99 protein-coding genes and 1 tRNA gene (1 of these 100 running past the window's edge) are annotated in these 115,343 nt (G+C 63.9%); 62 read left to right on the top strand and 38 right to left on the bottom strand.

Translation table 11 applies throughout. The features are described 5' to 3' along the window. The 3 genes from BMW66_RS06285 to eno all read left to right on the top strand — a co-directional run. Window positions 1-887: the 3' portion of an MFS transporter gene (locus BMW66_RS06285; protein WP_093116583.1), read on the top strand. 328 nt of this gene lie to the left of the window's left edge; 887 of the gene's 1,215 nt are visible here — the last part of the coding sequence; its start codon lies off the left edge, out of view; the stop codon is at window positions 885-887. A gap of 138 nt (window positions 888-1,025) precedes the next feature. Continuing rightward, window positions 1,026-1,928: a DMT family transporter gene (locus tag BMW66_RS06280; protein WP_093116581.1), complete on the top strand. Its 903-nt coding sequence runs from the start codon at window positions 1,026-1,028 to the stop codon at window positions 1,926-1,928. A gap of 136 nt (window positions 1,929-2,064) precedes the next feature. Beyond that, window positions 2,065-3,339 (top strand): phosphopyruvate hydratase, encoded by a 1,275-nt coding sequence (eno, locus tag BMW66_RS06275; protein WP_093116579.1) that lies wholly within the window; start codon window positions 2,065-2,067, stop codon window positions 3,337-3,339. A 54-nt stretch (window positions 3,340-3,393) separates the two neighbouring features. Here the strand turns inward: eno and BMW66_RS06270 are convergent, their stop codons facing one another. Both BMW66_RS06270 and BMW66_RS06265 read right to left on the bottom strand, forming a co-directional pair. After that, window positions 3,394-3,672, bottom strand: coding sequence for a glycine zipper 2TM domain-containing protein (locus tag BMW66_RS06270; RefSeq protein ID WP_093116577.1), 279 nt, complete (start codon window positions 3,670-3,672; stop codon window positions 3,394-3,396). A 175-nt stretch (window positions 3,673-3,847) separates the two neighbouring features. Beyond that, on the bottom strand, window positions 3,848-4,972 hold the full coding sequence (locus BMW66_RS06265) for an anhydro-N-acetylmuramic acid kinase (protein WP_093116575.1): 1,125 nt from the start codon (window positions 4,970-4,972) through the stop codon (window positions 3,848-3,850). 63 nt (window positions 4,973-5,035) lie between these two features. Here BMW66_RS06265 and tyrS point away from each other — a divergent pair, with 63 nt between their 5' ends. Further along, on the top strand, window positions 5,036-6,289 hold the full coding sequence (gene tyrS, locus BMW66_RS06260; protein ID WP_093116573.1) for a tyrosine--tRNA ligase: 1,254 nt from the start codon (window positions 5,036-5,038) through the stop codon (window positions 6,287-6,289). A gap of 274 nt (window positions 6,290-6,563) precedes the next feature. Here the strand turns inward: tyrS and BMW66_RS06255 are convergent, their stop codons facing one another. The 3 genes from BMW66_RS06255 to BMW66_RS06245 all read right to left on the bottom strand — a co-directional run bounded on the left by BMW66_RS06255 (window position 6,564) and on the right by BMW66_RS06245 (window position 9,692). Beyond that, entirely contained in the window at window positions 6,564-8,384 is a 1,821-nt protein-coding gene (locus BMW66_RS06255; RefSeq protein ID WP_093116571.1) for an ABC-F family ATP-binding cassette domain-containing protein, read from the bottom strand. A gap of 45 nt (window positions 8,385-8,429) precedes the next feature. Then, window positions 8,430-9,167 carry a GNAT family N-acetyltransferase gene (locus BMW66_RS06250; protein ID WP_093116569.1) on the bottom strand — a complete coding sequence of 246 codons (738 nt, stop codon included), beginning with the start codon at window positions 9,165-9,167 and terminating at the stop codon, window positions 8,430-8,432. 69 nt (window positions 9,168-9,236) lie between these two features. Beyond that, window positions 9,237-9,692, bottom strand: a complete 456-nt coding sequence (locus BMW66_RS06245) for an outer membrane protein assembly factor BamE (RefSeq protein WP_093116567.1) — start codon at window positions 9,690-9,692, stop codon at window positions 9,237-9,239. Window positions 9,693-9,778: 86 nt separating this feature from the next. Between BMW66_RS06245 and BMW66_RS06240 the strand changes: the two genes are divergently transcribed. The 10 genes from BMW66_RS06240 to BMW66_RS06195 all read left to right on the top strand — a co-directional run bounded on the left by BMW66_RS06240 (window position 9,779) and on the right by BMW66_RS06195 (window position 17,862). Next, window positions 9,779-10,336, top strand: a complete 558-nt coding sequence (locus tag BMW66_RS06240; protein ID WP_093116565.1) for a YceD family protein — start codon at window positions 9,779-9,781, stop codon at window positions 10,334-10,336. Between the two features lie 137 nt (window positions 10,337-10,473). Continuing rightward, complete coding sequence (gene rpmF, locus BMW66_RS06235; protein WP_093116563.1) at window positions 10,474-10,680, top strand: 50S ribosomal protein L32; 207 nt, start codon at window positions 10,474-10,476, stop codon at window positions 10,678-10,680. A 23-nt stretch (window positions 10,681-10,703) separates the two neighbouring features. Further along, complete coding sequence (gene plsX / locus BMW66_RS06230; protein WP_093116561.1) at window positions 10,704-11,810, top strand: phosphate acyltransferase PlsX; 1,107 nt, start codon at window positions 10,704-10,706, stop codon at window positions 11,808-11,810. Further along, window positions 11,807-12,781, top strand: coding sequence for a beta-ketoacyl-ACP synthase III (locus tag BMW66_RS06225; protein WP_093116559.1), 975 nt, complete (start codon window positions 11,807-11,809; stop codon window positions 12,779-12,781). Before plsX ends, BMW66_RS06225 begins: the two co-directional genes overlap by 4 nt. A 105-nt stretch (window positions 12,782-12,886) precedes the next feature. Further along, entirely contained in the window at window positions 12,887-13,189 is a 303-nt protein-coding gene (gene ihfA, locus BMW66_RS06220; RefSeq protein ID WP_093116557.1) for an integration host factor subunit alpha, read from the top strand. A gap of 15 nt (window positions 13,190-13,204) precedes the next feature. Next, the gene (locus tag BMW66_RS20575; RefSeq protein WP_245729393.1) at window positions 13,205-14,161 is read left to right on the top strand and encodes a MerR family transcriptional regulator; all 957 of its coding nucleotides are present in this window, start codon (window positions 13,205-13,207) and stop codon (window positions 14,159-14,161) included. 40 nt (window positions 14,162-14,201) lie between these two features. Further along, window positions 14,202-14,278 (top strand) — tRNA-Pro (locus BMW66_RS06210). A gap of 148 nt (window positions 14,279-14,426) precedes the next feature. After that, complete coding sequence (locus BMW66_RS06205) at window positions 14,427-15,509, top strand: 2'-deoxycytidine 5'-triphosphate deaminase (RefSeq protein ID WP_093116555.1); 1,083 nt, start codon at window positions 14,427-14,429, stop codon at window positions 15,507-15,509. Between the two features lie 53 nt (window positions 15,510-15,562). Continuing rightward, window positions 15,563-16,570: a GTP 3',8-cyclase MoaA gene (gene moaA / locus BMW66_RS06200; RefSeq protein ID WP_093116750.1), complete on the top strand. Its 1,008-nt coding sequence runs from the start codon at window positions 15,563-15,565 to the stop codon at window positions 16,568-16,570. Between the two features lie 53 nt (window positions 16,571-16,623). After that, entirely contained in the window at window positions 16,624-17,862 is a 1,239-nt protein-coding gene (locus BMW66_RS06195) for a 3-deoxy-D-manno-octulosonic acid transferase (protein ID WP_175483180.1), read from the top strand. A gap of 126 nt (window positions 17,863-17,988) precedes the next feature. Here BMW66_RS06195 and BMW66_RS06190 read toward each other — a convergent pair whose 3' ends face one another. The 3 genes from BMW66_RS06190 to BMW66_RS06180 are packed head-to-tail and all read right to left on the bottom strand — an operon-like array spanning window position 17,989 to window position 22,145. Then, window positions 17,989-19,152 (bottom strand): M20 aminoacylase family protein, encoded by a 1,164-nt coding sequence (locus tag BMW66_RS06190; RefSeq protein ID WP_093116551.1) that lies wholly within the window; start codon window positions 19,150-19,152, stop codon window positions 17,989-17,991. Between the two features lie 2 nt (window positions 19,153-19,154). Next, window positions 19,155-20,321, bottom strand: coding sequence for an acetylornithine deacetylase (argE, locus tag BMW66_RS06185; RefSeq protein ID WP_093116549.1), 1,167 nt, complete (start codon window positions 20,319-20,321; stop codon window positions 19,155-19,157). Between the two features lie 3 nt (window positions 20,322-20,324). Further along, entirely contained in the window at window positions 20,325-22,145 is a 1,821-nt protein-coding gene (locus BMW66_RS06180; protein ID WP_093116547.1) for an ABC transporter ATP-binding protein, read from the bottom strand. Between the two features lie 300 nt (window positions 22,146-22,445). On the opposite strand from BMW66_RS06180, the gene BMW66_RS06175 reads away from it, so the two are divergent. The 4 genes from BMW66_RS06175 (at window position 22,446) to BMW66_RS06160 (ending at window position 27,506) form a co-directional block, all read left to right on the top strand. After that, window positions 22,446-24,152: a peptide ABC transporter substrate-binding protein gene (locus BMW66_RS06175; protein WP_093116545.1), complete on the top strand. Its 1,707-nt coding sequence runs from the start codon at window positions 22,446-22,448 to the stop codon at window positions 24,150-24,152. Window positions 24,153-24,285: 133 nt separating this feature from the next. Next, a complete protein-coding gene (locus tag BMW66_RS06170; RefSeq protein WP_093116543.1) occupies window positions 24,286-25,293 on the top strand; it encodes an ABC transporter permease in 1,008 nt (335 codons plus the stop codon). After that, a complete protein-coding gene (locus BMW66_RS06165) occupies window positions 25,286-26,239 on the top strand; it encodes an ABC transporter permease (protein WP_093116541.1) in 954 nt (317 codons plus the stop codon). The genes BMW66_RS06170 and BMW66_RS06165 overlap by 8 nt, the downstream gene beginning before the upstream one ends. Before the next feature lie 205 nt (window positions 26,240-26,444). Beyond that, complete coding sequence (locus BMW66_RS06160; protein WP_093116539.1) at window positions 26,445-27,506, top strand: YeeE/YedE family protein; 1,062 nt, start codon at window positions 26,445-26,447, stop codon at window positions 27,504-27,506. On the opposite strand, the gene BMW66_RS06155 is transcribed toward BMW66_RS06160, so the two are convergent. The 5 genes from BMW66_RS06155 to BMW66_RS06135 form a co-directional block, all read right to left on the bottom strand. Then, window positions 27,442-28,722, bottom strand: a complete 1,281-nt coding sequence (locus BMW66_RS06155; protein ID WP_093116537.1) for a DUF3422 family protein — start codon at window positions 28,720-28,722, stop codon at window positions 27,442-27,444. The genes BMW66_RS06160 and BMW66_RS06155 overlap by 65 nt on opposite strands. 181 nt (window positions 28,723-28,903) lie before the next feature. Further along, a complete protein-coding gene (locus BMW66_RS06150) occupies window positions 28,904-30,346 on the bottom strand; it encodes an NAD(P)(+) transhydrogenase (Re/Si-specific) subunit beta (protein WP_093116535.1) in 1,443 nt (480 codons plus the stop codon). A 15-nt stretch (window positions 30,347-30,361) separates the two neighbouring features. Further along, the gene (locus BMW66_RS06145) at window positions 30,362-31,936 is read right to left on the bottom strand and encodes a Re/Si-specific NAD(P)(+) transhydrogenase subunit alpha (RefSeq protein ID WP_093116533.1); all 1,575 of its coding nucleotides are present in this window, start codon (window positions 31,934-31,936) and stop codon (window positions 30,362-30,364) included. Between the two features lie 167 nt (window positions 31,937-32,103). After that, window positions 32,104-32,571 (bottom strand): methyltransferase family protein, encoded by a 468-nt coding sequence (locus tag BMW66_RS06140; RefSeq protein ID WP_245729391.1) that lies wholly within the window; start codon window positions 32,569-32,571, stop codon window positions 32,104-32,106. Window positions 32,572-32,698: 127 nt separating this feature from the next. Continuing rightward, window positions 32,699-33,661 (bottom strand): MBL fold metallo-hydrolase, encoded by a 963-nt coding sequence (locus BMW66_RS06135; RefSeq protein WP_093116531.1) that lies wholly within the window; start codon window positions 33,659-33,661, stop codon window positions 32,699-32,701. Window positions 33,662-33,796: 135 nt separating this feature from the next. On the opposite strand from BMW66_RS06135, the gene BMW66_RS06130 reads away from it, so the two are divergent. Further along, entirely contained in the window at window positions 33,797-34,549 is a 753-nt protein-coding gene (locus tag BMW66_RS06130) for an SDR family NAD(P)-dependent oxidoreductase (RefSeq protein ID WP_093116529.1), read from the top strand. A gap of 6 nt (window positions 34,550-34,555) precedes the next feature. Here the strand turns inward: BMW66_RS06130 and BMW66_RS06125 are convergent, their stop codons facing one another. Both BMW66_RS06125 and BMW66_RS06120 read right to left on the bottom strand, forming a co-directional pair. Next, window positions 34,556-35,335: a gamma-glutamyl-gamma-aminobutyrate hydrolase family protein gene (locus BMW66_RS06125; RefSeq protein ID WP_093116527.1), complete on the bottom strand. Its 780-nt coding sequence runs from the start codon at window positions 35,333-35,335 to the stop codon at window positions 34,556-34,558. Between the two features lie 270 nt (window positions 35,336-35,605). Further along, the gene (locus BMW66_RS06120) at window positions 35,606-37,753 is read right to left on the bottom strand and encodes a malate synthase G (protein WP_093116525.1); all 2,148 of its coding nucleotides are present in this window, start codon (window positions 37,751-37,753) and stop codon (window positions 35,606-35,608) included. Window positions 37,754-37,973: 220 nt separating this feature from the next. Between BMW66_RS06120 and BMW66_RS06115 the strand changes: the two genes are divergently transcribed. From BMW66_RS06115 to BMW66_RS06105, 3 genes are all read left to right on the top strand, one after another. Continuing rightward, window positions 37,974-40,430 carry a Lon protease family protein gene (locus BMW66_RS06115; protein ID WP_093116523.1) on the top strand — a complete coding sequence of 819 codons (2,457 nt, stop codon included), beginning with the start codon at window positions 37,974-37,976 and terminating at the stop codon, window positions 40,428-40,430. Between the two features lies 1 nt (window position 40,431). After that, a complete protein-coding gene (locus BMW66_RS06110; protein ID WP_093116521.1) occupies window positions 40,432-41,145 on the top strand; it encodes a hypothetical protein in 714 nt (237 codons plus the stop codon). Between the two features lie 245 nt (window positions 41,146-41,390). Then, window positions 41,391-42,266, top strand: a complete 876-nt coding sequence (locus tag BMW66_RS06105) for an MBL fold metallo-hydrolase (protein ID WP_093116519.1) — start codon at window positions 41,391-41,393, stop codon at window positions 42,264-42,266. A 491-nt stretch (window positions 42,267-42,757) separates the two neighbouring features. On the opposite strand, the gene BMW66_RS06100 is transcribed toward BMW66_RS06105, so the two are convergent. Then, the gene (locus BMW66_RS06100; RefSeq protein WP_093116517.1) at window positions 42,758-43,054 is read right to left on the bottom strand and encodes a nickel-binding protein; all 297 of its coding nucleotides are present in this window, start codon (window positions 43,052-43,054) and stop codon (window positions 42,758-42,760) included. A gap of 168 nt (window positions 43,055-43,222) precedes the next feature. Here BMW66_RS06100 and BMW66_RS06095 point away from each other — a divergent pair, with 168 nt between their 5' ends. The 7 genes from BMW66_RS06095 to BMW66_RS06065 all read left to right on the top strand — a co-directional run bounded on the left by BMW66_RS06095 (window position 43,223) and on the right by BMW66_RS06065 (window position 50,388). Beyond that, window positions 43,223-44,230, top strand: coding sequence for a GlxA family transcriptional regulator (locus BMW66_RS06095; protein ID WP_093116515.1), 1,008 nt, complete (start codon window positions 43,223-43,225; stop codon window positions 44,228-44,230). Window positions 44,231-44,481: 251 nt separating this feature from the next. After that, the gene (locus tag BMW66_RS06090; protein ID WP_093116513.1) at window positions 44,482-47,355 is read left to right on the top strand and encodes a monovalent cation/H+ antiporter subunit A; all 2,874 of its coding nucleotides are present in this window, start codon (window positions 44,482-44,484) and stop codon (window positions 47,353-47,355) included. After that, on the top strand, window positions 47,355-47,717 hold the full coding sequence (locus BMW66_RS06085) for a Na+/H+ antiporter subunit C (RefSeq protein ID WP_093116511.1): 363 nt from the start codon (window positions 47,355-47,357) through the stop codon (window positions 47,715-47,717). Before BMW66_RS06090 ends, BMW66_RS06085 begins: the two co-directional genes overlap by 1 nt. Beyond that, the gene (locus BMW66_RS06080) at window positions 47,714-49,243 is read left to right on the top strand and encodes a monovalent cation/H+ antiporter subunit D (protein WP_093116509.1); all 1,530 of its coding nucleotides are present in this window, start codon (window positions 47,714-47,716) and stop codon (window positions 49,241-49,243) included. Before BMW66_RS06085 ends, BMW66_RS06080 begins: the two co-directional genes overlap by 4 nt. 3 nt (window positions 49,244-49,246) lie before the next feature. Then, a complete protein-coding gene (locus tag BMW66_RS06075) occupies window positions 49,247-49,738 on the top strand; it encodes a Na+/H+ antiporter subunit E (RefSeq protein WP_093116507.1) in 492 nt (163 codons plus the stop codon). Then, complete coding sequence (locus BMW66_RS06070) at window positions 49,735-50,004, top strand: K+/H+ antiporter subunit F (RefSeq protein WP_093116505.1); 270 nt, start codon at window positions 49,735-49,737, stop codon at window positions 50,002-50,004. The genes BMW66_RS06075 and BMW66_RS06070 overlap by 4 nt, the downstream gene beginning before the upstream one ends. A gap of 15 nt (window positions 50,005-50,019) precedes the next feature. Then, the gene (locus BMW66_RS06065; RefSeq protein WP_093116503.1) at window positions 50,020-50,388 is read left to right on the top strand and encodes a Na+/H+ antiporter subunit G; all 369 of its coding nucleotides are present in this window, start codon (window positions 50,020-50,022) and stop codon (window positions 50,386-50,388) included. A gap of 14 nt (window positions 50,389-50,402) precedes the next feature. Here BMW66_RS06065 and BMW66_RS06060 read toward each other — a convergent pair whose 3' ends face one another. Further along, entirely contained in the window at window positions 50,403-51,440 is a 1,038-nt protein-coding gene (locus BMW66_RS06060) for an AI-2E family transporter (protein WP_093116501.1), read from the bottom strand. 293 nt (window positions 51,441-51,733) lie between these two features. Between BMW66_RS06060 and BMW66_RS06055 the strand changes: the two genes are divergently transcribed. Then, on the top strand, window positions 51,734-54,454 hold the full coding sequence (locus BMW66_RS06055; protein WP_093116499.1) for a cation-transporting P-type ATPase: 2,721 nt from the start codon (window positions 51,734-51,736) through the stop codon (window positions 54,452-54,454). A gap of 11 nt (window positions 54,455-54,465) precedes the next feature. Here BMW66_RS06055 and BMW66_RS06050 read toward each other — a convergent pair whose 3' ends face one another. From BMW66_RS06050 to BMW66_RS06015, 8 genes are all read right to left on the bottom strand, one after another. Then, window positions 54,466-55,407, bottom strand: coding sequence for a GGDEF domain-containing protein (locus BMW66_RS06050; protein WP_175483179.1), 942 nt, complete (start codon window positions 55,405-55,407; stop codon window positions 54,466-54,468). 267 nt (window positions 55,408-55,674) lie between these two features. After that, window positions 55,675-56,364, bottom strand: a complete 690-nt coding sequence (locus BMW66_RS06045; RefSeq protein WP_093116495.1) for a TetR/AcrR family transcriptional regulator — start codon at window positions 56,362-56,364, stop codon at window positions 55,675-55,677. Window positions 56,365-56,440: 76 nt separating this feature from the next. Beyond that, window positions 56,441-57,046 (bottom strand): 2-hydroxychromene-2-carboxylate isomerase, encoded by a 606-nt coding sequence (locus BMW66_RS06040; RefSeq protein WP_093116493.1) that lies wholly within the window; start codon window positions 57,044-57,046, stop codon window positions 56,441-56,443. Further along, window positions 57,046-58,653, bottom strand: a complete 1,608-nt coding sequence (locus BMW66_RS06035) for an acyl-CoA carboxylase subunit beta (protein ID WP_093116491.1) — start codon at window positions 58,651-58,653, stop codon at window positions 57,046-57,048. Before BMW66_RS06035 ends, BMW66_RS06040 begins: the two co-directional genes overlap by 1 nt. Further along, complete coding sequence (locus BMW66_RS06030; protein WP_093116489.1) at window positions 58,646-59,155, bottom strand: acyl-CoA carboxylase biotin carboxyl carrier protein subunit; 510 nt, start codon at window positions 59,153-59,155, stop codon at window positions 58,646-58,648. The genes BMW66_RS06035 and BMW66_RS06030 overlap by 8 nt, the downstream gene beginning before the upstream one ends. 4 nt (window positions 59,156-59,159) lie before the next feature. After that, the gene (locus BMW66_RS06025) at window positions 59,160-60,653 is read right to left on the bottom strand and encodes an acetyl-CoA carboxylase biotin carboxylase subunit (protein ID WP_093116487.1); all 1,494 of its coding nucleotides are present in this window, start codon (window positions 60,651-60,653) and stop codon (window positions 59,160-59,162) included. Next, a complete protein-coding gene (locus tag BMW66_RS06020; protein ID WP_093116485.1) occupies window positions 60,650-62,470 on the bottom strand; it encodes an acyclic terpene utilization AtuA family protein in 1,821 nt (606 codons plus the stop codon). The genes BMW66_RS06025 and BMW66_RS06020 overlap by 4 nt, the downstream gene beginning before the upstream one ends. Before the next feature lie 3 nt (window positions 62,471-62,473). After that, window positions 62,474-63,256: an enoyl-CoA hydratase-related protein gene (locus BMW66_RS06015; protein WP_093116483.1), complete on the bottom strand. Its 783-nt coding sequence runs from the start codon at window positions 63,254-63,256 to the stop codon at window positions 62,474-62,476. 233 nt (window positions 63,257-63,489) lie between these two features. Between BMW66_RS06015 and BMW66_RS06010 the strand changes: the two genes are divergently transcribed. Genes BMW66_RS06010 through BMW66_RS06000 form a run of 3 tightly spaced genes read left to right on the top strand, consistent with a single transcriptional unit; the run spans window position 63,490 to window position 65,969 of the window. Then, the gene (locus tag BMW66_RS06010; protein ID WP_093116481.1) at window positions 63,490-64,686 is read left to right on the top strand and encodes an acyl-CoA dehydrogenase family protein; all 1,197 of its coding nucleotides are present in this window, start codon (window positions 63,490-63,492) and stop codon (window positions 64,684-64,686) included. After that, a complete protein-coding gene (locus BMW66_RS06005; protein WP_175483178.1) occupies window positions 64,679-65,533 on the top strand; it encodes an SDR family oxidoreductase in 855 nt (284 codons plus the stop codon). The genes BMW66_RS06010 and BMW66_RS06005 overlap by 8 nt, the downstream gene beginning before the upstream one ends. A 10-nt stretch (window positions 65,534-65,543) precedes the next feature. Continuing rightward, window positions 65,544-65,969: a MaoC family dehydratase gene (locus BMW66_RS06000; protein ID WP_093116479.1), complete on the top strand. Its 426-nt coding sequence runs from the start codon at window positions 65,544-65,546 to the stop codon at window positions 65,967-65,969. A 22-nt stretch (window positions 65,970-65,991) separates the two neighbouring features. Here the strand turns inward: BMW66_RS06000 and BMW66_RS05995 are convergent, their stop codons facing one another. From BMW66_RS05995 to BMW66_RS05985, 3 genes are read right to left on the bottom strand one after another with little or no spacing between them, the layout of a single operon-like run. Then, window positions 65,992-67,539 carry a class I adenylate-forming enzyme family protein gene (locus BMW66_RS05995; RefSeq protein WP_175483177.1) on the bottom strand — a complete coding sequence of 516 codons (1,548 nt, stop codon included), beginning with the start codon at window positions 67,537-67,539 and terminating at the stop codon, window positions 65,992-65,994. A gap of 19 nt (window positions 67,540-67,558) precedes the next feature. Further along, a complete protein-coding gene (locus BMW66_RS05990; RefSeq protein WP_093116477.1) occupies window positions 67,559-68,269 on the bottom strand; it encodes a TetR/AcrR family transcriptional regulator in 711 nt (236 codons plus the stop codon). Beyond that, entirely contained in the window at window positions 68,269-69,096 is an 828-nt protein-coding gene (locus BMW66_RS05985) for an enoyl-CoA hydratase/isomerase family protein (RefSeq protein WP_093116475.1), read from the bottom strand. The genes BMW66_RS05990 and BMW66_RS05985 overlap by 1 nt, the downstream gene beginning before the upstream one ends. A gap of 248 nt (window positions 69,097-69,344) precedes the next feature. Between BMW66_RS05985 and BMW66_RS05980 the strand changes: the two genes are divergently transcribed. The 7 genes from BMW66_RS05980 (at window position 69,345) to BMW66_RS05950 (ending at window position 76,945) form a co-directional block, all read left to right on the top strand. Then, entirely contained in the window at window positions 69,345-70,166 is an 822-nt protein-coding gene (locus tag BMW66_RS05980; protein ID WP_425441312.1) for an ABC transporter ATP-binding protein, read from the top strand. Beyond that, window positions 70,163-70,936, top strand: a complete 774-nt coding sequence (locus BMW66_RS05975; RefSeq protein WP_093116473.1) for an ABC transporter ATP-binding protein — start codon at window positions 70,163-70,165, stop codon at window positions 70,934-70,936. Before BMW66_RS05980 ends, BMW66_RS05975 begins: the two co-directional genes overlap by 4 nt. Next, window positions 70,933-72,780: an AMP-dependent synthetase/ligase gene (locus BMW66_RS05970; protein WP_093116471.1), complete on the top strand. Its 1,848-nt coding sequence runs from the start codon at window positions 70,933-70,935 to the stop codon at window positions 72,778-72,780. The genes BMW66_RS05975 and BMW66_RS05970 overlap by 4 nt, the downstream gene beginning before the upstream one ends. Continuing rightward, window positions 72,780-73,652 (top strand): branched-chain amino acid ABC transporter permease, encoded by an 873-nt coding sequence (locus tag BMW66_RS05965; RefSeq protein ID WP_093116469.1) that lies wholly within the window; start codon window positions 72,780-72,782, stop codon window positions 73,650-73,652. The genes BMW66_RS05970 and BMW66_RS05965 overlap by 1 nt, the downstream gene beginning before the upstream one ends. Beyond that, window positions 73,652-74,698 carry a branched-chain amino acid ABC transporter permease gene (locus tag BMW66_RS05960; protein ID WP_093116467.1) on the top strand — a complete coding sequence of 349 codons (1,047 nt, stop codon included), beginning with the start codon at window positions 73,652-73,654 and terminating at the stop codon, window positions 74,696-74,698. The genes BMW66_RS05965 and BMW66_RS05960 overlap by 1 nt, the downstream gene beginning before the upstream one ends. Before the next feature lie 38 nt (window positions 74,699-74,736). After that, window positions 74,737-75,903: an ABC transporter substrate-binding protein gene (locus tag BMW66_RS05955; protein ID WP_093116465.1), complete on the top strand. Its 1,167-nt coding sequence runs from the start codon at window positions 74,737-74,739 to the stop codon at window positions 75,901-75,903. A gap of 88 nt (window positions 75,904-75,991) precedes the next feature. Then, window positions 75,992-76,945, top strand: coding sequence for an NAD(P)H-dependent flavin oxidoreductase (locus tag BMW66_RS05950; protein ID WP_093116463.1), 954 nt, complete (start codon window positions 75,992-75,994; stop codon window positions 76,943-76,945). Here the strand turns inward: BMW66_RS05950 and BMW66_RS20285 are convergent. From BMW66_RS20285 to BMW66_RS05910, 8 genes are all read right to left on the bottom strand, one after another. Then, complete coding sequence (locus BMW66_RS20285; RefSeq protein WP_217639291.1) at window positions 76,930-77,775, bottom strand: hypothetical protein; 846 nt, start codon at window positions 77,773-77,775, stop codon at window positions 76,930-76,932. The genes BMW66_RS05950 and BMW66_RS20285 overlap by 16 nt on opposite strands. Beyond that, window positions 77,768-79,501 (bottom strand): thiamine pyrophosphate-binding protein, encoded by a 1,734-nt coding sequence (locus BMW66_RS05940; RefSeq protein WP_093116459.1) that lies wholly within the window; start codon window positions 79,499-79,501, stop codon window positions 77,768-77,770. The genes BMW66_RS20285 and BMW66_RS05940 overlap by 8 nt, the downstream gene beginning before the upstream one ends. Window positions 79,502-79,518: 17 nt before the next feature. Further along, window positions 79,519-80,817, bottom strand: coding sequence for a TRAP transporter large permease (locus BMW66_RS05935; protein WP_093116457.1), 1,299 nt, complete (start codon window positions 80,815-80,817; stop codon window positions 79,519-79,521). A gap of 14 nt (window positions 80,818-80,831) precedes the next feature. Beyond that, window positions 80,832-81,374, bottom strand: a complete 543-nt coding sequence (locus BMW66_RS05930) for a TRAP transporter small permease (protein WP_093116455.1) — start codon at window positions 81,372-81,374, stop codon at window positions 80,832-80,834. Between the two features lie 125 nt (window positions 81,375-81,499). Then, complete coding sequence (locus BMW66_RS05925) at window positions 81,500-82,522, bottom strand: DctP family TRAP transporter solute-binding subunit (protein WP_093116740.1); 1,023 nt, start codon at window positions 82,520-82,522, stop codon at window positions 81,500-81,502. Window positions 82,523-82,572: 50 nt separating this feature from the next. After that, window positions 82,573-83,559, bottom strand: a complete 987-nt coding sequence (locus BMW66_RS05920) for an alpha-ketoacid dehydrogenase subunit beta (RefSeq protein WP_093116453.1) — start codon at window positions 83,557-83,559, stop codon at window positions 82,573-82,575. Then, on the bottom strand, window positions 83,559-84,578 hold the full coding sequence (locus BMW66_RS05915; protein ID WP_245729389.1) for a thiamine pyrophosphate-dependent dehydrogenase E1 component subunit alpha: 1,020 nt from the start codon (window positions 84,576-84,578) through the stop codon (window positions 83,559-83,561). Before BMW66_RS05915 ends, BMW66_RS05920 begins: the two co-directional genes overlap by 1 nt. Further along, the gene (locus tag BMW66_RS05910) at window positions 84,575-85,396 is read right to left on the bottom strand and encodes an IclR family transcriptional regulator (RefSeq protein ID WP_175483176.1); all 822 of its coding nucleotides are present in this window, start codon (window positions 85,394-85,396) and stop codon (window positions 84,575-84,577) included. The genes BMW66_RS05915 and BMW66_RS05910 overlap by 4 nt, the downstream gene beginning before the upstream one ends. Before the next feature lie 245 nt (window positions 85,397-85,641). Here BMW66_RS05910 and BMW66_RS05905 point away from each other — a divergent pair, with 245 nt between their 5' ends. The 14 genes from BMW66_RS05905 to BMW66_RS05840 all read left to right on the top strand — a co-directional run bounded on the left by BMW66_RS05905 (window position 85,642) and on the right by BMW66_RS05840 (window position 103,884). After that, a complete protein-coding gene (locus tag BMW66_RS05905; protein ID WP_093116449.1) occupies window positions 85,642-86,775 on the top strand; it encodes a metallophosphoesterase family protein in 1,134 nt (377 codons plus the stop codon). Next, window positions 86,772-89,372, top strand: coding sequence for an AAA family ATPase (locus BMW66_RS05900; protein ID WP_093116447.1), 2,601 nt, complete (start codon window positions 86,772-86,774; stop codon window positions 89,370-89,372). Before BMW66_RS05905 ends, BMW66_RS05900 begins: the two co-directional genes overlap by 4 nt. A gap of 369 nt (window positions 89,373-89,741) precedes the next feature. Then, complete coding sequence (locus BMW66_RS05895) at window positions 89,742-90,470, top strand: adenylate kinase (protein ID WP_093116445.1); 729 nt, start codon at window positions 89,742-89,744, stop codon at window positions 90,468-90,470. Window positions 90,471-90,536: 66 nt separating this feature from the next. Then, complete coding sequence (locus BMW66_RS05890; RefSeq protein ID WP_093116443.1) at window positions 90,537-90,797, top strand: DUF4212 domain-containing protein; 261 nt, start codon at window positions 90,537-90,539, stop codon at window positions 90,795-90,797. A gap of 5 nt (window positions 90,798-90,802) precedes the next feature. After that, window positions 90,803-92,590, top strand: a complete 1,788-nt coding sequence (locus BMW66_RS05885; RefSeq protein ID WP_093116441.1) for a sodium:solute symporter family protein — start codon at window positions 90,803-90,805, stop codon at window positions 92,588-92,590. 104 nt (window positions 92,591-92,694) lie between these two features. Next, on the top strand, window positions 92,695-94,524 hold the full coding sequence (locus BMW66_RS05880) for a DUF294 nucleotidyltransferase-like domain-containing protein (protein WP_093116439.1): 1,830 nt from the start codon (window positions 92,695-92,697) through the stop codon (window positions 94,522-94,524). A gap of 79 nt (window positions 94,525-94,603) precedes the next feature. Continuing rightward, window positions 94,604-95,122: a hypothetical protein gene (locus tag BMW66_RS05875; protein WP_093116437.1), complete on the top strand. Its 519-nt coding sequence runs from the start codon at window positions 94,604-94,606 to the stop codon at window positions 95,120-95,122. Between the two features lie 3 nt (window positions 95,123-95,125). After that, window positions 95,126-96,538, top strand: coding sequence for a 3'-5' exonuclease (locus tag BMW66_RS05870; RefSeq protein WP_093116435.1), 1,413 nt, complete (start codon window positions 95,126-95,128; stop codon window positions 96,536-96,538). A 289-nt stretch (window positions 96,539-96,827) separates the two neighbouring features. Continuing rightward, on the top strand, window positions 96,828-97,319 hold the full coding sequence (locus tag BMW66_RS05865; protein WP_093116433.1) for a flavin reductase family protein: 492 nt from the start codon (window positions 96,828-96,830) through the stop codon (window positions 97,317-97,319). 131 nt (window positions 97,320-97,450) lie between these two features. After that, window positions 97,451-98,848, top strand: a complete 1,398-nt coding sequence (locus BMW66_RS05860; RefSeq protein ID WP_093116431.1) for a bifunctional enoyl-CoA hydratase/phosphate acetyltransferase — start codon at window positions 97,451-97,453, stop codon at window positions 98,846-98,848. A gap of 115 nt (window positions 98,849-98,963) precedes the next feature. Next, window positions 98,964-99,422 (top strand): (2Fe-2S)-binding protein, encoded by a 459-nt coding sequence (locus BMW66_RS05855; protein ID WP_093116429.1) that lies wholly within the window; start codon window positions 98,964-98,966, stop codon window positions 99,420-99,422. 4 nt (window positions 99,423-99,426) lie between these two features. Further along, entirely contained in the window at window positions 99,427-101,670 is a 2,244-nt protein-coding gene (locus tag BMW66_RS05850; protein WP_093116426.1) for a xanthine dehydrogenase family protein molybdopterin-binding subunit, read from the top strand. A gap of 165 nt (window positions 101,671-101,835) precedes the next feature. Continuing rightward, window positions 101,836-102,870 carry a LicD family protein gene (locus tag BMW66_RS20485; protein ID WP_217639290.1) on the top strand — a complete coding sequence of 345 codons (1,035 nt, stop codon included), beginning with the start codon at window positions 101,836-101,838 and terminating at the stop codon, window positions 102,868-102,870. A 108-nt stretch (window positions 102,871-102,978) separates the two neighbouring features. Further along, window positions 102,979-103,884 (top strand): LysR family transcriptional regulator, encoded by a 906-nt coding sequence (locus BMW66_RS05840; protein ID WP_093116422.1) that lies wholly within the window; start codon window positions 102,979-102,981, stop codon window positions 103,882-103,884. Between the two features lie 122 nt (window positions 103,885-104,006). Here the strand turns inward: BMW66_RS05840 and BMW66_RS05835 are convergent, their stop codons facing one another. After that, window positions 104,007-104,936 (bottom strand): isoaspartyl peptidase/L-asparaginase family protein, encoded by a 930-nt coding sequence (locus BMW66_RS05835; protein ID WP_093116420.1) that lies wholly within the window; start codon window positions 104,934-104,936, stop codon window positions 104,007-104,009. A gap of 171 nt (window positions 104,937-105,107) precedes the next feature. Between BMW66_RS05835 and BMW66_RS05830 the strand changes: the two genes are divergently transcribed. The 8 genes from BMW66_RS05830 to BMW66_RS05800 all read left to right on the top strand — a co-directional run bounded on the left by BMW66_RS05830 (window position 105,108) and on the right by BMW66_RS05800 (window position 115,034). Beyond that, the gene (locus BMW66_RS05830; protein ID WP_093116418.1) at window positions 105,108-105,968 is read left to right on the top strand and encodes a cyanophycinase; all 861 of its coding nucleotides are present in this window, start codon (window positions 105,108-105,110) and stop codon (window positions 105,966-105,968) included. After that, on the top strand, window positions 105,955-108,597 hold the full coding sequence (cphA, locus tag BMW66_RS05825) for a cyanophycin synthetase (protein WP_093116416.1): 2,643 nt from the start codon (window positions 105,955-105,957) through the stop codon (window positions 108,595-108,597). The genes BMW66_RS05830 and cphA overlap by 14 nt, the downstream gene beginning before the upstream one ends. A gap of 75 nt (window positions 108,598-108,672) precedes the next feature. Beyond that, on the top strand, window positions 108,673-109,971 hold the full coding sequence (locus tag BMW66_RS05820; protein WP_093116414.1) for an ATP-grasp domain-containing protein: 1,299 nt from the start codon (window positions 108,673-108,675) through the stop codon (window positions 109,969-109,971). A gap of 86 nt (window positions 109,972-110,057) precedes the next feature. Then, a complete protein-coding gene (locus tag BMW66_RS05815; RefSeq protein ID WP_093116412.1) occupies window positions 110,058-112,073 on the top strand; it encodes a CocE/NonD family hydrolase in 2,016 nt (671 codons plus the stop codon). A 469-nt stretch (window positions 112,074-112,542) separates the two neighbouring features. After that, the gene (locus BMW66_RS05810; RefSeq protein ID WP_093116410.1) at window positions 112,543-113,403 is read left to right on the top strand and encodes a DUF305 domain-containing protein; all 861 of its coding nucleotides are present in this window, start codon (window positions 112,543-112,545) and stop codon (window positions 113,401-113,403) included. 35 nt (window positions 113,404-113,438) lie between these two features. Further along, window positions 113,439-114,203 carry a MauE/DoxX family redox-associated membrane protein gene (locus BMW66_RS05805; protein ID WP_217639289.1) on the top strand — a complete coding sequence of 255 codons (765 nt, stop codon included), beginning with the start codon at window positions 113,439-113,441 and terminating at the stop codon, window positions 114,201-114,203. Between the two features lie 50 nt (window positions 114,204-114,253). Next, window positions 114,254-114,388: a DNA cytosine methyltransferase gene (locus tag BMW66_RS20855; RefSeq protein ID WP_425441310.1), complete on the top strand. Its 135-nt coding sequence runs from the start codon at window positions 114,254-114,256 to the stop codon at window positions 114,386-114,388. Window positions 114,389-114,509: 121 nt separating this feature from the next. After that, window positions 114,510-115,034: a HEAT repeat domain-containing protein gene (locus BMW66_RS05800; protein WP_093116407.1), complete on the top strand. Its 525-nt coding sequence runs from the start codon at window positions 114,510-114,512 to the stop codon at window positions 115,032-115,034. Between the two features lie 56 nt (window positions 115,035-115,090). On the opposite strand, the gene BMW66_RS05795 is transcribed toward BMW66_RS05800, so the two are convergent. Beyond that, the coding region (locus tag BMW66_RS05795; RefSeq protein ID WP_139196127.1) for an integrase core domain-containing protein at window positions 115,091-115,343 on the bottom strand (253 nt) is incomplete at its 5' end.

The raw sequence follows: 115,343 nt of genomic DNA, 5'->3' as shown, positions 1-115,343 counted from the left end.
CGCTTCTGACCGGCATGTATATGTCGGCGCAGGGGTTCTACCGCTTTGCCGCCGCCGACACCGCCTCCGACGCCTTCCGGCCCAAGGCCATCTCCTATGTCATGGCGGGCGGGCTTCTCGCGGCGGTGATCGGCCCGCAGCTCGTGAAAGTGACCAGTCAGGCGATGGTGATTCCCTTCCTCGGGACATATCTGGCGGTGATCGCGATCAACGTGATCGGCTCTTTGCTGTTTCTCTTCATCAACATCCCGCGCCCGATACCGCCAAGCGCCGACGCGCCCAAGGGCCGCTCGCGGTGGGAGTTGATCACCACCCCGCGCATTGCCGTGGCGGTGATCTGCGCCACCGTCTCCTATGCGCTGATGAATCTGGTGATGACCTCCACCCCGCTCGCCGTGGTTGGTTGCGGCTTCGATCAGAACAACGCCGCCGACGTGGTCACCGGCCATGTTCTTGCGATGTATGTGCCCTCCTTCTTCACCGGGCACCTGATCGCGCGATTCGGCGTGGAACGGATCGTGGCGCTCGGCCTGCTGATTCTCGCGGGAGCCGGCGCCGTGGCCCTGCAAGGTGTTGAAATCGAGAATTTCTTCATCGCGCTGATCCTGCTCGGCGTGGGCTGGAACTTCGGCTTCATCGGCGCGACCACCATGCTTGCCGGCGCCCACGACGCGAGCGAGCGGGGCCGGATGCAGGGTCTCAACGACCTGATCGTCTTTGGCGGCGTGACGATGGCCAGCCTTGCCAGCGGCGGGCTGATGAACTGCTCCGGCGGCACGCCGGAGGCCGGATGGACCGCCGTGAACCTCGCGATGGCCCCCTTCCTCGCGCTGGCGGGCGGCGCGCTCATATGGCTGCTGCTGCGCCCCCGGGACGTGGCCGCCTGATCCGGAACCATCACAAACCGTGATCCCCGACAGCAGCGGTTTTCATGCCCTGTGATATTGCCACGCCGCCGCAAATCGGGGCATCTGTGACAAGGCGCCGCAGCCGGCGCGCCCCTTCCCGAACGCGCGAGGCCCGCCATGAACAACCTGCAAGGCATCCTTCTGGTGGTGCTATCGATGGCGGCCTTCACCATCGAGGACAGTTTCATCAAGCAACTGTCCACGACCCTGCCGACAAGCCAGATCCTGATCATGATCGGCGCGCTGAGTTCGGGCGCCTTCGCCGCCGCCGCCCTGCTGCGCCGCAAGCGCCTGTTCGCCGCCGCCGCGTGGCGCCGCGCCTCTCTGGTGCGCGCGGCCTCCGACGGGGTTGCCGCGATGGCCTTCTTCACCGCGCTGGCGCGCGTGGATCTGTCCACCGTCGCGGCGGTGTTTCAGGCCACCCCGCTCGCCATCGCCGCCGGCGCCGCGTTGTTTCAGCGTGAAAAGGTCGGCTGGCGGCGCTGGACGGCCATCGCGCTCGGCTTTGCCGGGGTGCTGCTGATCGTGCGTCCGGGACTGGAGGGGTTCAATCCCAACGTGCTCTGGGTGCTGATCTCGGTCATCGCCATCGCCGTCCGTGACCTTGTGACCCGCCAGATCGACAAGGACGTGGATTCGCTCGTGGTGTCGTTTCAGGGATTCGCGGTGCTGGTTCTCGCGGGCGGGCTGATGCTTGTGATCTCGCCGGCGCGCCCGGCCCCGCTCGCCCCGACGGATGTGGCGATGCTTCTGACGGGCGTGGTTTTCGGGATCTTCGGCTATTACGGCATCGTCACCGCCATGCGCATGGGCGAGGCATCCGCGCTCGCGCCGTTCCGCTATACCCGCCTGATCTTTTCCATCCTCGTCGGGATGGCGGTCTTTGGCGAACGGCCCGACCTGCTCACGCTCACAGGCGCGCTGCTGATCATCGCCACCGGGCTTTACACCGTCTGGCGCGAGAACCGGCTCTACCGCCGGGCGCGCCGCGCTGCCGCGCTCACACCCGGACCGCTCTGAGCCGTTTGCGCAAACATCGCGCTGATAGCCCTAACACAGCGAAATAGGGCCCGTTCGCAAGGACAGGTTCGTTTTACAATCCTCCACCTGCTGCTATAGCTGCGCGCAACCGAACCGCAGCTTCAGGGACATTCACATGAGCACGATCATCGACATTCACGCCCGCGAAATCCTCGACAGCCGGGGCAACCCCACGGTCGAGGTTGACGTGATCCTCGAAGATGGCACGCAGGGCCGCGCCGCCGTGCCCTCGGGCGCCTCCACCGGCGCCTATGAGGCGGTCGAGAAGCGTGACGGCGACAGCGCCCGCTATCTCGGCAAGGGCGTGCTGGAGGCCGTGGCCTGCGTCAATGGCGAGATCGCGGAAGCGCTCGCCGGGTTCGACGCGACAGAGCAGGTGGCCATCGACGAGACAATGATCGAGCTTGACGGCACCCCCAACAAGGGCCGTCTTGGGGCCAACGCCATTCTCGGCGTCTCGCTCGCCTGTGCCCGCGCGGCCGCCGATTTCACCGCGCAGCCGCTCTATCGCTATGTCGGCGGCACCTCGGCGCGCGTCCTGCCGGTGCCGATGATGAACATCATCAACGGGGGCGAGCATGCCGACAACCCGATCGACATTCAGGAATTCATGATCATGCCGATCAGCGCCGGCAGCATCCGTGACGCCGTGCGCATGGGGGCCGAGGTGTTCCACACCCTCAAGAAGGAACTCGCCGCCAACGGGCTGGCCACCGGCGTGGGGGACGAGGGCGGCTTCGCTCCCGCGCTCAACTCCACCCGCGACGCCCTCGACTTCATCCTCAAATCCATCGAGAAGGCCGGCTATCGCCCCGGAGAGGACATCTTCCTCGCCCTCGACTGCGCCGCCACCGAATACTTCAAGAATGGCAGGTATGTCCTTGCCGGAGAAGGGAAATCCCTCACTTCTGATGAGAATGTCGCCTATCTTCAGGCGCTGGTGAACGACTACCCGATCATCTCGATCGAGGATGGCATGTCCGAGGATGACTGGGACGGCTGGCGCGCGCTGACAGACGCGCTCGGCGGCAAGGTGCAGCTTGTCGGCGACGATCTTTTTGTCACCAACCCCGACCGGCTGGCCGCCGGAATCGAGAAGGGCTGCGCCAATTCCATGCTGGTGAAGGTCAACCAGATCGGCACCCTGACCGAAACGCTGCGCGCGGTTGACATGGCGCATCGCGCCGGGATGACGAACGTGATGTCGCATCGCTCGGGAGAGACCGAGGATGCCACCATCGCCGATCTCGCCGTGGCCACCAACTGCGGACAGATCAAGACCGGCTCGCTGGCCCGCTCCGACCGGCTGGCGAAATACAATCAGCTCATCCGGATCGAGGAACTGCTGGGTGAGACGGCGCAATATGCGGGCGCCTCGATCCTGCGCTGAACGATCGCAATGGCGGCCCGCGCCGCGCGCGGGCCGCCAATTGTCAGGCGTGGATCAGTAGTTGCAGGGCCGCGTGATATACGTCCCATCGCCGCGCGCATAGGCGCATTGATCGGTCCGCGTGTTATGCGCCACCATCGTGCCTGCGGCCGCGCCCCCGAGCGCCGAAATGAGGCGCCAGTTGTCATTGGCATCAAAGGCCTCGGCCAGGATCAACCCCGACGCGGCGCCACCAGCGACTCCGACCACAGTGGCCTGATCCGATGTCATATTGCAGGCCGCCAGCGTACTGGCCGCGACACCTGCGGCAATCAATTTGGTAAAACGGGTCATGACAGATCCTTCTTGAATATGGTGAGAGTCGCCAAAGTCCGGATCTCGCGAGCAACCGCTCGCGTCCGCGACTTCCGGACCACATAGTCCTGCATTACAGATGGGGGGCTTCTGCCCCGTCTACAAGCCCCCATTCCGACCCCCCGCACCAAGGGCGGGATATCGCCCGCCCGGCTCAGCCGTCCTCGGGGCGCGACACTGTCCCGCCCCCCACCAGCGCCCGCACCCCTGTCGTCGCCGGGCCGGAGGTGGCCATGCCCCGCGCCACACGCACCGCGAGAAAGGCAAAGGCCTGCGCTTCGAGCATGTCACCATCAAGCCCCACGTCCTCCACGGGCAGCACCGGACAGTCGAGCGATACGCGCAACATCTCCATGAGCACCGGGTTGTGTCGCCCGCCACCCGTCACCAGAACGCGTGACGGCGGCTCCGGGCAATGCTCCATCCCCTGCGCGACCGCCGCCGCGCACATCGCCGTCAGCGTGGCCGCCGCGTCGGCATCGGACAGCTCGCGCACCAGCCCGATCATCTCGGAAAAATCGTTCCGGTCGAGCGATTTGGGCGGCATTCGTGCGAAATAGCTTTCGGCCAGGAACAGCTCCAGCGCGCCCTCCTCCACACGGCCGCGCGCCGCCAGCGCCCCGTCGCGGTCGAAGTCCTGCCCAAGCCGCTCGCCGATGAAATCGTTGAGCGGCGCATTCGCCGGCCCGGTGTCGAACGCCAGAATCGCGCCATCCTCTTCCGGCCGCCCCTTGCGCGGGTCCACCCACGTCAGGTTTCCCACCCCGCCGAGGTTGAGAAACGCCACCGGCCCCGGCTCCGCGATCCACCGGGCGCAGGTGAAATGATAGAACGGCGCCAGCGGCGCCCCTTCCCCGCCAAGGCGCACATCGGCGCTCCGGAAATCCCACACCACCGGCAGATCGAGCGCATTGGCGATCACCTGCCCGTCGCCCACCTGCAAGGTGCCGCGCCCGCGCGGCTCATGCGCCAGCGTCTGGCCGTGAAACCCGATGATCTCCGCCCCCGCGAAGCGCGACAGAAGCGTGACATGCGCCGCCTCCACCACGTCGGCCGCGGCCTCTGCCGCCTCCCCGCCCCAGCATCCCAGCGCATCCGCCAGCGTGGCCCGCTCGGCCCGCGTATAGGGCTGGTATCCGCTCTGCCCGAAGTCGAGGATCCGCTCCCCGTCGGTCAGGATCATCGCCGCATCCACCCCGTCCAGAGAGGTGCCCGACATCGCCCCAAGCGCCCACACCGGACCCTTGCCTGCCCCGGCCTTCGACACGGCCTTCAACATGGCCTTTTCCTTCACCTCAACCCCGCCTATACACGGGCGCGATCAGAGTAATGGACGGATACCATGACCTACCAGCCCAAATCGGATTTTCTCAACGTGATGATGACGCGCGGCTTTATCGCCGACTGCACCGATTATCAGGGTCTCGATGACGCGCTGGTGGCTGGCGTGGTGCCCGCCTATATCGGCTTTGACGCCACCGCGAAATCGCTGCACGTCGGCTCGCTCATTCAGATCATGATGCTGCGCTGGCTGCAAAAGACCGGGCACAAGCCGCTCACGCTCATGGGTGGCGGCACCACCAAGGTGGGCGACCCCAGCTTTCGCGCCGACGAACGCCCGCTTCTGACCGGGGCGGAGATCGACGCCAATATCGCCGGGATCGGGCAGGTCTTCGCCAAATACGTGACCTACGGGGACGGGCCGAGCGACGCGCTCATGCTCAACAACGCCGAATGGCTCGACAACCTCAACTACCTCGACTTCCTGCGCGACATCGGGCGGCATTTCTCCGTCAACCGGATGCTCAGCTTCGAGAGCGTGAAATCCCGGCTCGACCGCGAACAATCGCTGTCCTTTCTCGAATTCAACTACATGATCCTGCAAGCCTACGATTTCCTTGAGCTGAACAAGCGCTATGGCTGCCGGCTGCAAATGGGCGGCTCGGATCAATGGGGCAATATCGTGAATGGCATCGACCTGACCCGCCGGGCGATCGACCATGAGGTGTTCGGCCTGACCACGCCGTTGCTGACCACCTCGGACGGCAAGAAGATGGGCAAGACCGCCGATGGCGCGATCTGGCTCAACGCCGACATGCGCAGCCCTTATGAGTTCTGGCAGTTCTGGCGCAACACCACCGACGCCGATGTGGGCCGCTTCCTCAAGCTCTACACCGAACTTCCCGTTCCCGAATGCGAGCGGCTCGGCGCACTCTCCGGCTCGGAGATCAACGAGGCGAAAATCGTCCTCGCCAATGAGGTCACGACGCTCTGCCACGGCGCAGAGGCCGCAACCGCCGCCGAGGCCACCGCCCGCGAGGTGTTCGAGAAGGGCGGCGTGGGCGACGATCTGCCCACCCTGACCCTCAGCGCCGCGGATGTGGGCGACGGGATCTCCATCGTGCAACTCATCGTGCGCTCGGGGCTGGCGAAATCGGGCAAGGAGGCCAAGCGCCTGATCGCCGAGAACGGCGCGCGGATCGACGACGCGCCGCTAACCGACGCCGGGCTGATCCTCGACAGCGCCGCGCTGTCAGCGCCGGTCAAACTCAGCGCGGGCCGCAAGCGTCACGCGCTGGTGCGGCTCGCCGGCTGATCTGCCATCCCGGCGTCTGCCTTCATCTTTGTGAAAAATACTCGGGGGATCCGGGGGCAGCGCCCCCGGGCGCGCCGCGAGTCCAGACGTGGGAAGAATGCGGCACACCTGCCCTGTTAACCCGATCTTCACCCTGATCCATCGGACGCCCTGTTAACCGCGCCGGACAGGGACACCGCCACCGACGCAATACCGACAAAGTACCGACGTTTTACCGAAAGCGATTTTCACGCCTTTTCAGAGTATTAACCCGATTCGCCCCTGTTGGCGCGAGTCAGGCCCCGGCCTCCGCCTTACCGGCCAGCTCAAGCCACTCTTCCTCGGCCTTTTCCAGTGCCTTCTGCCGGGTCACAAGCGCCTCTGTCGCCTTTTTGAACTTTACCGGCTCGCGGGAGAAAAGATCCGGATCGGCCAGAAGCTGTTCGAGTTTGGCGATCTCCCCCTCCAGCCGCTCGATCTCTCTCGGCAGGGTCTCCAGCTTGTGTTTTTCGGAAAAACTCAGGCCGCCATCGGGCTTCGTGTCTTGCTTGACTTTCGCCGTTTTACCTTTTGATTTTCCTTCGTTATTTCGGCCTCCAAGGGTATCTCCCGCTCTCTGGGCCTGGTAGTCAGTCCACCCCCCGGCATAGACGACGGCGCGACCGTCGCCTTCCATCGCCACGGTCGCCGTCGCCACACGATCCAGAAAATCGCGATCATGGCTGACCAGAAGCACGGTGCCGCCATAGTCGTCGAGCACCTCCTGCAACAGGTCCAGCGTCTCGATATCGAGGTCATTGGTGGGCTCGTCGAGCACCAGAAGATTACTTTCCCTGGCCATGATCTTGGCCAGCAGAAGCCGCGCCTTCTCACCGCCCGACAGGCTGCGCACCGGGGCACGGGCCTGACGCTCGTCGAACAGAAATTCCTTAAGATAACCAATGACATGGCGCGGTTGACCCCGCACCATGATCTGGTCCGCCTTGCCCGATACCCGCATCTCGGGATCGCCCGTCAGACTGTCCCAGAGTGTCATGTCGGGGTCCAGTTTCGCCCGCGCCTGATCGAAGATCGCCGGCTCCAGATTGGTGCCGAGCTTCACTTCTCCCGCGTCCGGTGCGATCTCTCCCATGAGCATCTTTATCAGCGTCGTCTTGCCCACGCCATTGGGCCCGACAAAGGCCACCCGGTCGCCCCGCTGCACCATGAGAGAGAAGTCCCGCACGATTACCGTGCCATCGAACACCTTGGTGAGCCCGTGCGCCTCGATCACCTTCTTGCCGGATTTCGGCCCATCCTCCAGCGCCATCGCCGCGCCGCCCTGCCGCCGGATCATGCCCGCCCGCTCGGAGCGCAATTCCTGAAGCGCGCGCACCCGTCCCTGATTGCGCTTGCGCCGCGCGCTGATGCCTTCCACCGCCCAGCGGGCCTCGGCCTTGATCTTGCGGTCCATCTTGTGACGCGCCTGATCCTCTTCTTCCCAGATCTTGTCTCGCCAGGCTTCGAAGCCCTCGAATCCTGTCTCGTTTCGGCGCACAATTCCCCTGTCGATCCAGAGGGTTGCGCGCGTCAATTCACGCAGGAATGCGCGGTCGTGCGAGATCAGGACGAAGGCCGCGCGCGTCGATTTCAGCTCTGCCTCAAGCCAGCGGATCGCCTCGATATCAAGGTGGTTTGTCGGCTCGTCCAGCAACATAAGCTCCGGCGCCTCGGCCATCAGCCGCGCCAGCGCGGCGCGCCGCCGTTCCCCACCCGAGGCCGTCGCCACCGCGCGGTCGGGATCGAACTTGAGCCCCTCGCCCGCGCGCTCCACCTTGTAGAGCTCACCAGGCTCCAGTGTCGCAGAGGCGAAATCGCCCAGCGTCGCAAATCCGAACATGTCGGGGTGCTGCTCCATGTAACCGACGGTCACACCGGGCGGAATCATCACCGTGCCCCGGTCCGGCTCGACCAGCCCGGTCATCACCTTCATCAGGGTCGATTTTCCCGAACCGTTGCGCCCGACAAGCGCCACGCGGTCACCGGGATGCACCACGAGATCAAGCCTGTCAAAGACCGGCTCTCCCCCGAAGGTGAGCGAAATATCAGACATTTGTAGAAGGGGTGCGCGTGCCATGCGGCTCAGCTAAACCGCCCGCCCGACCGCGTCAACAGCCGCTGATCAGCCGGAGATCGCGCGCAACAGCTTGCGCCGCGCGGGCGGGATTGCGTGCACTTCCAGCCCGGTGAATACATGCAGGGTGTTCATATGCGTGTCGATCACCGCGTGATCACTCACCCATCCCCCCATGAGCAGATAGGTTCGAAGCAGCGGGGGCATCCGAAGCTGCGCCAGTTTCAGATCAGGTTTGCGTCGTAACCGTTTGGCAAAACGAAAGACTTTCGGCGCCTTGACTCGAGGCAGCCAGCGTGTCGGCGCCAGATGCCTGTCGCGCAGCATGGCGAAGGCATCGTAGTAGTGCCGCGCATCTGTGCCCGCGAAACTGGAACATCCGAACAGCATTTCCACCCGGTTGCGCTCCACGAAGTCTGTCATCGCCCCCCATGCCACACGCAGGATATCCGGGTCGGTCCAGTCGGGATGGATGCAGAATCGCCCCATCTCGACCATCGGCCCGTCGAACGCCCGCAGGGCCGATAGCTCGTAGAACTGCGCCGAATAGGACCGCCCGATCTCCGCCCCGCCCGCCAGCGGCAGGATTCGGAAGCAGCAGACGAGGGTTTCGGTTTTCTCCTCCTCCACGAGAACATGCGTGCAGAGCGGATCGAATTCATCCCGGTCGAGACCGCCTTCCTCCGCCCTTCGAAACGCCGTCTGGCGCAGCGCCTGCGCGCTGCGGATGTCGGTTTCTGTCTGCGCGATGCGCGCCCGGTAGCGGCCCTTGCTCAGTGCAACCATGTCATGTCCCCTGCGACTCGTCCCGGCGGTCTTGCCGGTCCAACATAACACAGACATGACAAGTCTTGATCAGTTCAGGAAGTTCGCCGGATCGAACCGCCCGAGGCTCTGAAGCAGGTTGCGCAGGAAATTGGTGTCCTGAATGCCATTGTCGGTCACGCGGCGCGACAGGCGAATGACGTTTCCGTCCTCCAGCGTGAAGCGTTCGATATTCTGCACGACGCCTCGACTGTCAAAGCTGATGGCAAGAACCTGACGTTCAAGAATCTGCGGCCGGGTCGGGCCGAAATGGCGCACACGCTTGCGCACGTAATAATACGCGCTCTCACTCAGAAGGCCCGACGCGGTGGGTGCACCGATGGTCTCGGCCACGCTGTCGCGCGTAGCGACGCCCACGTCAATTTCGGCAAGGTCTTCTTCGGGTGGAATATAGCCATGATTGCGGTAGGTCGGCGAGCACGCCGTCACAAGCGCGATGCAGAGACCGAACACGGCTGATTTCAGCACTTTCCCTTTGACCGCCATGACTGCCCTCTTGCTTTGGCTTTTCGCGCCTTTTATCCGCTTACAGAAGGTTCGCCCCCGGTTCAAGAAAGGAAGCGCACAACACCATGACAGGTATATCCCCGCAGGACTCGGTTTTCCGCGTCTCCAAGTTGCCTCAGAACGGCGCCACCGCCTTCGCGCTTCGACCCGGCGCCGAGGCGATGAAGGCACTGGCGGAAGAGCTGGGGCTGTTGTCACTTCGCAAACTCAGCTTCCAAGGGGAAATCTCGGCCCTTGGCGATCGGGACTGGCAGTTGCTCGGAAAGCTCGGCGCCACGGTGGTGCAGCCCTGTGTCGTGACGCTCGACCCGGTGACAACGCGCATCGACGTGGATGTCGAACGGCGTTTCGTTGCGGACATGGAACTGCCCGATACCGAGGAGGAGGTGGAGATGCCAGAGGATGAGAATGCCGAACCGCTCCGGGCGACAATCGATGTCGCCGCGGTGATGGCGGAGGCGCTCGCTCTCAATCTTCCGCTCTACCCCCGCGCCGGCGAAGCCGAACTTGGCGAGGCGGTCTTTACAAGGCCCGGCAAATCCCCCATGAGGGATGAGGATGTCCGGCCCTTTTCAGGGTTGGCCGGTCTTCGCGACAAGCTCGACGACAGCGAAGACAAATAACTACTTGCGTGCGCCGGAATTCACAGTATTTTCGCGTGCTCATCGAATTTGCGTTGGACTTGGGCCGGCATAGCCTCTATGCCCCCGTAACGCTCTGGAAATCGGGCGGAAGGCCCCTGAAACACGAAGGTTGTGACATGGCTGTCCAGCAGAACAAAGTCTCCAAATCGCGCCGCAACAACCGCCGCGCTCATGATGCGCTGGTTGCAGGCAATCCCAATGAGTGCACCAATTGCGGCGAGTTGAAGCGCCCGCATCACGTCTGCCCGTCCTGCGGGCACTACGATGACCGTGAAGTCGTCGCCCAGGCCGACGAGATCGACCTCGACGAAGACGCCGCCTGAATATAACGGGGACCACCGCCCGCATGGCCGGTTTGACGGATAATGCAAACGCGGGTGCCGGGCGCACCGTCATCTCCGTTGACGCGATGGGTAGCGATCGGGGACCGGCCACGGTTGTGGCCGGTATTGATCGGTCCGCGCGCAAAAACCCGGACATCGGGTTCATCCTTCACGGTCCCCGTGATGAGCTTGAGCGGCTGGTGGAGCGGCGCAAGAGCTTGCGCGACCGATGCGAGATTCGACACGCCCCCGATGTGGTCTCAATGGAGGACAAGCCCTCTCAGGTCGCCCGCAACGGCAAGGGCACGTCGATGTGGTCCGCGCTCGAATCGGTCCGCGAGGGGGAGGCCGATGTCTGCGTCTCCTGCGGCAATACCGGCGCGCTGATGATGCTTTCGGTTTTGCGCCTGCGCAAGTTGCCGGGTGTCAACCGCCCCGCGATCGCGGTGCTCTGGCCCGCCCGTTCCGAGCAAGAGTTCAACATCATGCTCGACGTGGGGGCCGATATCCGCGCTGATGAAAACGACCTGCTGCAGTATGCACTCATGGGGGCGTCCTATGCCCGCAACGGGATGGAAATCGCCCATCCGCGCGTCGGCCTGCTCAACGTCGGAACCGAAGAGCACAAGGGTCGCGCGGAACTCAAGCTGGCCCATGATCTCATCGCGGAGAACGCCGAAAACGCGAATTTCGACTTCGTCGGTTTCGTTGAAGGCAGTGATATTCCCGGCGATACCGCCGATGTGATCGTGACCGACGGCTTCACCGGCAACATTGCGATCAAGACCGGCGAAGGCACGGCCAAGCTGATCGGGGCGCTTCTGCGCGAGGCATTCAAGTTTTCGCCGCTCTCTCGGCTCGCCGCGCTGCTTGCCCTGACCTCTCTGCGCCGCCTGAACAAGCGGATCGACCCGCGCCGCGTCAACGGTGGCGTTTTCCTTGGCCTCAACGGAACGGTGGTCAAATCTCACGGCAGCGCCGACGCCACCGGCGTGTCGGCGGCGGTCAAGCTGGCCTTTAAGCTCGGGCGCTCCAGCTTCTCCGAAAAACTCGCGGCGCGGGTTGCGTCGGCCGTGCGCGTGCCGCAGGATGACGAAACTTCAGCCGACAGTAACGGAACCACCAAATGACACTACGCGCCGTCGTCAAGGGCGTCGGGCATTACCTGCCTGAACGGGTCGTCCCCAACCAGGAGTTTGAAAAGACCCTCGACACCACTGACGAATGGATTCGCACTCGCTCCGGCATCGAGCGTCGCCATTTCGCCGCCGAAGGAGAAGCCACATCGACCATGGCCGCCCATGCCGCCCGGGCAGCGCTGGCCGATGCCGGGCTGGATATCGGTGACATCGACGCGGTGATCGTCGCCACCTCCACCCCCGATCTCACCTTCCCGTCCGTTGCCACGATGGTGCAGAAGGAACTGGAGATGACTCGCGGCTTCGGTTTTGATGTGCAGGCCGTCTGCGCCGGATTCATCTATGCGCTGACCACGGCCAACGCTCTGATGATCGCGGGACAGGTCGAGCGTGTACTCGTCATCGGCGCCGAAACCTTCAGCCGTATTCTGGACTGGACCGACCGCTCCACATGCGTGCTCTTTGGCGATGGCGCGGGCGCTGTCGTGCTTGAGTCTGAAACCGGCAAGGGCGATTCATCGGACCGTGGCATCCTGTCCTCTGACCTGCATTCCGACGGGCGCTACCGGGAAATGCTCTATGTCGATGGTGGCGTCTCCACCAGCGGTTCAGCGGGCAAGTTGCGGATGCAGGGCAACCCGCTCTTTCGCCAGGCGGTGGACAAACTGACCTCAACCGCCCATGCGGCGCTCGCGAAAGCGGGCCTGACCAACGCGGATGTGGATTGGATAGTGCCCCATCAGGCCAATATCCGCATCATTCAGGGCACGGCCAAGAAAATGGGCGTGCCAATGGAGCGTGTCGTGGTCACCGTGCAGGACCATGGGAACACCTCCGCGGCCTCGATTCCGCTGGCGCTTTCGGTGGGGCGCGCGCGCGGACAGATCAAGCCGGGCGACCTCATCGTGACAGAGGCGATCGGCGGCGGACTGGCCTGGGGCGCCGTGGTTTTGCGCTGGTAGAAATTCCGTTCTATATTCCGCTCAAACGGCGCAGCACAAGTCATTGATATTGACTCGGAAATTCGCTTCGACCTATGCTCGCTCAAATCAAGCCGGGGTGACAAGATGAGCGAAAAGACACTAACGCGAATGGATCTGAGCGAAGCGGTGTTCCGCGAGGTGGGACTCTCGCGCAACGATTCCTCTCAACTCGTGGAGAATGTCCTGCAATATATGTCGGACGCGCTGGTGCGCGGTGAACAGGTGAAAATCTCTTCGTTCGGCACATTCAGCGTCCGCGACAAGGCCGCCCGTGTCGGCCGCAACCCCAAGACCGGCGAAGAGGTTCCGATCAATCCGCGCCGCGTTCTGACCTTCCGACCGTCCCACCTCATGAAGGACCGTGTGGCGGCTGGAAACAAGCGCTAGGGCGGCGGGCGCGGCATGGGAAAATCCCCGGATGCCTTTCGCACCATCAGCGAAGTGGCCGAATGGCTCGGCACGCAGGCCCATGTTTTGCGCTTCTGGGAAAGCAAGTTCACGCAGGTCAAGCCTGTAAAACGTGCTGGCGGCCGGCGCTATTATCGACCGGACGATATGCTCCTGCTCGGCGGAATCAAAAAACTCCTGCATGATGATGGCATGACCATCAAGGGTGTGCAGAAACTTCTTCGCGAACAGGGGGTCCGGCATGTGAGCGCCCTGTCTCAGCCGCTCGACGACGTGATGACCGCCGAACTGGACGAGGTCGAAACCCCCGATGCCCCCTCCGCCGAGGTCGTGACCTTGCGCGCGCCCGAAGACGACAGGCCCGAGGGCACGCCATACGCCCCAGCAGACACGCCCCCCCCCGCGGAGCAGACCGAGGAATCGGATACCGCCTTGCCAGTCGGCGGCGAAGACCCGGCGCCGGAAGACAGCCCCACGCCAGACACGCCGACGCCCGATTTCACACCCCCGGCGCCGGACACCGCTGCCGCTGGCGATCACGAAGACAGCGCCTCACGGGCTGACCCGGAACCAGCACGCGAGGAGCCGCCCGCGGATTTCATGCCACCGGAGCCGGACACAGTGCCAACCGCCCGCCCACCAGAGGACCATACCGTACCGGACGTTCCTGCCGCAGGGACACCACAAGCCAGTGACCAGACGCAAGCCACCGTCGGTTCCCCGGCCGCGCCGGAGTCAAGCCCTGCCCCCGACGCTGCGCCGCCCGTTCAGTCCGTTGCCGAGTCTGCCATGCCCGCTGAAGACGATCTGACAGACGCCGAGGGCGTTCTTCACGTTCTGGGCACGGTCCAGCGCATCGCCCCGGAAAACCGGGCGGCCCTGCGCGATCTCTACGACCGGCTTTCCCGTTGGCGGCAGGCGCACGAACCCCGGAATGGCGGGGATTTTTGACTTGCCCCCGCCTGCAAATCAGCTATGAACAGCCCAGCGTCGGGCTATGGCGCAGCCTGGTAGCGCGTCCGTCTGGGGGACGGAAGGTCGCAGGTTCGAGTCCTGCTAGCCCGACCATTAAACTCCGCTCCAGTGTGCTGCCGCCTCTCCCTTCGGGGTCATGGCGTTTTGCCCTTCAACGCTCCGACGAAACCCCATATAAGCGCCGCGAACCGGGCGGCGGGTCCGTCCATGTTGCCTTGATCCGATGCCCCGGAGGGCCCGAATGACCGGCGTTCTGCCCAGCCAGACCATCGAGACGATGCTGCAATCGGGCGATATCCGCGCCGATCCCCCTGCCCTGCCCGAACAGATTCAGCCCGCGAGTCTCGATCTGCGTCTCGGCTCCGTGGCCTACCGCGTCCGTGCCTCTTTTCTTGCCGGGGACGGGCGCCGCGTCGCCGACCGGCTTGAGGAATTCGAGATGCACCGCATCGACCTGTCCGAAGGCGCGGTGCTGGAAAAGGGATGCGTCTACGTCGTCCCGCTGATGGAATCGCTCACCCTGCCCGAGGATGTCTCCGCCGTCGCCAACGCCAAGAGCTCAACCGGGCGGCTTGATCTTCTGACCCGCGCGATCACCGACGGCGGCACCGAATTCGACCGCATCCCGACGGGTTATGACGGCCCGCTCTATGCCGAAATCTGCCCGCGCAGTTTTTCGGTGCTGGTGCGCCCAGGCATGCGCCTCAACCAGATTCGCTTTCGCCGCGGGCAAAGCATTCTGACCGACGCCGATCTGCACGTCCTGCACGACCGCTCGCCGCTGGTCGATGGCACGCCGGTGATCAGCGACGGGCTCGGATTTTCCGTTGACCTTCAACCCGAAGACGATGATCTCGTCGGTTACCGCGCCAAACCGCACACCGGCGTCATCGATCTGGACCGGATCGGTGCCTATGATCCCGCCGACTACTGGGAAGAGATCCGCACCCGAGAGGGTCGGATCATCCTCGATCCCGGCGCCTTCTACATCCTTGTCAGCCGCGAGGCGGTTCATATTCCGCCCGCCTATGCCGCCGAAATGGCCCCCTATCTCGCGATGGTGGGCGAATTCCGGGTGCACTACGCGGGGTTTTTCGATCCCGGATTCGGACACGCGGCGGCGGGCGGCGCAGGCTCGCGCGGGGTGCTGGAGGTGCGCTGCCACGAGGCGCCCTTCGTGCTCGAACACGGGCAGGTCGTGGGCCGTTTGGTCTATGAGCGTATGGCCGATGTCCCCGATCAGCTTTACGGCGCGGGCATCGCCTCCAACTATCAGGGTCAGGGCCTCAAGCTGAGCAAGCATTTCGCGCCCCCTGTTCGGTAAGCCGCCACAGATGATCCCTTGCCCCGGCGCGCGCGAGCCTTTACCTATTGGGCATGACCAACGCACCGCTCATCGATCCATTTCAACGCGCAATTACCTATTTGCGCGTCTCCGTCACCGACCGCTGCGATTTCCGCTGCGTCTACTGCATGTCTGAGAACATGACCTTCCTGCCGAAGAAAGAGCTTCTGACGCTGGAAGAACTGGACCGCATGTGCTCCACCTTCGTCGGGCTCGGTGTGCGCAAGCTGCGCATCACCGGGGGGGAGCCGCTGGTGCGCCGGGATATCATGACCTTCTTCAACAGCATGTCCCGCCATCTCGACTCCGGCGCGCTCGATGAGATGACTCTGACCACCAACGGCTCGCAGCTTCACCGCTTTGCGGATGATCTCTATGCCGCCGGCGTGCGCCGCGTGAATATCTCGCTCGATACGATCAATGAGACGAAATTCGCAGAGATCACACGCTGGGGGCGTCTGCCGCAGGTGCTGAAGGGAATCGACGCCGCGCAAAAGGCCGGTCTGCGGGTGAAGATCAACGCCGTCGCCCTCAAGGGCTTCAACGAAGACGAGCTGTTCGACCTGACCGAATGGTGCGCGGCCCGCGACATGGACCTGACATGGATCGAGGTCATGCCGATGGGCGATCTGGGCAACGAGGACCGGGTGGATCAATACTGGTCGCTCAACGATCTGCGCGCACGGCTGGCCGAACGCTACACGCTCACCGATCTGGCCGAACGCTCGGGCGGGCCGGCACGGTATGTCCGGCTGGAGGAAACCGGACAGAAAATCGGTTTCATCACCCCGCTGACACATAATTTCTGCGAAAGCTGCAACCGCGTGCGCCTGACCTGCACAGGGCAGCTTTACATGTGCCTCGGACAGGAGGACATGGCCGACCTGCGCGCGCCCCTGCGCATGAGCGAGGGCAACCAGCCCCTTGAAGAAGCGATTCGCAACGCCATCGCAGCCAAGCCCAAGGGTCACGATTTCGACTATTCGCGCCAGAAGCCCGATGGTCAGATGCCCCGCCACATGAGCCACACAGGCGGCTGATGCGGGCGCCGGACCCGGCGCCGCTCACGCCGCTATATCAAGTCTATGCCGCGATGACCGCACTGAGCGCGCCGATCATTCAGCGCGTGGTGCGTCGCAAGCTTTCCGCAGCCGGGGTTCCGCCGGGCCGCATCGCGGAACGCTTCGGACAGCCGACCGCGCCGCGCCCGGCCGGGCGTCTGGTGTGGTTCCACGCGGTTTCGGTCGGGGAGTTTCTGTCCACGCTCGGGGTCATCGAGACGCTGCGCGAAAGCGACCCCGCACTTGGCATTCTGGTGACAACCACTACGGCCACCGCCGCCGGCATGGCGCGCAAGCGTCTTCCGTCCGGTTGTGTACATCAATTCTCGCCACTCGATACACCCGGCGCGACACGCCGATTCCTCGCCCATTGGCGTCCCGATCTGGCGGTATTCGTCGAAAGCGAAATCTGGCCGCGTCAGATCGTAAGCGTCCATCGCGCCGGAATTCCTCTGGCGCTGATCAATGCGCGGCTGTCGGCCGGTTCTCTGCGCCGCTGGTCCCGAGTGCCGCGCACGGCACGCGCACTCCTGTCCCGCTTCGCCTGTGTCCTGTGTCAGACCGATACAACGCGTGACGCGGTGATTGGTCTCGGCCTGCCGTCAGAGCGCGCGGTGACCACCGGAGATCTCAAGGCCAGCTCCGATCCGTTGCCCCTCGACGAGGAAGAAGCCGCGCGCCTTGCGCCTTCCCTCGCACGCCGCCCGCTCTGGGTCGCTGCCTCCACGCATCCTGAGGAGGAAGAGATCGTGAGCGCCGCGCACCGCCGGTTCACGGAGCGCTACCCCGATGCGCTTCTGATCCTCGCCCCGCGTCACCCGGACCGCGCCGACGTGATCGAGGCGGCACTTGTCGCAGAGGGTTGGGCCGTCGCCCGCCGCAGCGCGGGGGACGCGATCACCGGGGAAACGCAAATCTATCTGGCCGACACCCTGGGCGAGATGGGGCTTTGGTATCATCTGGCGCCCATCGTTCTGGTGGCGGGATCGTTCGTGCCGGTCGGCGGGCATAATCCTTATGAGCCGGCACATTTCAGCTGCGCTATTCTCCACGGCCCGTTAGTGGCGAATTTCGCCAGGGCTTATGCGGATATGGACGGGCAATGGGCCGCACGCGAGGTCGGCAACGCCACGGATCTGTCGGAGCAATTGATCTCGCTTCAAGACTCAGCCGATCTCGTCACGCTGCAACAGGCGGCGCATGGCTTTGCAACCGCAGCGGGAAGCGCGCGGACCGATGCGGCCGCCGCGCTGCGCAAGTTGCTGAACTGAATTCGATACCGACGTAATACCGACGTTGTACCGACGCGCTGCAGACAGGCATTTTCGCCCTCTCCGCCGCCGTCCGGAACGCACCGCCGGAACGAAAATGCCCCGCCACCGGCGAGGTTTATTCCCTTATGACGCGGGCATCCGTTTCTCTACGATTTCCGCCCACCAGCTACAGCCAGCGGGAATCGCCTCGTCGTTGAAATCGTATTCCGGGTTATGCACCATCGCGGTGTCGCCATTGCCCATAAGAATATAGGCGCCGGGCCGCTCTTCCAGCATGAAAGCGAAGTCCTCACCGCCCATGACCAGCGGTGCGTCCTCGCAGTTTCCACTTATGGAGCGGGCAATTTCCGCTGCAAAATCGGTCTGCTCGGGGGAGTTGACCATGACAGGATAACCACGGTGGTAGTCCACCTTGGCCGAGCCGCCAAAGGTCGCTGTCTGCATTTCGCAGATTTCCTTGATCCGGCGCTCGGCCAGATCGCGCATCTCGGCGCTCATCGTCCGAACCGTGCCACGGAGATGAACTGTGGCAGGTATCACATTGAAAGCGTTTGAAGATGTTTCAAACGACGTGACCGACACCACGACCTGATCCACCGGGTCGGCGTTGCGGCTGGCGATGGTCTGAAGCGCCAGTACCAGATGGCTCGCCATCACCGTCGTATCCACGGTCTCATGCGGTTTCGCCGCATGTCCACCCTTGCCCTGCACCTCAATGTCGAATTGATCGGTCGCCGCGAAGAAGGCGCCGGGCCGAATGGAAAACGTCCCGACCGGCTTACCCGGCCAGTTGTGCAGCCCATAGACTTCCTGCACACCGAACCGCTCCATCATGCCGTCGTCACACATCTCCTTGCCGCCGCCGCCGCCCTCTTCAGCCGGTTGGAAAATCACTATAACTTTGCCGTTGAAGTTCCTGGTTTCGCTTAAATATTTCGCTGCACCGAGAAGCATCGCGGTATGCCCGTCATGCCCACAAGCATGCATGGCATTCGGGGTCTTGGAGGCATAGTCGAGCCCTGTGATCTCCTGCATGGGCAGCGCATCCATGTCCGCGCGCAAACCGATCACCTTACCCGAATCGTTGGATTTCCCATTGATCACCCCCACAACGCCTGTCCGGCCTATGCCTGTGACTACCTCGTCACAGCCGAACTCCTTCAACTTCTCCGCAACCAGCGCAGAGGTGCGGTGGGTATCGAACAAGATTTCGGGGTGTTCGTGGAGGTCTCGCCGCCATGCGGTAATTACATTCTGTAGTTCAGCAAATCGGTTTTTGACCGGCATCGTTAGTCTCTCCTCAGCATGTCAACGAGGCTTCTCATGAACTCATGTCCCGCGTTGAATTGGTCCAATGTGATGTATTCGTCGGGTTGATGCGCCTGCGCGATGTCACCGGGGCCGCATACGACGGCTGAATATCCGGCTGCCTGAAACTGCCCCGCCTCGGTGCCATATGACACCACATGGCTGGCATTGTCTCCCGTGACGCGGCGAACGATCGCCTCCGCCTCACCCCCATCCTCGGGAAGAAGCGCGGGCACGCTGAAATACTGCTCCACATCAATCCGCGCGTCAGGGTGAACGGCCTTCATTTCCGCCTCAACCTCTCGAATTCGCGCAAGATATGCACTGTGCCAGTCTTCTATTTCTTCGCCCGGCACCACCCGGAAATCCAAACCGAAAACACAATCCTTGGCGGTGATGTTATGCGCGGTGCCTCCCGATATGGTGCCGACATGCACCGTTGTGAACGGCGGCTCGAAATTCGCGGCCAGCGGACCGGGCCGTGCGGCCATGTTCGCGGCATTGCACTGATTCGCCCATTCGATGAGCTTTGCACCGGACATGATCGCGTTCACGCCGGTGTGCATCATCGAGCTGTGAACCTCGTAGCCGATCACATGGGTTCGAAACCCGGCCCCTCCTTTGTGCCCGGTGACAGCGCGCACCATGGACGGCTCACCGATGATGGCGGCACTGGCCTTCGGCAAGACATTCTGCATCGCTTCGATCATGGGCGGCGCCCCGATGCACCCAACCTCCTCGTCATAGCTCAGCGCGAGTTGCAGTGGCCGTTTGATCCCGGTGTGATGCGCCTCCACCAACGCCCAGATGGCGAGCGCGTCAAAGCCCTTCATGTCCACGCATCCGCGGCCGAAAAGCTTTCCGTCCCGCTCCTGCACGGTGAAGGGATCGGATGTCCAGGGCTGCCCATCGACGGGAACGACGTCAGTATGGCCGGAAAGGACAATCCCCCCCTCCACATCCGGACCAACCTGCGCGAAAAGAGCCGCCTTCTGATTATCTTCACTATAGTGTCTGTGACAGGTGATGCCCTGTTCGCTGAGGTAGTCTTCGAGCCAATCCACCAATGACAGGTTGCTGTCCCGGCTCACCGTCGGGAAGGCGACGAGTTTCTCCATCAGGGCGCGCGGGGATAATCGCTCAGTCATGAATCAGTATCCGCTGTCAGAGGTCAACAGGAAATGGCCCGGCGTCACCTCAGTATATTCGGACGGCGCAGGTTCATAGTCGACCGGATGAATGGGAGACGGGATCGGTTTGAAGTTGAGATCCTTCTCGGCTTTGCGCTTACTCGGGTCGGCAACGGGAACCGCTTTCATCAGAGCTTGCGTATAAGGGTGCTGCGGATCTTCGAACACTGCCGCACGTGGCCCAAGCTCGACGATTCTGCCAAGATACATGACACCAACGTTATGACTCACTCGTTCGACAACGGCCATGTCATGACTGATGAAAAGATAAGATATGCCCAGTTCGGCCTGTAGCTCCATCATCAGGTTGAGAACCTGCGCCTGCACGGAAACGTCCAGCGCGGAAACCGCCTCATCAGAGATGATCAGCTTTGGATTGAGCGCCAGAGCGCGTGCGATGGCGACACGCTGCCGCTGCCCGCCCGAAAGCTCATGCGGATAGCGCCGCATGAAACTACGGGGCAGTTCGACGCGATCAAACAGCATCTCGACCCTTTTGCGCAACGCGTCCCCTTTCACTGTGCCGTAGTTGCGCATCGGTTCAGCCACCTGATCCATCAGCTGCATCTGCGGATTGAGAGAGGCGAAAGGATCCTGAAACACCATCTGCATGTCCAGCCGCGCCTTTCGAAGCCCTTGTTGGTCGAGAGCGACAATGTCGGTATCTCCCAATCTGATTTGCCCCGAAAGCGGTTCCACCAGCCTCAGGATCGAACGGCCGGCCGTCGATTTACCACAGCCTGATTCCCCCACAAGACTAAGCGTCTGGCCCTTGTTGATCGAAAAGGAAACGTCCTCCACCGCATGGACATTGGCCACCGTGCGCCGAAAGAATCCACCCTTGACGGGGAACCGTGTGACAAGGTTCTTAACCTCGAGAAGCACCTCCTCGGTTCCGGGGATCGGCTTGCGGCTGTGCTCTGTGTCGCCCAGAAGCTTCATCGGCTCGGGCAGCGACTTGCCCTGCATCTCTCCCAGCCGAGGAACGGCGGCCAGAAGCGCCTTTGTATAGTCGTGCTTGGGTGAGTTGAAGATTTCGTCGACTGTACCTTCCTCGACCTTCTTGCCGCGAAACATGACAACCACGCGGTCGGCCATCTGCGCCACAACAGCCATGTCATGCGTGATGAACATGACTGCGGTGCCGGTTTCACGCTTCAGCCTGTCCATCAGGGCAAGAATCTCGGCCTGAATCGTCACGTCGAGTGCTGTCGTCGGCTCATCGGCGATCAGAAGACGCGGCTCGCAAGCCATCGCCATGGCGATCACCACGCGTTGTCGCATGCCGCCGGAGAGTTCATGCGGATATTGCTGCAATCGTCGTTCGGGTTCGGGAATGCGAACCTGTTTGAGAAGTTCGAGCGCCCGCGCTTTGGCCTGCGCGCGATTCATACCCATGTGAATCCGCAACCCTTCGGTCAACTGTCGACCGACGGTAAAAACAGGGTTCAGCGCGGTCATCGGTTCCTGAAAGATCATTCCGATCTCATTGCCGCGAATCGTGCGCATCAGTTTCTGATCCGTGATCGCCAGATCCGTTTCCCCGCCAGTCTTGCGGTCAAAAATCAGTCGTCCGCCGGAAATTTCACCCCCGCCAAATTCCACAAGGCGCATAAGCGACAGGCTCGAAACCGATTTCCCGGATCCTGATTCACCCACGATGCAGACGGTTTCACTTGGTCTGATGTCAAAGGAGACATCATCGACCGCCAGTACGGGGCCGTCCTTTGTTTGGAACTCGACACGCAGATTGCGAATCGACGCGATCGGATTGTCCAGCATATCGGCGGCCCTCACTTTGGTTCTGTTTTTTTATCCGCGATGGCGCGACGCTATAGACAGACGGTCACAGGTGTCAAACCTTGATGCCTTAGGGGTTGCCTCGCAAAACAGATGCGCCAACGGAAGGCTTGCATTTTTTTTCCGGCTGGTCTGTGATGGGCACAGTCTGCGGGGGAATACATTTGAAGATACCTGGATAAGGTGTTGTTTCAAGTGGAATTTTCAACGTGGAAGTCAATAAAAATCAGCGTCCCCAAAGGCCGCTGTGAAAGCGCGAATGCGCCCAACAAGGAGAGAATCATGAAGCTGAGATCACTGATGCTTGGCGCCGCCGCCAGTTTTGCCGTTGCCCCAGCGGCGATGGCGGAGCGCGGATCGGATGGCCATGTAAACATCATCTACTGGCAAGCCCCGTCGATAATGACCCCGTATCTTTCGGGCGGCACCAAGGATATCGAAGCCGCGTCGCTGGTGATCGAACCGCTTGGCCGCTACGATCAGGACGGCAACCTCGTTCCCTATCTCGCCGAAGAGATCCCGACCGTTGCCAACGGAGGTGTCTCCGAAGACCTGAAGTCGATCACCTGGAAACTTAAAGAAGGTCTGGAGTGGTCCGACGGCAGCCCGGTCACCTCGGCCGATATCAAGTTCACCGCGGAATACTGCATGCACCCCGAAGGCGGCTGTGCGCAGCTTGCGAAGTTCAGCGGGGTGAAAGAGGTCGAAATCGTCGATGACCTAACAGTGACGGTGCATTTCGAGGAACCCAAACCCAACCCTTATGGCCCGTTCATGGGCGGCCAGTCGCCGATCATTCAAAAGGCGCAGTTCGCGGATTGCCTTGGGGCAAAAGCACCCGAATGCACCGAGGCGAACTTCAATCCCGTCGGCACCGGACCCTTCGTTGTGGACGAATTCCGCCCCAACGACGTGATCTCAATGTCGGCCAACCCCAACTACCGCGATCCGGACAAGCCGGCGTTCGCCACGCTGACGCTCAAAGGTGGCGGCGATGCGACGGCGGCAGGCCGGGCGGTCATGGAAACCGGCGAGTTTGACTACGCCTGGAACCTGCAACTTGCGCCTGACGTCATCGAGAACATGGCCGAAGGCGGCAAGGGCAAACCCATCGCAGCCTTTGGCACTTTGGTCGAGCGGCTGGAAATGAACCTGACCGATCCGGATCCATCACTTCCGGCGGATGTGCGTGCGACCCGCAAGGCGCCGCATCCCTTCCTGACCGAATTCAATGTCCGCAAGGCGCTGTCGATGGCGATCGACCGCGAGCTTCTGGTCGAAATCGGCTACGGGCAGGCCGGACGCCCAACCTGTAACCTTGTGCCCGGGCCGGAGGTTTATGCCTCTGACAATACCGAATGCCTTGAGCAGGACATCGAAGGTGCCAAGGCGCTGCTGGAAGAGGCCGGCTGGGTTGACAGCAACGGCGACGGTGTGCGCGACAAGGATGGTGTTGAGCTCGAGATCCTGTATCAGACCTCGACCAATGCCGTGCGCCAGGACTTTCAGGCATTGATCAAGCAGTGGTGGAACGAAATCGGCGTCGAAACCGAATTGCGCAACATCAATGCCTCGGTGTTCTTTGGCGGTGATCCGGGTTCGCCGGATACCTTCCAGAAGTTCTATGCCGACGTGGAAATGTATGCCAACAACTTTGACGGCACCGATCCGCAATCCTATCTTTCGATGTATCGCTGCGGCAATGAACCCAAGCCCGAAAGCCAGTGGCAGGGCGAGAACATCAACCGCTTCTGCGATCCGGAGTATGATGCAATGCTCGATGAGCTAAGCCGGACCTCCGAGCTTGAAAAGCGCTATGAGCTTGCCAAGAAGTTGAACGATATGCTGACCAAGGAAACCTACACTATCGTTCCCCTTGTTGATCGCGGCCGCGTGTCGGCCCATTCCAACTCCCTTGGTGGTGTCGTGTTGAACACTTGGGATAGCGAATTGTGGAATGTCGCGGATTGGTATCGGATCGACAACTGATCGCTGCCGTATAGCAATGATGTAGCCCCGGATCTGCCCCGCGCCCCCTCTGACGAATGGAAACAGAGGGGGGCCTTGCGGCAAGGGTCCGGGGCTCATCGTAGAACAAGAAGCCTGTAAAAAAGGCACGCTCATGCTCACTTTCACCATTCGACGTCTGATCCTCGCGGTCCCGACGCTTCTCTTCATCAGCCTGATAATTTTCCTTCTGCTGGAACTTGCCCCAGGCGATCCGATGGCGCAGGTGCCCCTCACCGTGCCGCCTGATGTCAAAGAGAAGATGCGCCTCGCCCTAGGTCTCGGAGAGCCGTTCCACATCCGGTTCTGGAAATGGATCGTACAGTTCTTCTGGATCGAGCCACAGGTTTTCATTGACCATCTAATTGGCACCAGCCTTTCGGATGGAAAGTTGCGCGTCATAAGCTGGCAAACCCGTTCTCCGGTCATGGATATCGTGGTACAGCGCATGCCCCAGACGCTGTGGGTTGTTGGCATGTCTTATGTGGTCGGGGTGCTCATCGCCCTGCCGATCGGGATCTATTCGGCCTATCGCCAGTATTCAGTCTTCGATCAGGCCGGCACATTCATCACGATGGTCGGCTACTCAATCCCGCCCTTTTTCACCGGGCCGCTGATCATCGTCATCTTTTCGGTGCAGCTTGGCTGGTTTCCGTCGATCTATGATACCACGCACCAGGTTGTGGACTGGGCCACGTTCAAGGTGCAGCTTCAGCAGATGATCATGCCGGTCATGGTTCTGGCGCTGCAAACAACGGCACAGATCGGACGGTTCATGCGGGCCTCGATGCTCGATAACCTCAATCAGGACTACGTTCGCACGGCGCGCGCCAAGGGGCTGTCAGAGGCGGTCGTCGTGATGGTGCATGTGCTGCGAAACTCCATGATCCCTGTGGTCACGGTGATCGCACTTGGTGTGCCAGCCATTTTCGGCGGCGCCATCATCACCGAGCAGGTATTCAAGGTAAACGGGATTGGACAGCTTCTGATCACCGCCATCTATGCCAATGACCTACCCATGGTTCAAACGATCACCTTCATGTTCGCGGTGTTGATCGTGTTCTTCAACCTGATCGCTGACGTGCTCTACGGTATTCTGGACCCGAGGATTCGCTATGACTGAGACAGAGCGCAACCCCGAAAGCACGTTGGCGACGACCGGGGCTTTGCCCGATCCAATCCCGACAACGCCACCGCGCAACAAGTGGCGCGACGTCTGGGATCAGTTCAAGACCCATCGCGGTGCCCTCGTTGGCGGAATCGTGTTCTGCTCGCTGGTCCTTCTGGTGCTCGTCGGGCCCTATTTCTGGCCTTTTGATCCGACCTACATCGATATCCGCGCGCGCAATCAGGGACCGAGTCTTGCCCATCCGTTTGGCACTGATCAGCTTGGCCGCGACACGCTGGCGCGGATGATGGCCGGCGGGCGTGTCTCGGTCGCGGTGGGTATAACGGCGATGCTTCTGGCACTGGGATTGGGCAGTTTTATCGGAGTCATGGCCGGGTACTTCCGCAAACTGGACGGGCCGCTGATGCGCCTGACGGATTTGTTTCTCGCCCTGCCGCTTCTGCCGCTTCTTCTGGTGATGATGCTACTGTTTCGTGACCCTCTCAACTCTCGTTTCGGGCCGGAAACCGGAATTTTCATCCTGATCGTGGTCTCCATCGGTATGACGAGCTGGATGCCCACGGCACGGATCGTGCGCGGTGATGTCCTCGCCATCAAGGAACGGGAGTTCATCCTCGCGGCACGCTCCATCGGAACGTCGAGCACGATGATGATCATGCGGCATATTCTGCCAAACGTCCTGTCGCCGATCATGGTGTCGGCCACCCTCGGGATCGCCAACGCCATCATAACCGAGTCGGCGCTGAGCTTTCTCGGCCTCGGATTTCCGCCGGACTTCCCGACATGGGGGCGCCTGCTTTTCGATGCCACGGACTATCTTCAGCAATACCCGGAGCGGGTAATCTGGCCCGGCATGGCAATCTCTCTGACCGTGCTGAGCGTGAATTACCTTGGTGACGGGCTGCGCGACGCGCTTGATCCGCGCATAAGGGGGCGCTGAGCGAAATAAGAACGCATATCCTGATGTGTGGGGAAAGGCCGGTCTGCAGTGATCGGCCTTTCCGTTCTCAGGAACCGTTCTTCGCCTCGATATGGCAAAGTTGGAAAAATGTCCTGCTGCTGTGAGGATACTCACGGTAGTAGGTCATTGATTGCTGCGTATTTTCAGGCCATTTGGGAAATAATTCCACAATCGGAGATGCGCCATGTTTGAATCCCTCGGTTTCGACACCCTGACCGCCAGCCAAGCGGTGGTTATCCTTGCGTTGGTCGTCGGGGTTCTGTTCGGAGTGCTTGCCGAGCGGAGCAAGTTCTGCTTCCGCCGCGGTCTCGTCGGGGAGTATCGTCGGTCCGCGCTTGGTGTCTGGCTGATGGCACTGGCGGTGGCGGTCGTCGGCACGCAGGCGGCGGTGCATGCCGGGTTGATTACTTTTGGCGATCATCGCTTCATGTCCACCGATTTGCCGCTTCTTGCTCTTGTCATCGGCGGAGGGCTGTTTGGTATCGGCATGGTTCTGACGCGCGGTTGCGCCTCTCGACTGACCGTTCTGATCGGCACTGGAAACCTGCGTGCGCTGATGTCGGTGGTGGTATTCGCCATCGTGGCCCACGCGGCGATGAAGGGGCTTCTGGCGCCGCTACGGGTCGCTGTCACCTCTGTCACGGTTCCGATCGAAAGCGCGGCGCTTCCGGGGCCAGCCGTGGTGTGGGCAATCGTGATTGCGGCCGCGTCTTTGATCTATGCCTTGCGTTCGGGCAGCAGGCCGGGCCATCTTGTTATCGCGGCAATGATCGGGGCGCTTGTGCCGTTGGCGTGGGTCGGCACCGGCTTCATACTCTATGACGATTTTGACCCGATCGCGATGCAGGGACTGAGCTTTACCCTCCCCGCCACCGAAACGCTTTTCTTCGGTATTGCCTCAAGTGCCATTCCGGCAAGTTTCGGCACCGGGCTCATCGCGGGTGTCATCGGTGGCGCGCTGTTGTCCGCGCTTTTGTTCGGCAGCTTTCAATGGCAAAGCTTTGAGACGCCGGGCCAGACGCGCCGCTATCTTCTGGGCGGGGCGCTCATGGGGCTTGGCGGCGTTCTGGCGGGAGGTTGCACAGTGGGTGCAGGACTTTCCGGCGTGCCGACACTGTCGCTTGCAGCGGTCATCGCACTCCTTTCGATGGCAGCGGCGGCACTGTTGACGCAGCGCGTGCTCAATGCAGCCGGGCGCGTATCCGCCGCACCATCCACCAGACAATCCCAACAACCGGCAGAGTAAGAACCGCGGTCAGAGCCCCTTTGGTGATCCCAAGCGGTCCGGTCAACGGATAGGTCGCGTAGGACGCCAGAGACACCGCATAGTAGCTGATCGCCACAACCGAGAGCCCCTCCACCGTCCTTTGAAGGCGCAGGGCCAGATCGGCGCGGCGGTCCATGCTCTCCAGCAAGGCCTGATTCTGGGCAGAGCGGGCCACATCCACCTTTGTGCGCAGAAGGTCTCCGGCACGGATTGCCCGGTCGGAGATCTGGTGCAGGCGACGCTCGGTCGATTTGACCGTGCGCATGGCCGGGTCATAGCGGCGCATCATGAATTCCGAAAAGGTCTGACGCCCCCGGAACCGCTCTTCCCGCAGAACCGCGATCCGTTGCAGCACAATCGCCTCATAGGCAGACGTTGCGCCGAACCGGAAACTCGATTCCGCGAGGATATTTTCTAACTCCACCGAGATGGCGAGCAGGGAATCGAGTGTCTTTTCGGCCGCCTGCCCCTCGCTGCGCATATGCCCCATAAGGCGCGTCAGATCACCCTCCAGCGCGCCCATGCGATCCGACAAGGTGCGGGCGCGATAGAAGCCGAGCATTGACATGGTCTTGTAGATCTCGATCTCGCAGAGCCGCTGGGCAATGCGGCCGATACGGCGTTGACCTGTGCCCTCACGGATGAAGGCGGCCATACGGCTGTGTCCGGCCGCGTCAATGCGGAAATCCGCGGCCACGACCGCGTCGCCATCCAGTACGGACGAGACGGCAAGGCTTTCGGGCACGAACCATTCGGACAAATGGTGGCGCAGATCGTTCTCCTCGGGAAGCGGCTCGAACCGCAGCAAGACAGAGGTGATGCGCTGTCCCGGCGCCTCGCTCAGCCAGTCCTCGGGAAACACCTCGAACTCCGCCGGATCAAAGGCCCGCGTACCCGATCCGTCGGTGAACACAGTGTAGGTGACGAACTCCGTATGCTGTTCCCATTTCAGGAAATGCCGCCCGATCTGCCCCGAGAAATGCGTGGCACCGGGGTGCGGATGCGGTGTGCCGAAGCGATCCAGCAAGGCCTTGAGATGCGCCAGATTGCTTTCCTGCTCCCGTCCGACGGCCTCGGCCGGTTGCTTTATCGCCAGAAAGACCGCACGGCACGGTACGGTGATCGACGGAAACGGGCGCGCGTGCAGCTCATTGGCGAGGCGATAGCGCAGCGGGTGGTCTTCGACTGGTGTCATGCGGGCCTCCTGCAATGTGGGGCACGTTACGCAATCATGACCAAATGTAAAGAAATCATTTATTTCAATGGGTTATCGGGATGCCGTCGCATACAGTCCGACCTGCCTGACGGATACCTCCCGCTCAAACGGAAAAAGGCGCCTCGCAAGGCGCCTTTTTGTATCGCTTCTGTTGCCTCACCTATTCGATGAGCGACAGAAGTTTATCGACCGATTGCTTGGCATCGCCATAGAGCATCCGCGTGTTTTCCTTGAAGAACAGCGGGTTCTCGATGCCGGAGTATCCCGTGCCTTGCCCCCGCTTGGAGACGAAAACCTGCTTGGCCTTCCACACCTCAAGCACAGGCATACCGGCGATAGGGCTGTTGGGATCATCCTGCGCGGCAGGATTCACGATGTCGTTGGAGCCGATAACGATGGCGACATCCGTATCGGGAAAGTCGTCGTTAATCTCGTCCATCTCCATCACGATGTCATAGGGCACCTTCGCCTCTGCCAGCAGCACGTTCATATGCCCCGGCAGGCGGCCCGCGACGGGGTGAATCGCAAAGCGCACAGTCTTGCCCTTGGCGCGCAGACGCTTGATCAGCTCTGAAACCGATTGCTGCGCCTGTGCCACCGCCATGCCGTAGCCGGGAACGATGATTATGCTGTCGGCCTCTTCCAGCGCCTGAGCGACGCCATCGACGTCGATGGCCACCATGTCCCCTTCGACCTCCATCGCGGGCCCGGTGGTGCCACCGAAACCGCCAAGGATGACGCTCACAAAGTGCCGGTTCATGGCCTTGCACATGATATAGCTGAGAATAGCACCCGAAGAGCCCACGAGCGCGCCGGTCACGATCAACAGATCATTGCCCAGCGTGAAGCCGATGGCCGCCGCCGCCCAGCCCGAGTAGCTGTTGAGCATCGACACCACCACCGGCATGTCGGCACCGCCAATACCCATGATCAGATGATACCCGATGAAGAAGGCCAGTATCATGATACCCAGCAGCGGCCACATACCGCCGCCCGACAGATACACGACTGCCAACACGAGGCTGAGCACAGCCGCCGAAGCGTTCAACATATGACCGCCGGGCAGCTTCTTTGGCTTGCCGTCCACCTTTCCCGCGAGCTTGCCGAAGGCAATAATTGACCCGGTGAAGGTCACCGCGCCGATAAAGACGCCCAGAACCACCTCGATCTGAAGGAACATCAGTTCGTCCGGGGCCTTTTTCGCCACCAACGCGGCAAAGGCGGAAAACCCTTCCGTCGCACCGCCAGCGGCCTTGACCGCCATGACGCGGGCACGTTCCATCTCGGCGCTCAGGCCGACGAACACAGCCGCGAGGCCGACGAAACTGTGAAGCGCCGCCACCAGTTGCGGCATTTCCGTCATCCCGACGCGCTTGGCCACCTCATAGCCGATATAGGCGCCGATGATGACCATCGGAATCATGATTCCGAAATTGCCGATTCCGGGGCCAAAGGTGGTGAAGATCACCGCCACGGCCATACCGACAATGCCATACCAAACCGCGCGCTTGGCTTTCTCCTGATTGCTCAGCCCCCCCAGAGAGAGGATGAACAGAACGCTGGCCGAAATCGCGGCCGCTGCAACAAAACCTTGTCCGAGCATCTGTCAGCCCCCCACTCAGGATTTCTGGAACATGGCAAGCATGCGGCGGGTGACAAGGAAGCCACCCACGATGTTGATCGTCGAGATCAACACCGATACCGCCGCGAGCACCACGACGATCCAGTTGCCCGAGCCAATCTGGAGGATCGCCCCCAGCACGATGATGCCGGAAATGGCGTTGGTCACCGCCATCAGCGGCGTATGCAAGCTGTGCGATACGCCCCAAATGACCTGGAAGCCCACGAAACAGGCCAATACGAAGACGATAAAATGCTGCATGAAACTGGCCGGCGCAACCTGGCCCAGCAGCAGCATCACCGCGCCACCGACAACAAGCATCGTGACCTGGCTTTTCGTCTGTGCCCGGAATGCCCCCAGTTCCTGCGCCTTCTTCTCTTCCGGGGTCAGTTCTTTCGCCGCTTCCTTCTTGGGCTGTGCGGCGATGGCCTGTACCTTGGGTGGCGGTGGGGGGTAGGTGATCTCGCCCTTGTGGGTGACGGTGGCGCCGCGGATCACGTCGTCTTCCATGTTGTGAACCGGCTTGCCGTCCTTTTCGGGCGTCAGGTCGGTCATCATGTGGCGGATATTGGTCGCGTAGAGCGTGGACGCCTGCGAGGCCATGCGGCTTGGGAAATCGGTGTAGCCGATAATGGTCACGCCGTTGTCTGTGACGACGCGCTCATCGGCCACGGTCAGCTTGCAGTTGCCGCCCTTCTCCGCCGCCAGATCCACGATCACCGAGCCGCGTTTCATGGACTTCACCATGTCCTCGGTCCAGAGCTCCGGCGCCTCGCGGTTGGGGATCAGCGCGGTGGTGATCACGATGTCCATCTCCGGGGCCAGTTCGCGGAACTTGGCAAGCTGCGCCTCGCGGAATTCGGGGCTCGACGGTTTGGCATAGCCGCCGGAGGCGGAGCCGTCGTCCAGTTCTCCCTCAAAATCGAGATAGACGAATTCGGCGCCCATCGATTCGACCTGTTCGGCCACTTCGGGGCGCACGTCAAAGGCATAGGTGACGGCCCCGAGCGATGTCGCGGTGCCGATCGCGGCCAACCCGGCCACGCCCGCGCCCACGACCAGAACCTTTGCCGGGGGCACCTTGCCCGCCGCGGTGATCTGTCCGGTGAAGAAACGGTCGAAATTGTTGCCCGCCTCGATCACCGCGCGATAGCCGGCGATATTGGCCATGGAACTGAGCGCGTCCATCTTCTGCGCACGGCTGATACGCGGCACCATTTCCATCGCGATGACGGTCGCGCCCTTCGAGCGGGCCAGTTCCAGCCCCTCTTCGTTTCCGCCGGGATTGAAGAAGGAAATCAGGGTCTTGCTCTTCGTGAGGCGCTTGAGTTCCGTTTCGGTGGGAATACGGACCTTGGCGATGATGTCCGCCGCCTTCCAGAGCTGCGCGGCGGTCTTTATGATCTCGACACCGGCCTTTTCATAGGCGGCGTCGGTAAAGCCCGCTTGCAGCCCCGCGCCGGTCTCTATCGCGCAGTCATAGCCGAGCTTTTGAAGCTGCTGGGCGCTTTCAGGGGTCATTGCGACCCTGTTTTCGCCGTTGAGCACCTCTTTGGGTGTACCGATCTTCACGTTTCCTATCCCCCTTGTCTTCAGGACTCTCTGTGCCCCGCACGGCGCATGCCGGTGCCGGACTGTTTATCTTGCCCCCCCATGCTGCACAAGCGAAGGTCGTCGTCACAAACCCGAACGTCGCCGTGTTACCACACCCGAAGGGCTTTTCGGCCCGCATCCCTGTTTCACAGCCAGCGGCGTGTCTTTTCGCAGTAGCGCGCGAAATCGGCGCGGAACTTGCGGCGCAGCCGGTTTTCCTCCGGTATCACGAAACGCCGCTCGATCACCCATAGAAAAATCGGCACCAGCGGAAGGGACAGCACCGCGTCCCACGTCAGGATCAGCCCGAGCAACACCAGCATATCGCCAAGGTAGATCGGGTTGCGGGAGCGGCTGAAGATGCCGGAGGTCACAAGATGATCTGCGTCGCGGTGCGGAACGACGGTGGTCCGCTGGCGCCGCATTTCATAAACGGCCAACAGCATCAGAACGATCCCGCCGCCGGCGAGAAGACCACCTGCAAGATCGGCCCAGCCGCCCCCGAAGCTCAGGCCAAGGGGGAAATGTTCGGCCTGAACCCAGGCCAGCACCAATGCGGCGAGAAGCCAGACAGGCGGTATGTCGATCCAGCGCGTCACCTTGATGTTGTCCACCCTTCGGTTGCAGTCGTTCTCGCGTGGTCATAGCCCGTCAGGCTTGGACTGAATAGCAGCCTGGCGCTCTACCGGCAAAAAAATCCGAATATTTGCGCAGGGCAGCCCTTGATTGATCTGGCGGGGCTCATTCCCATTCCATTTCCTCGAACACGCGGCCGGCGTTTTTCGTGGCCAGTTCCTCGAAGGTGTCGAGGTTTTTCCACCGCTCCTGATCGACGTAATAGGAGGAGGCGAGATCCCCGCCCGCGTCGATGTGCGCGCCGATTTTCTCTCGCAGATCAACGAGATAGTCGCGCGTGTAGCGCCGTACCTGCGCGAGATTGGTGGGGTGCCCGTGGCCGGGAATCACATAGGTCGGGTTGATCGGTTCGAGCTTTTCCTCCCATGTCTCGATCCAGCAGCGCGTGCAGATCCCCGCGAAGATCGGCAGCATCCGTTCGTGAAAGGCGATGTCGCCGGCGATCATGATATCCCACTGCGGAATCCAGACCTGAGTGTCACCCGGATCATGCGCGGGGCCGAGATGCAGAACCTCGATCTTCACGCCGCCCAGTTCGATCTCGTAGGTGTCCTCGAAGCTGAGGTTGGGCGTGACGATACGGGTGCCTTCGGCCTTGTCGCGGTTGTAGCCCTGCATTCCCTGAAGGATGAAATCGGCCTCCGAGGTGAACGCCTCGATCGCATCGACATGGGCGAGGATGTCCACCCCCTGATCGACCCAGTAGGAATTGCCGAGCATGGCATGGCCCTGCCCGTTCTCGTTGATGACAAGCACCACCGGCTGATCGGTGACGACCTTGATCTCGTCATGCAGGGCCTTCGCCAGCCGCGCCGAGGCGCCACCGTTGACAACCACCACACCCTCATCGGTGACGATGAAGCTCAAGTTGTTGTTATGGCCGGAGTTTTCATAGGTCGGCGGGGCGGTGGCCCCGATGGCGGAGAAAACATGCGGGATCACTTCCACAGGCTTGGAGTAAAGCTCCGACTGCGGATACTGATCGGCAATATCTTCGCTGGCCATGGCCGCCGTGGCCGCGAGCAGCAGCGCCGCGCCCGCTGTCCAGTTCCTCAATATCGTGATCATCTGTCCCCCCTCCGATGCATGGTCGATCAAAACTTAACGACAAATTCACATGTATGAATTTTTTGTCAAGTGACGGAACGCTCGGGTTGTCAGCCAAGAGAGGAAAGATAAGCTGTCCCAAACAGGGAGGACACCATGACTTTAAAGGGAAAACACGCGCTGATCACCGGCGGCGGCACGGGCATCGGGCTCGCGATCGCGCGGGCGCTGGCCGAACAGGGCGCACAGGTGACGATAACCGGGCGCCGTGAAGAGGTGCTTAACGCCGCGGCGGGGAACGGGATTCACGCCCAGCCGATGGATGTGGCCGAGGAGGATTCGGTCGCCGGGGGCGTTGCGGCGGCGGTGGCCGCACGCGGGCCGGTGCAGATCTGCGTGGCCAATGCCGGGATCGCCGAAGGCCGCGCCCTGCACAAGATGGATATGGCCTTCTGGCGCAGGATGATGGCGATCAACCTCGATGGCGCGTTCCTGACGATGCGCGAATGCCTGTCCTCGATGCACACAACCGATTGGGGGCGTGTCATCGCCGTGTCGTCGATGGCGGGCGTCAAGGGCCTCAAGGGCGCGCCGGCCTATACCGCGTCGAAACACGCGATGGTCGGGCTGATCCGGGCACTGGCGGCGGATTACCTTGGTAAACCCTTTACGTTCAACGCGCTTTGCCCGGCGTATGTGGATACCGATATCGTGCCGAGCAACGTCGAGAAGATCATGTCCCGCACCGGCATGAGTGAGGAGAAGGCGCGGCAGGTGATGGTCGGCGCCAACCCGCACGGGCGTCTCATCACCCCCGAGGAGGTGGCGGAAGCGGCGCTTTGGCTGTGCGGGCCGCATTCGGGCAGCGTGAACGGTCAGGCGATCCAGATCGCGGGCGGCGAGATCTGAGGCGCGTCAGGCGGTCTTGAGAACGGGCGTGGCGCGGCGGGACAAGGCCCAGGCGCGCACCGCGTCGCCAAAGGCGGTGAACAGCGGGCGCGAGACCGGATCGTTGGCCGCGTCCCATTCGGGATGCCATTGCACCGACAGGGTAAACCCCGGCGCGCCGTCGATATAAAGCGCCTCGGGCGTGCCGTCGGGAGCGGTCCCGTCAATCACCACACGCGCGGCGGGGGACTTGATCCCCTGACCGTGAAGCGTGTTGGTCATCACCTGTCGCGACCCCAGAAGCCGATGGAATACGCCACCTTCGGTGAAGCTCACGCAATGGCGCAGGGCGAACTTCTCTTCCAGCGTGCCATCGGGGGGCATCCGGTGGTTGTCGCGGCCCGGCAGATCGCGGATTTCGGGGTAGAGCGTGCCGCCCAGAGCAACATTAACCTCTTGGAAACCGCGGCAGATTCCAAAGAACGGTTGTCCGCTCTCAACGCAGGCGCGCACCAGCGGCAGGGCGATGGCGTCACGCGCGCGGTCAAAGGCGCCATGCGCCGCTGTCGGGGACTCGCCATATTCCTCGGGGTGGACGTTGGGCCGTCCGCCGGTGAGCAGGAAGCCGTCGCAGCATTCCATCAATTCGGCCACGGAAACAAAGCGCGGATCGGCCGGAATCAATAGCGGGATGCAGTCGGCGACGGTGGCCACGGCCTCGGAGTTCATCGCGCCGCCGGCATGGGCGGGATACTGGTCGTTGATCAGATGCTGATTGCCGATGATACCGACGACGGGCCGCGCCATGGATGTCTCCTGCTGTTGTTCACCCACAAGATAAGCGGATGGAGGGGGTTGAGAAAGGGCAGATCGGCCCAAAGCGGCGAATCAGGAGTTAACGGGCTGAAATCAAAGAAAAACCGCTTTTCGGCAAAACGTCGGTATAACGTCGGTATTGCGTCGGTGTCGATGTCGGCACGGCGCGGTTTCGGTGCATGTTTAATGGCGCGTGCGTTGCGTTTCGGCGGCGAAGGCCGGGCGTTGCCCGCCCGGCCCGTGGCTCGCATGGCCGACCGATCAGCCGCGCAGGGTCGCCTTCAACTCCTTGCGCCGGGCATGCAGCACCGGCTCGGTGTAGCCGGAGGGCTGCACCCGGCCCTTGAACACCAGATCGCAGGCCGCCTGAAAGGCGATGCCGTCATATCCCGGCGCCATCGGGCGATAGGCCGGATCGTCCGCGTTCTGGTCGTCCACCACGGCGGCCATCTTGCGCAGGGCGGCCATCACTTCCTGCGCGTTGACCACGTCGTGATGCAGCCAGTTGGCGATATGCTGCGCCGAGATGCGGCAGGTGGCGCGATCTTCCATCAGGCCGACATCGTTGAGATCGGGCACCTTGGAGCAGCCCACCCCCTGATCGATCCAGCGCACCACATAGCCGAGAATGCCCTGCGCGTTGTTCTCCACCTCGCGCCGGATCATGTCATCGGACCACTTGCGATATTCGGCCAGCGGAATATCGAGCAGCGTGTCCACGTAGGCGCGCCGCCCCCCGGCCTTGAGCCTGTCCTGCACCGCCTTCACGTCGACCTTGTGGTAATGCAGCGCGTGCAGCGTGGCGGCTGTGGGCGACGGCACCCATGCGCAGTTGGCGCCCGCCTTAGGGTGTTCGATCTTCGCTTCCAGCATCGCGGCCATGAGGTCGGGCATGGCCCACATGCCCTTGCCGATCTGCGCGCGGCCCTGAAGCCCGCATTCCAGCCCGATATCGACGTTCTGGTTTTCATAGGCGGTGATCCACGCCTTGCGCTTGATGAATTCCTTGCGGCTGAAGGGCCCGGCCTCCATCGAGGTGTGGATCTCGTCGCCCGTCCGGTCGAGAAAGCCGGTGTTGATGAAGGCCACGCGGTGTTTCGCGGCGCGGATACATTCCTTGAGGTTGATGGAGGTGCGGCGCTCCTCGTCCATCACGCCGATCTTCACGGTGTGGCGCGGCAGGCCGAGGATGTCCTCGACCATCGCGAAAATCTCGTCGGAAAAGGCAACCTCGTCGGGGCCGTGCATCTTGGGCTTCACGATATAGACGGACCCCTTGACCGAATTGCCGCCCTCGCGGTTCAGATCGTGCATGGCGATCATCACCGTGGTCAGCGCGTCCAGAAGCCCCTCGAATATCTCTTCGCCATCGCGGGTGAGCGCCGTTGGGTTGGTCATCAGGTGGCCGACATTGCGCACCCACATCAGCGCGCGCGCCTTGAGGGTGAGCGGGCCGCCATCCGGCGCGGTGTAGGTCCGATCCGCGTTCAGGCGGCGGGTGAGCGTCTTGCCGCCCTTGTCCACCTTGGCGGTCAGCTCGCCCTTCATCAGGCCGAGCCAGTTGGCATAGGCCTCCACCTTGTCCTCGGCATCGACGCAGGCGACCGAATCCTCGCAATCCATGATCGCGGACATGGCGCTTTCGATCACGACATCGGCCAGAAGCGCCTGATCGCGCGCGCCGATGAAATGCGCCCTGTCGAAGACCAGTTCCACATGCAGCCCGTTGTTGCGCAGCAGAACCGCGTCGGGCGCCTTGGGGTTGCCCTTGTAGCCAACGAATTTTTCCGGCTGCATCAACGGGCAGTCGTCGATCAGAAGCGCGCCGTCGCGCACATGGTAGCGCCGCACGTCGGCGTGGCTTTTGCCCTCGATGGGGAAGGCTTCGTCGAGAAACACCCGCGCGCGCGCCACAACGCGGGCGCCGCGTCCCTTGTCATAGCCGCCCGCCGGCGCGGGGCTTCCCATCGCGTCGGTGCCGTAAAGGCAATCGTAGAGAGAGCCCCAACGCGCGTTGGCGGCGTTGAGCGCATAACGCGCGTTGGTGATCGGCACGACAAGCTGCGGGCCCGGCACCTCGGCGATCTCGGGGTCCACGTTATCGGTCTCGATCTCGAAATCGGGACCCTCGGCGCGCAGATAGCCGATGTCGGCCAGAAACGCCTTGTAGGCCTCGTGATCATGCGGCTGGCCGCGTCGGGCGACATGCCATGCGTCGATCTGCTGCTGCATGTCCTCGCGCACGTCGAGAAGCGCGTGATTCTTCGGCCCCATCTCATGCGCAAGGCGGCTCAGCCCCGACCAGAAGGTGTCCGGTCCAACGCCGGTGCCCGGAAGCGCCCGTTTCTCGATGAACTCCACGTATTCGGGCGAGACTTGCAGCCCGCTCTTCTCGATCCGGTCAGTCACGTCTCCATCTCCCCTTCGTGTCGGTGCGCATCTGCATGCCGCGAATTAGAACAGAAGTTTCCGATCGGCAACAAGGGGCATTGTCCAACGAGTCGCGGAAGGGCGGTCTGTTGCCGGACCCCTGCCCCCGCAGCGGAGGGTGTGCGATTGACGCAGATCATGGTCTCGCGCAGGCTGTGCCGACAAGGTCGCAAACGCGAGGTTGACGGAGGGGCGAACGATGGCAGACGAAAACGGCTTTGACGATCTGATCGTGCCGGTCGAGCAGATCCGGCACTGCTGCGCGCCCGGAACGCTCGACTTCGAAACGACGAAGGATCTTGAGCCGCTGGAGGGTCTGATCGGTCAGGATCGGGCAATGGATGCGATCGGGCTGGCCGCCGGGATGCGGCATCACGATTTCAACCTCTTCGTGCTTGGACCCTCGGGCACGGGGCGCCATGACGCGGTGCGCGGGTTTCTTCAGGATCATTCGCGCGGACGCTCCGCGCCGAACGACTGGGCCTATGTCAACAATTTCGACGCGCCGCACCGGCCCGTCGCACTTCGGCTGCCGCCGGGGCGGGCGCAGGCGTTGCGCCGCGAGATGGAAGATCTCGTGGACGATCTGGCCATCGACATCCCGGCGCTGTTCGAATCCGACGAATACCAGACCACGCGCCGCACGCTGGAACAGGAATACGGTTCGCGTCAGGAAAGCGCGATGGCCGATTTCGCCGATAAGGCGAAAGCGGAGGGTATCGCGCTCATGCGCACGCCGATGGGGTTCATGCTGACCGCGATCCGTGACGGCAAGGTGCTCAAGGCCGAGGAATTCAACAAGCTGCCCGAGGACGAGCAGAAGGCCATACAGGACAAGATCGACAGTCTTCAGGAGGAACTGACCGAGGTGCTTCAGGCCGCGCCCAAGATCGAACGGGAGCGGCGCCGCAAGGTCGATGAACTCAACTCCGAAATGACAGGACAGGTGGTTTCAGCGCGGGTCGATGAGGTGCTGCACGCCTTTGACGACCTGCCCGATGTACAGGAGTACCTGCGCGCCGTGCGCAAGGACATGACCGCCAACGCCGAACTGTTCCTGACTTCGGAGCAGCAGGGCGAGGACGGCGCGCCCTTCGTGCATGACAACGTGGGCAAGGCGCACCGCGATCCGCGCCTGTTTCGCTATTCAGTCAATGTCATGGTTTCGCATGGCGCGGAATCGAAGGCGGGGGCCCCGCTGGAGACCGAGACCCTTCCGACGTTGGACCGGGTGACGGGCCGGATCGAGCATGTCTCGCACATGGGCGCGCTGATGACGAATTTCACCATGATCAAACCCGGCGCGCTGCACCGGGCCAACGGTGGCTATCTGGTGCTCGATGCGCGGCGTATCCTGTCCGAGCCGATGGCCTGGCCCGCGCTCAAGCAATGCCTGCAAAGCCGGTCGATCACCATCACGTCGATGGCCGAACGGGTCGGCATGATGTCCACCACCTCGCTGGAGCCGGACCCCATACCGCTCGATCTGCGGGTGGTGCTGATCGGGGATCGGCTGCTTTATTCGCTTCTGGTGAACTACGACCCCGATTTCCTCGAGCTTTTCAAGCTGGAGGCGGATTTCGAGGAAACCATCGACCGCAGCCCGGAGTCGCAGGCGCTCTATGCCCGGCTGATCGGCACGCGGGCCCGGCGCGACGGGCTGCGCCCGATCGCCGCCGACGGCGTGGCGCGGCTGATCGACGAATCGCTGCGGCTGGCCGACGACAGCACCAAGCTGAGCCTGCATCTGGGCAAGATGGGCGATCTGCTACGGGAGGCCGACCACTACGCCGGCGAGGATGGCCGGGATACCGTGGGCGCAGACGATGTCGCGCACGCCGTGAGCCAGCGCGAGCGTCGCGCCTCGCGGGTCAAGGACCGGATGCGCGAAGCGGTGGCGCGGCGCACCCTTCTGATCGAGACCGAGGGCGGCGCCGTGGGGCAGGTCAACGGGCTGTCGGTCGTCGGCTTCGGCGGGTTTCGCTTCGGGCAGCCGTCACGGATCACCGCGCGCACCCGGATGGGGGCGGGCAAGCTCATCGACATCGAGCGCGAGGTGGAGCTTGGCGGGCCGCTGCATTCCAAGGGGGTGCTGATCCTCGGCGGCTATCTGAGCGCGACCTACGCGCTCGATGTGCCGTTCTCACTGCATGCCAGCCTCGTGTTCGAACAGACCTATGGCGGGGTGGATGGCGACAGCGCCTCGGCGGCGGAGCTTTTCGCGCTTCTGTCGGCGCTGTCCGAGCTGCCGGTGGGGCAGAACTTCGCGGTCACGGGATCGGTGGATCAGACCGGAAAGGTGCAGGCCATCGGCGGGGTCAACGAAAAGATCGAAGGCTTCTTCGAGACCTGCCAGGAGCGGGGGCTGACGGGCGATCAGGGGGTGATCATTCCTAGATCGAACGTGGAGCATCTCATGCTGCGCGCGGAGGTGGCCGAGGCGGTGGAGGCGGGCAACTTCCGCATCTTCGCGATCGAGACCATCGACGAGGGAATCGCGATCCTGACCGGGCGAAAGGCCGGGAGGCGCGGGGCGGATGGCGCCTATGAGGCCGAGAGCGTGAACGCGCTCGTGGAGGCGCAACTCGTTGAATTCGCGCATCAACGTCAGAATTTCGCCCAAACGCTGAAGGCGCAGGAAAAGGGGGAGGCGTGATATGGAAGAGACGCACATCCGTATCCTTGTCGGCGCGGGCAGCTATGCCGATGCGCGCGCGGCGCTGATGATCGCGGAGCGGCTCGCGGAGATGGTGCGGGCCGATCTTGGCGGACTTTTGCTGGAGGAAAGCGGCGTCTTCGAAGGCGCGATCTCGCAAGCGCAGCGGGTTGTGACGTTGCGCGGCGCACAGCGTCTGGTGCCGCCGCCTCAGGAACGCGCGCGGCTGTGGGAACAGGAGGCGATCGCCTTTCGTAACCTGCTGACGGATATGGCGAAAAGGCGCGCCGCAAGCTGGAGCTTCGAGCGGAGAGAGGGAGAGACGGTGGGCGCGCTTTGTCTTGCCGCGCGGGAGTGGGACTGGCTTTTGATCGGGCATCGCAAACTGGGGCGCCACGCCGGCGAGGTGGTGGCCGTGCTGCCCGGGGACGGCGCGCAGGACGGGGCCGGGCAACTGGCCGAGACGCTGGCGCGCGCGCTTGGCACATCGGTGCGCACGGTGGCGGGGGATGCTTCGCAAGTCATTGAAAAAATTGGGCGCCTTTCGGTTTGCGCGGTGGTGACGGACGCCGGGAACGGCCCCTTTCGGGAGGCCGAGCAGATCCGGCAGCTGGTCGATGCGGCGCGCGCGCCGGTGCTTGTGATGGGGGCCTCCGCGCTGTGCCGGACGCTGGAGCACAGCACGCAGATCCCCCCTGCCCCGGAGCCGGACTAAGGCTGTCTGCATCGCGTCGGTAAAACGTCGATATTGTATCGGTGCCAGATACCGGCACGCGGTTCGGATGGTGCGGGAGAAAGGGCCCGTGTGACGGTCGGACCGGAGAACAAATTTCTTTATTTGAATATGTTCGCAGAACCCCTACATGGAGGGGCAACCGCACCGGAGGCAATCCGCACCGGCGCAGATCTACAGACGCACGGGGCCCCTGCCCCGGCACGCATGAGGCAAAGGAGTTTGAAATGGCACAGAGCCCCGTGGTCAAGACATTCTGGGACGAGCCGACCGGAAGCTGGCAATATGTGTTCCACGACCCCGACACGATGACGGGCGCGATCGTCGATCCGGTGATGGATTTCGACCCGCTGTCCGGCGCGACCCGGATGGAAAATGCGCAGGCGATCCTCGATTATGTACGCGACGCCGGGATCGCGGTGGAATGGATTCTCGACACCCATCCGCATGCCGACCACTTTTCCGCCGCGCCCTGGCTGGCCGAAAAGCTGAACACGCCCACGGCCATCGGGGAGCATGTGGTCAAGGTTCAGAAGCTCTGGAAGGAGATCTACAACCTGCCCGACGATTTCCCCACCGATGGCCGCCAGTGGGACCGCCTGTTCAAGGATGGCGAGGAATTCACGGTGGGCGAGGTGCCGGTGAAGGTGATCTTCTCGCCCGGTCACACGATGGCCTCCATCACCTATGTGGCGGGCGACGCGGCCTTCGTGCATGACACGCTGATGATGCCCGACAGCGGGTCGAGCCGCGCCGATTTCCCCGGCGGCAGTTCGAAAGAGCTCTACGAGAGCATCCAGAAGATCCTCTCCCTGCCCGATGCAACGCGGATCTTCGTCGGCCATGACTATGCCCCCGAGGGGCGCGAGGCGCAGTGCGAGGCGACGGTGGCCGAGCACAAGGCGGCCAACATCCATTTCCGCGACGCACCGTCAGAGGCGGACTACCGCGAGGTGCGCGACGCGCGCGATGCCACCCTGCCCCTGCCCAAGTTGATGCTGGCGGCGTTGCAGGTGAACATTCGCGGCGGGCGCCTGCCGGAGCCCGAGGGCAACGGGCGCAGCTTCCTCAAGCTGCCGCTCAACTACTTCGAGCCGCGGTAAGGCGACTGGCGGGGCGTCGGTGAGGCGCCGTGCGGCGCCCGTCCGCGGGTGGGCGCCGAAACGTCCCCGGATGGCAGTTTATGCCCGCCCAATACCCCCTGTTGTCAAAGGCTTGATACGTCGCAAGTGCGCCCGCCCGATGGGGCGGACGGGCGCTGCGCGGCGGCGCGTTCCGCGCCTTGATCCCGCGCACGGGGCAAGGCGGCCATGACAAATCGACCCAGAAGCGAACCGGCACCCGCCCCTCAATCGTGAATTTCTGTCCATTCCGGACAGCGGCGCGGAGCCGTCTTCTTCAGATTGCTGTTTGTCCCGCCGGAGTTTCAGGATTTTTCACATCCGCGCCTGCCGCTGCGCCGGGGGGAAGGCCGGCCGCGCACCCGTCCCTCGTTGGTCGATGCCTGCCCCGGAACGGCAAGGCACCGGAGCGATGCGGTACGCAAAGGGTGGCGAGGCAAGACACCGCCCTGCCTCCGCCACCCGAAGATTTGTCAGGACGTCGGGGCCGGTTCCGGATCGGGCCGCTGAACCGTCAAGCCGCGCACGATCTGGAAATCCTCGCTCGGAGCCCCGATGCGGCGCCCATGCTCGCGGATTGCGTCCGGATCGCTGGCCTCGTAGATGCAAACTGATCCGATGCGGCCATCTTCTTCGTTGACGGCATAGCTGCGAATCCAGCGAAGTCGGTCCTTCATGTCTTCGCCGACCCGGATCGATTCCTCGCCGGTGGCCTGAAGCTCCGCATCGCTCGCCCAGATGCCATGTCTGCGGATGATGTAAAGATCCATTGTCGCCTCCTTTCAATCCTCTCTTCTGACGCCAGAATAGGCGTTCGATACGCATGAGATAAGCGGCTGCCAGTGCCAAATGGGGGAGGTGAAAGCGCCATACAGGCGCTTGCGACTGGATTCGGTGACGGGATTTGGCCAAGATCGGTCCAAGTGGCGAGCGAAAGCATGGAACGGAGTAGTGACAAGCTGGACATCGTGGTCGTGTTGGTCAACGAGGGCCACGCTTCTACGGCAATCGGTCCGATCGAAGTCTTCGCATCGGCTGGCGGCATGTGGAACGAGATGCGGGGTGTGGACCCTCAGCCGCGGTTCCGCGTCTCCATGGCCTCGATAGACGGCGATCCGATCGAGACAGCTCATGGCCTGCGGATAGCACCGGATCGCGCCATTGCGGATGTCGGCCATGCTGATCTCGTGCTGGTTTCGGCGTCCGGGCCCCTGCCGTCAGAATGGATGTCGCGTCATGCGGCGCTATTGCCATGGCTTTCTCAACGCTACGCGAATGGCTCGATGCTCGCCGGCGTCTGCTCAGGCGTGGCGTTCCTGGCCGAAGCCGGGCTGCTCGACGGGCGGCGTGCCACCACCTACTGGGGTGTGGCAGAGACATTCCGGCAACGCTATCCAAAGGTGGACTGGCGCACGGATCTGCTCATCACGGAGGATGCGGGGTTGTTCTGCGGCGGAGGTGTGAACGCGGCCACCGATCTCAGCCTCTACCTTGTCGAACGCCTATGCGGTCACAGGGTGGCCGTTGAATGCTCCAAGGCACTCCTGCTTGACATGCCGCGTCTCAACCAGTCGGGCTACGCGTTCCTGCCAGTGGCGCGGCCGCACGATGATGCGAAGGTGCGGCAAGTGGAGAACCAAATCAGCAAGACCTTCGATCGCGACGTGACCCTTGAAGAACTTGCCGAGGCCGTGAACATGAGTCGCCGAAATCTCATGCGACGTTTCAATGAAGCCACGGGCCATCAGCCGGGAGCGTATCTCCAGATGGTCCGCATCGCCGCCGCCCGGACCATGCTTGAAGATGGGGCGCCATCAATCAAGCAGGTTGGCCGGGCGGTCGGCTATGGCGACGTGGTCTCGTTCCGGCGCGTCTTCAAGCGTCACAGCGGCATGACACCGTCCGCCTACCGTGACCGATTCCGCCTGCGACAGTCCGGGACGTGAAACCGGTGAGCCAATCCCCGGAATGAAAGCTGAATGCCCAGAAGGGCTGGTGCCTTCCTCATCATACGTCGCACAGGGCAGTTGACTGGCGAGCGGCCCTGCGCGTCAGATTGCTGTTTGTCCCGCCGGAGTTTCGGGATATGTGACACCCGCGTCTTCGGGTGCGCCGGGGGACGACCGGTTTGCACTTGATCAAACCCTCGTGGCAAAAAGATAAAGCGAATCGAAACCAGAACGGATCGGACCGGATCATGAGCGATGGCGCCAGCCTTCTTCCCATCATAGCGATCCTGCCCTTTCTCGGGGCGCTGGTGCCCGGTCTGATGATCCGCGCGGGGCGCACGGCCTGCGCCACCTTCACGGCCATTCCGACAATCCTTGCACTCACGATGCTGATCGTGCTGGCGCCGTCGGTGATGCGGGGCGAGGTGCTTCAGGCCGAGATCGCGTGGCTGCCGCAGCTTGGTCTTTCGGCGGCATTCTTTCTTGACGGTCTGGGGCTGCTCTTCGCCGGGATGATCCTTGGCGTCGGCCTGCTGATCACGCTTTACGCGCGGTTCTACCTGTCGGGCGAGGATCCGATGGGGCAGTTCTACACCTATCTGCTGCTGTTTCAGGGCGCGATGCTGGGTATCGTTCTTTCCGACAACATCCTTCTATTGCTCATTTTCTGGGAACTGACCTCGCTGTCCTCCTTTCTTCTGATCGGATACTGGAAGCATCTGCCCGAGGGGCGGCAGGGCGCGCGCATGGCGCTGGCCGTGACGGGCGGCGGCGGGCTGGCGATGATCGGGGGGATGCTGATCCTCGGCCATATCGTGGGCAGCTACAACCTCACGGACATCCTGACGCAGGGGGAGGCGATCCGCGCGTCGGAATGGTATTTGCCCGCGCTGATCCTGATCCTGCTCGGCGCATTCACCAAATCGGCGCAGTTCCCGTTCCATTTCTGGCTTCCGCACGCGATGGCCGCGCCGACGCCGGTGTCGGCCTATCTGCATTCGGCCACGATGGTAAAGGCCGGCGTGTTCCTGATGGCGCGGATGTGGCCGGCGCTGGCGGGAACGGAGGCGTGGTTCTACATCGTGACGACCACGGGGCTCATCACCATGGTTCTGGGGGCGTTGATCGCGCTGTTCAAGGATGACCTCAAGGCGCTGCTGGCGTTTTCCACGGTGAGCCATCTTGGCCTTCTGACTATGCTGCTGGGGATGGGCACGAAGCTGGCCGCCGTGGTAGCGGTGTTTCACATCATCAATCACCTGACGTTCAAGGCCGCGCTCTTCATGACCGCCGGGATCATCGACCACGAGACCCATACGCGCGACATCAAGCGGCTGGGCGGGCTGCGGCATCTGATGCCGGTGACATTCGTCATCGGGACGGTGGGGGCGCTGTCGATGGCGGGGATTCCGCTGTTCAACGGGTTCCTGTCCAAGGAGATGATGCTGGAGGAGGCGGCGCATACAGTCTGGGCGGGCAGCGTCTGGGCGGTGCCGGTTCTGGCGACGCTCGGCGCGCTTTTGTCAGTGGCCTATTCGCTGCGCTTCATCGCGCATGTCTTTCTTGGCCCGGTGCGCGACGACTATCCCGCCAAGCCGCATGATCCGCCGTTCGGCATGTGGGCGGCGCCCGCTCTGCTGGTGGCGATGGTGGTGGTGATCGGCGTTCTGCCGGCCGCCGTGGTCGGCCCGCTGGTGGCGGTCGCGGGCGGCGCGGTGATCGGCGGGGGCGAGATGCCTTACTACTCGCTGAAGATCTGGCACGGGGTGACGCCGGCGCTTTACATGTCGGGGATCGCGGTGGCCGGCGGTCTTTTGCTTCTGGCGCTGCACCGGGTGCTGGACCGGATCTGGCTGGCCGTCCCGCGCCCGGAGGCGAAGGTGATCTTCGACGCGCTGGTGTCATGGGTTGCGGCGCTCTCGCGGCGCATCACCGAAAGCGCGCATAACGGCGCGGTGAGCCGGTATCTGGCGATCCTCACCGTGGCGACCGTGGCGCTTGGGTATGTGGCGTGGCGCGGCAGCGGCCTGTCGGCGCCCACGCGCGCGCCGCTGCCCGTGCCGCCGGTGGTGGCGGTGGGCTGGGTGCTGCTGATCGTGGCGACGATTTCGGTCGTGACCATGCACCGAAGCCGGTTCCGCGCGCTGGTGCTGATCGGGGTCATCGGGCTGATGATCTCGGCCGGATTCGTCTATCTCTCAGCGCCGGATCTCGCTCTCACGCAGATCTCGGTGGAGACGGTGACGATCATGCTGCTTCTGCTGGCGCTGCATTTCCTGCCCAAGACCACCCCGCGCGAAAGCGGCGCGGGCCTGCGGCTGCGTGATGCGGCGATCGCGGTGGCGGCGGGGGGGGCCGTCGCCGGTCTGGCCTATGCGTTCATGCTGCGCGACACGTCGTCGATCTCCGACTATCACCTCGCCAATTCCTATGAGGGCGGCGGCGGCACCAACGTGGTCAACGTGATCCTTGTCGATTTCCGGGGTTATGACACCTATGGCGAGATCATCGTGCTGGGGATCGCGGGGCTGATCATCTTCGCGCTGGTCGAGACGCTGCTGACCGGCCCGGCGGCGCGGCGGCTGCGCAATGCGGATCTGTCGCGGAATATTTCGCGCGACCGGCACCCGCTCATGATGGTGGTGGCGACGCGCGTGATGATGCCGATCGCTGTCATGGTCGGGGTCTACATCTTCCTGCGCGGCCACAATCAGCCGGGCGGCGGCTTTGTCGCGGGGCTTGTGATCTCCATCGCGCTGTTGATGCAATACATGGCGTCGGGCTTTGCCTGGACGCAGGCGCGCAAGCGGATCGAATATCATGCGATGATCGGCTGGGGCGTGGTGATCGCCGGGCTGACCGGGGCGGCGGCCTGGCTGGCGGGGGCGCCGTTCCTGACCAGCGCCTTTGGCTATATCCACCTGCCGCCCATCGAGGAGTTCGAGCTGGCCTCTGCCATGGCGTTCGATCTCGGTGTGTTCCTGACGGTGCTGGGGGCGGTGATGCTGATGCTGTTCAGCCTGTCGCGGCTGGCGCGTCATGCTGGTGAATCGGTCAATATCGAGCCGATGGATTATGACCCCTCCAAACGGGTCGAAACCGCAGAAGGGGGGGACCGCTGATGGAAATCGTTGTCGCCAGCTCCGTCGGGGTGCTGACCGCGGGGGGGATCTATCTGATGCTGCGACTGCGGGCGTTCCCGGTCATTCTCGGGCTCGCGCTCTTGTCCTACGCGGTGAACGTCTTTCTGTTCTCGTCGGGGCGTCTGGCCATCGACATGCCCCCGATCCTGAACAAATACGGCGAGGCGAGCTATACCGATCCGCTGCCGCAGGCGCTCGTTCTGACGGCGATCGTGATTTCCTTCGGGATGACGGCGGTTCTGGTGATGGTCGCGCTCGGCTCTTACATCGACTGCGAAGATGACCGGGTGGACATGCCGGGCGGGCTGGACGGCGACACCGGAAAGGATGACGGCCAATGAATCACTGGATCATCGCGCCGGTCATTCTTCCCGCGCTTCTCGCCCCGATCCTCGGTTTCGTGATGCGCCACGACATAACGCTGGCGCGCGCGGCCTCTGTCGCGGGGGCGGTGGCGCTTGTGGCGATCGCGGTGGGGTTGACGATGCTCGCCGCCGGGGGGGAGACGCATGTCTACCGGCTTGGCGACTGGCCCGCGCCCTTCGGGATCGTGCTGGTGCTGGACCGGCTTTCGGCGCTGATGGTGCTGATCACTGCGGTGCTGGCGCTGATCGTGCTGCTTCATGCGGTCGCGAGCGGGTGGGACGCGCGGGGGCGTCATTTTCACGCGCTGTTCCAGTTTCAGCTCATGGGGATCTTCGGCGCCTTCCTGACCGGGGACATCTTCAACCTCTTCGTCTTTTTCGAGATCCTCCTGATCGCGTCCTACGGGCTGATGATTCACAGCGGCGGGCCGCAGCGGATGCGCGCGGGACTGCAATACGTGATCATCAATCTGGCCGGATCGACCCTGTTCCTCTTCGCGCTCAGCACGCTTTACGGAGTGACGGGAACGCTTAATATCGCCGATCTCGCGCTTCGGGTGCAGGAGATTCCGACCGATGAGGCGGCGCTGATCCGGGTGGCGGCGATGCTTCTGATGATCGTCTTCGCGGTCAAGGCTGCGCTCTTTCCGGTGCAGTTCTGGCTGCCGGGCACCTATGCGAACGCGCCCGCGCCGGTCGCCGCGCTTTTCGCGATCATGACCAAGGTGGGCGCCTATGCCATCCTGCGCATTCACACGGTGATTTTCGGCCCCGGCATCGAGGCGACGGACGGGCTTGCCGGCACATGGCTGTTTCCGGCGGCGGTGCTGACGATCGCGGTGGGCGCCTTCGGCGTGATGGGCGCGCGGCGGCTGATGCCTCTGATCGCGTTTTCGGTCGTCGGCTCCATGGGCACGCTGATGATCGCGGTATCGGTGTTCACGCCCGAGGCGACGGGCGCGGCGCTTTATTATCTGGTCCATTCCACCTTCGCGGCGGCGGCGCTTTTCCTGATCGCCGATCTGATCGTGACACGGCGCGGCGCGGACGGGCTGAGCGCGATGCCGGCCTCTGTGCAGAATGGTCTTTTCGCATCGCTGTTCTTTGCCGGGGCCATCGGCATGGCCGGGATGCCGCCGCTGAGCGGGTTTCTGGGCAAGCTGCTGGTGCTCGATGCGCTGCGCGCCTCTCCGCAGATGGCGCTTGCGTGGGTGGCTGTTCTTCTCGGCTCTTTGCTGACAATCGTGGGGTTTGCGCGCGCGGGCAGCACGTTGTTCTGGAAGTCGACCGCCCTGCCCCCGGAGCCCGTGCCGGCCGACGGCGCGGTGCCAGCGGCCGCGCGCCCGGTGGAAGTGGCCCCCACGATGGTGGCGATTGCGGTTCTGGCGCTTCTTGCGGCGCTGGCCGGCCCGGTCGCGGGATACCTGGAGGGCACGGCCACGCAGCTTTTCGACCGGGGCGGATATATCGGCGCCGTCCTGTTTCCGCAGGCGGAGGGTTAGGGAATGCTCAAACGTGTTCTGCCCCACCCGGTCCTGAGCATCACGCTCACCTTCGTGTGGCTGGCGCTGGTCAACAAGATCACGCTCGGCAACCTGATCCTGGGCGGGGCGCTGGGGATGATCGTGCCGCTTGTCACCGCGCCCTACTGGCCCGACCGCCCGACACTGCGCAACCCGCTGATGGCGGCCGAATACATACTTGTCGTGCTCTGGGATATCGTTGTGGCGAATGTTCAGGTGGCCATGATCATCCTGTTCAAGCGCAATGACGCAATCCATTCGAAGTGGGTCACGATACCGCTCGACCTGACATCGGCGGAGGCGATCACGGTTCTGGCCGGCACCATCACCATGACGCCGGGCACGGTGTCGGTCACGCTGTCGGCCGACGGGTCCAACCTGCTGGTGCATTGCCTGCACACCGACGATCCCGAGGCGGTCCGCGACCAGATCAAGGCGCGCTATGAGCGCCGATTGATGGAGGTTTTCCAATGATCACCGGCGCGCTTGTCTTTGCCTTCGCCTGCTACGGGCTTGGCCTGTTGTTCAACCTGTGGCGCATTGCGACGGGCCCCGACGCGGCCGACCGTATCCTCGCGCTCGATACCATGGTGATCAACGTCATCGCGCTTCTGATCCTATACGGGATATGGCGCGGGACGGCGGTTTATTATGAGGCGTCGATGCTGGTGGCGATGGTCGGGTTCGTCTCGACCGTGGCCTATGCGCGGTTCGTGCTGCGCGGCGACATCATTGAATAAGGGAGATTTACGGAGATGATCGCGGATATCCTCATTACCTTCTTCCTTGTCGTGAGCGGGGTTTTCGGGCTTGTCGGTTCGTTCGGGCTGATCAAGCTGCGCGACACGATGCAGCGGGTTCATGCGCCCACCAAGGCGACCACGCTCGGCGTCGGGGGGGTGCTGATTGCCTCCATGCTTTATTTTCTGCTGATCAAGGGCAGCTTTTCGTTCCATGAACTGCTGATCACGCTGTTTCTGCTGCTCACCGCGCCGATCACCGCCAATTTCATCGCCAAGACCTTCATCGCGGTGCATTTGCGCGCGCGCGACCTTCCCGAAACGGGGGGGGAGTATGGCTGGGCGGTCTATGACGATCCGCCGACCCGCCCGGACGCGGAATAGCCCCCTGACAGCGGTCAGATCCGGCCACTTGCGGACAGCATCACCGCGATCGGGCGGGTCGGACCGATCTCTGCCAGCACCAGCACGAGGCTGGCCGTCATAGGCACCGCGAGCACCGCGCCGGGAAGCCCCCAGAGCGTGCTCCAGAACGCCAGAGCCAGCAGGACAACAAAGGGGCTGAGGTTGAAGGCGCGCCCCATCATGCGCGGCTCTATGAAGCCGGCGACGATGAGCTGGGCCGCGGTCAGCGTCACCAGCACCACGCTGGCCATCCAGATGGTGCCGAACTGCGCGAGGCTGAGCAGCACGGGAAAGATCACCCCGATGAGCGAGCCGATATAGGGAATGTAGTTCAGAAAGCCGATCAGCACCGCCCAGAACAGGGCGAACTCGATCCCCAGAACCAGCATGATGGCATAGGACATCACGCCGAGGATCGCGTTGACCACCGTCTTGACGAAGAGATAGCCGCCGATGCGTTCGTTGATCCGGCGCAGCAGGGACAGCGTCCGCTCGCCCGCGTCCTCTCCACCCGCCGCCATGATCAGTTTCTGGGCGAACACACCACGCTCCGCCATGAAGAAGGTGGCATAGAGCACCATGAGAAAAAGTGTCGTGCCAAAGCCCCGAAGAGACAACACCACGGTGCCGAAGTAGGACTGAATGTCGATCCGGTCGATCGTCATGCGGCGCAGATTGGCCCATGTGGGTTCGTCCTCGACCCCAAGAAGGCTGGCAGCGCGGGTGGCCAGCGCCTCCAGATTGGCCTCGTAGCGTGACAGCGAGGCCGTGACCTGCGCGACGTTGTCGATGACGAGCACGAACAGCAAAATCACAGCCAGCGCGAACACGAGAAGCACGATCGAACGCCGGACCCACGGCGGAAGGCGCCCCACCAGCGGGACACGTTCCATGCTGGCGGCGGCGGCGGACAGGATATAGACCGAGATCAGCGCCGCGATCACCGGAAGCAGGACCGGCTTGCCGACCCACAAAAGCCAGCCCGCCATGCTGACGAGCGCGGTCCAGTAGGTGATACTGCGAATAGTCATGCGCACGGCCCGACGATCTGCCGAACTTCCCGTGCAAAATCATCACTGGCACTCATGCCGCTTCCCTTTCATGGCAGGCCGTTCCCCAAACGCAGCATTGCCGCCGCGTTCGATGGTATCAAACTGCCATAGTTGGGCAGGCGATTCACGCGCAATCGGGTCACACATGCGCTGTTTTCGTGAGCATGGCATTGAAAGACCCGGCAGACCCGCACAATTTCTGGGATATCACTTCCGAGCGCCTCACGGCTGCGCCATGCTGCGCGCCATATCCCCCGAGAGAAGACCGCAGAATGACCGCCACCCGCCAGCATCCCCCCTTCCATGCGATTTCCGGCGAGGAGACGCTTCGGACCCTGGAGAGCACAAAGCGCGGGCTCAGTGCGGCAGAGGCCGCGCGGCGGCTTGAGCGGCACGGACCCAACCGCCTTCCCGAACCGGCGCGGCGCAGTGCGTTCCTGCGGTTTCTGGTGCAGTTTCACAATGTGCTGATCTACGTGCTGATCGGGGCCGCGATGGTGACGGCGGTGTTGCAGCACTGGGTCGATACCGGCGTGATCCTTGCGGTGGTCTTCGTCAACGCGGTCATCGGGTTCATTCAGGAGGGCCGCGCCGAACAGGCGATGGAGGCGATCCGCGGCATGCTGGCCCCGCGTTCCGCGGTGCTGCGCGACGGGCAGCGCAGGCAGATCGAGGCCACCGATCTGGTGCCTGGCGATGTCGTCGTGTTGGAGGCCGGAGACCGGGTGCCCGCCGATCTGCGCCTGATCGAGGCGCGCGGGCTGAAGGTGGAAGAGGCGATCCTGACCGGAGAATCGGTGCCGGTGGACAAGGGCACCGCCCCGGTCGAGGCCGGGGCGGCGCTTGGCGACCGCAGCCCGATGCTGTTCAGCGGCACGCTGATTGCGGCCGGGACCGGGCGCGGGGTGGTGACAGCGACTGGAGGCGAGACCGAGATCGGGCAGATCAGCGGCATGATCTCTCGGGTGGAGGTCCTGACCACGCCGCTTGTGTATCAGATGGACCTGTTCGCCCGCTGGCTGACCGTGTTCATCCTGCTGGTGGCGGCAAGCCTGCTGACCTATGGCTTTTTCGTCGGGCATATGAGTTTCGCCGAACTGTTCATGGCGGTTGTCGGGCTTTCAGTCGCGGCGATCCCCGAGGGGCTTCCGGCGGTGCTGACCATCACGCTTGCGGTGGGCGTGCGGACGATGGCGCGGCGCAACGCCATCGTGCGGCGCCTGCCCGCGATCGAAACGCTTGGATCCGTCTCTGTCATCTGCACCGACAAGACCGGCACGCTGACCCGCAACGAGATGATGGCGGCCACTCTGGCGGCATCCGGCGATGTCTTTTCGGTGGACGGGACCGGATATGCACCCGAGGGGGTGGTGCGCTGGCGCGATGCGGAGGCGGACCCGGCGCAGCACGATGTGCTGTGGGAGTTCGCCCGCGCGGCGGGGCTTTGCAACGATGCCGTGCTGCATGAGGCCGAAGACGGCTGGCGCGTGGAAGGCGATCCGATGGAAGGCGCACTGATCGCTCTGGCGGGCAAGATCAGCGGCGACGGGGCGACCCCTTTCGAGGGCTGGACACGGGTGGACGCGATCCCCTTCGATGCGGCCCACCGCTACATGGCGGTGCTGCACCATGACCCCGAGGGCGGAGCTTGCATACATGTGAAGGGCGCGCCCGAGGCGGTGATGGACATGTGCGCCGACCAGCGCGGATCCGGTGGGGGCACCGCCCCTCTTGAGCGCGGGGACTGGGACGACAAGCTTGAAGAGCTTGCCGCCGAAGGTCAGCGGGTCATCGCCGTCGCCGTCCGAACCGTGGCGGCCGAGCAGGCAAGCCTTGCGAAGGGTGATCTTGAGGGGCACCTGACACTGATCGGGTTGATCGGGCTGATCGACCCGCCGCGCCAAGAGGCGATCACGGCGGTGGCGGACTGCCACAGCGCGGGCATTAGGGTGAAGATGATCACCGGAGACCATGCCGCGACAGCCCGCGCCATCGCCGCGCAGATCGGGCTGAGAAATACCGAGCGGGTGCTGACGGGGGCCGATCTGGAAGCGATGGACGATGCCGATCTGGCAGAGGCCGCGCTTAATACAGATATCTTTGCCCGCACTTCGCCGCAGCACAAGCTCCGGCTTGTGACGGCATTGCAGTCACGCGGGCTGACCGTGGCGATGACCGGTGACGGGGTGAACGATGCCCCTGCCCTCAAACGCGCCGACGCCGGGATCGCGATGGGCCGCAAGGGTAGCGAGGCGGCCAAGGAGGCCGCCGAACTGGTGCTGGCGGATGACAATTTCGCCTCCATCGCGGCGGCGGTGCGCGAGGGGCGCACTGTCTACGACAATATCAGGAAGGTGATCGGCTGGACCCTGCCCACAAATGCGGGCGAGGCGCTGACGATCATCGTGGCGCTTTTCGCGGGGATGGCCCTGCCGATCACGGCGGTTCAGATCCTGTGGATCAACCTCGTGACGGCGACGACGCTGGGCCTTGCGCTGGCGTTTGAGCCGCCGGAGACCGGCACCATGCACCGCCCGCCCCGACCGCGCCATGAGCCGCTTCTGACCGGCACGCTGATCTGGCATATCCTGCTGGTCTCCGGCCTGTTTCTTGTCGGGGTTTTCGGCATCTACTTCTATGCCACGGACCGGGGCTATTCGCCCGCACTGGCGCAGACCATGGCGATGAACACGCTCGTGGTGCTCGAGATCTTTCAGCTTTTCTTTGTGCGCAACATGCACGGCACCTCGCTCACATGGGCGGCGGTGCGCGGCACGCCGATTGTCTGGATCTGCGTGGCTTCGGTGACGGCGGCGCAGTTTGCCATCACCTATCTGCCATGGATGCAGGCGGTGTTCGGCACCGCGCCGGTGCCGTTGCGCGATGGCCTTCTGATCCTGGCAGTCGGCGTGGTGTTCTTTGCGCTGATCGAAACGGAAAAGCAGATGCGCCTTGCCGTTCGCGCATCACAACGGGAGCGGCGCGCGCCATAGCGGCCTGCGCATCAGGGACCGGCCGGGTCCGGTTCGCACATCACCCTGTTGCGCCCCGCGAGCTTGCCCGCATAAAGCGCCGCGTCCGCCCGGTTGATGATATCGTCGAGCCGGTCCGCCGCGCCGTGCCAGTTGGCCAGTCCGATACTGACAGTCTGCCGCAACACCGTCTCCTCCGTGAACCGGAAGGCAAACCCCGCCACGGTCGTCTGAAGGCGCTCTGCGATGGCCCGGCCGGTGATCCGGTCGGTCCGGGGCAGAAGAACGATGAACTCCTCCCCGCCCCAGCGGGCCAGAATATCGTCGCCGCGCAGGCCGGACTGGCAGATCCGGGCAAATTCACGAAGCACGAAATCCCCGGCGGGATGTCCATGGGTGTCGTTAAGTTGCTTGAAGTGATCAAGGTCCATGAGCAGGACGGTGTATCCCGTGCCTTCGTTGATACACGCATTGTGGATCTCGGTCGAAAACTCGACGAAGGCGCGCCGGTTGAACGTCTGCGTGAGGTGATCGACGGAGGCCAGTTTGACCAGCTTCTCCTTGAGCCTGACATGATGGGAAATCTCCCGCAGTTGCGCGATCATGAGCTTTCGGTCGTCCGTCGCCACGAGCTGGATCGACACCGCGACAGGCAGCACCGTGCCATCGGCGCGCAGCCCCTTGAGGATGCCGGACCTGTCGCCCATGTAGCGCGAAGCATCGCCGCCGGCGCGAAACGCCTCCACGTGGCGGGCGTGTGCGGCGCGCGCTTCGGGCGGAAGAAGACACTCGATCTTCCGTCCCAGAATACTGTCCACCGGATACTGAAAAAGCTCTTCGGCGGCGCGATTGAACAGGACGATGGCGCGCGTTTCGTCAATGCCGACGATGGCATCGGCGGAGGCGGCGACAATTTCCCGGAAAGGTTCCGCCGATCCGCTGATCAGGAGATTTCGGGGTTTTGTTTGGGACATTTGCTCGACTGACATTGATCTCCTGCCACAGTGGCGGCAAGGGCCCTGCCCCGACCGTTGGCCATGTAATCGGTACATTCATAAAAATGGGCGCAACTTGCCCAAGCTGTTCGCGGTGCGTGTTTCTGGTGGCCGGAGTCTTGGGGGCAAAGAATTAACAGCCGTTTAAATCAGGCACATAAACCCGCCCCGGAGCCTTATGTCGACGGTCCCGGCGATGGCTGGGACAGGGTCAATGCCCGCACGACAACCGCGCGGTGTGCCGATTCAGGATGCCCCCGCAGCGGGCTGAAGTCTTGCGATCGCCCCTTCGAGCATCTCGACAGCCCTTGCGATCTCATCTGTCTGGTCCTTTTTCCTTAAACCGAAGGATACAAGATCGGTCAGTTGATCGGCCAGAGTGTCGGGGTCATATCCGCCTTCATTGCGCAGATAGGCCCAGGTCCGGTGCTCGATCGCGCCGAAGATCATGTCACGCACGAGACTGGGAGAGACATCCGGACGGATCTCGCCGTTCTCCACGCCCTCGCGGACCAGTTCGACAACGCGGTTGGTGTAGGCCTTGTTCAGGGCGAACAGCTTTGTCTTGCGGTATTCGGGATCGGGGCGCAGATGCTGAAAGACCAGCCGGCTCAGGTCCGGATGGGTCTTGATGGCCATCAGGTGACGGTGGATGATGAAGCGCAATCTGTTCCAGGTGCCGGTCACCGCCGCGAGCGTCGGCTCATCGGTCGAGATCATCTCTTCGAACCAGGATTCCGAGACACAGAAAAGAAGATCGCGCTTGTTCTTGAAGTAGCGGTAAATACTGCCTTCGACCACGCCCGCACGCTCCGCGATCTCGGACATGACCGCCTCGTTGAATCCTTTTTCAGAGAAAACCTCGCGCGCCGCCGTCATGATATCGGCCCTGCGGCGCTCGGGGGAAAGGCGGCTGACACGCCGTTTGGTAGCCATTCATTGATCCCATCGTTATCGGCCAACCCATGAGACCAATTCTGGCACGAAGATGCAAGATCATGCAGGCGAATGATCAGTCCGGGCCGTCAAGCCCCAGCCTCCAGCGCAGGTGCGGCAGTCGGTCCGCCCCGAAGAACCCCTCGCCGTCCAGATCGAAATACGGCACACCGATGACACCGTTTTCAACCGCCAAGGAGATCAACGCGGCAAGCGCGGTGCGGGCACCGTCGGAGTACATCGCCTCTTCGGCGCTATCGCGGTCCAGACCGGCCTCGGCGGCGATATCGCATAGCACCTCTGGCGTTTTGATGTCGCGCCCCTCGACAAACCGGGCGGCAAACACTCTGCGCGCGAGATCGAATGCAGGCGCCCCGTGATCTGCTGTCATCCCCAGCCAGAACCGCGCGGCGAGATGGGCCGAGATGACCAGCGGATCGGGCTGTCGGTAGGCCACCCCGTAGAAGGCCGCGGAGCGCTCCATGTCGTGTTCGAGATACGCCCGTTTCGCCGCATCCTCCATCGGCGGCGCGATCCCGCGTTCCTTGAGCAGGGCCCAGACAAGAACCGGGCGCAAATCCACTTCGCGCCCTGCGGACCGGGCATAGCGCCCGACCCGGTCAAAGGCCAGGTAGGCGTAGGGCGACGCGAAGTCGAAGTAGAAGACGACAGGTGCCGGCATCAGAAGCGGAACACCCCGAAGCCCTGATCCTGCAACGGCGCATTGAGCGAGGCGGAGATCGCCATGCCAAGCGCGTTGCGCGTGTCCACGGGGTCCAGGATACCATCGTCCCAAAGCTCGGAGGTGGAATGATAGGCTGAAAGCTGATCCTCATAGGCGCGGCGGGTTTCCTGCCACAACTGCTGAATCTCCGCCTCGTCCACGGTGCCGCCATTGCGCCGGATCTGGTTCGCCTTGACTTCGGCCAGCGTGTTGGCCGCCTGATCCCCGCCCATGACGCCGATCTGGTGGTTGGGCCACGCGAAAAGGAAGCGCCCGTCAAAGGCCCGCCCGCACATGCCGTAATTGCCCGCCCCGAAAGAGCCGTTGCACATGACGGTGAACTTGGGAACGTGCGAACAGGACTGCGCCATGATCATCTTGGCGCCGTCCTTGGTGATCCCGTTGCGCTCGTAGTCACGCCCGATCATGTAGCCGGTGATATTCTGCAAGAACACAAGCGGGGTGTTGTTCTGATTGCACAGCTCGATGAAATGGCCCCCCTTGAGAGAGCTTTCGTTGAACAGCACGCCATTATTGGCAAGGATTCCGACCTTGTAGCCCCAGATATTGGCATAACCGCAGATCAGCGTCTGGCCGTAGTTGGGCTGATACTCATGAAAACGGCTGCCGTCCACGATCCGCGCGATCACCTCGCGCATGTCGAAGTGCTTCTTGATGTCGTCGGGGATGATTCCGTAAAGTTCCGCCGGATCGTAGGCGGGGTCTTCGGGCGTATCCTGCTGACAGGACCATTTCGGGGGCCGCTCCCACTGCGATACGATTTCGCGCCCGATGCGAATAGCATCCACTTCGTCGCGCGCGGGGTAATCGCAGGTGCCGGACACCGATGTGTGCATGTCGGCCCCGCCGAGATCCTCGACCGAGACATCCTCGCCGGTGGCGGCCTTGACCAGCGGCGGGCCGCCCAGAAACACCGCGCCGGTGCCGCGCACGATCACCGAATAATCCGACAGTGCCGGGATATAGGCGCCGCCCGCCGTGCAGTGCCCGAACACGAGCGCAAGCTGCTTGACCCCCATTTTCGACAGGATCGACTGATTGCGGAAAATCCGGCCGGCCATATGTTTGTCGGGAAACACCTCGGACTGAAGCTGAAGAAACCCGCCCGCGGAATCGCACAAGTGGATCACCGGCAGCCGGTTCTCGATGGCGATGTCGAGCGCGCGCACGATCTTCTTGGCCGACAGCGGATACCATGCCCCACCCTTGACCGTCGGATCGTCGGCGCGGATCAGAACCTCGCGCCCGGAGACGGTGCCAATCCCGACAATCGAGCTGGCCGACGGGGAATCGCCGTCATAGGCGCGGTTCGCGGCCAAGGATGACAGTTCCAGAAACGGTGTGCCGGGATCGAGCAGTTTGTCGATGCGATCCCGGGGGCGCAGCTTTCCCTGTTTCTCAAGCCGGTCGAGGGCGCGTTGCCCTCTGTCATGGCGCGCGGCCTCCTGCTTTTGCCTGAACTCTCCGACCAGCTTGCGGTTGTGTTCGGCATACTGGCGGAATTCGGGGCTGTTGGTGCTGATGGTCGACTGGATCTTACGCATCCCCGGCGTCCCCTTCTTCCTTTTGCAGACTGACGAGAAGCTGATCCTTTTCGAACAGATCCCCCTCGGCGACGCAGATCTCCGCCACCACCCCGTCGCGGGGGGCGGCCAGCATCGTTTGCAGTTTCATGCTCTCTATCGTGATCAGCGCCATGCCGGCGGTCACGTCCTGTCCCGGCTGAGCATGCAGGCTGACCACCGTGCCGGGCATCGGCGCGCGCAGGTCCGATAGCGCCGCACCCTCATCGGCCTCTTCGCCCTCGACCAGAAGCGTCACCATATGGGTGCGCCCGTCGCAGCGCACCACCTGCCCGCCTTCGGCCTGCGCGCGCGCAAGGCTCAGCCGCTGGCCGGCGATAACGGCATGGGCCAGCCCGTCCCCGGGGTGGCCGGGGTCTTCGACGACATGTTCGCGCCCGTCGATCAGAAGTTTCAGATGCGGGCGGCGATGGATGATCTCGATCTCATGCGCCTCGCCATCGAGAATGATTTGAAAGGACATCGCTTCAGTTTCTCCATGGTCCGATGGCCGCGTGCAGATCCGGCACGTCGAAGGCCAGTTGGCGGAACTCCCGGAACCCCAGCGCAGCCGCGATCAGAAGCCGATCCTTTTCAAGCTGTCCCAGAGGGCGTGGCTTGAGGCTCTCGGCATGTTCGGTCAGGAACCCGGTGTGCAACTGCCCGGCGCGAAACGCCGGGGTTTCAAGAATGCGTCGCAGGTAATCGGTATTGGTGGTGACGCCGAGAATGGCCAGATCGCCAAGGGCGGTCACGGCCCGGTCAATCGCCTCGGTGCGGGTTGCACCGTGCACCACCAGCTTGGCCAGCATCGGATCGAAATCGGACGTGACGCGCCGGCCGGCATCGAGCGCATGTTCGAACCGCAGCCATGGCGCCTCGGGGATATTCAGGAACCGGATCATCCCGGTCTCGGGCATGAAATCGCGCTCTGCATTCTCTGCACAGATGCGGCATTCGATGGAATGGCCATGCCGGCCAACATCCTCTTGCGCCACGGGAAGACCGCAGCCCGCCGCAATCTCGATCTGCGCCTGCACAAGGTCCAGCCCGGTGATCATTTCCGTGACCGGGTGCTCCACTTGAAGGCGGGTGTTCATCTCCAGAAAGAAGAACCTGCCGTCCTGTCCGACAATGAACTCCACGGTGCCCGCGTTGAGATAGTTGGCGGCCTTTGCCAGCCGCGCCCCGGCGTCGCAGATTTCCTGCGCGAGATCGCCCGGCAGATCGGCGGAGGGCGCTTCCTCAACGATCTTCTGGAACCGGCGCTGCACCGAGCATTCGCGTTCATGCAGGTGGATGACGTTGCCCGTGCCATCACCGAGCACCTGAACCTCGATATGGCGGGGGTTCTCGACGTAAAGTTCCGCATAGACCCGGCCATCGCCGAAATACCGCTCCGCCTCGCTGGCGGCGATACGGGCGGCCTCTTTCAACTCTTCGGGGGCGCGCACGATGCTCATGCCCTTGCCGCCGCCACCCGCCGACGCCTTGATCAGCAGGGGAAAGCCGATGGTCGCGGCCTGTTCGAGAAAGGCGTCGAGATCGTCGGTCGGCAGGACCGAGGGCGCCACCGGAACGCCGTGGGATTCGGCGAAATTGCGCGACGAGATCTTGTCGCCCATCAGCGCGATGGTTTCGGCGGACGGGCCGATGAAGGTCAGGCCAGCCTCTTGCACCGCGCGGGCGAAACTGGCGTTCTCGGACAGAAAGCCATAGCCGGGGTGGATCGCGTCCGCGCCGGTGGCACGCGCCGCATCGATGATCTGCGCGGCGTCGAGATGGGCCGCGACAGGGGTATCCCCGGTCAGTTCGACAACCTCATCGGCGTCCCGCACGTGGCGCGCGCCGACCTCAACCCCGTGACAGACCGCGACCGACGCCAGCCCCATCGCCCGGACAGAGCGGATCACGCGGCAGGCAATCTCGCCCCGGTTGGCGACGAGTATCTTGCGAATGGGAAAATCTGCCGTGTCGGTCATGCGGAACGCGCCTCTTGTGAGTAATCGGAAAGCACGCCGCCCTCGGCCACCCAATCGGCCGGAACGGACACCGGCAGGTCGAGCAGGATCTGGGCGAGCGCCTTGCCCTGCGGATCGTGGCGCAGGGAAGCGACGCCGCCGCCGCCAAGCGCCTGATCCATGACGAAATTGAATCCCTGCAGCCCCGGCCATTCATGGCGCCGGACCTCGCCTTTCACGAAATGCGCGAACCAACCGGCCACAGCCTGCGGCGTGACCGATTGCCGTATCCAGGGCAGGAAGGCGGGATCGCGGGCCAGCACACCGACATTGGCGGTATCGCCCTTGTCGCCGCTGCGCCCATGCGCCAGCGCGATGAGCGGCACGGTGCAAAGCGGGCCATCGGCGTCCGGCAAACCGCCCTCGGCGACATTCGGGGGCACATCGGGCTGATCGCCGGACGGGCCATGCGGTACACGCGCCTCCTTGTCCCCGGACCTGACCGTCATCGGCACGCGGTCCTTTTCGACAAGGAAAGAGAAAAGCCGGATCACGGGCTGCGGCGCGGGTCGCCCCCCGGCAAAGCCGGTCAGCCCCTGCGCCATCGAACAGGCGGAGGGATAGATCTCCCGCGCGAAAAACTCCAGCGCCTTGCGCTCGGGGTGCCGCACCGCCAGCTTGAGTACGACCTCGCGCGTGTGATCCGTCCGGGCCTGCGCCCCGTAGTTGCTTTCCGCGCCCAGCACCTCGATCATCGTCTCGCTGAGCGGGCTGAGCCCGGCGGTTTCAATCATCCGTGCCACACGTTTGAGGATCGCCTCGCCGGTGGCGCGGGCCTTGGCCGCCGCCTCGCGCCCGGCGATCATCATCGTCACGGCCGAACGGTAGCCGTCGGCATAGGTTGCGCTCACCTTGAGCGTTCCGGTCGGCGCCCTGCCCCGCGCGCCGGACACGCGCACCCGGTTCTCTCCCGATTGTTCAAGCCGGACATCGCTCCAGTCGCAGATAACATCGGGCAGGATATAGGCGGCGGGGTCTCCCACCTCGTAGCAGAGCTGCTCGGCGACCGTTTGCGGGGTGATCAGGCCGCCGGTGCCGCCCGGTTTGGCAATGTCGAAACTGCCGTCCGGGCGACAGACCGCGATGGGAAAGCCCATGTCGTCCCAGCCCGGCACCTTGCGCCAGTCGGTGAAGATACCGCCCGTCACCTGCGGGCCGCATTCGATCAGATGCCCGGCAAGGCTTCCTGCGGACAGACGATCGTAGTCCGTCTCCGACCAGCCGAATTCGTGAATGAGCGGGCCCAGAACGAGAGCGGAATCGACCACACGCCCGGTCAGCACTATGTCCGCACTGTCTTCCAGCGCGCGGGCGATTCCCTGCGCGCCCAGATAGGCGTTCACGCTGTTGAGCGTATCGGGCATGGGCGCCCCGGTGAACATCTCGCGGACCCCACCGGATCGCAGATCGTCGGCGAGGGCGGAAATATCGTCCCCCTCGACCACGGCCACCTTGAGCGCCACGCCAAGCTCTTCAAAGAGCGCCTCAAGCGCCGCGCGACAGGCCTGAAGATTAACGCCTCCGGCGTTCGTGACAACCCGGATACCCTGCTCCGCGATCTCGGGGGCCAGCGGGCGCATGACCTGCGTGACGAAATCGGGGGCATATCCGGCATCGGGCGATTTGGCCTTCAGCCGCGACAGGATCGACATCGTGACCTCGGCCAGATAGTCGAGCACGAGATACCGCACGTTTCCCTTGCGCACAATCTGGGCCGCCCCGTCGGGGCTGTCGCCCCAGAAGCCGCCGCCGCCGCCGATTCTCACCTCCTGCGTCATGGGTTACCTGCCCGTCCAGTTGGGGGAACGTTTTTCGGCGAAAGCGGCGAACCCCTCCCGAGCGTCTTCCGTGCGGGCCATGTTGGCGAGCATGAACGGCGCGTATTCCAGCGCGGCATCGAACGACATCTCGCGGATTTTCACCAGCGCCTGCTTGCCGAGCCGTATTCCGGTGGGCGTTTTGGACACCACCCGCTCCACCAGCCAGTCGAGTTTCGCGTCAAGCTCCCCGGCGGGCACGGCGTAGTTCACGATGTCATGTGCCAGCGCGTCACGGGCCGTCAGCGGCTCTCCGGTCAGGCACATTTCCATCAGAACGCGATTGGGTGTGTTTCGAAGCAGGAACGGCAGGATCATCATCGGGAACAGCCCGACCTTCACCTCTGTCACGCCGAGAAGCGCATCGTCGCGCGCGACGACAAGATCGCAGCCACAGACAAGGCCGAACCCGCCCGCCAGCGCATGGCCATTGACCCGCGCGATCAGTGGCAGACGGCAGGCATTCATCCGCCGGAACAGGTTGGCGACATAGTGCCGGGGATCGGCGGCATCGATGCTGAATGGCGCGCCATCGGCCGAGGGTTGAAGATCCCCGCCGGCACAGAACGCCTTGTCCCCGGCGCCGGTCAGCACGACCGCACGAATCGCGTCGTCCGCTTCGGCACGGTCCAGCGCCTCGCATATGCCGGACGCCACCGCCTCGTTCAGCGCATTCCTGCGCGCCTCTCGCGCTATGGTGACAGTCAGAACAGCCCCATCGCGTCCGGTGGAAACAACGTCGCTCATTCTGAATACCTCCGCTCAGCGCAATTCCACGACCTTCGGCGTCGCCTTCCCCTATTAATGATCCATACTCATCAATGTTGTCAACACGGCGTTCCAACTCTATACCAAGTGACGTGGCGAAATTCTCGAAATCCACTATTTAACGGACAAATTCAATTGACCCGGATAAAATTCTTATGATGAAATCAACTCAACAGCAGGCTAATGAGTGACATCCGAACAAGGAAACCCTGATGACCCAGAATTACCCAGAGACCTTCGAGCTTGACCCCGAACAGGCGGCCATCCTTGACCATGCGGATCGCTTTGCCCGCAATGAGCTTTACCCGCTGGCCGAACGGATGGACCGGGAGGAATGGTGGCCCGAGGACGCCTTTCCCAAGATCGGCGAGACCGGCTTTTTCGGGGCCACCATCCCGGACGAATACGGCGGCGCGGGAATGGATCTGCTGTCCGCGGGGCTGGTGTTGCAGGGGTTTTCACGGTGGAATCACGCCATGGGGCTGTCGGTCGTGGCGCATGACAACCTGTGCGCCAACAACATCTACCGCAATGGCAACGAGGCTCAGCGCCGCAAGTACCTGCCTGCGATGTGCTCCGGGCAATCCATTGGCGCGCTCGGCCTGACGGAGCCGGGGGCGGGATCCGATGCGCTCGGCTCTATGCGCACGGTCGCCAAGCGCGACGGGGACGACTATGTGCTGAACGGCTCCAAGATCTATATCACTAATGGGCCGGTGGCCGATGTCGTTCTGGTTTACGCCAAGACAGACCCGGCCAAGGGCCCCAAGGGAATATCGGCCTTCATCGTCGAAACCGACACTCCCGGCTTCAAGGTTGCCCAGAAACTCGAGAAAATGGGGTATCGCGGCAGCCAGACGGCGGAACTTGTCTTTGACGATTGCCGCGTGCCGGCGGAGAACCTCCTGGGCGGCGAAAATCAGGGCGTCGGAATCGTCATGAGCGGCCTTGATCTCGAACGCGCGATGATTTCCCCCATCTGCCTTGGCGTGGCGGAACGCGCTTTTGACCTGACGGTGGATTATGCCCAGACGCGCCGGCAGTTCGGCAAGCCCATCGGCTCTTTCCAGATGGTGCAATCCATGCTGGCGGAGATGTATGTGCTGGTCGAAACCATGCGCACCTTCACCTATCGGGTGCTGGCCGCCGCCGCCGATCTGGAGGTCGGAAGCGGCGGGCGCGGCGACATTCACAAGCTGACCGCCGCCTCTGTGATGTACGCCGCCGATACGGTTCACAAGGTGCTCGATCTCGCGGTTCAGGTTCACGGCGGCACCGGTTATATTTGGGAGTCTGAAATCAACCGCCTGTTCCGGTCCACCAAGCTTCTGGAGATCGGGGCCGGCACCACAGAAGTGCGCAAGATGATCATCGCCGGTGAACTGCTCAAGGATATGCCCCGTGACTGACGCCCCGGCATTCGGCCTCTCGGATACGGATCTGGCCGCCCACAACACGGTTTTCGCGTCCGATGCCCTGAAAGGCCGGGTCGCGGTGATCTCTGGCGGCGGGGGCGGGATCGGCCGGGCCATCGCCTGGCTCTACGCAAGGCTCGGCGCCTCGGTCGTGGTCACCGGGCGCAAGCCCGAGAAGATTGACCCGCTGATCGAGGCCCTGCGCGCGGCCGGTCACACCGCATCGGGCGAAACGCTCGACATTCGGGACCGGGCGCAGGTTGACGGCTTCTGGGCGCGGCAATGGGCCGACAAGGGCGGTGCCGATATCCTTGTCAACAGCGCCGGAGGGCAGTTTCCCCAAGCCGCGATCGACTTCAGCCCCAAGGGCTGGAACGCGGTCATCGACACCAACCTCAACGGCACATGGAACATGATGCAGGCCGCCGCGCTCAAATGGCGTGAATTCGAACACCCCGGCAGCATCGTCAATATCGTCGTCGTCACCACGCACGGCCTTTACGGTGTGGCCCATTCGATGGCGGCGCGCGCGGGCGTGATCTCGCTCAGCCAGTCAGTCGCGGTCGAATGGGCGCCCTACAACATCCGCACAAACTGCATCGCGCCCGGCGCCATCGAAACCGAAGGCTGGAATGTCTACTCGCCCGCCGCCCGCGCCGCCTATCCGAAGACCAATCCCATGATGCGCGTCGGCACCGCGTGGGACATCGCAGAGGCCAGCGCCTTTCTCAGCGCCGCCTCCGGCAACTTCATCACCGGCGAGGTTCTGACCGTTGACGGCGGCGGTCAGCATTGGGGCGAGACGTGGACCACCGGCAAACCGGATTATTTCGACGTATGAGGATCACACCATGACACCATTGATCGTTGGACAGACCACCCGCTCGCAGGGCCGGACCGTGGGCGAGGGGGATGTGAACCTCTTTGCCGGGCTGGTGGGGGATTTCACCCCGATTCATGTGGACGAGACATTCGCCGCCACCACGCCGCACGGAACGCGCATTGCCCACGGGCCTCTGGCGATGTCCATGGCGATCGGCATGTCGACCCTCTCCGGCCTCTTCGGGGAGCGTGTCATCGGGCTGGTGAACCTCAACTGGGATTTTCCGGGGGCGGTCAAGCTCGGCGACACGATCCACGCGGAGGTGACCGTGGAGGAGGTGCGGCCCTCGTCCAAGCCGGGGCGCGCCGTCGCCACCTATGTCCTGAAGGTTATCAATCAGAATGACACGGTGGTTCAGACAGGCCGGATGGTCGTGGTGATCCGCGCGGAATGAAGCGGGGCGCCTGACCTTCGGGTCAGGCCCCCTCATCCTTCAGCTGGCGCTCGATCTCGTGGCGCACGATCTTGCCCGTCGTGCTGCGCGGAAGATCGTCATACTCCACGAACCGCACCTCTTTCGGGCGCTTGTAGCCCGCCAGAGAAGCCCGGCACATCGCCTCGATCCCGGCCGCATCCAGATCACCGCCATTGCGCGCGACAAAGGCGACCGGCACTTCGCCCCAGCGTGCATCGGGCTTGCGCACCACCACGGCGTCGCGCACGCGGGGATCGGCGAGCAGGACGCGCTCTATCTCAGCGGGATAGATATTCTCCCCGCCCGACTTGATCATGTATTTCGCCCGATCGACGAAATCATAGCTGCCATCGGCATTGCGCGTGAACATGTCCCCCATCAGGAAACGCCCGTCGCGGAAATCGCTGGCGTTGGCCTCCGGCGCGTTCCAGTAGCCGCTGAACACCGTCGGGCCGCGTAGAGCCATTTCGCCGGGCGTTCCGTCGGGCACGTCCCTGCCCTCTTCGTCCACCAGCCGGATATCGGCCAGCGCGCTTGGCCATTTCGACAGGCTGCCGGTCAGCTCCCCCTCTGCCATCAGGCGCCCGGACAGCGGCGGCAGGCCCGTCTCGGTCGATCCGAAACTGTTGAGATAGGGCGCCCCGGTCAGGCGCGACAGCTCCATCGCCAGCGCGCGGGGCACAAGATCGACCATCGCGCCCACGGCGCGGATGCCGCGCACCCGGACCTTCTCGGCCTCCAGAATATCCACAATCGGCTCGATGGAGCCGGGCATCAGCAGCATCCAGCCAAGCGTGTGCTGCTGCATCACGGCGACAATCTCTCTCGGGGCCAGACCGTCGATGATATGCACGATCCCACCCGACATCAGCGTGCAAAGCACCTGATCGGTTGACCCCATGTGAAACATCGGCGCCCACGCGACGAAACCGTCGCCGGTGCCGGCCCCGAAATCCATGCGGTAGACCGTCATGCGGGCAATCTCTGCGCGGTGGCTGATCAGCGCGCCCTTCGGCAACCCGGTCGTTCCGCTTGTGTAGAGGATCACGAGCCCGTCCTCCGGCGTCGCGGCGGGGCGTTTTGCAATCGGAGACGCCGATGCGACAAGGGACTCGTAGTCATCTTCGAGCACCCATGACTCGACATCGACCCCGATGGCGTGGAACGCATCCCGAAACAGGCTGGACACGATCACCAACCGGGGGGAGACCAGTTCGATGCAATGGCCGAGCTCTGCCCCCGACAGGCGCCAGTTCTGACAGGCCACGATCACCCCCAGAAGGGCGGCCGCCATCTGCACTTCGGCATATTCAAAGCGGTTCTCCGACAAGAGCGCGATCCGGTCGCCCCGCGACAGCCCCTGCGCCTGAAACGCACTGGCGAGGCACTGCACCCTGCGATCCATCTCGCCGTAGGTGCGCGTCACACCGCCGGTGCTCAGCGCGACCGCTTCGGGCCAATGGCGCGCACGGGCGTGAAACAGGTCATACACCGTGGCCTGACCGGCGGCCGCAACATCTCCTATCCCAATCGTTTCCTCCGCAGTCATGGTGTTCCTCCCCTTCGGATTATCCGGCCTTTTCCCTGGACAGGCGTTCGATCTGGTCCGTGGCCGATGCAAGCCGATCCGTCAAACTCCCCAGATCCCCCCCGGGCACCTCTGCGGCGGCACCGCAAAGCACGAGCGACACGATGGCATCGGCGGATTGTTTCGGATCGAACTCCCCCTCGCCGCGCAGATAGGCCCAGGTCCGGTGCTCGACGCAGCCATAGATCAGATCGCGCACCAACCCCATGTCGAGCCCTTCGCGCAGTTCCCCCCGGGCAACGCCCTCGGCCACAATGTCAAGCGTTCGGCGCGTATACATCCGGTTGAGACTGAAAACCGATGTGTCACGATAGCCGGGGCTCGACCGGATCTGATCGAACATCAGACGACACATCTGCGGGCTGTCCCAGACCGTCTGAAGGTGACGCCAGATCATGAAATGAAGCCGGGCGCGGGTTCCGCTGAACCCTTCCAACTCGCGCGCGTAGTCGGCCAGCATGCGTTCGTACCAGGCCTCGATCACCTTGGTGAGCAAATCGTGCTTGTTGTCGAAAAAGCGGTAGATCGTGCCCTCCACCACCTGCGCGCGGGCCGCGATCCGGGCCATGGAGACCTTCTCGAACCCGTTGCCGCGGAACTCCTCTTCCGCGGCGGCCATGATCGAAGCGATTCGCTCTTCGCGGGGACGGCGCTGACTTGCGGGTTTACTCTTGCCCTGAATGCGCGGCATCAGCCCACCCCGTTCGTGTCATCCGTGGCATAGGTGGGGCGGCGCTTCTGCGCGAAGGCCGACATGCCTTCGGTCCATTCGGGGCCGGCCGCGGCGCCAAGCACCGCATCAAGCGCCGCCTCATCCGCCGCGTTCCCTTCAAGCGCCTCGGTGCGGTAGATCGCGCGCTTGCTCTCAGCCACGGCGATGGGGCTGCATTTGAGGAACCGCCGCGCGAGATCCAGCCCCGCGGCCTCCAGCGCGTCGGGGTCGTGCACCGACATCACCAGCCCTGTCGAAAGAGCCTCCGGTGCGGTGATCTTTTCGCCCAACAGCACGATCTCCAGCGCCTTGGCGCGGCCAACGATCCGGTGCAGCCGTTGCACCCCGTTGCCGGCCGCCACGGCGCCCAGACGAACCTCGGGCAACCCCATGCGCGCATCTGACGACATCAGCCGGAAGTCAAACGACAGCGCCAGTTCGGTTCCCCCGCCAAGGGCATGGCCGTTGATCAGGGCAATCGTCGGACAGGGCAGCGCGGTGATCTTGCCAAAGACATCGAGGATTTGCCGCACATAGACATCGCGGATCGCACGGGCATTCTGGTAGAGCGGCGACTCCTTTTCCGAGAACAGCTTGATATTCGCACCGCCACAGAACGCGCCATCGCTTCCAGTGAGCAACAAGGCGCGCGGCGGCGATTTTGCAAGGTCGGTCAGCACCGCCCCCAGATCGTCGAGAAACTCCCCTGTGATCGTGTTCATCTGCGCGCCGCGCGCCAGTCGCAGAAGACAGATTTCCGGCGTGGGCCATTCAACGACAACCGTGTTTTGCGATCCGTGGGTCATGCGGGGTTCCTCATTCTTTTCGGCAGGCCGACAAAATCATTGACAGAGAAGGTAACAGCCAATTTAATGAGTATCATTCATTAAATGCTCTTCTGACGCAAGACCAATGTGAACAGGGGCGGCACACGATGAAAAACGGGAGGAAGACTTGAATATCGCACGGAACCACTCAGCGATTCGTCGCTTTCGAAGGAATGCGCGAAGCGGTTGCGCTTTCTGCGGACGCGGGCAGATAAATGATACTCATCATACTGGACACGCGGTTTCCGGGCGCGCCGCCCATGCTTGAACTGCGCAACGTTCAAGTCCTCTACGATCGCGCGATCGAAGCGGTCCGAGATGTCTCGCTTGCCGTGCCAGAGGGGCAGATGATCGCGCTTCTGGGATCGAACGGCGCCGGGAAGTCGACAATTCTCAAGGCCATCTCGGGAGTGCTCTATCAGGAGAACGGTGAGATCATGAGCGGCTCCGTCGCTCTTGACGGCAAGCCGATATCGGGATTGCAGCCGGGCGATATCGTGCGCAAAGGCATCATTCAGGTGCCCGAAGGCCGCGCCCTGTTTGCCCAGCTCACCGCCGAGGAAAACCTCCTGATGGGCGGGATCACCCGCAGCCGCGCCGACAGCCGCGCGGCGATGGATATGGTGTACGACCTGTTTCCAAGGGTCAAGGAACGCCGCCATCAGACCGCCGGCTACCTGTCGGGCGGCGAGCAGCAGATGGTTGCGATCGGCCGGGCCCTGATGGCCAATCCCAGCCTGCTGATGCTGGACGAGCCGTCTCTGGGGCTGGCGCCGCAAGTCGTCGATACGATTTTCGACGCCATTCTCAATCTTAATCAAAGTTCGGGTGTCACGGTCCTTCTGGTTGAACAGAACGCGCAGCTTGCGCTCGATGTCGCCTCCTATGGCTACATCATCGAGAACGGTCGCATCGTGCTCGACGGAACGGTCGAGACGCTGCGCAAGAACGACGACGTGCAGGAGTTCTATCTCGGCATGTCCGGCGGCGAACGCAAATCCATGCGCGATGTCAAGCACTACAAACGGCGCAAGAGGTGGTTGTCGTGAGTCTTCTGAAACTGGAAAACGTGACCAAGAAATTCGGCGGGCTGACCGCCGTGTCCGACATCGGCCTGACCGTGGAACAGGGCCAGATCTATAGCCTGATCGGGCCGAACGGCGCGGGAAAGACGACACTTTTCAACCTGGTCAGTTCCATCTTTCCCGTCACCTCGGGGCGGATCTTCTTCGATGAAAAGGACATCACCGAGGTGCCGACCCATGCGCTGGCGTCTCTTGGCATTGCCCGCACCTTTCAGAACCTCGCGGTGTTCAAGCATGAAACGGTGGTCAACAATATCCTCGTGGGGCTGCATTCTCACCTGAAGGCCGACCCGTTTTCTGCCGCCGTCTTCTGGGGGCGCGCGCGCAATGAAGAAATTCGCGCGCGTGAACGGGCCGAGGAGATTATCGAGTTTCTCGAAATCGAAGAGTTACGCGATCTGCCTGTCGGCACGCTGTCCTATGGCCAGCAGAAACGCGTCGAGCTGGGCCGTGCCCTGGCGGTGCGTCCCAAGCTGCTTCTGCTCGATGAGATGGTCTCGGGCATGAACCAGGAGGAGCGCGAGGAAATCGGACGCTTCGTCCTCGATCTGAAGGAGGAACTGGGAATGACCGTTTTCATGGTCGAGCACGACATGGGGATCGTGATGGACATCTCCGACCATGTCTGCGTGATGAATCATGGTGCGAAGATCGCGGAAGGCACGCCCGATGAGGTCTCGAACAATTCCGATGTGATCGACGCCTATCTCGGAAGCCGGAGGAAGTCGGCATGACGCTGAAGCGCGATGACATCCATAAAATGACAATGCCGCAAATCCTGCGCGCGCGGGCGCGCGATCACGGTGCGCGACTGGCCTTGCGTGAAAAGGCGCTCGGTCTCTGGCAACGCACGACGTGGCAGGAGTATTTCGACAAGGCGCGGCTGACGGCCATTGGCCTTTACGCGCTCGGCTTTCGTCCCGGCGACCGTCTTGCCATCGCGAGTGACGACTCGCCGGAATGGTACTACGCCGATCTCGGCGCCCAGATGCTCGGCGGCACCGGGCTCGGGATCTACCCCACCAACCCCTGGCCAGAGCTTCAGTATATCGTGCGGCACTCCAAATCCCGCTTCGTGGTGTGTGGGGATCAGGAACAGACCGACAAGGTGCTTGACGCGCAGGCGCAGGATGGCGGGCTGCCCGATCTCGAACAGATCCTCTGCGTGGATATGAAGGGCATGCGCACCTATGCGCATGACGGGCTGATGTCCTTCGCCGACCTGCTCGATCTCGGCCGCAGGTCCGAGGTGGAGTTCGGCGCGGAAGTGGACCGCCTCATTGACGCCGGCACACCCGATGACGTGGCGATCATCGTCTACACATCCGGCACCACCGGCATGCCGAAGGGCGCCATGCTCAGCCACGGCAACATGCTTTCCTCGGCAAGCGAGGTGGCGCGGATACATCGCCTGGACGACCGCAGCTATTCGGTATTGTGCTACCTGCCGCTGTGCCATGTCGCCGAGCGCAGCTTCTCGCTTGTCATGCAACTGGTGACCGGCTGCGTCGTGTCCTTCGCGGAATCGGTCGATACCGTTGTGGTCAACCTGCGCGAGATCGCGCCGCTCGGCTTCCTTGGTGTGCCCCGGATCTGGGAGAAGATGCAGCAAAGCATCGACTACCGCGTGCGCGACACCACCCCGCTGCAACGGCGCGTGTTCGAGACGACCATGCGGCTTGGCAAACCGATCGCGGCACGGCGGCTCGACAATGGCGGTCAGTTCGCCAGCTTGCGCGACCGTCTGGTGTTCATGGCCCTGTGGCTGATCTGCCTGCGCAGCCTGCAACGGTTTCTTGGTCTCAACCGCGTCCGTGCCAGCTTTTGCGGCGGGGCGTCGATCTCCGAAGAGGTGCTGCTCTTTTTCTGGACGCTCGGGGTTCCGGTCTATCAGATCTACGGCATGACCGAATGCGCGGGGGTGTCCCATTCGCAGCGCCCCGGCGCGACGGCGCCCGGCTGCTCCGGCCCGCCCATCGACTGCATCGAACAGAAGATCGCCGAGGACGGAGAGCTTCTGTTGCGCGGCGCAAGTTGCTTCAAGGGGTATCTCTTCAACGAGGAGGCGACGCAGGAAACTTATGCCGGCGGCTGGTTGCATACCGGCGATATCGTCGAGATCACCGACACCGGCGAGGCTCGCGTGCTCGATCGCAAGAAGGACATCCTCATCACCTCGGGCGGCAAGAACATCACGCCCTCGCTGATCGAGAACGCGCTGAAGGATTCGCCCTATATCCGCGAGGCGATCCTGCTGGGCGACGGGCGCAAGTTCCTGTCCGCGCTCATTCAGATCGACCTTGAGACAACGGGCAAATGGGCGCAGGCGCAAAACATCCAGTACACCACCTACCGCACGTTGGCCGAGAACGACGCGGTGCGCAAGCTGATCGAACAAGAGGTGGCGCGCGTCAACGAGCGGTTCGCGCGGGTCGAGAACATTCGCAAATTCGAGATCCTCAAGAAGGAACTCGATCACGACGACGGTGAACTGACCGCAACAATGAAAGTGCGGCGCAAGGCGATCGAGAAAAAGTTCAGCGCCGAAATCGAAACGATCTACGGGAGCGCCGCATAATGGATTTCTTCCTGCTGCTCATATCGACCGGCCTTGTGATCGGGGCGTCCTATGGCCTTATCGCGATGGGCTTTGCCCTTGTCTACAAGGCGACGGGCGTCGTCAACTTCGCGCATGGCGAACTTGTCATGCTCACGGCCTATATCGCCTTCAGCCTGACGCAGATCTTTGGTTTGTCGTTCATTCCGCTGATGCTCGTGACGATTCCGATCTCGATGGTGCTCGGCCTCACGCTGGAACGGATCTTCATCCGTCCCATGCTCGGGGAACCGGTGTTTTCCATAGTCATGGTCACGATCGGCCTCGCGGTGATCCTGCGCGGGGTGACGATCATGATCTGGGGGCCGGACCCGCATAACCTCACTGCCGGGGTCACGAGGGACGTGATCCGCGTGTTCGGTATTCCGTTCTATGCCGCACAGCTCATGTCGATTGCCGCGCTGGCGATCTGCACGACACTTGGGTGGGCCTTCCTGCGGTTCTCGCGGATCGGGATTTCCATGCGCGCCGTGGCGTCGCATGAAACCGCGGCCCTTCTGGTCGGGATCAGCGTGAGCCGCACGCACGCGATGGCCTGGGCGCTGTCCTCGGGGCTCGCCGCGGTGGCCGGGGTGCTTTTTGCCATGAATTTCAAGCTCGCCCCCGATCTGTGGTTTCAGGGGCTCAAGTCTTTCCCGGCCGTCATTCTCGGGGGACTCGATTCAATCCTCGGGGCCGCCTTTGCCGGGGTCATCATCGGGCTGATCGAGAATCTGTCACAAGGCTACATCGGCCAGGGGCTGCGTGAAATCTCCGGCTTCATTGTCATCATCATCGTTCTGATGGTCCGTCCCTACGGGCTCTTTGGCGACCGCGACATCGAGAGGGTATAATGCGTACCGGACATTTCAAGGAATCCACCGGGCAGCTTATAGCCCTGACCGACAACCCAACGACAAAGGCATGGGTGGCGGCACTTGTCGTGGCGCTGCTGGCCGCCCCGCTGCTTCTGGGCGCCTATGAACTCGGCCTGCTGGTCACGGTGCTGATCGCCGTTGTCGGTGGGGTCGGACTGAACCTTCTGACGGGAACGACGGGCCTGATCTCGCTTGGTCAGGCGGGTTTTCTCGCGGTCGGGGCTTATGGCAACGCGGTGCTGATGGTCGATTATGGCTGGCCCGTCTGGCTGTCGCTGCCGGCGGGGGGCGTGATTTCCGCGCTGATCAGCCTGCTGGTGGGGATTCCCTCGCTCAGGCTCAAGGGGCTGTATCTCGCCATCACGACACTGGCCTTTTCCTTCATCGTCAGCCACATCATCCTCTATGCAGAGCCGATCACACGCGGGCCCAACGGGATCTTCGTCTCCGGCGCCGAGATCTTCGGCTTCAATGTGCAAAAGGGGCCACCACTCTATTTTCTCACGCTCTTCGTGAGCGTCGCGGTTGTGCTGCTCGCTCTCAACCTGCAACGCAGCCGCCTCGGCCGGGCGTGGCTGGCCATCCGCGACCATGACATCGCCGCGCGGGCGATGGGGATCGATCTGACGCGCTACAAACTTCTGGCCTTCATGATCTCGTCGTTCATCGTCGGGCTGGCCGGGGGTCTGATTTCGCTTCAGATCCGGTTCATCAACATTGACGTGTTCGGGCTGATCCTGTCGATCGAGGCGCTGGCCATCATCATTCTTGGCGGGCTCGGTTCCATCGCGGGCGCGATCCTCGGGGCCATATTCCTGACGCTTCTGCCGGAGGTGATCCGCATCGCCTTCAACCTCGTGCTGGAGCCGGGATCGTCCTTCTATTCAACTTATGTCTACGAAATTCGGGGGGTTGTCTACGGCTTCGTGATCGTTGCCTTCCTCCGCTTCAAGCCAGACGGGCTGATCGGGCTGTGGCGCGACAGCAAGAAATTCTGGAGCAACTGGCCCCTCGCCTACTAGGGCGCGCGGCTTTTCAAGAACCAACAGAGGAGAATACCATGAAACGGATTGCAATAGTGGCCATCGCCGCCCTGGCGACGGGACCGGCCTTCGCCGCCGACCCCGGCGTCACCGATACCGAGATCAGGATCGGCGATGTCAACATCATGACAGGTGCCGCCTCCTTCATCGGGCGCGCGGTTTCCGTCGGCTCCAAGATCGCGGCCGCCGAGATCAACGACGCCGGCGGTGTCAACGGGCGTATGATCAAGATCATCACCGAGGATGACGGCTACGTGCCGTCGCGCTCTTTCCAGGCGCTCTCGAAGCTGATCGAAGTCGATGAGATTTTCGCGCTCAACGGCACCTCCGGCACCGCGAACGTGCTGGCCATGATGCCGCTGATCGAGGAGAACAACCTGCCCACCATCGTGTCGACGGCGCCCAACGAATTGGTCTACGATCCGGTGCGCCCGTCGGTCTTTACGCTCGGGGCAAGCTATTCCGACGCCTTTTACGCACAGCTGAAGTATATCAACGACAACGTGGACATCGAAAACCCGGTCTACGGCCTGATCCGTCAGGACGACGATTTCGGCGTTGCGGTGGAACACGGCTACAACCGCGCGGTCGAGGAGTTCGGCGTGGAAGATGCCGCGCGCATCCGCTTCAAGAAGGGCACGTCAAACTTCTCCGCTGAAGTTGCGCAGCTCGATCGGGCCGGCGTGAACGTTCTGGCGAACGGCGGCATCATCTCCGGCGCGGCCAACATCCTGTCGGAGGCCCGCAAGCTTGGCATGGACATTCAATCCGCCCAGGTCTGGAGCGAGGACATGCCCCCGTCGGTCAATCTGGCTGCACAGGCAGGCTATGACTACTACGTGGCCGATTATGTCGCCCTTACCGGCGAGGCGAACGACGCCTTTCTCGAAACCGCACGGGAATACGTGAGCGAAGATGAAATCGAAGCGATCAACCGTTACACCTATGTGACCTATGCCGCGCTGCATGCAATGGCAGAGGCGATGAGCCGCTGCGGCGAAGAACTGACGCGCGATTGCACGATCGAGAACCTGCGCCAGCTCGAGGATTTCCCGGTCGGCGGGATCATGGCCCCGATCAGCTTCAACAACGAAAATCAGCTCTCGGGCACGGCAGTGTCTGTCTATCAGCTTGATGCCGACACGCAGACCTTCACCCGTCTGACCGAGTTTGTCGACTACTGATCACTCCCCCAACTGCGGGGGCGGCGGCAATCGCCCCGCCCCCGCCTTTTCGCCCCCTCTCACCTGCATCAACCCAAAGGACCGCCGCATGGCCATACCGAGCCAATGGCGCGGGCAGCTCTCTGTCCCGGTGATCGCCGCCCCCCTGTTCCTCATCTCGAACCCGGATCTTGTGGTTGCCTGCTGCACCTGCGGCGTGGTCGGCACCTTTCCCGCCCTCAATCAGCGCTCAACGGAAGGCTTCGACGACTGGCTCTCGGACATCCGCGCGCGGCTTGATACCGCCGCCTGCACCACCCCCTTCGGCGTCAACCTTGTCGTCCACCGTTCCAATGAGCGGCTCGAGGCCGATCTTGAGGTTGCCGTGCGCCACAAGGTGCCGCTGATCATCACCTCTCTGGGGCTCCGGCGCGATCTGATCGACGCGGCGCATGGCTATGGCGGGCTGGTCTTTCACGATGTCACCAACCGGCGCTTTGCCGACAAGGCGCTGGAGGCGGGGGTGGACGGTCTGATCGCGGTGCCCCATGGCGCCGGGGGGCACGCCGGGCGGATCAATCCCTTTGCCTTCGTGCAAGAGCTTCGCGGCCTGTTTAACGGCCCGCTTATTCTCGGCGGGGCCATCTCGACAGGCAATCAGGTCGCCGCCGCGCAGATGATGGGCGCCGATCTGGCCTACGTCGGCAGTCGTTTCATCGCCACGCGCGAAAGCGGTGCCCACCCCGACCACAAGCGCATGATCGTCGAGGGCCGGGCCGAGGATATTGTCCTGACCCCGAAAGTCAGTGGCCTGCCCGGAAATTTCCTGCGCCCCAGTCTGGCCGCCGCCGGTCTCGATCCCGACGATCTGGAGCCGCCCGAGACGCTCAACTTCGGGACCACCGACAACATCAAGCCGTGGCGCGACCTCTGGGCCGCGGGACATGGCATCGGCGCGATTGACGACATCCCCGGCGCGGCCGATCTTTGCAACCGGCTCACCGCCGAATACCGCGAGGCTCTGAACGGCGGGTCAAGGCTTCTGGATCAGATGCGTCCCTGACGCGGGGCTTTGTCGGCGCTGTCTGTGTTCTCGGCCTCAAGCGCCGCCTGCACCAGATCGCGCGCCGCCATGCCCGCGCGAGCGCCAAAAGCTTCCGCCCGGGAATTGCAAGCCGAGATCACGCCATCCTCCCATGTCGAGCGGGCATCGCCGATCCGGGCACTGTGCGCCGCGACGGTCGCGGCGGCGATACCCCGCGACTCCAGCACCGGCAGGCGCCCCTGCCCGACACCGCCCCCCGCATCGTTGAAAAGCGCCAGACGCGCCGCAACCTTCAGGGCATTGGCCGGGTCTCCGCCAAACACCGCGCCGTGCGATCCTGTCACCACCACCTGTCCCGCGTCCTCGGGTTGCACCAGCCCCGCCGAATCCACCAGAACGAGGCGGCATGTCGCGCCAGCCGGCGTCAGGACTTGCCGCGCCTCCGTCACCTTGTCGCACGCACCGCCGGGGGGGTTGGCCTGTTCAAGGCGTCCCACCGCCTCGGCGCAGGCCATGCCGGGCCGCACCCCAAGGCGCGCCGCCCCGGCGTTGACATAAGAAATCCATCCCCGCTCCAGCATGGCGCGGGCATCCCCAATATCGGCGCTGCGATGATCGACACTCGCCGCCGCCATGCCCTGCGCCTCCAACCACTCCAGCCCGCCGATCCCGGCCGCGTCCAGCCCGATACCGGCATCGTTGAGGATCACCGCGCGGCACCCGGCCCGAAAGGCAAGATAGGCCGCATAGCGCCCTCCGTGAGAGCCCGATACGACGACACGCCCTGCCGCCTCCGGGCCAAGCTTCGTGACACTGTCGGCCAGCAGGACAGGCGCCCGGTCAGGCAACGCGATCCCCCTTTTTCACCTTCACCGCCCGGCTGTCGGCGGCGGGCAGCATCTTGCCCGGATCGCGCGTGACCACCACGTCGAGCACCGTGGGCCGCCCTTCCTCCGCCAGCGCCTGCGCGAGCGCCTCCGAGAGCGCATCGGGATGCTCCACCCGGATTCCACGACATCCCAGCGCCTCGGCGGCGCGGGCGTAGTCCGTCTCGGCCAGATCGCTCGACTGATAGGCCCCTTCGCCGTACATCAGATGTTGCAGCGCCTTCACATAGCCCGAGGCCGCGTTGTTGACGACGATGATGACCACCGCCAGCCCCATGCGGCGCGCGGTCTCGATCTCGCCCAACACCATGTTGAACCCGCCGTCCCCGGTCAGCGCGACAACCGCCCGATCCGGCGCGGCCAGTTTCGCCCCGATCGCCCCCGGCAGGCCATACCCGATGGAGGCAAAGCCGCGATCGGGAACGAACCCCCGCCCCGCGCGCGGCTGGTCGTAAAGCAGCCCGCCCCAATGCGCGGCAAACCCGCCGTCGGCGATCAGCACCGCATCCTCGGGCAGGCCCGCGTTCAGCGTGCCCATCAGCCGCCCCATCGACACCGGCACCTCGTCGCTTTCCAGACGCGCGCGCGCTGTCTCGCGCCATTTGTCCATGCGGCGGACCACACCGGCGCACCAATCCTGCCGTCCTTCGGGCGCTGGCCCGTCCTTCAGCCCGGCGCGCAGGTCGCGTATCCCCTCTCGCGCATCGCCCCAAAGCGGCAAGGTGGGCCGATAGGTGCGGCCGATCTCCTCGGCCACGCAATCAAGATGAATAAGGGTCTTGCCGGGCGCGGGAACCGTATACCGCTTGGTCGCGATCTCGCCGAGCTTGCAGCCGATCACCAGCAGGCAATCGCTCTCGTCAATCATGTCGTTGGCAATCCGGTCATACCGCCCGAACAGCCCTGCCGAAAGCGGGCTGATGCAGGCGATGGCGCCCTTGCCGCTCATGGTGTGGGCCACGGGAATTTGCGCGGCCTCCGCCAGCGCCTGAAGGTCATCGGCGGCCTGCGACAGGTGAACGCCGCCTCCCGCAAGGATCAAGGGACGCTCCGCCGCCGCAAGCAGGGCCACCGCCTGCGCGAGACCCTCCGCATCGGGGCGGCTGCGCAGCGCGGGCGCGGCCTGATAGCGCGGATCGGCGGAGAAGTCCGCCTCGTCGAAGGGATAGGTGCCGTGCGATATATCCTCCGGCACGATCAGCGCCACGGGACCGGGGCGCCCGGTCGTGGCCACGCTGAAGGCGCGGCGCACCAGTTCGGGAATGCGCCCGATGCTCTCCACGCGGATCAATTCCTTCACCGCCGGGCGCAGGATCTCGGCCTGCCGCGATTCCTGCGTCATGTTCTTCCACGAATGGTCGCGGTGCGTGTCGCCCACGATCGCCACCAGCGGCGATCCGGCATTGAGCGCCTCCACCAGCCCGGTCACGAGGTTGGTCGCCCCCGGCCCCAGCGTGGCATCCACGAGGCCCACGCGCCCCGACACCTTGGCATAGGCGTCGGCGGCGAACACCCCGCAGCGTTCGTCGTTGATCAGGTTGTGGCGCAGGCCAAGCCGCCGCGCGGCGTCATAGAACGGCAGGAGCTGAAACCCGCCCATGCCGAACATCGGCCCGGCCCCATGCGCCTGCAACATCCGGGCCAGCGCCTCGCCGCCATTCATTTCATTCCTGCGTTGCTCTGTCATCTGCGCCTCATTCCGGTTCAGGTTATGCGATAGCCCAGAACCCGCGGCAGCCAGAGCGCAAGTTCGGGAAACAATATGATCAAGGCCAGTGCGCCGACCATCGCCAGCAGCAGCCAGCCGACCCAGCGAAAGGTCGATTCAAGCGGGATTCCGGCAATTTTCGCCGTCACCATCAGGTTGACCGCGACGGGCGGGGTAAACTGCCCCATCGCCACGTTGATCGCCATGACGACACCGAACCAGACGAAGGACCACTCGAACGCCTGCACGATGGGGATGAGGAGCGGCACGGCAATGAGATAGATCGACACCCCGTCCAGAACCATCCCCGCCAGCAGCAGCAACGTCATCAGAAGAAGCAGAATGATCCACTGGTTCTCGGTGACAGACAAAAGCGCCTCTGTTGTGGCCGTGAAGGCGCCCATGGTGGACCCTGCCCACGCGAAGAGGCCCGCCAGAGAGATGATCAGCATCACAACGCCCGACACCTTGGCGCTGTCGGCCAGAACGGCGTAGATCTCGCGCCAGCCCATGGTGCGATACAGGACCGTGCCGACAAAGAGCCCATAAAAGACCGCCACCACGGCGGTTTCCGTCGGCGTGAACAAGCCCGAACGCAGACCGCCAAGAATGATCACCGGCGCCATCAGCCCCGGCATCGCGCGGCGGAAACTGGGCCAGAAACGGGGCCGGTCCGGGTCTTCGCCGTCGCCAAACCCGTGTCTGCGGCTGAGCAGCAGCGTCGGGATCGCGATGGCCGATCCCACCAGAAGGCCGGGCACCAGACCGGCGGCGAACAGCGCGCGCAGGTCAAGGCCGGGCACGATCACCGAATAGATGATCATCGCCACCGAAGGCGGAATCAGGATCGCGGTGGACGCCGAGGCCGCGATGACGCTGGCGGTAAAGGGCTTGGGGTATCCCGCCTTGATCATCGACGGCAGCATGACCGTGGCCACCGCCGCCGCATCGGCCGGGCCGGACCCGGACATGCCCCCCATGATCAGGCAGACGATGATCGCCACCAGCGCCAGTCCGCCCCGGCGCGGCCCGATCATCGATTGCGCGAACTCCACCAGTCGCGCCGCCACCCCTGATCGCTCGAAGACCATCCCCGTCAGGATGAACAGCGGAATCGCGATCAGCGGGTATTTGGCCACCGACGCATAGGTGTTCGGCCCGATCATGCCAAGCGCGGTCATATCGAGCCCGGCAACGATACCGATCGCTCCCGAAAGGCCGAGCGCAACGGCAATCGGCGTGCCGATCACCATCAGCACGACGAAACTCAGAAGCATGAGGATATTGGCATCCATGACGGTCTCCTGCCCTATGTGCGGCGGCGCGCGGGGCGCAGGGTGGCCCAGGCCCGCCCCAGCACCCGCAAAAGGATCGCCACCGACAACAGCGGCAGCCAGATGGTGTAAATCCACACCGGATTGCCCAGACCGGGCGAGGTCTCGCCCCAGTACCATTCGTCGTAGGTGATACTCGCACTGTAATAGACCACGAGCGAGAACATCAGCGTCGTGGCCACGACGGTCACCACCTCGCAGATCCAGCGCAGGGCGGGCGGCATCCGTTCGAGGAAGAAGGTGATGCGGATATGCTCATTGCTGGCAAAGGCCAGCGAGGCGCCCACGAAGGTCATGAACACCAGCAGAAAGACCGAGAATTCCTCTGTGAAGGCGAAAGAGATGTTGGTGGCGTAACGCACGACCACATTGGCAATGGAGATCAGGCAGATCGCCGCCATCGCCGCCGCCCCGAGGGCTTCCTCGATCCGAACCGGCACGCGCACATGGTTGGCGCCGCTTTCGGTCCCGTCAGGCACGGCATCGGGGCTGGGATCATCGGGGTTTGGCGCGGTCATCTCCGCCTCCTTGGGGTCGGGGGGTCGTGGATCTGTCAGGGTCGGGGGATCGGCCCCGCGCCGCACATGGCGGCACGGGGGCCGCCACGCCCGAAGCGGGCCCGGCGGCTTGCCTCAGCCTTGCCTTAGCGGTTGGCGATGGACTCCTCGGCCATCTCCACCAGATCGGCGCCGATCACGTCGGTCCATTCCTCGTAGACCGGACGCGTGATATCGACGAACGCCTGGCGTTCCTCCTCGGTCAGAGAGACCACGTTGACGCCATAGCCCCTGATCTCCTCGATCAGGCTCGGGTCGTCCTCGGTCAGGCCCTCTCGCGCCACCTCGATCCCATGCGCCCCGGCATCGACCGCGGCACTGCGCAGGATCTCCTGATCCTCCGCCGTGAAGCTGTCCCAGACCTCCTGGTTGACGGCGAAGATCAGCGGGTCGGCCACGTAATGCCAAAGCGTCACATTGGTCTGACCCAGTTCGTGCATGTTGAGAACCGAGTAGATGGTGAGCGGGTTTTCCTGCCCGTCCACCGCGCCGGTGGTCAGCGCCGGCTGCGCGTCGGCCCAGCTCATCTGCGTCGGGTTGGCCCCCATGGCCGAGAACATGTCGTTGTAGATCGGAGAACCGACAACCCGCATCTTCAGCCCTTCCATGTCTTCGGGGCGGCGGATTTCGACCTTGGAGTTGGTCACCTCGCGGAATCCGTTCTCCGCCCACGCCAGCGGCACCACGCCGTTGTCCTCGAGGATCTCGAAGATCCGCTCGCCGACGGGCCCTTGCGTCAACGCATCCAGCGCCGCGTAATCGGGCATCAGGAACGGCAGGGAAAACAGGTTGAGTTCCTTGACCTGCGGCGACCAGTTGATGGTGGAGCCGACAGCCATGTCGATCACGCCGCGCCGCATCGCGGTAAACTCGCGGGTCTGGTCACCCTGCACGAGCTGCACGCCCGGGTAGATCTTCATGTTGATCCGGCCCTCGGTCCGCTCGGCCACCAGGTCGGCCCAGCGGTTCGCCGCGATCCCCCATGGGAACGGCTCGGGCACCACGGTCGAGACTCGATATTCGTCCTTGTAGTCCTGCGCCAGTGCCGGGGACAGCCCCAGCGTGGCCACGGCGGCTCCGGCCGCCATCATAGTTCTGAAGAGTGTCATGTTGTCTTTCCTCCCGTTGAATTTTGACAGCGCCTCCCCGCGCTGCCGGTTCACGCTACGGTCTGGGGCACAACCATGCCCCGGACCGCATCAGTGATGGCTTTGTCCGTCACCCGCGCCTGATCCTCCAGCGGCGGCGCATAGGCCACCGGGATGCGCGGCGCGCCAAGGCGGCGCACCGGCGCGCGCAAACGGTAATGCAGCGCCTCTGCGACACTGGCGGCGATCTCGGCCCCGAAGCCCGCGACCGACACCGCCTCCTGCACCACCAGAAGGCGGCCGGTCTTCCCGACCGAGGCAAGGACCGCCTCCCGGTCCCATGGCCAGAGCGTGCGCAGGTCGATCACCTCCACCCCGATCCCTTCCGCCGACAGGTCTTCGGCAGCCTTCAGACACGGATGGCGCATGGCCGACCAGGTCACGATGGTCAGATCCACCCCCTCGCGCGCCACCTCCGCCTTGCCCAGCGGCACCAGATGCTCGCCCTCGGGCACCTCGCCTTCCAGCGCCCAGAGGTTCTTGTGTTCCATGTAAACGACCGGATCCTCGTTGCGGATGGCCGTTTTCAGCAGCCCGAGGTTATCGGCCGGCGTCGCGGGCGCGACCACCACAAGCCCCGGAATATGCGCATACCACGCCTCAAGCGATTGCGAATGCTGCGCGGCCGACGATCGCCACATGCCGATCGGCTCGCGCACCACCATCGGCACCCGCATCTGCCCGCCGAACATGAAGCGCGCCTTGGCCGCCTGATTGACCAGCTCATCCACCGCGCAAAGCGCGAAATCGGAAAACCGCATCTCCACCACGGGACGCGTGCCGGTCATCGCGGCGCCCACGGCGGCGCCCATGATGCAGGCTTCGGAAATCGGGGTGTCGGCGATCCGCTCGTCCCCGAACATCTCCTGAAGCCCCTTGTATTGGCCGAACACACCGCCGCGCCCAAGATCCTCGCCAAGCGCCCAGACACGCTCATCGCGCTGCATCTCTTCCATTACGGCGCGGCGCCCGGCCTCAAGATAGCTTGTCATGCTCATCAAAACGCCCTTTCCGCCGGATTGCCCATATCCTGCACGTCCGCGAAGGCGCCGCGCGCGTCGGGCCAGGACGTGGCGCTGGCCTCTGCGCTGATCGCGCGCATCTCGTCCCATGCCTCCTGCCGCGTCCGGCTCAGCTCTTCGTCGCTCACGCCCGCCAGACGCAAGCCCGCCTCCAGCCGCGCGATCGGGCATCGCCGGCGCCATTGATCCACTTCCGCTTCGGGGCGATAGGAGGCCGGGTCCACCGCCGTGTGCCCGGTGATCCGGTAGGTGTGACAATGCATCAGGCGCGGCCCCTCGCCCGCGCGCAGGGCGGCAATCGCCGTGCGCGCCGCCGCATCCACCGCCAGCACATCGTTGCCATCCACCTCCGCGGCCGGCAGCCCAAGGCTTTCCGCCCGAGCCGTGGCCCCCGCGCCCCCGGTCATCGACCGGGTCCGCGTCGTGGCGGAAAACCCGTTGTCCTCGCAGACAAACAGCACCGGAAGATCGAACACCCGCGCCCAGTTCAGCCCCTCAAGGAACGGGCCGCGATTGATCGCCCCATCGCCGAAGATGCAAACCACCACCTCGCCCGCGCGCCGCAGCTTGAGCGCATGGGCCGCCCCCGTCGCGATGGGAATATTCGCCCCCACGACACCATTCGCGCCCAGCATGCCCACCCCGAAATCGGCGATATGCATGGAGCCGCCCTTGCCGCCGCAGGTGCCACCCTCGCGCCCGAAAAGCTCGCGCATCATCGCCAGCGGATCGGCCCCCTTGGCCAGCGTATGCCCATGGCCGCGATGGGTGGACAAAAGAAGATCGGTCTTCGACAGGTTGGGGCAGATCCCCGCCGCCACCGCCTCCTGTCCGATGGACGGATGGATCGCCCCCAGAACCAGCCCCTCGCGCTGCGCCTCGATGGCCAGCTCCTCGAAGGCGCGTATCCTCCACATCAGCGACAGGATCGGAAGAAACCGCCCGGTCTCCAGATTGCCGGATGCCCCTGCGTGCTCGGCGGTATGCTGTGTCAAACCTGTTCCTCCCTGACCTTGCCCTGACCGGCTCCTGCCGGCGCCTGTCCCCGCTGATGAAGCGTCCGGCCCAGCTCCTCGGCTTCGTGCCGCAACATGCCGACCAGGTCCGAAACGCGCGGCGGGTCCATTCTCTCCCGGATTGCCGCGAGAGACAGCGCCGCCAGCGCCCGCCCGTCGCGGTCCTTCACCGGCACGCCCACAGCCGCCATCGCGCTCACGATCCGGCCGCCGTTAAAGGCGTATCCGTCGCGCTGCGTGGCGCGCACCATCTCGCGCAGGCTGTCCTCGCCAAACCCGTCAAATCCCTGCCGCGCCGCATGATCATCGCGCAGGATGCGGTCAATATCGTCCTCGGGCTGGAACGCCAGCAACGCCAGCGATCCCGCCCCCACGCCAAGCGGGCGGCGATCTCCGACATCGAGTGTCAGGGTGCGGATGGGAAACTTGCCGGTGCAACGATCCACGCATAGCGCCTGATCGCCCTCACGCACCGACAGATAGACGGTATCCTCCGTCGCCGCCGCCAGCCGCACCAGCGACGGACGCGCCTGCTCCACGATGCTGAACCGCTGCGCCGCCGCCGCAAGGGAAAACAGCCCATAGCCCAGCCGATAGAGTTTCGATCCCTCGTCGAACTCGACAAATCCCACGTCGGTGAGCGCGCCCAGAAGCCGGTGAACCGTGGCCTTGCCCAGATCGACCGCCGCAGTGACATCCGCAAGGCGCATGCCCCCCGCCGGGCCGGCCGACAGCGCGCGCAGCACAAGGGCGGCGCGGCCTATCGTCTTGACCGAAGAAATCTGCGCCTCTGCCACTCTCGCCTCCCCACGATCGCGATCAGACTCATTTCGTTCCACTTGATGGAACATTTGATAGCCTATTTTGGAACAAACGAATCTGTCAAGCCATCTTGAGCAGTCCGCAAGCATGATCGACGCGGGCGCGCGGAGTGCCGGTCCCACAGCCGCAAGGCCCGGTCGCCTCAGGGCGCAACACAGCTTGAAGCCGGACTCCGCCGGTGCAACAGTGACGGTGCCCGCCCTGCTGCAAAGGTCCGACAATGCCCGCCTTCCGCTTTCTGCACACCTCAGACCTTCACCTCGGAAAACGTTTCGGTACCTTCGAAGAAGAGATTCGCGCCGATCTGCAACAGGCCCGGCTGGGGATCGTCGCCACGCTGGCACGCACGGCCGCCGATCACGGCGCCGGTCATGTCCTGATCGCCGGGGACAGCTTCGACACCGAAACTCCCTCGCAGCGCCTGATCCGGCAGACTCTCGCCACGATGGGTGAGACATCCGCGCTGCACTGGTGGATCATTCCCGGCAACCACGACAGCCTTGGCGCAGAGCTGATCTGGACCGTGATGCAGGCCCATGCGCCCGACAATGTGCATCTGCTGACCGACCCCGCGCCGACGCAGATCGCGCCGGGGGTGACGCTCCTGCCCGCACCCTGCCCGCGCCGCTTTCCCGGCACCGATCTGACCGCATGGATGGACGGATGCGAGACACCACAGGAGCACCTGCGCATCGGGCTGGCGCATGGCGGCGTGATCGACTTCGGCAGCGATGAGCCGGGCGGTGACATCATCTCGCCGCGCCGGGCCGAAACCGCGCGGCTCGATTACCTCGCGCTGGGGGACTGGCATGGCATCTTTACCTTCGATGAGCGCACCCGCTACAGTGGCACGCCCGAGCGGGACAGGTTCAAACATGCGGGCCGGGGGGGCTGCCTTCTGGTGGATCTGCCCGGCCCCGGCGCCCCGCCGCTGGTCACGGAGGTGGAAACCGGCAAATACAACTGGCAGGAGCGCACCCTGCGCCTCACGCCCGGTGACGATGCGGCCGAGGCGCTGATCCGCCTTCTGCCACACGATCGCACCGACTGGCGTCATACGCTGCTGAAGATCACCGCCGAGGGCTGGTGCCACCTGCCCGAGCGGCTCCGGCTGTCGCGCGCCGCCGCCGAAATCGCGCCGGAGTTCTGCCATTTCGACTTGAACGATGGACCTCTTCAGACCGAATACAGCGCCGATGATCTGGACGACATTGCACAGGGCGGTGCGCTGCGCATGGCCGCCGAGACGCTTCGCAACGACGCCGAAAACACCGATCTGGCACGGCGCGACCGGGACGTGTCCGCCGCCGCGCTCAACCGGCTCTACGGCCTAGTGCAGGAGGCGGCGGAATGAACCTTCTGTCCGTCCGGCTCAATAACGTGCGCCGCTTCACCGCGCCGGTGGAAATCACCGGGCTGGGGCCGGGGCTGAACGTGTTGTCGGCCCCGAACGAGCAGGGCAAATCAACCATATTCGACGCGCTCCACGCGCTTTTCTTCAAAAGCGCCTCATCGCGTGACAAGGAGATTCGCGCCCTGATCCCCCATGCCGGGGGCGATCCCGAGATCACCGCCGAGATCGCGCAGGACGGCGCCCGCTACCGGATCGAGAAAATCTTTTCCAAAGGAACCCGGGCAGGCACCCGCATCCTGCGCGACGGCCATCTCTACAAGCAGGCCGGAGAGGCGGAAGCATGGCTCGACACCCTGCTCACAGCGCCCAGGGACGGCGGTCCGGCGGGGCTTTTGTGGGTGCGGCAAGGGCTGACCGCCTTTCAGGACGCCGGCGCCACGCTCGACGCGCGCCGCGATCTGCTCTCCTCCGTCGCCGGAGAGGTGGAGGCCGTCACCGGCGGCCGGCAGATGGAAGCGATCCGCGCACAGGTTCGCACAGAGCTTGACCGCTATGTCACTAGAACCGGCCGCACCGCCAAGAACGGCCCGCTGGCCGAGGCCGAAACGCAGGTCGAAGAGCTGCAAGAGCTGCATGGCTCTCTCGCGGACAAGGCCGCCGACCTGCGCGGCCTGCTCGATTCGCGCCGCGTGCTTGTCTCGGAGTTGGACGGGCTGCGCGACGCGCAGGAGGCCGCCCACCGCACGGCCCGCCTCGACGAGGCGCGCAAGGCGCATCAACACGCGGAAAGCCATCTCGAAAGGCTGGACCGGGCCACCAGCGCCGTGGACACCGCCGAGGCCCGCGTGCAGCGCAACCAGCAATCGCTCGAAACGCTGACAGCGCAACTTCGTGAAGTGATGGACGCGGAAAAGGCGCTGACCGGCACCGGGGACGATCACCGCGACGCCGCGGACCGGCTGACCCGGGCAGACACCGCTCTGGCAGCGGCCAGGCAGGCCGAGACCACGGCCCGCAAGACCCTCGATACCGCGCACATGCAGCTTGATCGCGTGATCCGGGCCGAGGCTGCCCGCATCGCCGAAACCCGGCGCGCCGAACTCACCGCGCGGCTGTCAGAAGCCGAAGCCCATCACGCGGAGGCCGAAAAGACCCGCGCCCTTGTGGCCCGCGGCCCCGACGCGGCGGTGATGGACAAGATCGAGACCGCAGCCGCCGATCTCTCGTTCGCCCGCCGTGCCCGTGAGGCCGCTAGTGCCTCTGTCAGCATGAGTTACTCGCCCGGCGGCGAGGGCGGCGTGACGCTGGAGGGCACGCCTTTGCAAGATGGGGCGCGTCTGCCCCTGCCCGACGGCGGCGCGCTGCATCTGCGCGGGCTGGGCGAACTGCGCATTCATCCCGGTACGGTGGCCGGCGACGAGGATTTGCAACAGGCCGACACGACCCTCCGCCGTGCGTTGGAGGAAGCGGGGTTTTCCACACTCGACAACGCACGCGCCGCGCACCGCGAGCGGGCAGAGGCCAAGGCACGGCTGGACGACGCGGTTAACGCCCTGCGAATCGCGGCCCCCGACGGAATTGACGCCCTGCGCGCGCGGATCTCCGACTTGCCGCGACAAGAGCCCGACACCGGCGATCTGCCCACCCGCGATCAGGCTGAGGCCGAACTGCAAGAGGCGAAGGCGCGCCACGCCGAAACCCTTGCCGGTCTGGAGAAGGCGCGCGCCGAGCACGCCAGTGCGCAGGCCACGGCGCAGGGCGCCGGGGCCGCCCACGACGGGGCCACCGCGCGGCTGGAACGCGCCGCCGCAGCCCTGCGCGACCGGGACGGGGCCGAGGCGCGCCTGACCGCCCTGCGCACCGAGGCGGCAGAGCTTCGCGCCGCTCTGGACAAGGCACGCCGCGAGAAGGCCGCGCTTGCCGACAGCGCCCCGGACCCCGAACAGACACAGGCCGCCCTGCAACGGGCCACCTCCGCCGCCGAGGCCGTACAGACCCGCGAACAGGAGATTACCCGCGATCTGGCCGGATTGGACGCGCGGATCGACGTGCAGGCCGGGCAAGCCATCGAAGAGGAACTGGCCGAGGCCGAGGGCCGGCTTGCCACCGCGCAGGCCCGGCTCGACAGCCTGCGCTTCGAGGTGGATGTGCTGCGCACCCTCGATCAGACGCTCGACACGGCGCAGCAATCGGCGCGCGATCACTATATCGGCCCGATTTTCCGCGAGTTGGAGCCGCTGGTGCGCATGGTCTGGCCCGACGCCGAACTGCATATGGATGCCGACAGCGTTCTGCCAAGCCGCCTTGTGCGTCCCGGCGCCGAGGATACGTTCGATCAGCTTTCGGGTGGCACGCAGGAACAGATCGCGCTTCTGGTCCGTCTGGCCTTCGCCCGCCTTCTGGCCCGTGCCGGCACCCCCGCGCCGGTGATCCTCGACGATGCCATCGTCTACACCGATGACGACCGTATCGAAAAGATGTTCGATGCCCTCACCCGGCAGGCGAGCGACCTTCAGATCATTGTCTTCTCCTGCCGCCAGCGCGCCTTTCGCGATCTTGGCGGCCGCCTCCTGTCGATCCGGCCCGCGCACGACTAGGCCCCGCTCGTCCGGCGCGGCGATTCTCCTGTGCCGGGGGGGCATGGGGCCCCCGCCAGATCGGAGCGTTTTGTCGCATCCGGTGCAACCGGGACGCGGCAGGGCCCCGTCCCGTCTGCCGTTGCGTCACCGAAGGTGATTGTGCCTTTGCGTCAAGTCTCTGGAATATCAGCGAAAACCGCGGAGTCTGAAAATCATTTACAGCGCCGCAAGTAAATCTGGAAACGGATTTACAATTTTTTCCCTCACTATCCGTGACTTATATATATTTTTTCATAACCCCCTATGATCACCACAAATCCAGTTACCGGGCGCGGCGACCCTGTCCCGCGCCGGTCCATCCGATCGTCAAGAGGGAGGAGCCTCAGGATGACAGACCACACCAAGAGCACGACAGATGTGAATGGCGCCCTTCGAGACCCATCGTGCCTTTCCGCGCCGCCGGTGCTGATCCTTCTTGGCCCGCCCGGTGCGGGCAAGGGCACGCAGGCGCGGATGTTGGCCAACCACTTCGAACTTGTGCAGCTCTCCACCGGCGACATGCTGCGCGCCGCCGTCGCCGCCGGCACCGAGGCCGGGCAGAAGGCCCGCGCGGTGATGGAGGCGGGCGATCTTGTCTCCGACGCCATCGTGACCGCCATCCTGCGCGAGCGTCTGGCGGAGCCCGATTGCCGCGCAGGCGTCATCCTCGACGGCTTTCCGCGCACCGGCGCGCAGGCCGAGGCGCTCGATGCGCTTCTGGCGCGGGCCGGCCAACCCGTCGCCGCCGCCATCAGCCTCGACGTGGACGACGCCTCGATGGTCGAGCGGATCACCGGCCGCTTTGCGTGTGCCACCTGCGGCGAAGGTTATCACGAGCGCTACAAGAAACCGCTGCAAAGCGGCATCTGCGACACCTGCGGCGGCACCGACATGACCCGCCGCGCCGACGACACCGCCGAGACCGTCACAAGCCGCCTTGCGGCCTATCACGCGCAGACCGCGCCGCTCATCGCGCATTACGCGGGCCGGGGCGTGCTGCGGCGGGTGGATGCGATGGCCGAAATCGACACCGTCGCGAACGAACTGACCGCGATTGCCGAACGGGCGCTCGCCTGAGGGAGAGAGGGGGGCACCGGCACTCTGCCCTGCCCCGGTATTCAACATCAACGGGAGGACGGCGTCATGGCCGACAACTCATCCAATTCCACCTACTGGGCGACCAATATCCGCATCATCCTGATTTCTCTGGTGATCTGGGCGCTGGTCTCCTTCGGGTTCGGCATCCTGCTGCGCCCGCTGTTGGCGGGCATCCCCGTCGGCGGCACGGATCTCGGCTTCTGGTTCGCCCAGCAAGGCTCGATCCTCGTCTTTCTCGGGATCATCTTCTTCTACGCCTGGCGGATGAACCGGCTCGACCGTGAACACGGCGTGGACGAGGAGTAAGCGACATGGACCAGTTCACAATCAACCTGCTGTTTGTCGGCGCGAGTTTCGCGATCTACATCGGCATCGCCATCTGGGCCCGCGCGGGCTCCACCTCGGAATTCTACGCCGCCGGGCGCGGCGTGCATCCCGTCACCAACGGCATGGCCACGGCGGCCGACTGGATGTCGGCGGCCTCCTTCATCTCGATGGCCGGGCTCATCGCCTTCACCGGCTATGACAATTCCACCTTCCTGATGGGCTGGACCGGCGGTTACGTGCTTCTGGCGCTGCTTCTGGCGCCCTACCTGCGCAAGTTCGGCAAGTTCACCGTGTCCGAGTTCATCGGCGACCGCTTCTATTCTCAAACCGCGCGCATGGTGGCGGTGCTCTGCCTGATCGTGGCCTCGCTGACGTATGTGATCGGCCAGATGACCGGCGTGGGCGTCGCCTTCGGCCGCTTTCTGGAGGTGAACAACACCACCGGCCTTCTGATCGGGGCCTGCGTGGTCTTCGCCTATGCGGTCTTCGGCGGCATGAAGGGCGTGACCTATACGCAGGTGGCGCAATATGTCGTTCTGATCATGGCCTACACGATCCCGGCCATCTTCATTTCGCTGCAACTGACCGGCAACCCGATCCCGGCACTGGGATTGTTCGGCGAGCATACCGCCAGCGGAGAGCCGCTTCTGGCCAAGCTCGACGCCATCGTCACCGAACTGGGTTTCCGCGAATATACAATGCACCACGGCGACACGTTCAACATGGTGCTCTTCACCCTATCGCTGATGATCGGCACCGCCGGGCTGCCACATGTCATCATGCGCTTTTTCACGGTGCCGAAAGTGTCCGACGCGCGCTGGTCGGCGGGCTGGGCGCTGGTGTTCATCGCTCTGCTTTACCTCACGGCCCCGGCCGTGGGCGCGATGGCGCGGCTCAATATCTCCGAGATGATGTGGCCCAACGGCGGTATCGACGGCGGCGCCGTGACCGTTCAGCAGATCGAGGAGGAAGAGCGTTACGACTGGATGGCCACCTGGCAGAAGACCGGCCTTCTCGGCTGGGAGGACAAGAACGGCGACGGGCGCATCCAGTATTACAACGACGCCAATCCCGATATGCAGACGCTGGCGGCCGAAAAGGGCTGGCAGGGCAATGAGCTGACCAACTTCAACCGCGACATCCTCGTTCTGGCCAACCCCGAGATCGCCAACCTGCCCGGCTGGGTGATCGGTCTGGTGGCCGCCGGCGGTCTTGCCGCCGCGCTCTCCACCGCCGCCGGTCTGCTTCTGGCGATCTCCTCGGCGGTGAGCCACGATCTGATCAAGGGCGCGGTCAACCCGAGGATCTCCGAACGCGGGGAGCTTCTGTCGGCGCGCGTCGCGATGGCCGTGGCGATCGTCGTGGCGACCTACCTCGGGCTCAACCCGCCGGGCTTTGCCGCGCAGACGGTGGCGCTGGCCTTCGGGCTCGCGGCGGCGTCGATCTTCCCGGCGCTGATGATGGGGATCTTCTCGACCCGCATCAACAACACCGGCGCCGTGGCCGGGATGCTGGCGGGGCTCGTGGTGACGCTGGTCTATATCTTCCTGCACAAGGGCTGGTTCTTCATCCCCGACACCAACAGCTTCACCGACGCCAACCCGCTTCTGGGCACGGTGCAGTCCACCTCCTTCGGGGCGGTCGGCGCGGCGATCAACTTCACGGTGGCCTATCTGGTGGCCGGGATGACGAAAGCGACTCCAGAGGAGATCAAGGAGCTTGTGGAATCCGTGCGCATCCCGCGCGGGGCCAGCGCGGCGCAGGATCACTGATCGGCCAACGGACAGGGCCGCCCGCGACGGCGGCCCTTCCTTCCCCGTCCCGCCCGGTGCATGCTCCGGGCGGGACGCCTCCCCTGACGGGACATGGAGCCGACATGCCGCTTTCACCCGACCAGATCGTGCAGTTCCTGCACTCGGTCCACCCCTATGACGCGTTGCCGCCGGAGGAACTGCGCGCGCTTGCCCCGCGTCTGCGGGCCGAAGCCGTGGCAGAGGGAGAGGCGCTCCACGCGCCGGGCGATACGCTGCCCGGCCTCTACATCGTGCAGCAGGGCCGCATCGGCATTAGCGACGCGCGCGGCGCGCCCTTCTCCGAGCTTGGGCCGCGCAATTCGTTTGGCGAGCGCGGTCTGATGCAGGGCGGCCGGGCCGCCACCGGCGCCGCGGCGCTCACCGACGCGGTCCTGCTTCTGCTCCCCGCGGCCGAGTTTCACCGGCTGATGGGCACCCATGACGTCATGCGCCGGTTTTTCGAGCGGGGCCGCCGCGCCGCCCGTCCGCGCGGCTCCGATCTGGCCACCAGCCGGGTCGAAACGCTGATGAGCCGCGCGCCGCTGACCTGCCCGCCCAACACGCCCGCGAGGGATGCCGCGCAGATGATGCGGGACGCGGGCACCTCCTCGATCTGCGTGACCGAGGATGGCCGGCTCATCGGGATCGTCACGACACGCGATCTCGCCTCGCGCGTGCTGGCCGAAGGGCGCGCGCCCGGCACGGCCGTGCAGGACATCATGACCCCCGATCCGCTCACCCTGCCGCCCTCCGCCATCGGCTCGGACGTGCTCCATGCGATGATGGAACGCCGCATCGGCCACCTGCCGATCACCTCCGGCGGCCGGCTTGTGGGGATGGTCACGCAAACCGATCTGACCCGGTTTCAGGCCGTCAGCAGCGGCGAGCTGGTGGCCGAGGCCGCGCGCGCCGCCAGCGTGGACGATCTCGCCCGCACCACCGCCCGCATCCCGCGCCTTCTGGTGCAGCTTGTCGCCGGCGGCAACCGGCACGAGGTGACGACCCGCCTGATCACCGACATCACCGACACCGTGACCCGCCGCCTTCTGGGCCTGGCCGAGGAGAGGCTCGGCCCCGCGCCGGTGCCCTATCTCTGGCTCGCCTGCGGCAGTCAGGGACGGCAGGAACAGACCGGCATTTCCGATCAGGACAATTGCCTGATCCTCGACGACAGCGTGAGCGAGGCGCAGCGCACGGGCTATTTCGCCGATCTCGCGGGCATCGTCTGCGACGGGCTGAATGCCTGCGGCTATGTCCACTGCCCCGGCGACATGATGGCCAGCAATCCGCGCTGGCGGCAGCCGCTGTCGGTCTGGCGCGGCTATTTCGACGGCTGGATCCGCACCCCCAGCCCCGAGGCGCAGATGCTCGCCTCCGTCATGTTCGACCTGCGCCCCATCGGCGGCGCGCGGGCGCTCTTCGACGGGCTGCACGCGCAGACGCTGCGCGCCGCCTCGGCCAATTCGATCTTCGTGGCCCACATGATCGGCAACGCGCTCAAGCACACGCCGCCCCTGGGCCTGCTGCGCGGCTTTGCCACGCTGCGCTCGGGCGAGCACCGCAACCATCTCGACATGAAACTGAACGGCGTGGTGCCGGTCACCGACCTGGCCCGCATCTACGCGCTTCAGGGCCGGATCGGGCCGGTCAACACCCGCGCCCGGCTGGAGGCCGCCGCCGACGCCGGCGTGCTGAGCGAGGCCGGCGCGCGCGATCTTCTGGACGCCTACGACCTGATCGCCGAAACCCGCCTGACGCATCAGGCCGCGCGGGTGAACCATGGGGCACCGCCCGACAACTTCCTTGCCCCCTCCGAGTTGTCGGATTTCGAGCGCAGCCACCTGCGCGACGCCTTCGTCGTGGTCAAGACGATGCAATCGGCGCTGGGACACGGGCGGGGGATGCCGCTTTGACCGCCGCGGCGGGACAGACGGCCCCCGCCGGACGCCTCCGGCGGGAGAATTCGGACAAGGATGAAGGGACGGGCGCGCCATGTTTCTGGAACTGATTGCCACCATCGTGGCGGGACTCGCGGCGGCGGGGCTGGTGCTGATCGTGAACCGCGCTCTGGGCGGCCGCCTGCCCCTGTGGCTGATGCCGGTGGCGGCGGGCCTGTCGATGATCGGCGTCACGGTGGCCAATGAATACGGCTGGTATGGGCGCACCGCCGGGGCGCTGCCCGACGGGATCGAGATCGTCGAGACGGTGGAAAGCCGCGCTTTCTACCGACCGTGGAGCTATGTCTTTCCCTATGTGGACCGCTTTGCCGCGCTCGACACCGGCAGCCTGCGCCAGCATCCCGACAAGCCGGGGCGGCATATGGCCAATCTGGTGTTCTTCGCCCGCTGGTCGCCGGTGCGCGGCATGACCGTGCTGATCGACTGCGGCGAGCGGCGCCGCGCCGCCCTGCCGCCGGACGCCGAGTTTGCCGAGGACGGCGATGTGCCCGGCGCGCATTGGATCGACGCGCCGCCCGGCGATGCGGTGATCGCTGCGGTCTGCGGGGGCTAGGCGATGACGGAGCGGTTCGGCCTGCGCCTGCGGATCGGGCTTTTCTTCGCCTTTCTGGCGGCGGGCGGGGCCGTGCTGGCGGCGCTGGCGCTCTGGCTGGGGTTCCAGCGGGCGGCGGGGGCGGGCGCGGCGTCGGGCTTTGTCATGGCCGGGCTGCTTCTGGTCTTTGGCTGGGCGGGGCTTTGCGTCGGGGTCTGGCTGCTGTTCGACGAGAACCTCGCCCGCCCGATAGAGCGGCTCGCCGCCGGGCTGCGCAGCCGCGCCCATGCCGGGGCGACAGGCGAGATGGACCTGCATACCGCGCGCCATCTCGGCGATCTCGCCCCGGCGGCGGCGGCCATCTCCGCGCGGGCGGCCGAAGTGGCCGCCGCGCGCGCCGACGCCGTGGCCGAACAGACCGCCCAGCTTGCGGCGGAGAAGGATCTGCTCACCGCGCTGCTGTCGGAGATCCCGGTCGCCACGATCCTGCTCTCCGACGCGCGGCGGATCGTGCTTTATGACGGGCAGGCCGCCGAAGTTCTGGCGCAGATCGGCCCGCCGCGCCTTGACGCGCCGATCGCGGACTATCTTGAGGAGGCGGACCTCGCCGCCGCCCATGACAGGATGCGCCGCGAGGCGCGCGAGGTGCGCTTTACCGCCCGCGGTGTGGCCGGCCGGCTGGCCTTTCAGGCGCGGCTGCGCCCGCTGGGCGGCGCGCCGGGGGCGGTGCTGCTCATCGACGCCGCCGAGGCGCGCATCGCCCCCGGTGCCGCGCGCCCGCTGGTCTATGATTTCGCCCTGCTGGAGCGGGCCACGGGCGGCACGCTCGACGCCGCCTCGCTCGAGGCGCTGCGCCTTGTGGTGTTCGACACCGAGACCACCGGCCTTCTGCCGCACCGCGACGAGATCGTGCAGATCGGCGCGCTGCGCGTGGTCGGCGGACGGATCGTTCCGGGCGAACGGCTGGAGATGCTGGTCGATCCCGGCCGCCCGATCCCGCGCGCCGCCACGCGCGTGCATGGGATCACGGACGCGATGGTGGCGGGCGCGCCGGACATTGGCGCGGCGGCGCGGCAGTTGCACGATTTTGCCCGTGGCGCGGTGATCGTGGCCCATAACGCGCCCTTCGACATGGCCTTTCTGCACCGGCAGGCGGGGCGCGACGGGCTGGTGTGGGATCATCCGGTGCTTGATACCGTGCTGCTCTCGGCGGTGCTGTTCGGAGCGAGCGAGACGCACACGCTCGACGCGCTCTGTGCGCGGCTGGGGGTGGAGATCCCCGCCCCCCTGCGCCACACCGCTCCGGGCGACGCGCTGGCCACGGCCGAGGCGCTGTGCCGGATGCTGCCGATGCTGCGCGCGCGCGGGCTGACGACGCTGGGCGAGGTGATCGCTCAGACCCGCCGTCATCGCCGCCTGCTCGAAGACCTGAACTGAACGACAGGCAACGCCCGCCGTCTTAACGCGGGGCGGATCGCGCCCCCGCCACCGACGCGATACCGACGTTATACCGACGTTTTACCGACAGCCGATTTTCCATGATTTCAGCCCCTTAACCCGATTCTCTCTTGACCGGGGGAAACTCCGGGCCACGTCACGCTTCGACCCCGAACGGAGCACACTCAAACCGCTTTTGTCGGGTTTAAGGTTGCAAAGACGCGCGCGGCGCGCGATCTAACCCCCGGCCCCCGGGCCAAAGCAGCGAGCAGGAAAACAGGACGCCAACATGGCCCGCATCTTCTCCCCCGGCCCCGAGACCGAACGGGCCTACCGCGATGCCCTCGGCTGCTTTGCCACCGGCGTGACCGTGATCACCGCCGCCACCGCGACCGGGCCCATCGGTATGACGGCCAATTCCTTCACCTCAATCTCGCTCACCCCGCCACTGATCGCCTGGTCGCCCTCCAAGTCCTCGCAGCGCTTTCCTTTTTTCGCCGCGGCGCGCGTGTTCAACATCCATGTTCTGGGCGACTGGCAGAAGGATCTCGCGCTGGATTTCGCCCGCCGCGCCGATGCCTTCGACCGCGTCGCGCATGAGATCGGCGACGGCGGCCTGCCGCTTCTGACCGACTGCGTATCGAGCTTCACCTGCCGCCAGCATGCCGTTCACGACGGCGGCGATCATGTCATCGTGGTGGGCCACGTGGACACCGCGATCCACCGCGACGGCCGGCCCCTGATCTTTTCCCAGGGGGCGTTCGGCGGGTTCTCGGGTTGATCCGCTCGCGCCGGTTCGCGCTCAAAACCGCGTTTAATCAAACCGTTACTTGACAACACACCCGCCGGTCATGTCCTGATAGGGGCACATTCCCGCGCCCGGCGCGGCCTGCCCCCGGACCGGATCTCCCCATGCAATACATCGAAAACCGCACCTTCGACGAGATCGCCATCGGCGACAGCGCAGAGCTCACCCGCACGCTGGAGCCCGGCGACATCGAGATTTTCGCCGCCGTTTCGGGCGATGTGAACCCCTCTCACGTCGATGCCGAATGGGCCCGTGGCGAAGGGTTTCACAAGGTGATCGCGCATGGCATGTGGGGCGGGGCGCTGATCTCGGCGGTGCTGGGCACCGAACTGCCCGGCCCCGGCACGATCTACGTCACGCAGACCCTGCGCTTTGGCGAGCCAGTGGGCCTTGGCGATACCGTCACGGTGCGCCTGACCGTCACCGACAAGGCCACCGAAACGCATCAGATCACGCTCGCCTGCCTGATCACCACGCAGACCGGCGCCACCGCGATCGAGGGAGAGGCGGTGGTCATCGCCCCCACCAGCCGCATCCGCCGGCCCCGCAAACCCCTGCCCGAGGTGCATCTTCACCGTCAGGGGGCGAGCTTCGACGCGATGCTTGACGCGGCCGCTTCGCTCGATCCGATCCGCACCGCCGTGGTGCATCCTTGCGATGCCGCCTCACTGGAGGGGGCGATGGAGGCGCGCGACAAAGGGCTGATCGAGCCAATCCTCGTCGGCCCAGAGGCCCGAATCCGCGCCGCCGCCGAAGAGGCCGGGCGCGATATTTCCGGCATCGAGATCGTGAACACGGAACACAGCCACGCCGCCGCCCGCGCCGCCGTCGCGCTGGTGCAGGAGGCCCGCGCCGAAGCGCTGATGAAGGGCGCGCTGCACACCGACGAGATCATGGGCGAGGTGCTCGACAAAACCCTCGGCCTGCGCACCGAACGCAGAATGACCCATGTGTTCGTGCTCGATGTGCCCAGCTATCCCAAGCCGCTGATGATCACCGATGCCGCGATCAACATCTTTCCCGATCTCGAAACCAAGGCCGACATCGTGCGCAACGCCATTGATCTGGCCCATGCGCTCGGCCTGCCGAACCCGAAAGTGGCGATCCTGTCGGCGGTCGAAACCGTCTACCCCAAGATTCCCTCGACGGTCGAGGCCGCCGCCCTGTGCAAGATGGCGGACCGGGGGCAGATCACGGGCGGCACCCTTGATGGCCCGCTGGCCTTCGACAACGCGATTTCCCATGCGGCGGCCAAGGCCAAGGGAATCGAATCGGAGGTGGCGGGCGATGCCGATATCCTCATTGCCCCCGACCTTGAGGCGGGCAACATGATCGCCAAGCAACTGATGTATCTGGCCGGGGCCGACAGCGCCGGTCTGGTGCTGGGCGCGCGGGTGCCGATCATGCTCACAAGCCGCGCCGACGGCACGCTCTCGCGCGTGGTCTCCGCCGCGCTGGCGCAGCTCATGGTGCGCCACCGGCAGGGCGCGCTGCCGTTCTGATACGCGCCGCCCTGTCCCTGACGTGACCTCGGGCGGGAAATCCATGCCTGGACTGCGGCGCCCGATGGGCTAGAGTCGGGACAAGCATCTGGCAACCGGAACACAGGAGCCGACCATGCAGATCACCGTGAACGGAACGACCCACGAGGTCGACGTCGAAGAGGACATGCCGCTGCTGTGGGTGCTGCGCGACGAGCTTGGCATCACCGGGGTGAAATACGGCTGCGGCATCGCGCAATGCGGCGCCTGCACCGTCCACATCGACGGCGAGGCCGCTCGCGCCTGCCAGGTATTGGCGGCGGATGTCTGGGGCCCCGTCACCACGATCGAGGGGCTCGGCACGCCGAAGGCACTTCACGCGGTACAGGCGGCATGGATCGAACATCAGGTGGCGCAATGCGGCTATTGCCAGTCGGGCCAGATCATGCAGGCGGCCGCCCTTCTGGCCGAAACCCCCGCCCCCACCGATGACGACATCAACGACGCCCTCTCCGGCAACCTGTGCCGCTGCGGCACCTATCCGCGCATCCGCGCCGCCGTGAAAACGGCCGCAACCCGCCTTCAGGAGGGGTAGGATCATGGGACGTATCGCAAAAATCGCCCGCCGCTCATTCCTTGTCGGCTCCGTCGCCGTCGCCGGGGGCGTGGCCTTCGGGATCTATCGCTACCGCAGCCCCTACCCCAACCCGCTTCTGGACGAACTGGAGCCGGGCGCGGCGGCGCTCACCCCTTATGTGAGGATCGACGCCGGCGGTATCACCCTGATCACCCCGCGCGCCGATATGGGGCAAGGCGCGGATTCGGTGCAGGCCGCGCTCATTGCTGAAGAGCTTGACGCGACGCTCGACCAGATCCACACCGATCCCGGCCCGCCAGACAGAGCCTATTGGAACACCGCCCTGTCCGAAGAGGCCGCCGCCTTCACCGCGCCGGGAGACGGGCTTATGAACTCCGCCGTTCATGGCACCATCGACGCCGTGATGAAATTCCTTGGGATGCAGATCACCGGCGGCTCCACCACCGTGCCCGACGGCTTCGTGAAACTGCGGCAGGCGGGCGCCTCGGCGCGCGAGACATTGAAACGCGCCGCTTCCGAACAGACCGGCATCGCGCTGGACCGGCTGTCCACCGAAGCCGGCGCCGTGCTGCTTCCGGGGGGCGAGCGCATCGCCTACACCGATCTGGCCGCCACCGCCGCCGATCTTGAGGTCGTGCAGGATGTCCCGCTGCGCGATCCGTCGCAATGGCAGATACTGGGCAAACCGATGCGGCGCATCGACATCGTGGCCAAATCCACCGGCACGCAAGACTATGGCATCGACGCCGCCGTGCCGGGCATGGTCCACGCCGCCATCCTGCTCAACCCCGCGCAGGGCGGGGAGTTGCGCGGGCATGATGCCTCCGCCGCGCTCGCCATGCGCGGGGTAAGCGCGGTCGTGCCGATCACCGGCGGGCTCGGCATCGTGGCGGACAACACATGGCGCGCCTTCCGCGCCGCCCGTGCGATCACCGCCGACTGGGGCCCTTCCCCCTTCCCCGCCGAAATGGACGCTCATTGGGAGGCCCTGTCGGACGCCTTTACCGAGGACCGGCAAGACAGCCGCAAGCGCGATGATGGCGACGTGGAGGAAGTGCTGTCCGCCGCCGCGCCGCTCAGCGCGGAGTATCGCGCGCCCTATCTCGCCCACGCCCCGCTGGAGCCAGTCAACGCGCTCGTGCGCGTGGATGAGGAGGCCGCCGAGGTCTGGACCGGCACGCAGATTCCCCGCTTCGTGCAGCAGAACGTCGCCCGCATCGCCGGGCTGGACCCCGATCAGGTCACCGTTCACGCGCTCATGATCGGCGGCAGCTTCGGCCACCGGCTGGAGGATGAGGTTGTCAAGCGCGCCACCGAGATCGCGGCGCAGATGAAGGGAACGCCCGTCAAGCTCACCTACAGCCGCGAAGAGGACATGACCCACGACTTCCCGCGCCAGATCGCCATGGCACGGATGCGTGGTGCGGTCCGCGACGGGCGCGTTGAGGCGCTCGACCTGTCGCTCGCCATGCCCTCGGTCATCACCTCGCAAATGCGGCGGCAGGGGCAGAGTGTGCCCGGCCCCGACAGCCAGATCGTCGCCGGCGCCTTCGATCAGCCCTTCGGCATCCCCCATCACCGCGTCACCGGATACCGCGCGGCGCCCCTTGCCCCGATCAGTTCATGGCGCTCTGTCGGGGCATCCTCGAACGGATTTTTCTACAACGCAGCGCTCGATGAGTTGATCGACGCCGCCGGTGCCGATCCGATGGCCGAGCGTCTGCGCCTGTGCAACGACCCGCTCGCCCGCGCGGTGCTGGAGGCGGTGGCCGAGATGTCCGGCTGGGACGGTCCGGCCCCCGCCGCAGGGCGCGGGCGCGGTGTTGCGCTGACCCAGTCTTTCGGCGTGCATTGCGCCGAGGTCGTGGAGATCACCGACACCCCCAACGGGATTCGCCTCGACTCCGTCTGGTGCGCGGCGGAGGTGGGCCGCGTGCTCGACCCGGTGAATTTCGACAATCTGGTGAAGGGCGGCGTGATCTTCGGCCTCGGCCACGCCATGAATTGCGAGATCACCTATGCTGATGGCCGCGCCGAGCAGGACAATTTCCACAGCTTCGAGGGGATGCGCCTGCGCCAGAGTCCGCGGATCGAGGTGCGCGGCCTTGAAAACGGCGACGCCATCCGCGGCATCGGAGAGCCGCCCGTCCCCCCCGCCGCCCCGGCGCTGGCCGGTGCAATCTTCGCCGCCACGGGCACACGACTGCGTGAGATGCCCTTCTCCAAGGCGGTGAGCTTCCTGTGACCTCGCACGATTGCGGGCCGGGGGCGCCGAGTTCCCGCACCGGAAAAAGAGCGTTTCGGAACAGCGCCTTGTCCGGGCCGTCCCGTCTGGCTACCCTTGAGAAAGGATGACAAACCAAGGACAGCACGCGCGTCATGGCAGTTGCAGCCCCCGCCTGTTCCGAACATGAGAAGTCTGTCGGCAGGCGATACAGCCGGGCGCGTGGCTCCCAGCACGTTGGTGGTCACGCGGTTGCAGTTCGAACGCCCATGGCTGGCTTCCGCCCTCATGCTTCTGGTGGCCTTCGCCGTGCTGGAACTGGCCCTGACGCGGCCGCTGCACGCCGCGCTCTCCCTGCCGCTGGCCACCGTTTTGATGGCGGCGGCGATCCGCGTGCGCGCGCGGCTCTTCTACGTCACCGCGATTCAGCTCATGGCTGCGCTCGGACTCGGGCTGCCTTGGCTGGGCGCACCGATCTGGCTCGTGGTGGCGCCGCTTGCGGCGATCTGGCTCTCTCTGGCGATCGGCCTCGCGCTGATCCGATGCAACCTACCGTTTCAACCGGTGCCGGTGCGCCCCGGGCGAGCCTATCGCTTCGGCGGCACCGATCACCGCGTCCCGGACATGCTAATAGGCGGGCCTCCGCCCTGGCTTTTGCGGGGCGAAGTGGCACGCGATCTGATCGAGCTTGCCGCCTTCGCGCATGACTTTCTCGACCGCAACGGCATCCGCCATGTGCTCGCCCGGGGCAGCCTGCTCGGGGCGCTGCGCCATGGCGGGCTGATCCCCTGGGACGCCGATGTGGATTTCGCGCTCTACCGCAAGGGCGATGTGGCCCGGCTCGATGCCGCCTTCGAGATCTTCCGCGACGAGGCGGCACAAGCCGGCTTTGTGCTCTATCGCCATTCCGGTCACTGGCGGATCGCCAGGCCCGGACTTTGGCGTTTTCCGGCGCTCGACCTGCATGTCGACCAGACACTTGACGAGGGTCTTTCCCCCCTGTGGGTAGACTGGGAGGGGTTGCGCCTTCCGGCCCCGCCCGCCCCGAAGGCCGCGCTACGCGCGCGCTACGGCAACGACTGCCTTGATCGCGCGGTGAATGGGCGGACCTTTTGGCAGACCGGCTTCGTACCCACCGCGCTGTCACGTCTTCTGGGTCAGCGCGCGTGCGCGGCGATGCAGGGGCTCTGGTCAAGGCTCTACAGCGCGTCGGGCAAATAACGAAGCGCGTGCCTCTCCGAAGATTGCTTCAAAATCCTTGGAGGAATCGGTAACGTGTTTCAAGATTGCGTTGAAGGTCGCCGCCCCGGCGAACAAACGGAGCCCCCGATGCCCTATCTCGACAGTTTGCGCGTATTCGTCCGCGTGGTGGAGCTTGGCTCGATCACCGCCGGCGGGCGCGATCTGCGGCTGACCCCGGCGGTTGCCTCCAACCGTGTGAAAGAGCTTGAACAGCGCCTCGGCGTACGGTTGTTCAACCGCACCACCCGGCAGCTTACGCCCACCGAAGTGGGCAAGACCTTCTATGACCACGCCCGAAAGGTGATCGAGACACTGGAAGACGCAGAGGCGGTGGTGGCGAATTTTTCCGATCATCCGCGCGGGATCATCCGCGTCACCGCACCACTGGGCATCGGGCGGCGGATCGTGGCTCCGCTGGTGCCTCTCTGGGCTGAGCTATATCCCGATGTTCAGATTCGCCTGCGCCTGTCGGACCGCAAGGTGGACATGGTGGAGGGCGGGCTCGACGTGGCCTTCGTTCTTGGCACACTGAGCGATTCCAACCTCAAACTGCGCAAGATCATGGACTGCGACCGCGTCCTCTGCGCCGCGCCCGCCTATCTTGAGCGCGCAGGCACGCCGAAGGGACCTGACGATCTGCTTCGCGGTCACAATTGCCTGTTGCTGCGCTACCCGCGTTCGCCGGAGTACTTCTGGATGCTGCAAACCCCGCAGGGCACAAAGAAATACGAGGTCTCGGGCCAGTATGACGCCGACGACGGTGATGTGCTGACCGAATGGGCACTGGACGGGCGCGGGATCGCGATGAAACCGCGCTTCGACGTGGCGCGTCACCTGACCTCGGGCGCGCTGGTTGAAGTGCTGCCCGACACGCCCCCCGTTCCGGTCAGCTTTGCCTGCCTTTATCCGCACCGCAAGTTCCAGGATCCCAAAATCCGGCTGTTCGTCGATTTCATGGTCGACGCCTGCCGCAAACGGATTGAACAACTCTGACTTGATGGGCGCTCGCGCCCCGTGCTCGACAACGCATTTATATACCTGATGCCAGAGGCTTACAGCAGCGTTGTATCGCTGTTCACGGGAATGACAGGTGCGGCGGAACGTGGCGCGCCGCGTCACTCATAGACCGCCGTCTGGCCGGGCTCCCCCTCCCGAACGCTACCGCGATACATGCCTTCGCAATTGAAGGGCATGACAATGTTGCCCTCACTGTCGATTGCTATCAGTCCACCAGAGCCTTCATGCGTGGCCAGATCGACCTGCACGACATGTTTGGCGGCGTCGGCCAGCGATTGACCGATGTGGCGCATTCGGGCGTCGATCTCGTGCGCCGCGACGCGGCGGATAAACGCTTCGCCGTCGCCGGTGGCCGACACGGCGCAGGTGGCGTTGTCGGCAAAGGTGCCCGCACCGATGATCGGGCTGTCGCCCACACGCCCCGCACGCTTTGCCGTCATCCCGCCCGTCGATGTGGCAGTGGCGAGGTTGCCCTGACGGTCGCGCGCCACCGCTCCGACCGTGCCGTGGCGGCGGGAGAGATCATCGTCAAGCGTGCCCTCCGCCTGCATACGCAGGGTGTCCTGCAAGCTGTCCCACCGCTCCTGCGTGAAGAAATAGGCGTCCTCCTCAAACGCAAGGCCGGCGTCGCGCGCGACGGTCAACGCGCCTTCGCCAATCATCATGACGTGGTCCGTCTGCTCCATCACCGCCCGGGCAAGCTGCACCGGGTTGCGCAGTCCGGCAATACCCGCCACCGCCCCCGCGCGGCGGCTTTTCCCGTCCATGATGGCGGCGTCCATTTCGTGCCTGCCATCGCGCGTGAAGACGGCTCCGCGCCCGGCGTTGAACAATGGCTCGTCCTCAAGCGCCGAAACGGCAGCTGTCACGCCATCAAGCGCCGCGCCACCCGCCGCCAGCACAGTCTCACCGGCGCGCAATGCCCGAGACAGCGCGGCGCGGCACGCCGCTTCGCGTTCGGCCGTCATCTGCGTCCGAGGCACAACTCCGGCGCCTCCGTGAATGGCCAAGGCAAAACCCTTTGTCATGTTTGTGTCCCTCTGCCAGCCACCTGCGGCCCGCCTAAGTTTTAGGCGGGTCTTGTCACGTTACGCCATGACAGCCACATATTGCCTGAAGCCGCCCAAAATCAATCTTGTTTGTGTCGTGATGAATTCCACAATATGTAGATACTGTCTACAGTGGACTGGAGAACCTTGATGAACATGCCGATTCACCCCGCGCCACGCGGCAAGCTTGTTGCCATTGGCGGCGCCGAGGACAAGGACTCGGAAACCGACATTCTGCGCCAAGTGCTGAAATTCGCGCCAATGCCCGATCCCCGGGTCGGCGTGATCACCACGGCCAGCAGCATCCCCGATGAGGTGTTCGCGGTATATCGCAAGGTTTTTGAACGGCTTGGCGCCAGTGAGATCATGGATATCCGGATTCGCGAACGGGCAGACGCCACGAATGCGGCGATGATCGACATGATCAAACAAAGCGACGTGATTTTCATATCCGGCGGCGATCAGATGCGCCTGACCAGCATTTTCGGCGGATCCACCGCCTTGACCGCCATTCGCAGGCGGTATGAGGATGGAGGGGTCATCGCCGGCACAAGCGCCGGGGCGGCCTGTCAGTCGACCACGATGGTGTATGGTGGGGATGCGGTCGATTCGCTGCGCAAGGGCGCGGTCAGGATGACTGCGGGGTTTGGACTGATCGACGGGGTGATCATCGATACACATTTTCTTGAACGGGGACGCTTTTCGCGCCTGATGGAAGTGGGCGCGACAAATCCCGAATATCTTGGGGTGGGCCTGGGCGAAGATGCCGCGGTTCTCTTTGATGACGATATAATCCACGCCTTCGGCCCCGGTCACGTCATCCTCGTTGACAGCTCGGGTATCACCGGTTCCAATGTATTCGATTTGGCGGAAGGTGAGGCGGTGAGTGTCCACAACGTCACAATGCACGCGCTCGTCGACGGCGACGCCTATAGCCTGTCGGACCGGCGTGTCCTGAAGGCGGACGAGCGCGGGACGACGATACTGGAGAAAATGAATGCGTATAATTGAGCATCGCGCGCTGCGCGGGCCAAATTACTACAGCCGCTATCAAGCGATATTCATGCGGCTTGATATCGAGGATCTCGAAGATCGACCCAGTGACGAGGTGCCCGGTATCGCCGAAAGCCTGGAGGCCGTCTTTCCAACGATTTACGGTCACCGCTGCTCGGTTGGTGAGCCCGGCGGCTTCTTGCAGCGGGTGCGCAATGGCACCTATGCCGGCCATATGGTCGAGCATGTGGCAATCGAATTGCAAAACCTTGTCGGATTCTCCGTCGGCTACGGCAAGACCGTCGACAGCTATGAGCCCGGCATTTACAACGTCATCTACCGCTACCGCGACGAGACCACCGGCATCGCGGCGGGCGAGGCGGCTGTCGATATCGTGCGCAAGCTTTATGACGGCGGCTATGTCGATCTGCCCCCGATTATCGACCACCTCAAGCAGGTGCGCGACGCCAACGCGCTCGGCCCCTCGACCGGGGCCATTGTCGATGCCGCCAAGGCGCGCAACATCCCGCATTACAATCTGACGGCGGGCACCAGCTACACCCAGCTGGGCCACGGCGTGAAACAGCGCCGATTTCAGGCCACGGTAACGGATGCCTCGGGGATCATCGGCCACTCCATCGCCGACGACAAGGACTGGACCAAGCAGATCCTCGGTGATGCGGGCGTGGCCGTGCCCAAGGGCTACACCTGCCACTCCTGGGACGATGTGAAAGAAGCCGCTGAGTGGATCGGCTGGCCGGTGGTCACAAAGCCGCTTGCGGGCAATCACGGACGCGGTGTGACCACGAACATCGCCAGCATGGAAGACTTGAAGTCAGGCTATGAGGCGGCGCTTGCACGGCTGCGCGACGACTCCCCCGCTGTGATCGTCGAAAGCTATATCAATGGCGAGGATCACCGCATGCTGGTGATCGGCGGCAAGCTGATCGCTGCGGCCCGCCGCCGCCCCGCTCATGTCACCGGGGACGGCAGATCGACGATCAAGGCATTGATCGACAAGGCCAACGAGGATCCCCGGCGCGGTGTCGGCCATGAAAACCTGCTCACCCAGATTCTTGTGGACGAGCAGACGCACCGCATGCTCGAACAGGCGGGGCTCACACTCGAAAGCGTGCCCGCCGAGAGCGAGATGGTGTTTCTCAAGTCCACCGCCAATATCTCGACCGGAGGGACGGCGACCGACTTGACCGACGAGGTGCATCCCGATATCAAGTTCGCGATGGAACGGATCGCCCGCCTTGTCGGGCTCGACGTGATCGGCATCGACCTTCTGGCGGAAACCCTGACCAAGCCGCTTGATCAGCAATCGGCGGGCGTGGTCGAGGTGAATGCCGGGCCCGGGTTCCGGATGCACATGGCGCCCACCCACGGCACCCCGCGGCCCGTGGGCGAACATGTGGTCGACATGCTGTTTCCCGACCCCACCGACAATGGCCGCATCCCGATCACAGCGATCACCGGGACCAACGGCAAGACCACGACGACGCGCCTGACCACGCATCTCCTGCGGCAATCCGGGCATTCCGTGGGCATGGGATGCACCGGGACGGTCGAGATCGACAACCACGTGATCCTGCGCGGAGATTATTCCGGCCCGGCCGCAGCACAGGCCGTGCTGCGCGAACCCACGGTTGAACATGCCGTGCTGGAAGTGGCGCGCGGCGGCATAATGCGTCGGGGGCTGGGGTTTGATGAATGCGATGTCGGCGTGCTCCTGAACATCGCGTCGGATCATCTGGGCGAGCGTGACATTCACACGCTGGACGAACTGGCGCGCTGCAAGACCGTGGTCGTGGACGCGGTCAAGAAGGATGGCGGCTACTGCGTGCTCAACGCCGACGATCCGCTGGTAATGGAACATGGCACCTATTGGGCGCGCGGCGAAATCATCTACTTCACCATGGATCCCGACAACACCGCGCTGCAGGACCACCTGAGCGAGATGCGCATGGTCGTCACCGTGCGACACGGGCGTATTGTCGTCTTGCGTGGCAAGGTCATGGTCGAAGTGGTCGATGTCAACGACGTGCCAATCGCCTTCGAGGGGCACGCGCCCTTCAACGTGCAGAACGCGATGGCCGCAACAGCAATCGCGCTGGCGCATGGTCTGGACATCGAGGATATCCGCGCCGGGTTGCTGACCTTCCATCCGACCCCGGCGCAGATGCCGGGACGGACCAACTATTTCGAGGCCGATGGCGTCAAATACCTGATCGACTATGGCCACAACGTTCCCGCGCTCGAAGCGCTGGAGCCGCTGGTCAACGGTTTGGCCCAGCAACGCAGGATCGGGGTCTCCACCGCGCCGGGCAACCGCCGTGACGAGGATCTGGCGGCGCTTGGCGCGCAGCTCGCCAGAATGTGCGACATTCTTTACGTCTACGAATCCGACGCGCGCGGTCGCACCGAGGGCGAAGTGGCCCGCCTGATCCAGGAGGGAGCCACCGGGGCCGGGTCGGACTGCGCGGTTCATGTCATCATGACCGAGCCGGAGGCCGTGAGCCATGCAATCGAGGAGGCTAGGCCAGGCGATTTCCTGCTTTTGCTCGTTGATGATATCGTCGGCACCGCCGAGCGGCTCAAGGGTCGCAGCTTCCCGGTTCAGGCCGATCTGGCCCAGACATGAGCCGCGAGGGCCGCGCGGCAACGACATCCCCGAGCGGTGGAGCCCCGCCTGACCTGAGATGAGAGGACCGCAGGAATGACAAGAAATGTTTTCGTCGTCGGAATGAACGATCTCAACGCCGAGCGGCTCAGGCGGCTGCGGGGCGTGGAGGACGTGGTCTTTCACCCGCTGCTGACATCCGAGGCGGTATCGGACACGCAGGAATTCGACATCCCCGCAATGCTGGCCGAGGCCGAGGCGACGCTCGACGCCTTCGACGGCTCTATCGACGCGATCGTCGGTTATATCGACTTTCCGGTCTCCACGATGCTGCCGCTCTTGTGCAAGAAGTACGGCACACGCAACGCCTCGCTGGAAAGCCTGCTGAAATGCGAGCACAAATACTGGTCGCGCAAGGTGATGGCCGAGATCGTGCCCGACCACACCCCGACCTTCACCGCTTTCGATCCGTTCGACGATGACGCGCTGTCGAAAATCGGTGAGGCCGATCTGCGCTTTCCGTTCTTCGTCAAGCCGATCAAGTCGTCTGGCTCTCGCCTTGGCTTCCGCATCGACAGCCCCGAGGATTTCGACTACGCCATCGCCGCCTTTCGCGCCGAGATCGGCCAGATTTCCGAACCGTTCAACTACGTGCTGGATCAGGCCGACCTGCCCGATGACATCAAGGCGATCGAAGGCCACTACTGCATGGCCGAGCGGGTGATCGGCGGGCGGCAATGCACGGTCGAGGGCTATGTGCACGAGGGCGAGGTTGTCCCCTATGGCACAGTGGATTCGATCCGCTACCCACAGGTTTTGAGCTTTTTCTACTACCTCTATCCTTCGACCCTGCCGCGCCCTGTGCAGGACCAGATGAACGAGATCACCCGCAAGGTCATGGCGCACATCGGTTATGACAATGCCGGCTTCAATATCGAGTATTACTGGGACGAGGTGCAGAACAAGATCTGGCTGCTGGAGATCAACACCCGCATCGCGCAGTCGCATTGCGACCTCTTCGAGATGGTCGATGGCGTCAGCCATCAGCAGGTGACCGTCGATCTGGGGCTTGGGCGCAGACCTGACATGCCCAAGGGCGAAGGGCCGGAGAATGTCGCTGGAGAGTTCTTCTACCGGGTGTTCTTCAACGACGCGACCATCGCGCGCGCGCCCTCCAAGGCAGAGATCGAGGTAGCCGCCGAGCAGGTCGAAGGAACGCGCATCGCCTCTTACGTCGCACGCGGCATGAAGCTGTCGGAACTGCCCGAACAAGACGCCTACAGTTACGCCGTCGCCTCTGTCTGGATGGGGGCGGGCAAGCAGTCCAAACTCCTGTGGAATTACGAACAGGTGATGAAGCGGCTGAACTACGAATTCACCGATATCGTCGAATAGAAGACGGGGCGCTCTGGACTTCACACTCTCAAAGCGCGATAGCCTGCCCGTGCTCCCCCTTCTCTGCATCAGTCCGGAACGCCCCCATGAAAATCGACCACCCGCTTCCCGCCGCGATCCGCGAGATCGAACACCTCGAGATTCCCATGCCGGACGGCACCAGGCTTGCCGCGCGTATCTGGATGCCCGAGGGGGCGGAGACGCAGCCGGTTCCGGCGATCCTCGAATACATCCCCTACCGCAAAAACGACAAGACGCTGGAGCGGGACCACGCCCGCGCGCCATGGCTGGCGGCGCGCGGCTATGCCTATGTCCGCGTCGATCTGCGCGGCACTGGCGAATCCGAAGGCGTGATGACAGATGAGTACACGGAAACCGAATTGCAGGACGGCTGTGATGTCATCGCCTGGATCGCCGATCAGGCGTGGTGCGAGGGCGGTGTCGGCATCGTCGGCATTTCCTGGGGCGGGTTTAACGGCCTGCAACTGGCGGCGCTTCAGCCGCCTGCGCTCAAGGCGGTCGTCTCGATCTCTTCCACCGATGACCGCTATGCCGATGACGTCCACTACATGGGCGGCACGCTGCTGTGCGATCACCTGTCCTGGGCGTCGGTGATGTTCGGCATCAACACCTTGCCGCCCGACCCTGTGCATGTGGGCGAGCGCTGGCGCGACATGTGGAAGGCGCGGCTCAAGGGGTCGGGCCTGTGGCTCAAGAATTGGCTGGAACATCAGACGCGGGATGATTTCTGGAAACACGGCTCGATCTGCGAGGATTACTCCGACATCAAGATCCCCGTCTACGCGGTCAGCGGATGGGCGGATGGCTATTGCCGCAGCGTGTTCCGTCTGGTCGAAAATCTGAAAGGACCGGTGAAAGGGTTCGTCGGACCATGGGCGCACCGCTACCCGCATGTCGGCGAACCGGGCCCGGCGATCGATTGGCTGAGCGAGGAAACCCGCTGGTGGGACCAATGGCTCAAGGGCATCGACACCGGCATCATGAACGAACCACCGCTGCGCGTGTTCCTGCAGGATCATGCCCGTCCGGCCACGCACTACCCCCAACGCGACGGGCACTGGATCACCGAACCCGCCTGGCCGTCGCCCAACATAATCCGCACCGATTTTACGCTCGGCTCGGACGGGCGGTTGTCGGCCAACTGCGATCTGCCCGACGGGCAGCTTGCGATCGCCTCACCACTCTGGGTTGGACGGCATGGAGGCAAGTGGTGCTCCTATGCGCATCCCGGCGATCAGCCCGGCGATCAGCGGCGCGACGATGCCGGTAGCCTGACATTCGACACCGCCCCCCTGCCCGAGCCGCTGCACATGGTGGGTGACCAGATTCTGACCCTGAGCTTCACCGCCGATAGCCCGGTCGCGCAGGTGGCCGTGCGGCTTGTCGATGTGGCCCCGGACGGAGCCGCCACACGGGTCAGCTACGGCCTGCTGAACCTCACCCACCGCGATGGCCACGAGCATCCCGAACCGCTGACACCGGGGCAGACCTACACCGTCCATGTGCCGATGAAACATGTCGCGCAGACGTTCCGCGCCGGGCACCGTATCCGGCTGAGCCTGTCGACCAGCTATTTCCCGCTGGCATGGCCCGCGCCGGCGCCTGTCACGCTGCACGTGGACACGGCCCAAACCACGCTGACCCTGCCGCTACGCAGCGACACGCCCGAGGCGGAACCCACCTTTGCTGCGCCGCGCGCCGGGATGCCGCTGGACCAGAGCTTCGTGACACCGCCGCAATCGGAATGGATCATGTCCGAAGACGCCGACACCGGACGCCTTGTCGTCGAGGTGCGCGACCATGAGGGCGCCGCGCATATCACCGAGCACGGGATCACGCATTCCGCCGAAGGGATCGAGCGCTATTCGGTCCTTCCGGACGATCCCGCCTCTGCCGAGGGCGAGGTAACATGGACTCACGAGATGCGCCGGGACGGTTGGGAAATCCGGACCGAGACAACAACGCGGCTGACCTGCACGGTATCGGAATTTCGCGTCGCGGCGCACCTTCTGGCATGGCAAGACGGAACCCTTGTGCATGAGGACAATTGGGACGAGGTCATCCCGCGCAACGGCCTTTGAGAAATCGCGGCGCGGCGCTCATTTTCTTTGCCGGGCATGCGGAGAAACCAGACGCCATGCGCCTGCCCAATCCTGCTTGCGGGGACCAACGCTAATAGTCCCACAAGCCATGCGTCAGCCCAAAAATCGCCAGAAGTCCCGTTCAGCGCCAGACGCCCCATCCGAAATTCGACTTTCTCGAAAACCTCTACCAACGCCTTGAACATGCGATGCTGCATATCGGGGCGGCTCGCGTCGTTCATGCAGTCATCCGCGTGATCTTTCATGACGGGCGGATTTCTTCCTGCGATACGAAGGAACCAACCCGGGACTGGAAGCGTTCCTCGGAACCTCAGACGCCTGAGCGTGTTGAATCGTTACTCCGTGGGGTATCGGGCGGCGTCACCAAACGCTCACCGAGATTTGCGCTGGCAGATACGGTTGCCCAATTGCCCCCATGCAGATTGCAGAACGAGCAGGAACTCGTGACATGTCCTACATCCGTTTCGGCTTGATGATCCTCACCTCGACCTTGGTGATGTTCATCCTGATGTACCTCAACACCTATGCTTGGGAGCACGTCTTCTTTTCCGAGACGCGCGCTTACATGGCGATCATGATGGGGGCAACGATGGCCGTGATCATGCTCGCCTACATGCTCGGCATGTATTCGAACAAGGCGCTGAACATCGCGATCTTCGTCGGCGCGATCATCGTCTTTGCCGTGTCGCTCTGGCTGGTCCGAAGCCAGGTCACTGTCTCGGGACCGAGCTACATGCGGGCGATGATCCCGCATCACTCGATCGCGATCATGACCTCCGAACGAGCGCAGATCCGCGACCCGCGCGCCCGCCACCTCGCCGACGAGATCATCGACGCGCAGCGGCGCGAGATCGCGGAGATGCGCCACCTGATCGCCGACGTCTCAGAAGGCAACGTGGTGGAGAGCACCTACCAGGACCCGCCAGCCGAACCGGGCAGTGTCGAGGACGCGCTGGCCAACACCCTCATCAGCAAGCTCGATCTCGCACCGATGACCGAGGCCGAGGCCGACCAGGTGCTCCAGTCCACCGCTCGCTGCTTCTTCAACCGCAGCCCGGAAACAGACCCGGTCCTGTGGGCTAACGACGGCGGAGCGGCTGCGATGAAGCTGAACGGCGTCCTTGTCGCTCTGGAGGCGGACGGCAACCCGCAGCAAGGCGCGGCAACCTTCGGGGCGCCAGGTACGACAGTCACCGTGCGGCCGCTCGGCGAGCTGGCCGATCGGCGCCAGAACGCGGAACTCGTGTTCGAGCTCGATGCGGGGTTGAGCGTGGGCTACCGCGGCTTCTATGGTTGCGGAGCGGATTGAGAATCAAGCACCGGGTTCCTTGCAAGGAGAACCACATGGCTTTGGACCAAGACGGCAAGACCGCGACCCTATACCGGATGGTGATGCACGATCATCTATGCCCATTCGGACTGAAATCGAAGGATCTGCTCGAGCGGCACGGCTACACGGTCGAGGATCACCACCTCAAGACGCGGGACGAGACAGAAACATTCAAGAAAGAGCACGGCGTCGAGACGACCCCGCAGACATTCATCGGGGGCGAGCGGATCGGTGGCTATGAAGAACTTCGAGCCCATTTCGGCAAGGACGTGAAGGGCGCGGACGAGACCAGCTACCAGCCGGTCATCGCGATCTTCTCAATGGCCTGTCTCATGGCACTGGCGGTCAGCTGGTTCGCGTTCGGCACCGTGTTCAGCATCAGGGCCGTGGAGTGGTTCATCGCGATAAGCATGTGCTTCCTCGCGATCCAGAAACTTCAGGATATCGAGAGCTTCTCGACCATGTTCCTGAACTACGACTTGCTGGCGCGCCGTTGGGTTCGGTACGGATACGTTTACCCCTTCGGCGAGGCGTTGGCCGGCATTCTGATGATCGCGGGCGCCCTGATCTGGATCGCGGCCCCCGTCGCGTTATTCATCGGAACCGTCGGCGCGGTATCGGTCTTCAAGGCAGTCTACATTGACAAGCGCGAGCTCAAGTGCGCTTGCGTCGGCGGTTCGAGCAACGTCCCGCTCGGCTTCGTTTCCCTGACCGAGAACCTGATGATGATCGCAATGGCAATCTGGATGCCGGTCCGGATGCTCTGGCTGGGGCCATGATCGCCGCCCTTTCACAAAAGGCTAAGCGTGCGGGGGGATAAAAAAAGCGGATGGCTGATGTCGCATGCGTCGACCTGTTCTGCGGGGCCGGAGTCTTCACCCACGGCCTAATTTCGGAAGGCACTAAGGTCGTCGCTGGCATAGACGTCGACGAAGCATGCCGTCACCCCTTTCGAAGCCACTAACGCAGCGCGCTTCATCAACGAAGACATTGGGCAGCTGCCGACGCCATGGTGTAGAGTGGTTGAAGGTTCGGGGATTCTCACGACCGCTTTGGTAGCGTTCTTCGGAATGGGTTTCAGCTCAATGCAGATTGTTCAACAGCTTGTGGAGCGTTCAAAAAAAACCGAGCATGGATTCAAGGACCTGGAGGCGGCTGCCGTCGAGGTCCACGATCAGGTCTCTGCGGTCGAAGCCAAAAAGCTGGCCTTGACCCTGCTGCAAACGGATTTGCCGCAGGCGCGCTGCATCGGTGTTTTCATCCTCGGCATGATGGCGGCGTTGGATGAGGACGCCCTGCAAGCTCTGAGGGAGCGGGCCAGCCAAGACAGGGACTGGCGCGTCCAAGAAATCATTGCGAAGGCGTTCGATCGCTATTGCTCGGACACGGGATATGAAGCTGCGCTTCCTGTTATCAGGGCGTGGCTGGCAGATCCTTCCGCCAACGTCCGCCGTGCCGTGACGGAGGGGCTCCGAATATGGACGGGGCGGCCGTATTTCAAAGATCATCCCGAGGTTGCGGTCGCGCTGCTCAGTCAGTTCAAAAACGACGATAGCGGATATCTCAGGAAGTCGGTGGGCAATGCCCTGCGGGTGTCCGTCGTCATATAAAATGGGACATCAGAGCGGCTTGAACATTGGAGGCTCTGGTTCGGTTGTGTGATTGATTATGCTGCTTGTTTTTGATGTTGCAAGCGGCGCTGTCGGATCGTCAGGTTCTTGATCTTCTCCCTTTCTCTCAGAATGGCCTTGTCCCGGCCAAAGTAGACGTCAGCGGGTGTGACGTTTTTCAGGCTCTCGTGGTAGCGCTGGTTATTGTAGTAGTCGACGAAGTCCCCGATCTGTCGCTCGAGATGACCGGGCAGGTAGTAATTCTCCAGCAGAACACGATTCTTCATGGTCTGATGCCATCGCTCTATT

The organism is Salinihabitans flavidus (assembly GCF_900110425.1).
GTDB classification, from domain to species: Bacteria; Pseudomonadota; Alphaproteobacteria; order Rhodobacterales; family Rhodobacteraceae; genus Salinihabitans; species Salinihabitans flavidus.
This window is presented reverse-complemented; position numbering and strand designations above follow the sequence as displayed.

Bases quoted from the DNA above. Each gene is read 5' to 3' on its own strand.
- argE (WP_093116549.1), bottom strand. From the start codon at position 20,321: ATGACTGAGCGATTATCCCCGCGCGCCCTGATGGAGAAACTCGTCGCC.
- BMW66_RS05840 (WP_093116422.1), top strand. From the start codon at position 102,979: ATGCCCTATCTCGACAGTTTGCGCGTATTCGTCCGCGTGGTGGAGCTT.
- BMW66_RS06115 (WP_093116523.1), top strand. From the start codon at position 37,974: ATGGCAGACGAAAACGGCTTTGACGATCTGATCGTGCCGGTCGAGCAG.
- BMW66_RS06105 (WP_093116519.1), top strand. From the start codon at position 41,391: ATGGCACAGAGCCCCGTGGTCAAGACATTCTGGGACGAGCCGACCGGA.
- BMW66_RS06025 (WP_093116487.1), bottom strand. From the start codon at position 60,653: ATGACCGACACGGCAGATTTTCCCATTCGCAAGATACTCGTCGCCAAC.
- ihfA (WP_093116557.1), top strand. From the start codon at position 12,887: ATGAGCGAAAAGACACTAACGCGAATGGATCTGAGCGAAGCGGTGTTC.
- BMW66_RS06270 (WP_093116577.1), bottom strand. From the start codon at position 3,672: ATGACCCGTTTTACCAAATTGATTGCCGCAGGTGTCGCGGCCAGTACG.
- BMW66_RS05925 (WP_093116740.1), bottom strand. From the start codon at position 82,522: ATGACACTCTTCAGAACTATGATGGCGGCCGGAGCCGCCGTGGCCACG.
- BMW66_RS20575 (WP_245729393.1), top strand. From the start codon at position 13,205: ATGGGAAAATCCCCGGATGCCTTTCGCACCATCAGCGAAGTGGCCGAA.
- BMW66_RS06175 (WP_093116545.1), top strand. From the start codon at position 22,446: ATGAAGCTGAGATCACTGATGCTTGGCGCCGCCGCCAGTTTTGCCGTT.
- BMW66_RS05810 (WP_093116410.1), top strand. From the start codon at position 112,543: ATGTCCTACATCCGTTTCGGCTTGATGATCCTCACCTCGACCTTGGTG.
- BMW66_RS05880 (WP_093116439.1), top strand. From the start codon at position 92,695: ATGCCGCTTTCACCCGACCAGATCGTGCAGTTCCTGCACTCGGTCCAC.
- BMW66_RS05815 (WP_093116412.1), top strand. From the start codon at position 110,058: ATGAAAATCGACCACCCGCTTCCCGCCGCGATCCGCGAGATCGAACAC.
- BMW66_RS06160 (WP_093116539.1), top strand. From the start codon at position 26,445: ATGTTTGAATCCCTCGGTTTCGACACCCTGACCGCCAGCCAAGCGGTG.
- BMW66_RS06060 (WP_093116501.1), bottom strand. From the start codon at position 51,440: ATGACTATTCGCAGTATCACCTACTGGACCGCGCTCGTCAGCATGGCG.
- BMW66_RS05870 (WP_093116435.1), top strand. From the start codon at position 95,126: ATGACGGAGCGGTTCGGCCTGCGCCTGCGGATCGGGCTTTTCTTCGCC.
- BMW66_RS06165 (WP_093116541.1), top strand. From the start codon at position 25,286: ATGACTGAGACAGAGCGCAACCCCGAAAGCACGTTGGCGACGACCGGG.
- BMW66_RS06250 (WP_093116569.1), bottom strand. From the start codon at position 9,167: ATGGTTGCACTGAGCAAGGGCCGCTACCGGGCGCGCATCGCGCAGACA.
- BMW66_RS06095 (WP_093116515.1), top strand. From the start codon at position 43,223: ATGGAACGGAGTAGTGACAAGCTGGACATCGTGGTCGTGTTGGTCAAC.
- BMW66_RS05965 (WP_093116469.1), top strand. From the start codon at position 72,780: ATGGATTTCTTCCTGCTGCTCATATCGACCGGCCTTGTGATCGGGGCG.
- BMW66_RS06070 (WP_093116505.1), top strand. From the start codon at position 49,735: ATGATCACCGGCGCGCTTGTCTTTGCCTTCGCCTGCTACGGGCTTGGC.
- BMW66_RS05940 (WP_093116459.1), bottom strand. From the start codon at position 79,501: ATGACAGAGCAACGCAGGAATGAAATGAATGGCGGCGAGGCGCTGGCC.
- BMW66_RS06280 (WP_093116581.1), top strand. From the start codon at position 1,026: ATGAACAACCTGCAAGGCATCCTTCTGGTGGTGCTATCGATGGCGGCC.
- BMW66_RS06020 (WP_093116485.1), bottom strand. From the start codon at position 62,470: ATGACGCAGGAGGTGAGAATCGGCGGCGGCGGCGGCTTCTGGGGCGAC.
- BMW66_RS06110 (WP_093116521.1), top strand. From the start codon at position 40,432: ATGGAAGAGACGCACATCCGTATCCTTGTCGGCGCGGGCAGCTATGCC.
- BMW66_RS05950 (WP_093116463.1), top strand. From the start codon at position 75,992: ATGGCCATACCGAGCCAATGGCGCGGGCAGCTCTCTGTCCCGGTGATC.
- BMW66_RS06030 (WP_093116489.1), bottom strand. From the start codon at position 59,155: ATGTCCTTTCAAATCATTCTCGATGGCGAGGCGCATGAGATCGAGATC.
- BMW66_RS05860 (WP_093116431.1), top strand. From the start codon at position 97,451: ATGCAATACATCGAAAACCGCACCTTCGACGAGATCGCCATCGGCGAC.
- BMW66_RS05985 (WP_093116475.1), bottom strand. From the start codon at position 69,096: ATGACCCACGGATCGCAAAACACGGTTGTCGTTGAATGGCCCACGCCG.
- tyrS (WP_093116573.1), top strand. From the start codon at position 5,036: ATGACCTACCAGCCCAAATCGGATTTTCTCAACGTGATGATGACGCGC.
- BMW66_RS06180 (WP_093116547.1), bottom strand. From the start codon at position 22,145: ATGCTGGACAATCCGATCGCGTCGATTCGCAATCTGCGTGTCGAGTTC.
- BMW66_RS05885 (WP_093116441.1), top strand. From the start codon at position 90,803: ATGGACCAGTTCACAATCAACCTGCTGTTTGTCGGCGCGAGTTTCGCG.
- BMW66_RS05930 (WP_093116455.1), bottom strand. From the start codon at position 81,374: ATGACCGCGCCAAACCCCGATGATCCCAGCCCCGATGCCGTGCCTGAC.
- BMW66_RS06055 (WP_093116499.1), top strand. From the start codon at position 51,734: ATGACCGCCACCCGCCAGCATCCCCCCTTCCATGCGATTTCCGGCGAG.
- BMW66_RS05990 (WP_093116477.1), bottom strand. From the start codon at position 68,269: ATGCCGCGCATTCAGGGCAAGAGTAAACCCGCAAGTCAGCGCCGTCCC.
- BMW66_RS06040 (WP_093116493.1), bottom strand. From the start codon at position 57,046: ATGCCGGCACCTGTCGTCTTCTACTTCGACTTCGCGTCGCCCTACGCC.
- BMW66_RS06190 (WP_093116551.1), bottom strand. From the start codon at position 19,152: ATGCCGGTCAAAAACCGATTTGCTGAACTACAGAATGTAATTACCGCA.
- BMW66_RS05900 (WP_093116447.1), top strand. From the start codon at position 86,772: ATGAACCTTCTGTCCGTCCGGCTCAATAACGTGCGCCGCTTCACCGCG.
- BMW66_RS06225 (WP_093116559.1), top strand. From the start codon at position 11,807: ATGACACTACGCGCCGTCGTCAAGGGCGTCGGGCATTACCTGCCTGAA.
- BMW66_RS20855 (WP_425441310.1), top strand. From the start codon at position 114,254: ATGGCTGATGTCGCATGCGTCGACCTGTTCTGCGGGGCCGGAGTCTTC.
- BMW66_RS06125 (WP_093116527.1), bottom strand. From the start codon at position 35,335: ATGGCGCGGCCCGTCGTCGGTATCATCGGCAATCAGCATCTGATCAAC.
- BMW66_RS06090 (WP_093116513.1), top strand. From the start codon at position 44,482: ATGAGCGATGGCGCCAGCCTTCTTCCCATCATAGCGATCCTGCCCTTT.
- BMW66_RS05805 (WP_217639289.1), top strand. From the start codon at position 113,439: ATGGCTTTGGACCAAGACGGCAAGACCGCGACCCTATACCGGATGGTG.
- BMW66_RS05935 (WP_093116457.1), bottom strand. From the start codon at position 80,817: ATGGATGCCAATATCCTCATGCTTCTGAGTTTCGTCGTGCTGATGGTG.
- plsX (WP_093116561.1), top strand. From the start codon at position 10,704: ATGGCCGGTTTGACGGATAATGCAAACGCGGGTGCCGGGCGCACCGTC.
- moaA (WP_093116750.1), top strand. From the start codon at position 15,563: ATGACCAACGCACCGCTCATCGATCCATTTCAACGCGCAATTACCTAT.
- BMW66_RS06265 (WP_093116575.1), bottom strand. From the start codon at position 4,972: ATGTTGAAGGCCGTGTCGAAGGCCGGGGCAGGCAAGGGTCCGGTGTGG.
- BMW66_RS06155 (WP_093116537.1), bottom strand. From the start codon at position 28,722: ATGACACCAGTCGAAGACCACCCGCTGCGCTATCGCCTCGCCAATGAG.
- BMW66_RS05875 (WP_093116437.1), top strand. From the start codon at position 94,604: ATGTTTCTGGAACTGATTGCCACCATCGTGGCGGGACTCGCGGCGGCG.
- BMW66_RS05970 (WP_093116471.1), top strand. From the start codon at position 70,933: ATGACGCTGAAGCGCGATGACATCCATAAAATGACAATGCCGCAAATC.
- BMW66_RS06035 (WP_093116491.1), bottom strand. From the start codon at position 58,653: ATGCGTAAGATCCAGTCGACCATCAGCACCAACAGCCCCGAATTCCGC.
- BMW66_RS05920 (WP_093116453.1), bottom strand. From the start codon at position 83,559: ATGAGCATGACAAGCTATCTTGAGGCCGGGCGCCGCGCCGTAATGGAA.
- BMW66_RS06050 (WP_175483179.1), bottom strand. From the start codon at position 55,407: ATGTCCCAAACAAAACCCCGAAATCTCCTGATCAGCGGATCGGCGGAA.
- BMW66_RS05850 (WP_093116426.1), top strand. From the start codon at position 99,427: ATGGGACGTATCGCAAAAATCGCCCGCCGCTCATTCCTTGTCGGCTCC.
- BMW66_RS06080 (WP_093116509.1), top strand. From the start codon at position 47,714: ATGAATCACTGGATCATCGCGCCGGTCATTCTTCCCGCGCTTCTCGCC.
- BMW66_RS06075 (WP_093116507.1), top strand. From the start codon at position 49,247: ATGCTCAAACGTGTTCTGCCCCACCCGGTCCTGAGCATCACGCTCACC.
- BMW66_RS06255 (WP_093116571.1), bottom strand. From the start codon at position 8,384: ATGGCACGCGCACCCCTTCTACAAATGTCTGATATTTCGCTCACCTTC.
- BMW66_RS06100 (WP_093116517.1), bottom strand. From the start codon at position 43,054: ATGGATCTTTACATCATCCGCAGACATGGCATCTGGGCGAGCGATGCG.
- BMW66_RS05890 (WP_093116443.1), top strand. From the start codon at position 90,537: ATGGCCGACAACTCATCCAATTCCACCTACTGGGCGACCAATATCCGC.
- BMW66_RS06010 (WP_093116481.1), top strand. From the start codon at position 63,490: ATGACCCAGAATTACCCAGAGACCTTCGAGCTTGACCCCGAACAGGCG.
- BMW66_RS05905 (WP_093116449.1), top strand. From the start codon at position 85,642: ATGCCCGCCTTCCGCTTTCTGCACACCTCAGACCTTCACCTCGGAAAA.
- eno (WP_093116579.1), top strand. From the start codon at position 2,065: ATGAGCACGATCATCGACATTCACGCCCGCGAAATCCTCGACAGCCGG.
- BMW66_RS06000 (WP_093116479.1), top strand. From the start codon at position 65,544: ATGACACCATTGATCGTTGGACAGACCACCCGCTCGCAGGGCCGGACC.
- BMW66_RS06240 (WP_093116565.1), top strand. From the start codon at position 9,779: ATGACAGGTATATCCCCGCAGGACTCGGTTTTCCGCGTCTCCAAGTTG.
- BMW66_RS05960 (WP_093116467.1), top strand. From the start codon at position 73,652: ATGCGTACCGGACATTTCAAGGAATCCACCGGGCAGCTTATAGCCCTG.
- BMW66_RS05820 (WP_093116414.1), top strand. From the start codon at position 108,673: ATGACAAGAAATGTTTTCGTCGTCGGAATGAACGATCTCAACGCCGAG.
- BMW66_RS05865 (WP_093116433.1), top strand. From the start codon at position 96,828: ATGGCCCGCATCTTCTCCCCCGGCCCCGAGACCGAACGGGCCTACCGC.
- BMW66_RS05995 (WP_175483177.1), bottom strand. From the start codon at position 67,539: ATGACTGCGGAGGAAACGATTGGGATAGGAGATGTTGCGGCCGCCGGT.
- BMW66_RS06205 (WP_093116555.1), top strand. From the start codon at position 14,427: ATGACCGGCGTTCTGCCCAGCCAGACCATCGAGACGATGCTGCAATCG.
- BMW66_RS06135 (WP_093116531.1), bottom strand. From the start codon at position 33,661: ATGATCACGATATTGAGGAACTGGACAGCGGGCGCGGCGCTGCTGCTC.
- BMW66_RS05955 (WP_093116465.1), top strand. From the start codon at position 74,737: ATGAAACGGATTGCAATAGTGGCCATCGCCGCCCTGGCGACGGGACCG.
- cphA (WP_093116416.1), top strand. From the start codon at position 105,955: ATGCGTATAATTGAGCATCGCGCGCTGCGCGGGCCAAATTACTACAGC.
- rpmF (WP_093116563.1), top strand. From the start codon at position 10,474: ATGGCTGTCCAGCAGAACAAAGTCTCCAAATCGCGCCGCAACAACCGC.
- BMW66_RS20485 (WP_217639290.1), top strand. From the start codon at position 101,836: ATGAGAAGTCTGTCGGCAGGCGATACAGCCGGGCGCGTGGCTCCCAGC.
- BMW66_RS05855 (WP_093116429.1), top strand. From the start codon at position 98,964: ATGCAGATCACCGTGAACGGAACGACCCACGAGGTCGACGTCGAAGAG.
- BMW66_RS05835 (WP_093116420.1), bottom strand. From the start codon at position 104,936: ATGACAAAGGGTTTTGCCTTGGCCATTCACGGAGGCGCCGGAGTTGTG.
- BMW66_RS06065 (WP_093116503.1), top strand. From the start codon at position 50,020: ATGATCGCGGATATCCTCATTACCTTCTTCCTTGTCGTGAGCGGGGTT.
- BMW66_RS06045 (WP_093116495.1), bottom strand. From the start codon at position 56,364: ATGGCTACCAAACGGCGTGTCAGCCGCCTTTCCCCCGAGCGCCGCAGG.
- BMW66_RS06015 (WP_093116483.1), bottom strand. From the start codon at position 63,256: ATGAGCGACGTTGTTTCCACCGGACGCGATGGGGCTGTTCTGACTGTC.
- BMW66_RS06085 (WP_093116511.1), top strand. From the start codon at position 47,355: ATGGAAATCGTTGTCGCCAGCTCCGTCGGGGTGCTGACCGCGGGGGGG.
- BMW66_RS06130 (WP_093116529.1), top strand. From the start codon at position 33,797: ATGACTTTAAAGGGAAAACACGCGCTGATCACCGGCGGCGGCACGGGC.
- BMW66_RS06170 (WP_093116543.1), top strand. From the start codon at position 24,286: ATGCTCACTTTCACCATTCGACGTCTGATCCTCGCGGTCCCGACGCTT.
- BMW66_RS05830 (WP_093116418.1), top strand. From the start codon at position 105,108: ATGAACATGCCGATTCACCCCGCGCCACGCGGCAAGCTTGTTGCCATT.
- BMW66_RS06150 (WP_093116535.1), bottom strand. From the start codon at position 30,346: ATGCTCGGACAAGGTTTTGTTGCAGCGGCCGCGATTTCGGCCAGCGTT.
- BMW66_RS05800 (WP_093116407.1), top strand. From the start codon at position 114,510: ATGCAGATTGTTCAACAGCTTGTGGAGCGTTCAAAAAAAACCGAGCAT.
- BMW66_RS05895 (WP_093116445.1), top strand. From the start codon at position 89,742: ATGACAGACCACACCAAGAGCACGACAGATGTGAATGGCGCCCTTCGA.
- BMW66_RS06245 (WP_093116567.1), bottom strand. From the start codon at position 9,692: ATGGCGGTCAAAGGGAAAGTGCTGAAATCAGCCGTGTTCGGTCTCTGC.
- BMW66_RS06195 (WP_175483180.1), top strand. From the start codon at position 16,624: ATGACCGCACTGAGCGCGCCGATCATTCAGCGCGTGGTGCGTCGCAAG.